Origin of the sequence: Hymenobacter pini (assembly GCF_020421205.1) — a bacterium.
GTDB classification, from domain to species: Bacteria; Bacteroidota; Bacteroidia; order Cytophagales; family Hymenobacteraceae; genus Hymenobacter; species Hymenobacter pini.
This window is the reverse complement of sequence record NZ_JAIZZH010000001.1, coordinates 1-115,343: the sequence shown is the minus strand read 5'-3', so window position 1 is coordinate 115,343 and position 115,343 is coordinate 1. Positions and strand designations below refer to the sequence as shown.

Below are 115,343 nucleotides of genomic sequence, written 5' to 3'. Positions count from 1 at the left end.
GCCCATCCTGGCCCTCACCGGCATCGAGGGCAAGATGTTCCGGCCTATGGCCCTCACGGTGAGCTTCGCCATTGTGGGGGCTATGCTGCTCTGCCTCACCTACGTGCCGGCCGTATCGGCCTGGGCCCTGCGCAAGGATATCAAGGAGGAAGGCACCATAGCTGACTGCATCATGAAGTTTCTGTACCGGGGCTACGAGCCCATCATCCGGGGGGCGTTGCGTCTGCGCGGTGTAGTAGCCGGCGCGGCCGTGGGCCTGCTGGTGCTGGCGGGCGTGGTATTTGCCAGCATGGGTGGCGAGTTTATTCCGCAGCTGGATGAGGGCGACTTTGCCGTGTACGTGGGCTTGGCACCCGGTTCGTCCCTCAGCCAGACTATTGCCACCACTACCAAAATGCAGCAAATTCTGCTGAAGCAGTTTCCGGAGGTGGAGCAGGTGGTGGGCAAAATTGGCACCTCCGAAATTCCCACCGACCCCATGAGCCTGGAAGATTCCGACCAGATTGTGGTACTCAAGCCTCAGAAGGAATGGACCTCGGCCCACTCCCGCGAGGAGTTGGCCAACAAGATGAGCGAGGCCTTGGCCGGTATTCCGGGCGTGAGTTTGGAGTTCCAGCAGCCCATCCAGATGCGCTTCAACGAGCTGATTTCGGGCGTGAAATCCGACATAAGCATCAAGATTTACGGCGACGACCTGGGCCTGCTGTTCGAGAAGGCCAACGAAGCCGCGGCCCTTATTCGCCCCCTCTCCGGCGTGGGCGACCTGAAAGTGGAGCAGATTGCCGCCCTGCCGCAACTGCGCGTGACGTACGACCGGCAAAAAATGGCCCAATATGGCCTGCGTGTGCAGGACCTGAACACGCTGCTGCGGGCCTCTTTCGCCGGCGACGTGGCCGGCCAGATATATGAGGGTGAGCGGCGCTTCGACCTGGTAGTGCGCCTCGACAGCACCAACCGCCAAGGCCTGCAGGATTTGCGCCAGCTGTACGTAGATGTGCCCAACGGCCAGAAAGTACCGCTGGAAGAAGTGGCCCAAGTAGATTTCCGTAACGCCCCCACCCAGGTTTCCCGCGACGATGCCCGCCGCCGTATCAATATTGGCGTGAACGTGCGTAACCGGGACGTGGAGAGCTTAGTGCAGGAAATTCAGCAGAAGCTGGGCGCTGGGTTGAAGCTGCCTGAGGGATATACCATCAAGTACGGCGGCCAGTTTGAGAATCTGCAGCAGGCCAAATCCCGCCTGGCGGTGGCCGTGCCGGTGTCACTCTTGCTGATTTTCGTGCTGCTGTACCTGTCCTTCCGCTCGGTGAAGCAGGCGGGGCTCATTTTTACGGGTATTCCGCTGGCGGCCATTGGCGGTATTCTGGCCCTATGGCTGCGCGGTATGCCGTTCAGCATTTCGGCGGGCGTGGGCTTCATTGCCCTGTTTGGGGTAGCCGTGCTCAACGGCATCGTGCTAGTAGCCAGCATCAACGAACTGGCCCTGGCTGGCATTGATTCGGTGCGGGAGCGGGTGCTAAAAGCTACGCACGAGCGGTTCCGGCCGGTGCTGCTCACGGCAGCGGTGGCTTCCCTGGGCTTCCTGCCCATGGCCCTCAGCAATTCCGGCGGCGCCGAGGTGCAGAAGCCCTTGGCTACGGTGGTTATCGGCGGGCTGATTTCCGCTACCCTGCTCACGCTAGTAGTGCTGCCCGTGCTCTACACCTTTTTCACCAAGGACGGCGAGGCCAGCCCCACCGAGCCCACTCCTGAGTTGCTGGCTGAAATCAAAGAAAACCACGAATTGTAATCCGAAGCGGTGTAGAGACGCGATACTTCGCGTCTCGGCGTCAGAACGACCTCACCCGCACCACACCGCTCAACGGGCAGACGCAAAGTGCAGCGTCTTTACATCTGACTTTCTTCTCTATGAGATACCTCTTGTTCATACTGCTGGTCCTCCCCTGTTTTGCGCAGGCTCAGACCACGCCCCGCACCCTACCCCCCCCGGCGGCTCCGGTTCCAATATTGCAACCAGGAAGCCTGCTTACCCTGAATCAAGCGCTGCAAGCCGGCCTCAGCCAAAGCCTGCTGGTGCAAACCGGCAGCTTGGAAATTGAGCGCCAACGCGCCCTGGCCCGCACCGGTTACGACGTGCCCCGCACCGTGCTCGACTACCAAGTAGGCCAGATTTCGGGGCCGTTGCGCGACCAAAGCTTCAACGTTATTCAACAGTCGGCGCTGCCGGGCGTGTACGGGGCCCAGCGCCGCCTGCTGGAAGGCCAGGTGCTCACGGCCGAGCAACGGGTGCGCCAGCAGCGCCGGGAGCTGGCGTTCCGCATCCGGAGCAGCTACTACGAACTGCTGCTGAGCTACCGCCGCGCCGCCCTGCTGCGCCGCCAAGACAGCCTGTACCAGCGCGCTGCCCGGGCGGCCCGCATCCGCTACCAAACCGGCGAAACTAACCGCCTGGAGCAGGTGTCGGCCGAGGCCCGGCGGCTGGAATTGCAGAACCGGCTGGCCACGGTACGCACCGAGCAGCAGGTGCAGCAGCAGCAGCTGGCTGTACTTCTTAACCAGTCCGGTTTGGCGCTCATCGATACCACAACCACGCCCGTGGTAGCCTTAACAGCTGCTGACACCGCCGGCCTGACGAGTGGTACCAACCCAACTCTGGCTTTATTGGAACAGGAAGTTGAAGTAAGCCGCCGCCAGACGCGGGTGGAGCAGCTGCGCCGCCTGCCCGATGTGCGCCTGGGCTATTTCAACCAAACTATCAATAAGGAAAGCGGCTTCCACGTGGCTCAGGCTGGGGTGGCGGTGCCGCTCTTGGGCGGCGTGCAGAAAAGCCGAATCCAGGCCGCCCGCATCGGTGAGCAAGCCGCCGAAACGCAACTGCGTTACGCTACTGTTCAACTCAGTGGCCAACTGGCCGGTCTGCGCCGCCAGCTCCAGCGGGCCCGGGCCTCCCTCACGTACTACGAGCAAACCGCCTTGCCCCAGGCCCGCCTGATTCTGAATACCGCCGAAAAAGGCTTCCGGGCTGGCGACATCGAGTACGTGGAATACGTGGTGAACACCGAGCCTGCCTGGCAAATTCGCACGGCCTACCTCGACCAAGTGAGCCGCTACAACGAACTGGCCCTGCAGCTACTCGCCCTTACTGGCTCTGACGCCCAATAACCGATTTAACCGGCCGCAACGCCTGTTCCCGACGAATGAACCCCATGAAAGCGTATCCTTTTCTGATAATTCTGACGCTGCTGGCCGCTTGTGGTCAGAACAAAACTCCGGAGCAGCAGGCCCCGGCTGCCCCTTCGCCCGCCCCACCAACCTCGCCCAACGAAGTACGGGTAAGCCCTGCCCAGATGCAGGCGGCGGGCTTAGAGCTGGGCGGCTTCACCTGGAAAAACCTGGCCTCCGATGTGCAGGCCAACGGTGTGGTTGACGTGCCGCCCCAGAACCGGGCCTCCGTATCGGCGGTAATGGGCGGCTACGTGCAGAGCGTGGCCGTGCTGCCGGGCCAGCAGGTGCGGCGTGGGGCCGTGCTGGCCGTACTGCGTCACCCCGATTACTTGCGCCTGCAGCAGGAATACCTGCAAAGCCGGGCCCGCGTCACGTTTCTGCAGCAGGAGCTGAAGCGCCAGCAAACCTTGGACGCGGAAGATGTGGGGGCCAAGCGCAAGCTGCAGCAGGCCCAGAGCGACTACGCCTCCGAGCAAGCTAATCTGCAGTCGACGGCCGGGCAACTCCGGTTGCTGGGCATTTCCCCTGAGCGGCTCAGCCAAGGCCGGATTTCGCCCACCGTTACCCTCACCGCGCCCATTGGCGGTAATGTGGCGGCTGTGCACATCAACCCTGGCCAGTACGTAAACCCGCAGGACGTATTGGTGGAATTGGTAGACCCCAGCCACATGCACCTGGAACTGCAGGTATTTGAGCGGGATGTAAACCAGGTGCACAACGGCCAACAGGTACTGTTTCGGGTACCCAGCCAGCGGCGCGGCTCCGACATGACGGCCAGCGTATACTTGGTAGGTAAGTCTTTCGACCCCGAGAAGCGCACCGTGAATGTGCACGCCCACCTGGAGCCGGAGCGCGACGACCTGATTCCGGGCCAGTACGTGTCGGCTGCCATCCAGACCGGGGCGGCCCGGCAACGGACGTTACCCGAAGATGCTATTGTACAAGCCGGTGAGTTCAGCTACGTATTCACGCAAACTGCACCCGGCGCATTCCGCCGCGTAAAGGTAAAAACCGGTGCCACCGACAACGGCGACGTAGCCTTGCAGTTGCTCGACCCTCTCCCCGATTCGACCCACTTAGTGCGCCGGGGCGCTTACTTCCTAGATGCGGAGTTGAAAAAAGGCCAAGATGCCGAAGAGTAATAAACCAACTGCCCGCCTGCGAATTTCGCAGGCGGGCAGTTGGTTTATTACTCTTCGGCAGGCACAACTTAATGGGCTATTTGCCTTGAGTGCCGAGTTGCTGCCGTAGCTCCTGTACTTCCCGTTCTAGGTCCAGCGTCCGGAACATTACCTTCGCTTCTAGGTCGGAGTAAGCGCGTTCTAGCTGCTCTTGTAGCAGTTTTTGCTCGGTTATGTCGGTGTTGGTGCCACACCAGCGCACAATCACGCCCTCGTCATTGCGTACGGGATAAGCGCGGCTCAGGAACCACCGGAACTCCCCGTCGTGGCTGCGGAGCGGGAACGTATCCTCCCATTTGGTACCGTCGGCCAAGGCCTGTTTCCATGTTTCCGTCACGTGGTCCACGTAGTCGGGGTGCTGCACTTTCTGCCAGCCCCAGCCCTGCATTTCTTCGGGCGTGGTGCCGGTGTAGCGGTACCACCGGTCATTATACCAATGAATGTGGCCCGTTTCATCAGCCATCCAAGCTAACTGCGGAATGGCGTTGGCCAGCGTGGTGAACTCCTGCTCCCGCTGCCGTAGGGCCAGCTGCTGCATCTTCTGGTCGTGGATATCGGTGCAGGTGCCAAACCACTTTTCAATCTCACCAGCCGCATTGCGCACCGGAATGGCCTGGCCCAAGAACCACCGGTAGTCGCCTTGCTGTGACTTGAACCGGTATTCGATTTCGTAAAAGTCGCCGGTGGCCAGGGAATGGCCCCATACCTGGCGGGCCCGCTCCCGGTCGTCGGGGTGCAGCAGGTTGTTCCACATGTCGGGTCCTACGCTGTCGGCCAGGGTGTAGCCGGTATAATCGGTCCAGCGCTGGTTGAAGTACGTGTGGAAGCCTGTCGGGTCCGTCGTCCACACCAGCTGCGGAATCAATTCGGCCAGAAAGCTAAAATCTTCGCCGGAGGCCTCCTGCCGGTTACGCAACTGCTCAATATCGAGGGTGCTGATAATCCACTGCTGCACGTGGCCATTATCGTCCAGCTGCGGATAGCCCGTGGTGCGTACCCAGCGGTATTGCCCGTCGTACCGCCGTACCCGCCACTCAATCTGGTACAGCTGCGCCGAGTCCATCATGCGCTGCACCTGAGCCGCTACCCGCTCCCCGTCCTCCGGGTGCACCAGCTCCATCCATCTGGCATTTAAGTCTTCCAGCGAAAACCCGGTGAACTGCAGCAGTTGTGGACTGGCGTAAATAGTGTTGCTCAACGCGTCCGTTACGCTCAGTAGCACACTCTCCCCGAGCGCCGCCCGGCTGGTAACGGAAGGCGAAAACTCTGGAGTATCAGAAGTAGCAGCAGCCATAGATAAACAATTGACAGGGTGATAAATACTGGGCTTACGGCTGCGTAAGATGCATTTCCATCCCCGACTGGAAGTAGAGGTTCAGTTGGCTTTCGGCCCCGTTACGAGAACGGCGCAGGCGGGTTACCAAAGCACGAGTTTGCTCCTGCCCCAGCATCAGTTCCAGGTACGGCCGGTTGAGCAGGCCGTCCCGCTGAATTTGCCACCGGCCGGCATCCTGTTTGTCCGATGCCTGCACTTCTACCCGGCCAGGCTGCAGGGCAAAGAGCTCGGCGCGGGCCAGCATGCTGGTAGGGTCGGTGTGGTTGAGTACCCGGTCAGCTACCCGCCAGTTTCCGTTCAGGAACTCGTCGGGCAGTTGTTGCAGATTAACGTCGAACAGTAATTCGGCCATAAGTGCGGGCAAAGTAAGCAGGCTGCGACGGAAGCAAATAGTGCGCCAGCTCCACAGTACGGCAGTACAACTCTCAATGATTGGTTTCTGTTCTACTTTTTTTATCCCGTACTGTTCAGCTTACCGCAAGTATAAACAAAAACGCCTTCCAAAAGGCTTGGAAGGCGTTTTTGTTCTTGGGCCCCGCAGAGCTGCTTCGCAGAGGAGGAGGGATTCGAACCCCCGGAGGTTTAACCCTCAACGGTTTTCAAGACCGCCGCAATCGACCACTCTGCCACTCCTCTGGGTATTTTCCCGCGGGATATTCAAGTGCGTTGCCGCTCTGGTTGCCAAGAAAAAAGGCTTTTTCACGGGTTGAAAAAGCCTGTTGCAGAGAGGGGGGGATTCGAACCCCCGATACCGTTGCCGGTATAACGGATTTCGAATCCGTCGCATTCGACCACTCTGCCACCTCTCTGTAAGGTCCGTAATGGAGTGGTTTGGGAAGGCAAAAGTAGACACGAAACAGTAATCCGCAAGTTGCCAGCGGTATTTTTTCTACTGCCTGCGGCTTACCAACTCATTTTCAGGCAGAAATTATTTACTATCCACCTACTACCGGAGCATGAGCTAAAGAGGTAGGCCGCTTGAGGCGACCGGTTACGGCATCAATGCTCACGTTCACTTCAAACCCCAAAATCAGCGTCATACACACAAAATCCAGCCACACCATAAAGCCCACCAGCGTGCCAATAGAGCCGTAAAAGTGGTTGTAGCTGTCGAATATTTTGACGTACAGAATGAATAGGAAGGACACCAGAAAAATCAGTAGCGTGGCCACTACCGCCCCAGCCGAAATGAATGGCCATTTATCGTGCACCGGGGGCACGTAGTAATACACCAGGCACGTGGTCAGCAGAAACAGCCCGGTTACGGAACCGTAGCGCAACAGGCTGGTAAGCTGCTCCGTCATGGCCTCCGGCACAATTTCCTGGTACACCAGCGCATCAATGATGTAAGTACCGAAGAAGATGCCCGCTACCGCAAACAATAATACCGACGACAGCACCACCGTGAGGACGGTAGCAATAACCCGCTTGCGCAGGTAAGTGCGCTTCTTGAACGACGGATATTTCTTCTCAAAGGCATCCAGCAGGGCCATAATTCCATTGGAGCTCAGCACCAGCGCCGTAGCAAAACCGAAGGACAGCAAGCCCCCGTGCGGAATGTTCACGATGTCCTCAATGGTACCCGAAATGGCTGCGTACATCTCCCGCGGAATCAAATCGGCCAGGAACTGCAGGATGTCAATATTCAGGTTGGGAACAGGAATGTACGGGATGAGCGTGAACAGGAAGATGATAGTGGGAAAGATGGCAATAGTCAGGTTGAAGGCCATGTAAGAGGCCCGCTTGGCAATACCATCCAGCTTAATTTCCTGCAGCAGCCGGTCCACCACATCATATACCGAGGCTTTGCCGCCGGCAAACCGCAGCCGCTTCAAGAACACGATGGCGCGGCGCACACTGCGGCGGCGGCGCACATCGGGCAAATGATATCGACGAACGGGAAGACGCATGGTAAGGTAGGTGCAGTAACTGCGCTATTTCAGAAACGCCGCCGGAGCCGGAGCATCGGTGGGTGCTTTGGGTGGCGTGAGCGGTCCGGCCGTTTCATCATCGGTGAAATAGGGCGCCAGCTTGGCGGCAATGTCCTGCGGAATAGGTACGGGGCGGCCGGTAGTCATGCTCACGAATACCATCAACGTGTGGCCTTCGGTGAGCAGTTCCTGGGCCTCGTTGTAGATTTCGTACTCAAACATGATGCGGGAGCCTTCGGCGGGCTGCTTCAGCAGCAGGCGCACCGTGAGCAGGTCGTCGTAGCGGGCGGGGCGGCGGAACCGGGTTCGTATCTCCCCTACCGGCATGCCCACGCCGTCGGCTTCCAAGGCTTTGTAGCTGATACCTAGGTGCCGAAAGGCTTCGGTGCGGCATACCTCAAAATAGGCCGCGTAGTTGCCGTGGTACACGTAGCCCATCTGGTCGGTTTCGGCGTACCGCACGCGGATTTGGGTGTCGGAAGAGTACATGGTGAGTGATGTGGAGAATGTGATAAATGTGGATGATGAGATGATGTTGCAGAGTGAATGATGTGAGTACCAACCTGTCATGCAAGTGTTTCTCACATTTTCCACATTTCAACACATTTTTCACATTGACAATTACTTCATAATGCCGCTGCGCGTGAGGGCGGCCTGGTAACGGCGGGCATTGACGAGGTGCTCTTGCTCATTGCGGGCAAAGGCGTGGTAGCCGCTGAAATCTTCCTTGGCGCAGAAATACAGGTAATCGTGCTTTTCGGGGTTCAGCACGGCATCAATGCTGGCAATGCTGGGCAAATTGATGGGACCGGGCGGCAAGCCGGCGTACTTGTACGTGTTATAGGGCGAGTCTTTGGTAAGGTGCACGTTGAGCACGCGCTTAATGCCAAAGTCACCATTGGCGTATACCACAGTGGGGTCGGCCTGAAGCTTCATGCCACGCTTGAGGCGGTTCAGGTACACGCCGGCTACGCGGGGGCGCTCATCGGCGTGCTGCTGCTGCTCGGCTTCCACGATGCTGGCCAGCGTACTCACTTCGGCCCGAGTCAGGCCCAGAGCTTTGCGCTTGGCGTCACGGGCGGGCGTCCAGAACTTCTCGTACTCCTTTTTCATCCGCTGCATGAGGTTCTGGGCCGAGGTGTTCCAGTACAGCTCGTAGGTGTTCGGGATGAACATGGTGAGCACCGAGGTAGTATCGAAGCCCAGGCTGCGGGTGTAGCTGGGGCTGCGTAGCAGCGAGTCGAGGGTGCGGGGCTTTATATCCACCTGCGCAGCCAGGCGGTCTACCAAATCCTTGCGCAGGCGCACGGTGTTGAAAGTGAGTTGCAGCGGCGACTGGGAGCCGCTTTTGAGAATGTTGATGAGTTGGCGGTTGGTGAGGCCCTCCTTTAGCTCGTAGTTGCCGGGCTTCACGGCCCCCGGTTGGTCGTACTTCATCATGCGGGCCACAAAATGCAACGACATCTTGTCTACGATGGCCCCACTGGCATCCACGCGGTTCAGGGCCGTTTTCCAGTCGGCTCCGCGCGGGATTAGCACGTAGGTGCGCTTGCCCTTGGTTTCGACATTCGGGGTGAAGAATATCTGGTAGAAATAGTAGGAAAACGTAATCAGAATCAGCCCCAGAATGCCGGTGATGTAGGCGAAGCGGTTGCGGCGACGGGTGGCCTTTTCCTTGTACTCGTTGATGCGGGTGTTGGCCATAAGGCAGGAAGTGGTAACAAAACGGTAACATTGCCAAGCTGGCGGCCTATTGGGGCGGCTCCGTAATCGGGGGTAGCTTTGCAGCCCAAAAGTACGCGGAATCTGCGGGTGTGCCACTGCTTCAACCTTTTCAGAATCTCTGCGTCTGTTCCTGAAATTCCTTTCTTCTCCAATCCCCCTTTTTCAGCTTTATGAAGCAAACCTACTCTTGGCCTTCCGTACGCTTAGTAGTACTGTCGGCAGCTTTGCTGGGCCTTACGCAGGCGGCACAGGCCCAAACGCTGGGCCAGTATTCGTTTAACAATGCCGTTGGCAGCGAGGTAACTTTCCCGGCTGATGCTCAACCCACCAATGCAACCCTCGGGGTTATGTCGCGTGGAGCCGGTATTACTCCTTCCGATGCGGCTGGTACGTTTTCGGCCACGGGCTGGAGCACCGGTGCACTGGATGCCACCGACTATTTCAGCTTCTCGGTGACGCCTAGCGCAGGCTATACCCTGCGCCTGGACAGCCTGCGCCTGGACGAGCGTCGTTCGGGTACGGGCATTCGGGACTGGGCCATCCGCTCCAGCCTCGACAACTTCACGGCTGACATCAAAGCAGTGAATGTGCCCGACAACACTGATACGCGCAATAACACGCTCGTTACCCTGCCGGCGGCCTTTGCTGCACTAAACTCGAGCGTAGAATTCCGCATTTATGGCTACAACTCCGAGGCTGCTACCGGTACCTGGCGTATCGATGATGTACGCGTATTGGGGGCCGCTGTAGCGGGTACCACTACTGTACCTACCGTTTCGTTCGGCGCAGCTAGCGCTACAGTGGCCGAAAGCGCCGGTGTCATTCAGATTCCGGTGAGCCTGAGCGCCGCTTCTACCCAAGCCGTTACGGTACAAGTAGCCTTGGCCGCCTCTGCCGGCACGGCCACCTCACCCGCTGACTATACTTTCACCACGCAGACGCTCACCTTCCCGGCTGGCTCAACTGCTGCCCAGAATGCCACGCTCACTATTGTGGATGATGCCGTATTTGAGCAGTCGGAAACCATTATTCTTTCCCTGCAGAATGTGCTGCCAGCTGGCGCAGCCACTATCGGCACGGGTACTTACACCATCACTATTACCGACAACGACACGGCCCCCGCTCCTACCATTACGCCCATTGCTTCGCTGAAGCCAGTAAACGCGGATGGTACGCCTACTCAAACCGGCACTTTCACGGTAGTAGGCGTTATCTACGGTCCCAACTACCGAACCGTGGGCTATCAGGGCACCATCATGGACCGCACCGGCGGCCTGGGTCTGTTCAGCTCATCTAACCTGTCGATTACCCCCGTGCAGGGCGACTCGGTGCAGGTAACCGGCACGCTGGGTACTTTCCGGGGCTTGTCGCAGCTCACGGTTACGTCCATCACCAAGCTGGGCACCAGCAAGCTAATGCGCCCCCGCGTGGTAACGGGTGCCCTCACGGAAGCCGAAGAGTCGCAGCTGATTGTGCTGCCGAACGTAACGGCCACCACGCCCAGCGAGTGGACCACTACCGCCACGGCCGCTTATACGGTGAAGGTGCAAACGGCCGCTGGCGTGTCGTATGATGTACGCATTAACCCCGCTTCCACGCTGTTCAACCAGCCTGCTCCTACCGGCTCGTTCTCCATCACGGGAATTGGCTCGCAATTCGCCACTACTTCTTCGGCCCCGTACAGCGGCGGCTACCAGTTGGTACCCCGCTATAAGGAAGACATCGGCTCGGTGCTGACTGGCACCCGCAAAGCGCTGACGGCCGGTAATGTACGCGTGTTCCCGAATCCCGCTGCTGATAACCTAGTGATTCAGGTAGCCGGCCGGGCCACTAAGGCGGCCGTTACGGTAACCGATTTGGCTGGCCGTACGGTGCTGCAGGGCAGCTCGGCCCTGGATGGCTCGTTCAGCCTGAATGCACTGCGCGCTGGTACGTACGTGCTGCTGGTGCAGGATGGCAACACGCTGACCTCGCACAAAATTGTGAAGCAGTAACACCTGCTCTCTTTCACTGAAAGCGCCCCGGCTTTGGTAGCCGGGGCGCTTTTTTTGTAGTGCTGGTCTTCACTTTTCCTCGGTGCAAGTAACCCCCGACGCAGTTTTACCGAAAAGAGTACGACTATATCTCATCCGCTAGTACCTTGACCTGCCCCGACGCCCGCCGGTGCCGGGGCTGAATGCTCACTCAACCTTCCGCTTTCCGCCATGGCCGCTACTCTGCTCCGCATTCACCCTGACAATCCGCCCCAAAACCGCATTCAGCAAGCCGTGGATATTATCCGCAACGGCGGCCTCGTCATCTACCCTACCGATACCATTTACGGGCTGGGATGCGACATTCACAATGCCCGGGCCGTGGAAAAGCTCTGCCGCCTGAAGGGGCTCAACCCCGAGAAGGCCAACCTGTCGTTTATCTGTTCCGACCTTTCGCACATTACCGATTACGCCAACGGTATCACCACGCCGGTGTACAAGGTACTTAAGAAGGCGCTGCCAGGACCATTCACGTTCATCTTTGAAGCCAGTACCAAAGCGCCCCGCTACGGCGGCGTAAAGCGCAAAACGGTGGGCATTCGGGTACCCGACAATCAGATTTGTATTCAATTGGTACAGGGGCTCGGCAACCCTATCATCAGTACTTCCATCCACGACGACGACGAAATTCTGGAGTATAGCACCGACCCCGACCTCATTTATGAGAAATACCGCCCACTGGTGGACCTCGTAATTGATGGCGGCTACGGCAACAACATCGCCAGCACGGTGGTCGACTGCACCAACGAGGACTTCGAAATTGTCCGTCAAGGAGCCGGCGACATTGAACAGTACCTGTAAGGCCGTAACAGAAGCGCCAATGTTCTGATGAGCATCGGCGCTTCCGTTACGGCCTTACAGGTACTGTTCTTTTATGCTTCCAGCGACGGTGGCTCCAGAGGTAATCCGAAGGGCTAGCCTGGATGTCACGCTCTAGCTGGCGGGCAAAGGCTTCGGTGAGTTGGTGCTCGGCGGGCGGCAACGTAGTTTGGCCGTCGTGCAGTTCGGTAAAGGTAATGGCGTAATACCCCCGCCGTACCCGCCGAATGCCCACGTACACGGCGGCACAATGCAGTTGCGCCGCCAGCTTGTCGGCCCCGGTGTAGAAGGGTGTATCCTGGTGCAGGAAGTTAGTCCAGTACGGATGGTCTTCGGGGCCGGCAGCTTGGTCTGAGAGTAAACTCAGGGTGCGGCCGTGCCCCCGGTGCTGTACCAAGTCGCGCAGGGTGCTGAGCATGGGCACCAGATGCGCCCCTAGTCGGCTCCGCAGCCGCAGCATAAACTGCTCGAAAAATGGGTTCATCAGCGGCTTATACACCCCGCCGGCTTTGCCCGGATACTCCAGCGCCGCCGCCGACAGAATCCACTCCCAGTTGCCCGCATGGGAACCCAGTGTGAGCACCTGCCTGCCTTCCGGGAAAAACCGCCCCAGCACTTCCGGATTGGTGAACACCACGCGCCGTTGTAACTCAGCGGCTGAAATCGTCCGCAGCTTCAGAATTTCGACGATTACCTGCGCGAAGTGCCAGTAGAACCCCTTGGCCAGCTGCCGGATTTCAGCCTCAGTTTTCTCGGGGAAGGAGTTGCGCATATTCTCCAGCACCACCCGTTGCCGGTACCGCAGCCCGTACGCCATCAACCAGTACAGGCCGCGCGCCACGGCATACAGTAGCGGTAAGGGCAGCAGGGAAAATCCAATCAACAGCCACTCCAGCGGCTTGTAGTACCAGGCGTAGGTAAGGCGTCTACTCATCGGAGCATTACGGCCCCAGCGGGGGCATACTCATCGGGGTTGCGGCGCACGGTGGCGGTTTGCGAAGCCAGCAGCTGATTTTTGGCGTTGCGTACTTCTACGGTCAGCTTGTAGTCGCCTAAGGGTACCTTGGCAAGGTCTAGTTCCCCGGTCAGTACGGTCGGGCGGCCATCAGCGCCCTGCACATTGCTCTGGCCGGTGGCCACATCTTTAGCTGCGGCAGCTTTGGGCTGGTTGGCCGCCCGCAGCCGATAGCGCAGCGTCACGGCCTGGCCGGGCGCAATGTTGTACAGCTCGGCGTAGAAATATAGCTTATCCTGCCCTCGTCCGTACAAGCCGCCCGGCGTACGTACCAGGCTCAGGCCGTTGCGCATGAAGTTATTGGCTTCCGTGGCCGAGCGGCTGGCTGGCTTGGCCAGCACCACCACGTCGCTCATACTGGGCTTAGTTGAGGTAAACTCCACCACTAGTGGCTGCTCCACGATATCCGTAAAACCGGAGCGGTATTGGTCTCGCAGCGTGCCCCGCAGCGTGTACTGGCCCTCCGGTAGGTTCAGGCGCTCTTGAAAGCTGATGGGGTTTTTGATGGCAGCGGTGGTATCCCGCAGCACCGGGGGGCGCAGCGTTACGGTTTCCTGGTACACCGAGGCCCCATCGGCCCGCACCGCTTCCAGGGTTACGGTAGCCCCGGCCTGGTACATTTTGGGTCCGCGCTTCTGATACGTCAGGTGCTTGCCGGCCACCGTGGCGTACACCTCCACTACTCCCCCTTTAATGGCCACATCCTCGTTGCGGAAGCGGGCTACGTCCAGTTGCAGCTGGTGGGTTTGGGCCTGTGCTATCCCAACGCTGAGCAGGAAGCTAAGCGGCAGAAATCGGAGAAATGCTGGCATAGTGTCAGATTGGCGGTAAAACCATGTAAGGTGGCAGTGTCCGTCCGCAGCCATTCACCGTGCAAAAATGCGGCTTTTAGCGGATTCCCAGTTGAACACCATCTGTCGGCCCCGCGTTGCAGATTCGGCGTCCTACTTTGATTCCCAACCAACCCAAGGTTGGATATGGCCGGTCTTCTCTCGTCTTAAGGCATGTTTCCGCCAGCCCCCGTTACTTTGCCTTATTCTTATTTCTGAAGCTCCGCGTGCATGCCAGCTGTCCTGTTTGAATCCCAGTATAACCCACCCATTGCCTTTTTCGCTGAGCTAATTGGCGCCGACGCCCTGTGGCTGGAAGCCCACGACCATTACCACAAGCAAACCTACCGCAACCGGTGCCTGATTCTCACGGCTCAGGGCGTACAGGCCCTCACGGTGCCCGTGGTGGATGGCAACCGCAGCGAAAAAGTACTTACCTCGGAAATCGAAATTGATTACCGCCAGAACTGGGTGCACCGCCACTGGCGTACCCTGCAAACCGCCTACAGCGGCACGCCGTATTTCGAGTATTACGCCGACTATCTGCACGATATCTACGTACAGAAGCCCCGGCGCTTATTCGAGCTGAACCAGTTGCTGCTGCAGTTTTACTTCCGCTGCCTCCGCCTGCGCCTCCCCATTTACCGCACCACCGAGTACCTACCACCTTCCACCACTCCTACCCTCCTACCCTCTAACCCGCCTACCCTACTCCTAGACCGCCGCGACTGGCTGACGCCCAAAACTCCCACGCTGACGGGACCTGACAGGACGTCCGACCGGCCGTATGCGCAGAGCTTTGGTAAAGATTTTGTACCGGGACTCAGCATCTTAGACCTGCTCTTTATGCAGGGTCCGGCCGCCGGCAGTTTTCTTGCGTAGTGTACCTGTCGCCCCCGAACCAACGCCCGACTCAATCTGTTTTCAGGTTATATCGGCCCAACCCGCAGCCTTAGCCTAAAAGGTCCTTGCGGGGTACCGTTTTTCTTCACTACCTTATCTGCATGGAAGCTAAATTCTCAAATAGAGTCAAGGAGGTCATCTCCCTGAGCCGGGAAGAGGCCATCCGGCTCGGGCACGACTATATCGGCACTGAACACTTGTTGCTGGGTATGATCCGCGAAGGGGAAGGCACCGCCATTGGTTTGCTCAAGAAATTGGGCGTATCGGTGGAGGAGCTGAAGTATGCCCTGGAGCAGGCCACCCGCAACACGGCTACCCAGGGTACGAGCATCACCGGCTCCATCCCGCTGACGAAGCAAACCGAGAAAGTCCTCAAGATTACCTACCTCGAGGCCAAAATCTTCAAGAGCGAAATTATCGGCACGGAGCACCTGCTCCTCTCGATTCTGCGTGATGAGGATAATATTTCGTCCCAAATCCTGAGCAAATTCAACGTGAACTACGAATCCGTACGTGATTCGCTGGACTACCACGGTAACACGGCGAACAACCCCACCTCCGGCCCCGAGGCCGATGACGACGACAACGACCGCCTCTTCGGGGGCTCGGCCGGCCGCGGCGGCGCAGGCAGCAGCGGTTCCGCTGCCAAGAAGGGCAACGAGAAGTCGCGCACCCCGGTGCTCGACAACTTTGGCCGCGACCTGACCAAGCTGGCCGAAGAAGACAAGCTCGACCCCATTGTGGGCCGCGAGAAGGAGATTGAGCGTGTAGCCCAGATCCTGTCGCGCCGCAAGAAGAACAACCCCATCCTCATCGGTGAGCCCGGCGTAGGTAAAACGGCTATTGCCGAAGGCCTCGCCCTGCGCATCATCCAGAAGAAAGTGTCACGCGTGCTGTTCGGCAAGCGTGTAGTCACGCTGGATTTGGCCTCGCTGGTGGCCGGTACCAAGTACCGTGGCCAGTTTGAGGAGCGCATGAAGGCCGTGATGAACGAGCTGGAGAAGTCGCCCGACGTAATCCTGTTCATTGATGAGTTGCACACGATTGTAGGTGCTGGCGGAGCCTCTGGCTCGCTGGATGCCTCCAACATGTTCAAGCCCGCCCTGGCCCGCGGCGAAATACAATGCATCGGCGCTACTACCCTCGACGAGTACCGTCAGTACATTGAGAAGGATGGGGCCCTGGCCCGTCGTTTCCAGATGGTAATGGTGGACCCCACCACGCCCGAGGAGACGATTGAAATCCTGAACAACATCAAGGACAAGTACCAGGACCACCACCACGTGTACTACACCGACAAGGCCATCGAGGCCTGCGTGAAGCTGTCGGATCGGTACATGTCGGATCGGTTCCTGCCGGACAAGGCCATCGACATTCTCGATGAGGCCGGTGCCCGCGTGCACATCAACAACATCGTGGTGCCCGAGGATATTCTCAAGCTCGAGGAGCAGATTGAGAACATCAAGACGGAGAAAAACCGCGTGGTGAAGTCGCAGAAATACGAGGAAGCCGCCAAGCTCCGCGACACGGAGAAGAAGCTGATTGATCAACTCGACCAGGCCAAGAAGGACTGGGAAGAGGAGACCAAGAAGAAGCGCTATACCGTGAAGGAGGAAAACGTGGCCGAGGTTATTGCCATGATGACCGGCATCCCCGTTTCCCGCGTGGCCCAGAACGAAAGCTCCAAGCTCCTGAAAATGGGCGAAGAGCTGAAAGGCAAGGTAATTGGCCAGGATAAGGCTATTGCCCAGCTCGTGAAGGCCATCCAGCGCACTCGTGTGGGTTTGAAGGATCCGAAGAAGCCCATCGGCTCGTTCGTGTTCCTCGGCCCGACCGGTGTGGGTAAGACGGAGCTGGCGAAGGTGCTGGCCACCTACCTCTTCGACAAGGAGGATTCGCTGGTGCGGATCGACATGTCGGAGTACATGGAGAAATTCAGCATCTCGCGCCTGGTGGGCGCGCCTCCCGGCTACGTGGGTTATGAAGAAGGCGGCCAGCTGACGGAGAAGATCCGTCGCAAGCCGTACTCGGTTATCCTGCTCGATGAGATTGAGAAGGCGCACCCGGACGTGTACAACCTGCTCCTGCAGGTGCTGGACGACGGCATCCTGACCGACGGCCTGGGCCGCAAGGTGGACTTCCGCAACACCATCATCATCATGACCTCGAACATCGGGGCGCGTGACCTGCAGGACTTCGGCGCCGGTATCGGTTTCGGTACCAAGGCCCGGCAGGAAAACATGGACGAGCTGACGAAGGGCACTATCACCAATGCCCTGCGCAAAACCTTCTCGCCCGAGTTCCTGAACCGCCTAGACGACGTTATCGTGTTCAACTCTCTGGAGAAGGCCGATATCCACAAGATCATCGACATCAGCCTCAGCAAGCTGCTGGGCCGCATCCAGACGCTGGGTTACCGCGTGGAGCTGACCGAAGCCGCTAAGGACTTCGTGGCCGAGAAAGGCTACGACCCCAAGTACGGTGCACGTCCGCTGAACCGGGCTATTCAGAAGTACATCGAGGACCCGATTGCCGAGGAAATCCTGAAGGCCGAAATTGCCCAGGGTGACGTCATCACCGCCGACTACACGGCCGGCGCTGAGGAACTGACCTTCTCGGTAAGCAAGAGTGGCGAGACGCCTAACTTGGCCAGCGACGAGCGGCCGGAGGAAGCACCCGAGCCCAGCGACGATGAGCCGAAAGACTCGAAGAAGAAAGGCGAATAATTAGATTTGTCTGAATATCAAACCGGCCGGTTCCTGCAAAGGAGCCGGCCGGTTTTGTTTGTTATACCAGATTATTAATACTCTTCTAAAGGGTTAAAATTTTTATATCTTATAAATTCATCGTCACCTGCAGCCCTTACGATCTTACTTTTCTCTCTACCTTCCTCGTCGTACGTTTTTATATACACGCTATCTAACAAATCGACACTAGCAGTCGCTTTTAAGCTGTCGTTAACTAATTTCAAAAATACTGTTGTGCATCCTCCGTGCATCAAGAAAGCATCAATGCAGTTCAATTTTTTATTGTATAGCATATTTGGATATAATTCAGAATTTTTTACTGATATCAGGTCATTACTTTCTCTTCTATAGATAAATAAACGCCTAATTTCATTTGACCCTCTAGCGGCAACATCGGAAACATAAGTTACATCGTTTAGGCCGTCATTATCAAAATCAGAAATCACAGGATTGATACCAGACAAATAATCTTTTTCGAATACATACTCATTCATTAGTCTCCATGTATTATTATTCTTTGAATAAAAATTAACAACAACATATATACTGTCGTTAGTCTTGTATTTTAGTATATCAACTCTATTCGCTCCCTTCCTTCCGACATTTACGCTATCAATAAAAATTTCTTCAGGAGCTAGGTTGAATAGAGAAACAGTAGCAGTGCTAGGCCATAGACTTTGACAAGAAGTCAAAGTCAAAAAAATCAAACAGAATATGTACCTCATTCTATATCGAGAATATTTTCAGAAACAAGCCAGATTTTTGAATAGAAAGTTACCCTTCCTTCTGCGACTCTAGCTTTCGTAAAATAACACTATAATCTCGTAGAGCAAGCTCAGAATTCTGGTGCGGCTTTTCTGTACCCGTGCGTTACCTTTGGGCCTCTTACCGAAGTAGCTACCCTGACTCTTTCCCACCCTACAATGTCTGATCCGCACGCTGACGCCCAACTAAGCAAAACCGAAATTCTCGCCCGCAAAAATGAGGAGGCCCTACTCGGCGGTGGCCAGACCCGCATTGATGCCCAGCACAAAAAAGGCAAGCTCACCGCCCGGGAGCGGATTGACCTGCTATTCGATGAGGGCTCGTTTGAGGAAATTGGCAAGTTTGTAATGCACCGCTCCAAAGACTTTGGTCTGGACAAGGAGTATTACCTCGGCGACGGCGTGGTGACGGGCTACGGCACCGTAAACGGCCGACTGGTGTACGCGTTTTCGCAGGATTTCACGGTGTTCGGCGGCTCACTGAGCGAAACCCACGCCGAGAAAATCGTGAAGATTATGGACCTGGCCATGAAGAACGGCGCTCCGGTTATCGGCCTCAACGATTCGGGCGGGGCCCGTATTCAGGAAGGCGTGGTGAGCCTGGGCGGCTACGCCGATATCTTCTACAAAAACACCCTGGCCTCGGGCGTGGTGCCGCAGTTGTCGGCCATTATGGGGCCGTGCGCGGGCGGCGCGGTGTACTCGCCAGCTATAACCGACTTCATCCTGATGGTGGAGGACACGAGCTACATGTTCGTGACCGGACCCAACGTGGTAAAAACCGTCACCCACGAAAACGTAACCAGCGAGGAACTGGGCGGGGCCAGCACCCACTCGGCCAAGAGCGGCGTGACGCACTTCACGGCTCCCAACGAAGTAGCCTGCATCAACCAGCTGAAGGCATTGCTGAGCTACATGCCCCAGAACTGCGAGGAAACTGCCCCGGCCGTGCCCTATGAGGCTGGCCAGGACGAAAGCCGCGCAGCCCTCGATACCATCATCCCCGACAACCCCAACCAGCCCTACGATATCCGGGAGGTAATTGACGGCATTATCGACGCTGGCTCCTTCCTGGAAGTGCACCAGAACTTCGCTGAGAACATTGTGGTAGGCTTCGCGCGGCTGGGAGGCCGCAGCATTGGTATTGTAGGCAACCAGCCGGCCGTGCTGGCCGGTGTGCTCGACATCAACGCCTCGACCAAGGCCGCCCGCTTCGTGCGGTTCTGCGACTCGTTCAACATTCCGCTGCTGGTACTGGAAGATGTGCCTGGCTTCCTGCCTGGCACTGACCAGGAGTGGCGCGGTATCATCACCAACGGGGCCAAGCTGCTTTACGCCTTCTGCGAAGCCACTGTACCGCGCATCACCGTTATTACCCGCAAAGCCTATGGCGGAGCCTACGACGTGATGAACAGCAAGCACATCGGAGCTGATATGAACTACGCTTGGCCCACGGCCGAAATTGCCGTAATGGGCGCGAAAGGCGCGGCCGAAATCATCTTCAAGCGGGAAATTGCTCAGGCCGAAGACCCCGAAGCCAAGTTGCAGGAGAAGGTAGACGAGTATCAGCAGAAGTTTGCCACGCCCTACCGCGCTGCCCACCGCGGCTTCGTGGATGAGGTAATTCTGCCCTCCCAGACCCGCCAAAAGCTCATCCGCGCCTTCAAGATGCTGGAAAACAAAGTGGATACGCTGCCCCGTAAAAAGCACGGCAACATTCCGCTCTAAGTCCCGCATGTCCATTACCATTCGTACTTCTACGCTTCAAGACGCGCCAGCTATACAGAAGCTGTATCAACGCGTATCAGCGGAAAGTGGTGGCTTGGCCCGACAGCCCGAGGAGATAACCGAGGACTACGTGCAGCACTTCCTGACGCGTAGCACAACTCAGGGTATTGGGCTGGTGGCGGAACAGGCGGGCGAATTAGTAGCGGAGATTCACGCGTACCAAGCGGGTCTGCAGATTTTCGCCCACGTCCTCGGCGACCTAACGGTGGCTATTGCTCCCGCCGCGCAGGGCCAATCACTAGGGCGGCGTCTATTTACTGAGCTGCTGACCCGTGCCCAGGCCCAATTTCCGCAGGTGAGCCGGGTGGAGCTGTTGGTGCGAGAAAGCAACACCCGCGCCATTGCGCTGTACGAGAAGCTGAGCTTCCGGCAGGAAGGCCGCTTCGAGGGTCGGGTGGCCGGTGCGCAGGGTTTGGAAGCCGATATCCCGATGGCCTGGCATGCCCCGGCAGCGTGGGAAGCGGACCAAAACCATCCGGCCTACCATTTGTAGTTTACCTTTTGAATCATTGCTCTATGCGCCAAGAAAGCTTCGACTTCCTGCAGAAATACCTCAACAACCCCTCTCCTACCGGCTTTGAAAAGGAAGGTCAGAAGTTGTGGCTGGACTACCTGAAACCGTACATCGACGAGTATTTCGTGGATACCTACGGCACGGTGGTGGGCGTAATCAATCCCGAGGCGGAGTACAAAGTGGTGATTGAGGCCCACGCCGACGAAATCAGCTACTTCGTGAACTTCATTACAGAGTCAGGCTTCCTGTACCTGCGTAAGAATGGCGGTTCCGACCCTTTGGTAGCCCCCAGCAAACGGGTGAACATCCACACCAAAAAGGGTATCGTGAAGGCCGTGTTTGGCTGGCCGGCCATTCACGTGCGCAAAGTGGAGCAGGATAAGGCTCCTACCATCGAAACTGTATTTCTGGACTGCGGCGCTTCTTCCAAGGAAGAAGTGGAGCAGATGGGCATCCACGTGGGTTCGGTGGTGACGTTTGAGGACGAATTCACCGTGCTCAACGACAAATTCTACGTGGGCCGGGCCTTGGATAACCGCATTGGCGGCTTCATGATTGCCGAAGTGGCCCGCATGCTGAAGGAGAACAAGAAGAAGCTGCCCTTCGGTCTGTACATCGTAAATGCCGTGCAGGAGGAAATCGGGCTGCGCGGGGCCGAGATGATTGCCCACCGCATCAAGCCCGACGTGGCCATTGTGACGGACGTGACGCATGATACTCAGTCGCCGATGTACGAGAAGAAAACCTCCGGCGACATTTTCTGCGGCAAAGGCCCCGTGATTACCTACGGCCCGGCCGTGCAAAACAACTTGCGCGAGCTAATCATCGAAACGGCTCAAGCACAAGAAATTCCCTTCCAGCGGGCCGCCGCCACCCGTGCCACTGGCACCGATACGGATGCATTTGCCTACTCCCATTCCGGCGTAGCTTCGGCCCTGATTTCGCTGCCCCTTAAATATATGCACACCACCGTGGAAACGGTGCACAAAGATGACGTGCAGAGTGTAATTCAACTCATCTACGAGACGTTATTGCGCATTGAGGACAAGCACGACTTCCGGTATTTCAACTAAGCAGCACGCGTAAATTACCTACCACACGTCATGCCGAGGGCAACCGAAGCATGACGTTCTTTTTTCCAGATGCAACCGCCCGTATCCATTCTTTCTGTTTCCGTGCTCGATCAGATGGGCCGGCAGGTACTGGTACCGCAGGTGGCGCAGCGTATCGTGTCATTGGTACCGTCGCAAACGGAGCTGCTTTTTGATTTGGGCGCTGGTCCGCAGGTAGTAGGCGTTACGAAATTCTGCATTCACCCAGCTGAGGCCCGAAAGTCAGCCGTTGTAATCGGAGGAACCAAGAACTTCGACTTCGCCAAGATTGATGCGCTTCAACCTGATCTTATCATCGGCAACAAGGAGGAGAATTACCAGGAAGGTATTGAGCAGCTGGCCGCGCACTACCCGGTTTGGATGAGCGACATTAATACCCTGGACGATGCGCTGCGCATGATCCGGGAGGTTGGGCAACTCACGCAACGTCCCGCTTCCGCCGAGGCGCTGGCCACCGGCATTGCGGCTTCCTTCGCCGCTCTAGCGCCGCTGCCTCAATTGATACCGGCAGCGTATTTCATCTGGCGCAAGCCTTACATGGTAGCGGCCGGGGGCACTTTTATTGATGATATGCTCAACCGGGCTGGCTTCCGCAATATATTCGGAGAGTTGAGCCGTTACCCGGAAATCACGCCGGAGCAGTTGCAGCAAGCTGCCCCGCAGCAGATTCTGCTTTCCTCCGAGCCTTATCCGTTCAACGAGAAACACGTGGCCGAATTTCAGGAGATGTGCCCTGCAGCTCGTATCCGCGTTGTTGATGGCGAGCTGTTCAGTTGGTACGGCAGCCGCCTCCGTCACTCGGCAGCGTATTTTCGCGAACTGCGGACTAGCTCATAACTCAAAACGACCATTTGCTCAAAGCGAATGGTCGTTTTGAGTTAGCGCATAACGGAATCTAAAATATTGGGGCCGGCGCAGGGTCAGTGGTGAAGCCAGCTTTTTCCAGTTCCCGCCAGAATTGAGGGTATGACTTCCGCACCACCCGCGGGTCTTCCACGGTAAGCGGGCCGCGCAGGGCCAGGGGCGCAAAGGCCATAGCCATGCGGTGGTCGTGGTAAGTTGCCACGGTTTGACCATCGACGTGGAAACCCTCTGAGCCGGCCCGGAATTGCCCGTTGCCTTCATCGGTGAGGAAACCGCCAAACTTGGCCAACTCTGTTTGTAAGGCCGCAATCCGGTCTGTTTCCTTAATGCGCAGGCTTTCCAAACCAGTCATCAGCACGGGAATCCCCAGCGCAGCAGCTACCACGGCTACCGTCTGGGCCAGGTCGGGGCAATCGGTAAAATCCTGACTGAATCCGGTGCCGACGGCCGTTTTGGTAAGGCGTATCTGCTCATCGGCCAGGAACTCAGTGTGCACGCCCAATTGGGCCATAATGCCCACAATGGCCTGGTCGCCCTGCCAGGAATGGCGGCGTAGCGTGGGCAGCGTGAGGTGCGAGCCTTCCGGGGCCAGGGCCACCACCGCGTACCAATAGCTAGCCGCCGACCAGTCGCCCTCCACTGTGTAGTTGGTGGGCGTATAGGCCTGGGGGCGTACTTCCAGCACCTCGCCCAGGTCGCGGCACTGCGCCCCGAAATGCTGCATCAAAGCCAGCGTCATCCGAATATAGGGCCGAGAGCCCACTTTGCCTTCCAGCCAGATGCGCAGGCCGTGGGGCAGTGTGGGCCCTACCATCAACAAGGCCGAAATGTACTGGCTGCTGATGTCGCCGCGCACCCGCAGCTCCGTGAAATCGGCTGCTTCTTCGGTGGCGGGTTGGGGCGTGCGGCCCAGCAGGCGCAGGGGCGGGTAACCCGGCTGTTCCAAGTACTCAATGCGGGCGCCCAACTCCTGCATGGCATCGGCCAGCACTTTAATAGGCCGCTCCTTCATGCGGGCCGTGCCCGTCAGGGTGGTTTGGCGGCCCGTCATGGCCAAGTAGGCCGTGAGGAAGCGCATTACCGTACCGGCATCTTCGGCGTTGAACTCTGCCGCAGCTGGGTCGAGCAGCAGGCGCTGCATGAGCTGGGTATCGTTGGCGTCGGAGAGGTTGTGTAGCTCGCCGCCGCCAGCCAGGGCCCGAATGATGAGGGCCCGGTTACTTTCACTTTTGGAGGCCGGCACCTGGGCCGTACCGCGCAAGGGCCCCGTGGGCCCGGTCAGAGTCAGGGAAGTGTTAATGGCAATCAATAAATTCAGGAAACGCCCGCAGCCGCTTCCAGTGGTACAACGTTAAATCAGGCGCAGCTACAGCCGGTGGTAGTAGCTCAACGACTCCGCAATTTCCTCCAGCGTAACGGGCTGGTCGTACACGCCGCGCCCAATTTCCTCCAGCAGCGTGCAGTTAATCACCGAGCCGGCATTTTTCTTGTCCTGCAGCGCAAATTCGGCAATTGCCTCGGTTTCCAGCCGCACAAACTGCACTTTCTCGTACACTGAGAACAGAAAAGTCTCGATTTGCTCCAGCTGCTCGGCCGCCAGCAGCCCTTTCTGGTGGCTTAGCCAAGCCTCGCACACCATACCAGCCGCCACCGCCTCACCATGCAGAATTTCGCGGCCGGGCTGCTGCAACAAGTAGCTTTCCAGCGCGTGGCCTACCGTGTGCCCAAAGTTCAGCAGCTTCCGCAACCCGCTTTCCAGGGGGTCCTGCGCTACAATACGCTGCTTCAGTGCCACCGATTCCCGGATAATGGGCGTCCAGTCGCTCACGCCCGCTACACCCACGTACCGGTTGAGCTGAAATGCGTCGGCGTCGGCTATCAGCCAATGCTTCACCACCTCCGCGTACCCCGATTTGAGCTGACGCGGGTCGAGGGTTTGGAGAAACTGCGGGTCGATGCACACAGCGGCTGGCTCCTGGAAAACACCCAGCTGGTTTTTAAACCCGATGAAGTCAACGCCGGTTTTGCCGCCCACGCTGGCATCCACTTGGGCCAGCAGCGTGGTAGGCACCTGCACAAACCGGATACCGCGCTTGTAGAGAGCGGCCGCAAAGCCGCCCAGGTCCGTTACCACACCACCGCCCAGGTTAAGCAGCAAGGCCTTCCGGTCGGCTTGGCGCTCCGTGAGCACGCGCCAAACCTGCTCACACGTAGCCAGTGTTTTGGCTTCTTCGCCAGCCGGAATTTCTATGAGGGTGAAGCCGGCGGGTAGGTGCGGCTCCAGCAACGGCAGGCACTGCCGGGCAGTATGCGCATCCACCAGCACAAAAACTGCACTGACGGCCGGCTGACGGGCTATTTCAGCTAAGCCGGCCAGTGCTTTTGAGCCTATAAACAACGTTTCGTTCAAAATTTTATCCCTTTTGTAAAAGTTTTCGATGAACGCTTGCAAGAAATCAGACAAAAATAGCTTGCTTTGATGCAACTATTGTACCCGTACTACGGTCATGAAAGCGCAACTTAATTTCTATTCTTTTACGAAGCCTTTAACGCGTAGTATATACGTGGCTGGATTAGTGACTATATCGGGCATTTTCAGCGCGTGCAGCAAAGATTCCATGCCCACTCTGGAGGAAGGTCTGGTAGGCCGCTGGGAATGGCAGCAAACCGGCTCCGACAAAAAATCATTGCTTACTCCTGATAACACCGGGCACCGCGTGGTGGTTGAGTTTGACCGGCGCGGCCGGGCCCGCTTCTACCAGGATGGCACCTTGATTAGTGCCGCCGCCTTTTCGGTGCGCCGCGAGATGGGGGGCTTTAATACGCCCTCCCGCCACCTGATTATTTACCGCGGGTACCAAAACAACCAATATTATTCGGTTATCGGCAACCGGCTGCAGCTGCAGGATACCAATGGCAAGCTGCTGGCGCATACCTACGTGCGCGTGGTGCCGGAGGTATCGGCGCAGTTGTCTTCGCACAAACCATACTAGCTGGCTTGCTCAGTAACTCGGCGCTAAACCAGAAAAGCAGCGGAATGAATCCGCTGCTTTTCTGGTTTTATCACCATTCATGTTGCTGCATTTGCTAGCCGAAACCCCACGATTAGCGGCTATCTTTGCCGGCGCAGCTGCCACCCCGTGTGCTGCCTAACCACCCAGTGTATGCCCGTGACCCAAGCCCCATCCGTTTCCTTCGACGATACGGCCGTTGCTTTTGCTTCTCGCTCCAATGGTGAGCTCCGCAAGATGTACGCCCTGTTTGCCGCTATGAATAATAATGCGCTGGTAAAAACCGGCGGCGGCTTGATGAAGACGGCACTGAAGTGGCATATTCCTGGCACCAAGTTTCTCATCAAGAAATCCATCTTTGAGCAGTTCTGCGGCGGCGAAACCATTCAGGAATGCCTGCCGGTTATTCAGGAACTGGGCCGCTACCGCATCGGCACCATCTTGGATTACTCTGTGGAAGGCGAGGGCGACGACAAAAGCTTTGACGCTACCACCACCGAAATTCTGGCCACTATTGAGCTGGCCAGCCGCTCGCAGCATATTCCATTCAGCGTGTTCAAAGTAACCGGTATCGGCGACGCGGGCATTCTGGAGAAAATTCAGGCTGGTGCCCCCCTGACGCAGAAGGAGCAAACCAGCTACGAGAAAACCCGCAAACGGGTGGATGCTATTTGCGCCCGGGCGCACCAGCACGGAGTGCGTGTGTTTGTGGATGCAGAGGAAAGCTGGTTTCAGGAAACCGTAGATCAGCTAACCTATGAGATGATGCAGCGCTACAACCAGGAAGCGCCCATCGTTTGGAATACGTACCAGCTGTACCGGCACGACCGGTTAACGGCCCTCGAAAAAGCCTACGCTGATGCCGTGGCCGGGGGCTACTACATCGGGGCTAAGCTGGTGCGCGGTGCTTACATGGAAAAAGAAGCCCGCGTAGCTGCCCAGCAGAGCCGCCCTACTCCCATCAACCCATCCAAAAACGCCACCGACGAGCTGTACAATGCGGCCCTGCGCTTCTGCGTGCAGCACCTCGACCGCATCAGCGTGTGCGCTGGTACTCACAATGAGGCCAGTTCCTTACTGCTCACGCAACTGATGCAGGAGTACGATATTCAGCCCGGCGACACCCGCGTGTGGTTTGCGCAGCTCTATGGTATGAGCGACAACCTCACCTATAATCTGGCCCACGCTGGCTACAATACTGCTAAGTATGTGCCCTATGGCCCGGTAGCCGCAGTAATGCCCTATCTGTTACGCCGGGCCGATGAAAACACTGCCATTGCTGGTCAAACCAGCCGTGAGTTTTTGCTGATTCAGAAGGAAATGAACCGCCGCAAGCTACAGAACTCGTAAGCCACCCAGCAGCACAACTTCCTGAACGGCACAGTTTTTGGCAAACCCCTGTCCGTTGCGCAAAGGCCCGCCTTTACGCAACGGACTTTTTTTTGTTACATTCCGCTTTCAACTCCTCCATCTTTCCCGCCCATGACTGGCCGAGTACGCAGCCATTTAATCCGTTTTTCCCGCACTCAGGTAGGCACCACCAGCTATCTGAACTTGGTTCAGGAAGCCGAGCTTGGCTTTAACCTAGATATTTCTCACGAGAAGGCCCGCTTGAACGAAATCCTTGCTGAAATTTCTGAGCAGGAGTACGCCGCCGGCCGGCCCGTTCTCAGTTGCCTAGTAAAGGTGGAAGGCTCCAAAGGCCAGGGCGACTCTTTTTATAAGCTGTGCGAGCGGCTTGGAATGGGTGAGTGGCGGACCCTGAAGCAGCAGGAAGATTTCCTGAAAAACATGCGCCGGGAGTGCCGGGCCTTCTGGCAGAATGATGAGAATTTCGAAAAATTTGCTTAAGCGAAAAATGGGCTAATGGGGTCAGAAATGGGCTTATTGCGTGAATAAATAGGAAATCATAGATAGTGTAAGCGTAACCTCATGTAGCAGGCTGCGTTAAGCTACCTCGAAACCCTGCGGCGGAATCCTTTCCACTTCCCTCCGCTGGCGTCTCTCTCCTATTCATTCATAAATCCCCCACCCCATGAACACCAACGATTCGATTAACCCCGCTAACTCAGGTACTGGTTCAGGCGCTAACTATGGTACTGGCTCGGCCGGTACTGGTTACGGCACAGGTGCTAACACTACTTCGAGTGGCAATATGGGCAACTCGTCCACTAGCAATTCGTCGGTACCTTCCTCGTCTGATTCAAACCCCCACCATGACTATAGCGCCACCCAGAAAGGTGCTGATGTAGCAGGTTCGGTAGGAGCCGCCGTAGGTGCTGGTATTGATGCAACCCAAAATGCTGCTGGCGACGCCGCCCGCGCAGTAACCGGCTCCGACCGCACGTACGGCTCAGGCAGCAACTACACCACCGGCTCCTTCCGTGACCGTGCTAGCGCTGAGCGTGCCTACGAGTCACTGTCGTCGCGTGGCTACTCGAAAGACGACGTGAACCTGCTGATGTCGGACGACACCCGCAAGCGCCACTTTGGCGAGAACACCCCCGACACTGACCTCGGCGACAAAGCCATGGAAGGTGCTGGCGTAGGCTCGGCCATCGGTGGTACTGCCGGTGCAGTAATTGGTGCCATTGCCGCCATCGGTACTTCTGTAGCTCTGCCGGGCCTAGGCTTGGTAATTGCTGGTCCAATTGCTGCTGCTCTGGCTGGTGCCGGTGCTGGTGGCCTCACGGGTGGCTTGGTAGGCGCTCTGGTAGGCTCGGGCATTCCCGAAGAGCACGCCACTGAGTACGAAACCGACGTGAAAAACGGCAACATTGTAATGGGTGTGCGTCCTCGCAACGAAGAAGATGCCCGTTACTTTGAAGAAGAGTTCCGCCGGAGCAGCGGCGACAAAGTACGCCGCTACTAAGCACACGCTCAAGTAGTTCTGAAAAGGCCTTTCCCACTGCGGGAAAGGCCTTTTTTTGTCGTAGCTGATAAACAGGCTCACAGAGTATTCATTTTTGGGCGCTTATTTGCTGAACCACTATATTCACGGAATTACAGCGGACAGCGCTGTGCAACCTCAGGACTGTTTTTTGCCCCTTTGCGTAGTAAACAGGAACAGCAACGCATCTAGGGCACTTATTACATTGATGGCAGCGTTGAGTAATACAACCGGCCGCTAATGCCGTTCGTACCCCAATTGTGGGCTACCACTTGTTCCGGAATTTTCCTCATTTCACCCCCTCGTTCATGTCCTCCCCCCGACTCAAAATAGGCCTATATGCCTCGGTGTTGCTGGCGGTGTTTGTGCTGGCTTCTTACAAGCTATACCGGCGCAACGACGGCAGCAACCCTCAGAAGGATGAGGTCCTCATCAAAGCCATGCTGCAGGGCCTTAGTGCTGCGCACTACCAGCCCGAGCGTATTGATGACGCCTTCTCCAAACGTGTGTTTGACCTGTATCTGAAGCGCCTGGACGGTAGCAAGAAGTTTCTGCTGCAATCCGACGTGGCCGCCCTGTCGCAATATCAGAAGGATATTGACGACGAGGTGCAACGTGGCACGCACGAGTTCTTAGATAAGAGCACTCAGATTATGAATCAGCGGGTGAAAGACGTGCAGGGCCTGTACCGCGAAATTCTGGCGCAGCCTTTCGATTTTACTACCGACGAAAACTTCGAAACCGAGCCCGATAAGGCAACCTACGCTGCTAACCCGGCCGCTCAGCGAGAAGAGTGGCGTAAGTTTCTGAAGTACCAGACGCTGGTGCGTGTGTCAGAAATGATGGATGAGCAGTCCAAGAAAAAGGATAAGCCGCTGGCTTCTACCACGGCTACCGCTTCGGCCGTTACTACGTCTGAACCCACCCGCACTCCGGCCCAAATGGAAGCCGAAGCTCGTAAGCGCGTACTGAAGTATTTCGACGATTACTTCAAAGATCTGTCGCAGACAGACGCCAATGACCGGCTGGCTTCCTACGCCAACGTCATTGCCAACACGTACGACCCCCACACCGAATACTTTGCTCCCCGCGACAAAGACAACTTCGACATTGCCATGACTGGACGTTTCGAAGGTATTGGAGCCACGCTGCAGGAGAAAGACGGCCAGATTAAAGTAGCTGATATCGTGCCCGGCTCGGCTTCGTACCGCCAGGGTGAGTTGAAAGCTGGCGACGCCATCATTCGGGTAGCGCAGGGCTCAGAAGAACCCGTATCGGTGGAAGGCTGGCGCTTGGATAAGGCAATCGGACTGATTCGCGGCAAAAAAGGCACCGAAGTACGCTTAACCGTGCGTAAGCCCGACAACAGCACCAAAGTAATTCCGATTATCCGCGACGTGGTGGTAATTGAGGAAACCTACGCACAGTCGGCCACCATCAACGAAAATGGCAAGAAGCTGGGCTACATCAAGCTGCCTAATTTCTACGCCGACTTTAACGACAACGGCGGCCGTAGCTCGGCTGCTGATGTGAAGAAGGAATTGGAGAAGCTGAAGCAGGAGAATGTACAAGGTGTAGTTCTCGACCTGCGCTTTAACGGCGGTGGCTCCCTGCAGGACGCCGTGGAAATGGCCGGCCTGTTCATCGACAGCGGCCCGGTAGTGCAGGTGCGTGGCGGCCAAGGCTCGGCCACCATCCTCAACGACCGTGACCCCCGCGTGCAATACAGTGGCCCACTGGTGGTACTGGTAAACAAGTACAGCGCCTCGGCTTCCGAAATCCTGGCCGCGGCTATTCAGGATTACAAGCGTGGCGTGATTATGGGCTCGGCCAGCACCTACGGCAAAGGCACAGTGCAGCGCATTTTCGACCTCGACGACGCTATGCCGGCTGAGTTCAACAGCATCAAGCCGTTTGGCTCGCTGAAGTTGACTACGCAGAAGTTCTACCGTATCAATGGTGGGTCCACGCAGTTTAAAGGCGTGATTCCGGATATCGTTCTGCCCGACGCGTATAGCTACCTCGACCAGGGTGAAAAGGAAACGGACTACCCCTTGAAGTGGGATGAAATTACGCCCGCCAAATACCGGGTATGGAGCAATGCTCCGGCCATTGACAAACTGCGGCAATCCAGCACGGCCCGCGTTAACGCCAGCCCCAGCTTCAAGCAGCTCTCGGACATGGTGCAGCGTATGGTGAAGCGCAAGGACGATACCAAGGTGTCGCTGAAGCTGGCTAATTACCGCGCTGAGCAAGTGCAGGCTAAAACCGAGTCTGATAAGTACGAGGCCATTCAGAATGCAGCTCAACCGATGGCCATTGCTCCCCTAGCCTTCGACCTGCGCCAGCTGGGTGCCGATACTATCAAGGTTAACCGAGCTTCTCGCTTTGTAAAGCCTCTGAAGAAGGACATCACGCTCCGCGAAGCTGTTGCAGTGCTGAAAGACCAGATTTAAGCCTCAGCCTTCTTCGTTTGCAAAAGGCCCCTAGAAATCATTCTGGGGGCCTTTTTGCGTTTACGCACCTGCTGCAAGCATAAGGTCATTACTTAGTTATTAACTCACTGCTAATTGTGGCGTTGTCGAGCACCTATGCAATTTAGTGCATCTTGGGCTCTATCTTATTCGTTAGTAAATAGACTGAAAAATACTTTTCTCTTCACCTTAAATTACACCATCACAAATAACTGACATACAATGCTTTACTTGTACTAATATCATGACAATATTTTTAGCAAATAAGAACCTATTTCTTAGTATCTTGGTTGAGTAAATATGACAACGAAAGACATGGAAACGCCCATCATCCCGCTGATTACCGACGAGCAGAAGCAAGCCGACGAAACTTGGCGCAAATCGATTCCGGCGCAAGTGTTTCTGAATTACTTCTTTGCTATCAACTACCACATCGAGCAGGCCGACGACGCAATGGGCGGCCTGCAGCACTTGCCCTATTTCCGAGCCCATCAGCCCGAGCTGGTAGAAGAAGATGTGCAAGCCTTGACCAAGCTACTGCACGCTTGCTGGAGCACTGAGTATGCGTTGCGGGCCACTGCCGAGCTTGGTGACGAGGACTACCTGCGTAACGCCCTGCACTGGACGTTCCCGCAGGCTTACCACACTATCATGGCCGGTCTGCAGGCTTTCCTGTACACCACAGGCGTACGCAGCAACAACCCTTCCTTGATTCGCCGGGAAGTGGGCCGCTTAGTGGTGCGCAACGCCTATCCCCGGCCGATATCCTTCTACGCTGCTGGCGCTTACGGCGACTTCAGCATTCACCGGTTGCCACTGGCTGGCTATAAGGCCGGGCTGCACATTGCCGGTAAGGAGATTGACGCGCAGGCTCAGATTGGCCAGTTCCTGCGGACTACCCGCAAGATAAAAGCCCAGGCTACTCGCCAGCAGGTGCAAGCAAACCCTAACACGGCTATCCGCAGCCAGAAAACCGGTAAGGTGCTCGACAAGTGGACCGCCGCGCACTGGCAGCAGATTACCTGGCGCTTGGGCTACACTACTATTTTCGACCTGCTGGGCCGCCTGCGCATTTCGCAGACCAGCCGCGAGATTGAGCGCTTTGTGGAGGCGGACATCGACTTCCAACTGTTCCACCACTCTTTGCTCGATATTGTGAGCTACCTCAACGGTATCCACGAAACCTACGTGGCCAAGGCAATGGGGCTGGAGCGGTACCAGCAACTGGTGGCCGAGCTGCCTAAGCACCTGCAGAGCTCGTTTGTGGAGCAACGCCTGCGCACCCGCATTGAGCCCGTACTGCGCGATGAAGCTCCTACGCTGCAGATGGCCGCATAAGCTGCCACCTCTCTGCGGCTTCCGTTCTGATTCTTTTACCTCCCAACTCCATATACACGTAAGCGCTGGCCCCTTGGGCCGGCGCTTTTTGCTTTTTGCGGGGCTTTGGTGCCAACTAACTAAGTATTTGTTGGTTTATGCGAATAAGTGTGTAAGCCGCGCTATTTTTGCGGCTTGATTTTACTGGCCCCTGGCCCCGTTTTACACCCCGTACCATGCAGCACCTCAGCGAACAGGAGATTATTCGTCGGAATAAACTGGAAGAGCTACAGAAGCTGGGCATTGAGCCCTACCCTTCCGAGCTATTCGACGTGAACTTCTACGCCCAGGAAATCCACGACAACTATCATCCCGAGCTGAATAACTTTCAGGAGGTGAGCCTGGCCGGCCGCATCATGTCGGTGCGGGTGATGGGCAAGGCTTCGTTTGCGGAGCTGATGGACGCGTCGGGGCGCATTCAGCTTTACATCAACCGGGACGAAATCTGCCCCGGCGAGGACAAGACGCTTTATAACACCGTGTTCAAGAAACTGGTGGACCTCGGCGACTTTGTGGGCATTAAAGGCCACGTGTTCAAAACGCAGGTAGGCGAAACCTCCGTGCACGTAACCGGCTTCACGCTGCTGAGCAAGAGCCTGCGCCCGTTGCCCGTGGTGAAGAAGCGCATTGACGAAGCCACCGGCGAGGAAGTGGTGTACGATGGCCTCACTGACCCCGAAATGCGCTACCGCCAGCGCTACGTGGATTTGGTGGTGAACCCCCACGTACGCGACGCTTTTGTGAAACGTACGCAACTGGTGCAAGCTATGCGCAACTACCTCAACGATAAAGGCTACCTGGAGGTGGAAACGCCTATTCTGCAGCCTTTGTACGGTGGCGCGGCGGCCCGCCCCTTCAAAACGCACCACAACACGCTGGACATGACGCTGTACCTGCGCATTGCCAACGAGCTGTACCTGAAGCGCCTCATCGTGGGCGGGTTCGACGGGGTGTATGAATTCTCGAAGGACTTCCGCAACGAGGGCATGAGCCGGTTCCACAACCCCGAGTTCACCCAAATGGAGCTGTACGTAGCCTACAAGGACTACTACTGGATGATGGACCTGGTAGAAGAAATGGTGGAACGCGTAGCGCTGGCCCTGCATGGTAAAACCGAAGTGCAGGTAGGCGAAAATCTTATCAACTTCCAGCGCCCCTGGAAACGCTTCACCATGGCCGAAGCCATTCAGCACTACACCGGCTTCAACATTGACGGGAAGAGTGAAGATGAGCTGCGCGCCGCTGCTAAAGACCTGAAAGTGGGCCTCGACCCGAGCATGGGCAAGGCCAAAATCATTGACGAAATCTTCGGGGAGCACGTGGAGCCGAAACTCATTCAGCCTACGTTCATTACCGATTATCCGGTGGAGATGTCGCCGCTGGCCAAGAAGCATCGCTCAAAGCCGGGCTTGGTGGAGCGTTTTGAAGCCATTTGCAACGGCAAGGAAATCTGCAACGCCTTCTCGGAGTTGAATGACCCCATCGACCAGCGGGCCCGATTTGAGGAACAGTTGGAGCTGGGTAAGCGCGGCGACACCGAAGCCATGGTACTCGATGAGGACTTCCTGCGCGCGTTGGAATACGGCATGCCCCCTACGGCGGGCCTGGGCATCGGCATCGACCGCCTGTCGATGATTATGACCAATTCCAACTCCATCCAGGATGTGTTGTTCTTCCCACAGATGAAGCCGGAGTACACTAAATCCGAAAATGCGCCTAAGCCGGAAGCCAACGCGTAACTTTCGGTAGCTACCAAAATCAGAAAGCCTCCTGCCAATAAACGCAGGAGGCTTTCTTTTGTAACTGACTAATTATTTCAGCTGAACAGAGGATTTCTGCAGAAGCTTGCGATGGGCAAGTACGATTTTACTAGTGGATCTTGTTAACCATTCTCCGCTAGAAGCTCTACTGCCGGCAATTTTACAACAGATGCTCGCTCAACATCTTGTAAGTCGGTTATGTGTTCTTTAACGCCAGCTGTAGGCAAAGGTTACGGAAGCGTTACATTAATTTTTCTAGGCTCCGGATTGAGGTAAAAACAAGAAAGCCTCCCGTCAAAAAAAGGACGAGAGGCTTTCCGAATACACAATCGGCTTACCATTCTGAGCAGGGTGTACAGGAGAAGCGTGCGATGGACAGCGTATGATTTTACAGCCGGGTTGTTTGACCAGTTCCCGGCAGAAGCTCTACGGTCGGCAATTTTACTCTTGTAACATCTCCACTCTTCTTTTCAAGCAGATTGTATAGTCTTTAACGGCCGTGAAGCTGAAGGGTTATGCCACCGTTAGATTTTTTTAGCTCCGGTAGCCGGGATGATGGCGCGAGTCGCCGCCCATACCATCGTAGTCGGAATCAGCTTCGTCCGTACGGCCGGCCTCCGAAGTTTGAGGGCCTGCTGGCCCGTTCATGGAACGGAGCAGGTCGTCGGCGGCAGAGCGGTCGGCTACGTGTTGCTCCGAATCGGCGGGGGCTTGTCCTTTCAGGGCATCAAGCCGGTTTTTGCCTTCCTGCAGCAGTTTGTTCAGGTCGCCACCAAAGCGGGATGCTGATTTTTTCAGGTTGGCCCGGGCTTCTTCGCCGGTTTCGGGTGCCAGCAGCAAGCCCGCCACAATACCAGCTGTGGCACCAGCCAGCAACGAGAAAATTACTTTGCCTTTTGTGTCTTGCATAACCAATGTGGTATTAGAGGTGGAAGTAACCGGTGTAGTACTGACTGTAAACGAGCGGCAGCACGTGGTAGTTAAAAAAGCCCCGACCCTGCTATCAGGACCGGGGCTTTTTTGGAATACTGTACGGCCTACAGGTCGTTCAGCATTTTTACTACTTCATGCTTGGCTTTACCCAGCTTGTTTTGCAGGCGACCTACCAGTTCATCGCCTTTACCTTCAGCGTAGTCGAGGTCTTCGTCGGTGAGCTGCGCGTATTGCTGTTTCAGCTTGCCTTTTGCTTCATCCCAGCTGCCTTTCAGCTTCAGCTTGGAGCCAGCACCAGTGATGCCCAAGTCTTCCAGCTTTTCGATGTAGCCTTTGAATTTCGAGTCGAGGTCTTCGCCGTATTTCGACAGCTGCTCGCCCAGCTGGCCGCTGTATTTGGTGGCAGCCGAGCCAATTTTTTCGCGGGTAGCTTTGCCTTTATCGGGAGCCATCAGCAGACCGGCAATGATACCAGCACCGGCACCAGCCAGCGCAGCGAGGAGAATTTTACCGGAGTTGTCTTCTTCGTGGTACGACATGATTCTTGGGGAGAGAATGGATGAAAAAATTAGGTTCGGAGGAACAACCGGCTTTATTGCTGAGTAGCGGCCGGTTATGGGCAGCTATACGCGGCAGAACGGCCGGGGTTTTATCGGTTAGTAAAATTAGCGCAGCAAAATATTCTATTTTCCTATCCTCGTTTACCGCTTACTACTTGTTCCCGTACAGTATCGGCAGATTTGGCCTACTTGCCTGTTCTTCATTCAACACGTTTCGCCTTATGTTTCGCTTAGTTGCCTCCTTCGTTGCGCTGACTGCTGTGGTAGCCTGTCAGCGGGAAACTCCACCTACCACCGACTGCATCGACCCAAGCAAAATTCGGAAGGACGCCATGTGCACGATGGAATACGCTCCCGTGTGCGGCTGCAACAACCAAACGTACAGCAACGCCTGCCAGGCCAGCAACGCCGGCGTGAAAACGTACACCCAAGGAGCCTGCCCCGGTACCAGCCAGCAGTAGGCTGCTCGTATTGTAGTTGAAAACTCTGCGACCAGCAAGCTACTTTGCGGCCTCTTTTTGATCCTTTTATGCCAGAAAAACGCTATTTCCGCCAGCAAAGCCCCTTTGTGGTGCCCACCACCGACGGCAAACTTATTGAGGAACACATTGGCCTGGCCAGCACCGGCACTGGCCAATACAGCGTGGCGCACATGGTGGCTCCGCCCCAGTGGAGCGAGCCGCACCAGCGCCCCGAGTTTGACGAGGTAACCATTGTAGTACGCGGCCGCAAGCGGTTCGAAATTGACGGTGACGTGGTGGAGCTGGGAGCCGGCGAATCGTTGCTGATCAAGGCCGGAGCGCGGGTGCGCTACTCCAACCCCTTCGATGCCGAATGCGAGTACTGGTCGGTGTGCGTACCGGCCTTTAGCCCAGCTACCGTACATCGGGAAGAGTAGTTCTGCAGTTGCTTTCATTAGTAAGGCCGGCCACCACGCCTTGGTTTACTGAGGCGTGGTGGCCGGTTCTTTTTGGCAGTGCCGTTACTTCATGCCTAGCCAGCGACGCAGCTCAGGAGTGCGGTGCGAGCTGGAGGTAAGGCTTACCGGCTGGCCTTTGAGGTGCACGACCAGCGTATCATTGAAATAGGGTTCCAGCCGCTCAATGGCACTCAGTTGCACCAACTCAGTGCGGTTGAGGCGGAAGAACTGAGCCGGGTCGAGCTGGGCTTCTAGCTGGCTGAGGGTTTCGCTGAGCACGTAGGCCCGGCCCTGGGCATCCACGGCGTGCGTAACGCCGTTGCGCAGCTGGAAGTAGGCCAGGTCGGCCACATCGAGCAGGTACAGGCCCTGCCGGGTTTTGCTCACGAGGCGCTGCTTATAGATGGGGGCCGACGCGGCCTGGCCCAGCGTGGCGGCCAACTGCTGCAGCGCTGCGCCCTGAAACGACTGCCGCAGCCGCTCAAACTTTTGCATGGCGGCGGCAAACTGCGCGTACTGTACCGGTTTGAGCACGTAGGCAATGCCGTTTTGTTCAAAGGCTTGCACCAGAAATGAGTCATAGGCCGTCACGAAGATGACCGGGCTGCTCACCGCCACCTGCTGAAACAGCTGAAACACGTTGCCGTCCAGCAGCTCAATGTCTGACAAGATCAAATCGGGGGCGGGGTGCTGACGCAGGAAATCCGCCGCCTCGCTCACCTGCTGACACTCGCCCACAATAGTAGCCGCCGGCGCGTACTGCAGCGCAAAGCGCCGCAGTTGGTCGAGAGCAGGCTCTTCGTCTTCAATTAATAACAGGCGGAGCATGGGATAGGGAGAGAGCAACTATGCGGATTGGGTAATAAGACTGGGTAAAGCCTGCTGCAGAAGAAGACTTTTTAAAGTAGCTCGTCATGCTTCGTCTCGCTCTGCATGAGGGTCTACCGCTGGCACTTATTCTATTCCGCAACTGAGGCGCGGCGGACTAGCGGGAGCGTGACGCTGAATTGCTCGGGGGTGTCGTCGATGCGGACGGGGGTATCGTGGAGCAGGGCCAGGCGGGCGCGTAGGCCAGCCAGGCCGCTGCCCTCGCCGGGGGCCGGCACGGGCCGGGGCTGGCGGGCGTGGCTCACCTGCAGGGAATCGGCCGTGAGGGTGAGGCGCACGCGCAGCGGCCGGGCGCGGCTGCCCAGGTTGTGTTTAAGGGCATTGGTGAGCAGCTCCTGCCCCACCCCGGGCGGCACCAGCAGGTGCTGCAGCTCGGCGGTGGGTACCTGCATGTCTTCCTCAAACACGTAGGCCGCCCCGAAGCGCCGCTGCAGCAGAAACTGGTAGTCGCGCAGAAACGCCAGCTCCTCGGCCACGGGCACGGCATCCTGCTGGCGGGTGCGCACCAGGTAGCGGTACAGGCTAGCCAGGTGCACCACGTAGTCGTGGGCGGCGGTGTTGGCGGGCTCAATGAGGGCGGCCAGGATGTTGAGGTTGTTGAACAGGAAGTGCGGGTCCACGTGCTGCTGCAGGGCCTGTAGGCGGGCCTGGGTGGCTTCCTTCTCCAGCCGCTCCACCTCTACCCGCACCTGGGCGGCGTGCTGCTGGTACAGAAACGGCAGGTACACGCTGCCCACCAGCAGGTACAGAAACGCATCCGACGACAGACTGCGCACCACCGGGTACCAGCCCGCGTAGTTGCCGTGCCCGATGTGGGTGAGCTCCAGCACCGCCGTGAGCAGCTGCGTGAGGCCCACGAACAGCAACGCCCCCCGCCACAGCAGCCCGAAAAAGTATGATGCTTGTCCCGAAGCCCGCCCCCGGCGCACGGCCCGGGCGTGCAGCCGGTCCAGCAGCCCCACAATCAGCAACGCCTGCAGAAACAGCCAGAACGGCGCATCCGGGAACAAGTAAAAGTCCGCCGCCGTTGGGGCCATCGTCAGGCGGGTGTACAGCGCCAGCAGCAACGCCAACCCAAACAGAAACAGGTAAAACCAGAGCCTTTTGCGCATGCAGAACAGGTTTGAGTAGCAAGCTACGAGAGTTGCGGGTAGCAAAACATAGCCCGTCATGCTGAGCCCCGCGAAGCATCTCTACCGCAATGCTAACTTCTTTGAGTAGCTCCGGTAGAGATGCTTCGGCAGGCTCAGCATGACGGGCTCTATCAGCAAATGCCCTACAGCTGGCCGGCCATTTTCACTTCTTTGCCGGCTTCATCAAGGAAGCGAAGCACGGGCTGGTTGTTTTTATCGACGCCGATGGTGAGGCGGGTGCGGCCCTGGCTGTCCTTGAAGTCGAGGGTTGATTGGTCGGTGTTGGCCACCAGCATTACGCGGGTGGCCCCGCGCTGGTCGGCCATAATCATGGCGGAGGAGCGGCCGGCGGTGGTGCCCACGTACAGGCGGCGCATCAGGCCCAGCTTGCCTTCCTGCACGGCTTTCTGCTTTTCCTCGGCCGTGGCGTTCTGGTACTTCTCCTCCAAGGCCGTCATGGATTCGTCGGGAGCGTCGTTGAAGGAGAGGCCGGCCTTGTAGCCACCACCCTGCTCCTGGTAGTTCAGGGCAATTACCTGATCCTGCCCGAATCGGTCAAACGAAAGGTGGCCACCGGCCGAGGGCTTGCCGTCGGGGCCCTTCTCGCCCCCGAAAATCAGGCCGCCGCATTCCTCGCCCTTGTCGTTGTAGAACAGCATGCCGGGATGGTCGCGCTTATAGTCGATGTGCTTGCCGTCGATGGTCACGCCCTGCGGAAACCGCTCCTTGTTGCTCATGATCATCTTCACGGTGCCGTCACGCTCCACTAGGTTCAGGCGCTCTACCGATATTTCCTTGAAGTGCACCGATTTGTCGGGCTTACCGAAAGCGCAGAGCAGTGCCACCAGCGGCACTACGGTAGCGCCCAGGGCGTAGGCTTTCAAGAATTTTACGTCGCGGGCAAGTTGGTTGGTGTCCATAGCAACAGTGAGGTTAAGGGGGTGATTGATGACCTAAAACTGCTGCCTGGCCGGCCCGAATGCAGGTGATTTCGCACGAGTGCCGGAAAAATCACCTGAATGCCGGAAACCGGGGCGCGAGCGGACTTGGTGCCGGTGCAGCTTCGGATGGGTTTTCCTATCTTTCTCCACCACCTTTTCTACTTAGCCGCATGGACCAGCGCATTATCAACCTCTTCGACGAATACACCCACGCACCCTTATCACGCAAAGAGTTTCTGGACCGGCTGGTGAAGCTGGCGGGCGGTACGGCCCTGGCCGCTGCCGCGCTGGCCGTGCTGGAACCCGGCTACGCCCAGGCCGCCACGGTATCGGTAGCCGATGACAAGCTGGTGGAAGAAACCGTGAGCTGGTCCGGCGCGGCGGGCGTAGAAATGAAAGGCTATTTGGTGCACCCACAGGGCAAGAAGAAGCGCGGGGCCGTGGTGGTGATTCACGAAAACCGGGGCCTCACCCCTCACATCAAAGACGTAACCCGGCGCGTGGCCCAGGCTGGCTACCTGGCCCTGGGCGTGGATGCCCTGTCGGTATTCGGCGGCACGCCGGCTAACGAGGACGAGGGCCGCACGCTCATCGGCAAGCTGGATAAGCAGCAGAACTTGGAGAATTACTTGGCCGCCCTGCGCTACCTGCGTGCCCGCCCCGACTGCAACGGCCGCACCGGCTGCGTAGGCTTCTGCTGGGGCGGGGCTATGGCCAACAGCCTCGCCACCCACGATGCCCAGCTAAATGCCGCCGTGGCTTATTACGGCACCCAGCCGCCCGCTGCCGAAGCCGCCAACATCAAAGCCCACCTGCTGCTGCACTACGCTGGCCTCGATGAGCGGGTAAATGCCGGCAAAGATGCCTGGGAAGCGGCCCTGAAAGCGGCCGGCGTGAAGTATGAGCAGTACGTGTACGAGGGCGTCAACCATGCCTTCAACAACGACTCCTCCCCCGCCCGCTACAACGCCGAAGCCGCCCAGCTGGCCTGGAGCCGCACGCTGAAACTGTTTAAGGAACAGTTAGGGTAATGGCGGCCGAGTTGATTGGCATAGGTTATTGGCGGGACCTACTGGAGCCTCAACTTCCCGATGTGGCTTGCTTTGTAGATGACAGCTGGCCCGAGACGGAACGCCAGACTGCCCTGCAGTATCTGTGGCAGGGTCGGCCGCTGCACTATTGGATGGGTATGCAGCGTTGCCTGCTAGGTTGCGGCAAGTACCTGCACACAACTGGCTACACTGATGGCACTTATTACTGGCCTGAAAGCCTACTTCATTATGTAGCTGTTCATGCCGTACGGCTGCCGGATGCGTTTGTGCAATATGTACATCAGCAATCAGAGTTTCCAGCCGATGCCGCCGCAATAGTAGATGAAGTAACCCAAGCCAATTACTCCTGGTGGAAAACTCAGGCAGGCTGGTACTCCGAGTCGTCTTCGCTTCAGCACTTGGGCCAGCAGGAAATTCGGGACTTTTTGCGCCGCTACGACCGGCAGCACATTGACTATTCAGGCCTAACCTCACCAACTGACATAGCCGCGCTTGAGCGCATGGTGACTGAGTTACGACAGTTGGCTAACTTATAAAGCCATATGAGTATGATAAATGCGGATACCTACCAAAAAGATTTGGCAGATATCCGTATTTTTTACGTGTGGCGTAGCCGTTGCTTGGTGAGCTACAGTCTATTTGCAGCAAGTATGGGCTCAGGATTCACGTTGTGCGGTAGGTGTATAATCCTGCCCGGATGATAGGACTTGATGGCGTTGAGCAGCTTGGATTTACCGAAAAAGCCCACCATACTTGGATGCTTTCGGAAGCCGATCAAGCTCCGAAACTGGCCGATTAGACTCGGCTGTACCCGCTGCTCTTTCGTTCCACCAAATTCCCACACAACCAATGAAACACCAGTTTACCTCCCTTCTGGGAGCCGCGGCTCTGTGCCTGCTTGGCTCCTTCACCGCCCAAGCCCAAACCTACCAGCAGGTCTGGGCCGATGAGTTCAACGGCAGCATCAGCTCCAGCTGGGTATTTGAAACCGGCGGCGGCGGCTGGGGCAACAACGAGAAGCAGTACTACCAGCGCGCTAACGCCACCGTCACCAGCACCGAGCTGCAGATTACGGCCCGTAAACAAAGCGTAGGTGGCATGCCCTACACCTCGGCCCGCATGAAAACGCAGGGCCTCAAGGAATTCAAATACGGCAAGGTGGAGGCCCGCATCAAGATGCCGCTGGGCCAGGGCCTGTGGCCGGCGTTCTGGATGCTCGGTGCCAACATCAACACGGTAAGCTGGCCGGCCTGCGGCGAAATTGATGTGATGGAGCACATTAACTCCGAGAATAAGGTATACGGCACTGTGCACTGGGACAGCAACGGCCACGCTGAGTACGGCGGCAACATCATCACCTCGCCCGAGGCATACCACGTGTATTCCATCGAGTGGGAGCCGACCTACATCCGCTGGTTTGTGGATGGCACCAAGTACCACGAAATCAACATTACCAACGGCACGGGCGGCACTGAGGAGTTTCAGCGGCCTTTCTTCCTGCTGCTGAACCTGGCCGTAGCCGGCAACTGGCCCGGCCAGACGGTGGACGAGGGCAAGCTGCCCGCTACCATGTCGGTGGATTACGTGCGGGTGTACCAGAAAACCACTGCTTCCTCAGCTGTTACCCTGCAGGCCGAAAGCTACAGCAGCATGAACGGCGTGCAGGTAGAGGGCTGCTCCGATACGGGCGGGGGCCAGAACGTGGCCTACATTGACCAGGGCGACTGGATGGCTTACAACAACGTGAACTTCCCGGTATCCGGCAATTACCTCATCGAGTACCGCGTGGCCAGCCCCTCGGGCGGCACCCTGTCGTCGGATTTGAATGCTGGCTCCATCCAGCTGGGCAACACGGCCATTCCGGCCACGGGCGGCTGGCAGAACTGGACCACAGTATCGAAAACCGTATACATCAACGCCGGCACGTACAACTTCGGGGTGTTTGCCCAAACCAGCGGCTGGAACCTGAACTGGATTCGGATTTCCCAAGCCGGCAGCGCCCGGACTGCCAATACCTCAACCGTTACGGCTACCACGCCCGCCAAAACGGGTGCCTTCGATGTGGCTGTATACCCCAACCCTCAGTCGACTGGCTCCGCCCTCACCATTGAGCTACAAAACGCCGACCTCACCCAGCCCACTACCGTGCAGGTGCTGGATGTAAGTGGCAAGCAAGTATGGCAGCACACGGCCTTCGGTAGCGCCGTGAAAGTGGACCGTAACCTGCCCAGCGGCGTGTACCTGATTCAGGCCACCAACGCTACCAGCAAAATCACAAAGCAGTTGCTAGTGCAGTAGCTAGTAGTAAAATGGAGAAGGGTGAAGTTGTGAAGTTGAGGTCATTGCGAGGCCGGAGGCCGAAGCAATCCTTCCTATTTTGAGCGCAACGCCTAGAAAGCAAAAAGCCCCTAATGTCCGTGCTGACGTTAGGGGCTTTTGAGTAGGTCTAAGTTGAGAGCTTTAGGGAGGACAGATTGCTTCGCGTTGCTCGCAATGACCTCAATTTCACAACTTCACCGCTACATCCGCTGCTCAGGCTTGGCGGCGGGCAGGGGTTTGCGGGGCAGCTTGGCGTCGCGCATGGCAGCCTGGTACACGAAGGAAGCTACCACCACGGAGGCTTGCTTCATGTCGTCGGCGGGCAGCCGCTCGTAGGTGTCCATGTTGGTGTGGTGGGTGCGGGTACCGTAATCCAGGGGGTCTTGGATGAACTGGAAACCGGGCAGGCCCACGGCATCAAAAGAAAGGTGGTCGGTACCGCCGGTGTTGCGCAGCGTAACAGTGGTAGCGCCCATATCGGCGAAGGGCTTGAGCCACTCCTGGAAGATGGGGGCGGCTGCATCGTTGCCCTGGGCGTAGATACCCCGGATTTTACCGGCTCCGTTGTCGAGGTTGAAGTAGGCGGCCAGCTTCTCGTGGTCGGGCAGCAGCTTCATGGTAGCGGGGTCGGCAAAGTGGTTTTTCACGTAGTTGCGCGAACCAAACAGGCCCTGCTCCTCCTCGCCCCACAACGCTACCCGAATGGTACGGCGGGGCTGCACCCCCGCGGCTTTCAGAATGCGCACGGCCTCCATCATTACGGCGCAGCCGGCGGCATTGTCGGTGGCGCCGGTGGCGGCGTGCCAGGAGTCAATGTGAGCACCCAGCATTACCACTTCGCTTTTCAGCTTTTTGTCGGTACCCGGAATTTCAGCTACCACGTTGTAGCCTTTCAGGTCCTGGTTCTGGAAGCGGGTGCGGGTTTCCAGCTCAATTTCTACCGGAATACCGGCTTCGGCGAGGCGGATAAGGCGCAACTGGTCCTCGGGAGCCATTTCCAGCTCGGGCAGCACCGGCTTGGCATCAGCCGCATAAGGGGCACCGTTCGAGGTGAAGAAGGTACCATCGGAGCCGCCGCGGGTGCTCAGGATAGCCGCCGCGCCTTCACTCAGAATCATATCCGACATTTTGGTGCGCAGGGCCATCATGGTGCGGCGCTGGGCCATGCGCTTCTCCATTTCGGCGTCGTCGGGCTTGGCGGTGGGGGGCTCGGGCTTGAAGTCGGCCATCTTTTGCAGCTCCTCGGCGGTGTAGCGCTTGGCATCGGCCTCAAAGCTGGGCTTGGGCGGGTTAGCCACATCCAGCAGCACAATTTTGTCGCGCAGCTGGCCTTTATACTTGTCCAGCTCGGCTTCGGTGGTGGCTTTCACCACAATTACCTGCTTTTTCAGCGGGCCGTTTGTGCTGGGCGTCCAGGCTTTGGGAGCCCCGATGAGGGTGTGATAGTACGGCGCGGTCATGGCCACATATGACTTCTCAATATCCCAGCCGCGGCCGAAAGTACCCCAGGGCTCAATAGTAGATTTGCTCAGGCCCCAGGTAGTGAATTGCTTCTGCGTCCACTCGTTGGCACGGGCCAAGCCAGCCGAGTTGGCCAGGCGGGGGCCACATACATCCGTCAGGTAGAAAGCCGTTTCCATCACTTTGGAGCGGTTCATTCCCTCATCCTTGATTTTGGCCAGCATGGCCGGGTCGGCTTTAGTGCCTTGCTGGGCCCAAGTAGGCGTGCTGAGAGCCAGGCCCCCGGCCAGCGCGAGGAGTTGAAGTTTGTTCATTCGGGAAGTTGGTTGTAGAGTGGAGTTTCTACCGCCAAAGAACCAAAAAACCGCGTGACGTTGCGTGGCAAACACCTGCTTCTATTCCTGCCCGCCATTCCAAGCATATAGTACATCAAACAGAACGTCATTCCTCGACTCCGCTCGGAATGACGTTCTGGGAACCTGTTACCGCTCCACTTCACCTCCTACCCCACCAGCTTATCCGGCGTGATGGGTAGCTCCCGGATGCGCTTGCCTGTGGCGTGGTACACGGCATTGGCCACGGCCGCGGTAAAGCCAATCAGGCCAATTTCGCCCATGCCTTTGGCGCCCATAGGGTCGAGGTGCTGGTCGGGTTCATCCATGAAAATCACGTCGATGTCGGGCACATCGGCGTTTACGGGCAGGTGGTATTCGGCCAGCTGGTTGTTGAGGTAGCGGCCGAAACGGTGGTCCATGCGGGCTTCTTCCATCAGGGCCATGCCAATACCCCAGGTTACGGAGCCGTACACCTGGGAGCGGGCCGTTGTGGGGTTGAGCACCCGCCCCACATCCAGCGCCGATACCACCCGGCTCACGCGCACCTCCCCGGTAGGCTCATGCACCCGCACTTCCACAAAATTGGCGCAAAACGACTTGCCCGAGTACTGCTCCTGCTCGGGCCCTTTGTCGGCTTCCCGGGTCAGGACGAGGCCCATGAGGTTGTGTTGGCGCAGCAGTTCAGTGTACGAAAGTTGCTCTTTTGGATGGCGGGCTTGGCGAACCATGCCGTTTTCCAGCACTACCTCTTCCGGTTTCAGCTTGCGCCTGGCCCATTCCGGGGCGCGCACGGCCAACTCCTGCAACTGCTGGCGCAGTGCAATACACACGGCGTGCACCGCCGAGCCTACCGAGGCGGCCGTGTGGGAACCAAACTGCCCCGGCGCGGGTGGCAGGCTCGAATCACCCAGCTCAAAAAGGATATTTTCCACGGGTACCCCGCTGGCGTCGGCGGCAATCTGGCTCATGATGGTGGCGGTGCCGGGGCCTACGTCGGCGGTGGCGCTTTGTACCAGCAGGTGGCCATCGGCGAAGAGTTGGGCCCGGGCGCTGGCTTTAGTGCGCTCGGCTTTATAAATGCCCATACTCATGCCCCACCCTATCAGCCACTGTCCGTCGCGGGTGGCGCGGGGTTGCGGGGGCCGTTTGCTCCACCCAAACCGCTCGGCGCCCTGCTCGTAGCAGCGGCGCAGCTGGTTACTCGACCAGGGCTTGTCGTCCACGGGGTCTACGTTGGCAAAGTTTTTCAGCCGCAGGACCAGCGGGTCCATGTTCAGGGCATAGGCCAGCTCATCCATAGCCGATTCCATGGCAAATGAGCCGCTGGCTTCACCGGGGCCGCGCGTCCAGGCGGGAGTGCTTAGGTCCAGGGGCACTAGTTGGTAGCGGGTGTTGAGGTTGGGCGTGCGGTAGGCCGATTTGGTAGGGTCCACGATGCGCTCCGTGAATTCCTCGTAGCGCGAGGTTTGCCCGTAAGCCTCGTGCGTCACGCCCACTAGCTGCCCATCAGCCGTAGCCCCCAGCCCAATTTTCTGGATGGAGCAGGGCCGGTAGCCCACAAGGTTAAACATCTGCTGGCGCTGCAGAGCCACTTTCACCGGTCGGCCCACCAGCTTCGCCCCCAAAATAGCGGCTACCTCCTGGGGCCAGATGCGCGAAGCCCCGCCAAATGCCCCACCCACGAATGTGGAATGCACCTGCACTCCGCCCTCGGGCAGCTTAAACATGCGCATCAAATCCTGCTTGGCCAGGGCCGGGGCCTGGGTTTTGTTGTACACCGTGAGTTGCTGCGGGCTCAGCCAGTGGGCAATGGCAGCGTGGGGCTCCATGGGGTTGTGCACCTGCACGGGTGTGCGGTACTCCTGCTCGATGTGTACCGGCGCGTTCTGGTAGGCGTTGGGCTGGCCCCGCAGGTAGTCATCGGCTTTTTTCGGCTTGATGCCCCGGCTGCGGTGGGCGGCCAGCTCGGTTTCGGGCTTCAGCACCTCGTACTGCACCCGTACCAGCGCGGCGGCATGCTGGGCGTGTTCCAGGGTATCAGCCAGGGCCAGGGCCACGGGTTGGTTGCTGATGTGAATCTGGTCGTCGTGGAACACGCGCAGCTCCTGGCCTTCCAGCCGGGGGTTGTTGTTGGCCTGGGCATCCTGGTAAGCCGGTACGCCGGGCGAGTTGCGGTGCGTGAGTATGGCCAGTACGCCGGGAGCTTTTTCGGCCGCCGCAGTGTCCAGCGCCCTGATGCGGCCTCGGGCAATGCTGCCGGTTACCAGTACGCCGTGCACCACGCCCGGCACCGCATGCTCGGCGGCGTAGCGCGCCTGGCCGGTTACTTTATGGCGGCCATCAACCCGGCGCATGGGTTGACCAATGGCGGCAACTGGCGGGGGAACGGTAGGCAGGTTTTCAGGCATAGTACGGAGTGGCTAGGGCAGATACCTAATACCTGCCTTCGTGTACGGCGCTGTTCTGTAAAAGCTGCCTGTCTCATTGCTACCGTCGTATATCCCATCCTGGGACACCACGTCACTAAGGTGCCATTTAGTAGATGCAGCAAACAATAATTTATCCTATTTTGATAAATTATTGACTATTATTAATAATATTCGTATCTATTCTGACAAATGGCACTAGGTGTTTGATAGCATAACTCAGCGCGTTATGGATATCGTAAAACGTAACAATATTCGGCTACTGGGCCAGGGTACGCACACGCTGCTGTTCGTGAATGGCTTCGGCTGCGACCAAACCATCTGGCGGTACCTGACCCCGGCCTTTTCCAAGCAGTTTCGCCTGATTCTGTACGACCATGTGGGCTCTGGCTTATCGGATACCACAGCCTACGACCCGGCCAAGTATGCCTCTTTGGAAGGGTATGCGGTTGATTTGCTGGAAATATGCCGGGAACTGAAGTTGCAACAGGTAACGCTTATCGGGCATTCTGTAGGGGCCATGATTGGGATGCTAGCCGCCATTCAGGAGCCGCATTACTTCCGGCAGTTGCTGCTCCTGTGCCCCTCTCCGTGCTACCTGAACGAAGGCAGCTACCACGGCGGGTTTGAGCGCCAAGACCTGGAGGAAATGCTGGCCTTTATGGACAAAGACTTCGTGGGCTGGGCTGACTACATCACGCCCTTTATTATGGGCAACCCCGACCAGCCTTCCCTCACGGCGGAGCTGGCCCACAGCTTTTGCCAGAACGACCCCACCATTGCCCGGCAGTTTGCCCGTGTAACGTTTCTGGGCGACAACCGCGCCGACCTCACGCAGTGCCGCACGCCCTGCCTACTGGTGCAGTGCGCCGAGGATATCATTGCCCCCCTGGAAGTAGGCGACTACCTGCACGAGTCCTTACCCGATGCCACGCTCATCACGCTGCCCGTAGCCGGCCACTGCCCCCACGTAAGCGCGCCCTCCGACACCCTGGATGCCCTGGAAACCTTTATGGCTGCGTAAGAGAGAGGCCGGTATCTTCGCTGTCATATGATGACCGATTATGAATAGTGAGGAAATCAGGCACCTCATCACCAGCGAGCTTGCTGCTCCAACTATGGCTGTTACACAGCAATACCTTGATATACATCAAGTAGTATTTGAGGGAGGAACTCCTGTCCTAGCTCGCGTAACCTCACCTGATGCAGAGGGTATTTGTTGCGCCTATCTTCCGATACAGGATGAGAAATTCTTTTTAGCTATCTATATCAATACCAAATCTGGTCTGGTCTGCGGAATTCATACTGAGTCTTGGCACCGGGTGAGCCTGCGGGCTACTTCAGAAACGATGAGTGCACGGGAAATGGCCGCTTTGACAGCATTACCAGCTACAACGCAATGGAGCAAGGGGCAGGCCCGCTCATGTGGCCACGGCTTTTACTCCTTTAGCGCCCTCCACTTTACGCCCAATCCAGAGCCTGATACATTTGAACACAAACTCGAAAAGCTTCTGGATTTCCTGGAGCAGGACGTTACGGGGATTCAGCAACTCCTCCAATGTACCAACTGCGGCATCGATGTAACGATGGACATGCATAATGGTACTGGCATGCTGGGCGGCCCCTTTCTTTCGGCTCATACCATTCAACGTGTTGCTCGTCTGGGCCTGGATATTGAGTTTGATTTATTCGTATCCGGAAAGCCATTCCGTGACTAGTTGGCTTTCTGTGCAGCTCTCATAACAACCTCACTCCCGCCCCGCTCGTCTAAATCGGCTACCACCTACCGTGTAGCCGATGAGCCTCTGGGAGATTATTCAGCGCCTATTTCCGTACGTGCGGCCCTACCGCGGGCTCATTATTGCCACGTTGCTGCTTACGCTGGTGGGCTCGTTGGCCGCCCAGGTGAACCCGTTTGTGCTGCGCTACACCGTGGATACGGTGCAGGCTTTGCTGAACCGCAACGCCACGCTGGCCCAGGGCATGCCGATGCTGCTGCTAGTGAGCGGACTGCTGCTGGGCAAGGAAATCATCAACACCTTCATCCAGTTTGGGCAGAAATTCTACGGCGAGAAAATCCGCATCAACGTGTCGAGCACGCTCATGCACGACGCGGTGCACCGGGTGGTCAACTATCAGCTCGGCTTCTATGCCGACACCGGCAACCAAACCGGCAAGCTCCAAACGCGCATCGACCGGGGCGTGGAAAGCCTGATGAAGCTGGTGCAGAACTTCTTTATTGACATTCTGCCCCTGTTCGCCAACTCCATCGTGGCGCTGGTGGTCATGTTCACGGCCAACGTGTACGTGGGGCTGGTGGCTGTGGCGGTGCTGCCCGTTTACTTCTGGCTGAGCTACCGGCAGGCTGATAAGCTCAACGGCACCCGCCGGGCCCTACGGGGCCTGCGCGAAGCCCGCAGCCAGGGCCTCGTTAACCTCATCGACTCGGCCGTGGTCATCAAGAGCTTCGTGCGCGAGGACTACGAGGAAGAGAAGCAAAACCAGCAGCAGGACGCCCTGCAGCAGGCCCAGCTCGAAACGCGCAAGACCAACTTCCTTTACGACGGCCTCAAAACCTTTACCGAGCAGATCGGGGTGGTGCTCATCATCATCCTGACGGCCTACTTAGTCCTCGACCGGCAGATCAGCATCGGGGCCATCATGTTCCACATCCTGTTGTTCAACAACGTATCGGCCCCGATCCGGCAGCTGCACCGCATCTACGATGAGATGAACGACGCCCTCACTTACTCCGAGGGCTTCTTCGACATCCTCGACGCCAAGGATGCCCGGGAGCCGAGCGGTACGCTAAAACCCGAGCACCTGCAGGGCACCTTCGATATCTGCAACGTGGACTTCACCTACCCCAGCGGCACCCAGGCCCTGCACGACGTATGCCTGACCATTGAAGCGGGTAAAACCACCGCCCTGGTGGGCCTGAGCGGGGCCGGCAAAAGCACCATTATTAACCTGCTCTGCAAGTTCTACGAGCCCCAACGCGGCAAGATGCTGCTCGATGGCAAGCCGCTGGCCGACTACGACACCCACGCCCTGCGCCAACAAATCGGGCTGGTGCTGCAGAAGAACCACATTTTCAAGGGCACCATCGAGGAAAACATCCGCTACGGCCTGATGGACGCCACGCTGGAACAGATTCAGCACGCAGCCAAGCAGGCCTATTTGCACGAGCAGATTATGGACCTGCCCAAGGGCTATCAGAGCGACGCGCAGCAGCTCTCGGGCGGGCAGCAGCAGCGCATTGCCATTGCCCGACTGTTCCTCAAGAACCCGCCCATCATCTTCCTCGACGAGCCCACCGCCTCCCTCGACGCCATTGCCACCGAGCAAATCAAAAACTCCCTTGACGCCATCAAAAAGGGCCGCACCGTGGTTATTATCTCCCACTCCCTGGCCCAGATTGTGGATTCCGACATCATTTACGTGATGAAGCAGGGCCGCATGGTAGAAAGTGGCACCCACGAGCAGCTCTACGACCTGCGCGGCACCTACCGCGAAATATTCGACGCCTCGGCCCGCAGCCTCAACATAGAGAAGCTGGCGCGGGTGTTGGTGGATGACGGGGACGAGGTGGAAGATACGGCGGCGTAGTAGCATTGTAGCGCGAACTTTGTAGTTCGCGTCCCCGCGCCGTTTCAACGATTAGCTTCCGGGACGCGAACTACAAAGTTCTCGCTACTTGCGCTACTCATGGATTTGCTATTGCATTGCCTCGGACCAGTATGTATAGGGCCACTGTTCCCAGCTTTCGACAAGACCTGCTTTTACCGGGTTGTTCACCACGTACGTAAGTATGCGTTGCATCTCCTCTCCGTTGCGCACAATGTGGTCGTAGGTTTCGCGCTGCCAGAACTGTCCGGTTCTTCCCAATAGTTTGTTGGCTTGCAAAGCTGTATAGCCTTTAATGCGTTGCAGTGTTTCGGCTAATTGCGGGGAATTTTCCGGGAGAGAAACAACTGTATGCACATGATTCGGCATGATGCAGTAGCAAATCAATTCGTATGCCTTTCCGTGGAAATGGTGTAGTGAAGCTGCTAACAAGCTGGCTATAGCCGGTTCGCGGAGCCATGTAGGGCCATAGGCAGACCCATCCAGCAACTGGTCGAAGTAGCCAAAATAGCGGCGTTGTTGGGCGTAGGTAAGCTCAGTACTATCAATCTCTATACTTCTGGACTGCACCCGCAGACGAGCTAATACAGCTTGGGGAAGAGAATCAGCTAGACGAAACGTCAGGAATATAGCAGAGCCAGGAGGTAAGCGGTGTGGCAGATTTCGCTCGTAGTACAGAAGGTTGCCCATCCAGCAAGAAAGCAGGATATCAGCATAGTGGCGCATTGTAGCGCGAACTTTGTAGCTCGCGTCCCGGAAGCTAATCGTTGAAACGGCGCGGGGACGCGAACTACAAAGTTCGCGCTACATTTAACCCATGACCCTCGACCTCACCGGCATCACCAGCAAAGCCGCCATTCACCAACTGTTTAAGGAGAAGTTCGGCTTCGAAGATTGGTATGGAGCTAATTGGGATGCTTTCTGGGACTCTATAGTAGCCATTGTGGAAATGCCACCCGTGTTGACGTTGATCAACTGGCAGGAATTTGCTGAGCACTGCCCCCGCGACATGCAGATTCTGCGGGAGGTGATAGACGATTATGCGGTAGAAGTGGCGCCTAAGCGCATTGTGCTGGCCTGATTGTGTTGCCCCGCTTACCTGGTACACTGCTTACTACCAGACTCCCGCCTACCCTTTTGGCTAATACAAAGGGCCTTTTGACTAAATCGGCGTTTCGGATGGTACAGACCTTTGCTAGCGTCAACCAACCGAAAGAGCCTGTTATGAAAGCAGTAAGAATCCATGCGTTTGGCGGCCCGGAAGTGCTCCACCTAGATGATGTGGCGCGGCCCGTGCCGGCAGCGGACGAAATCTTAATCAAGGTGTATGCCAGCGGCGTTAACCCGGCCGACTGGGTAGTGCGAGAAGGTGGCAACGACGTGCTGCGCCCCCACCTGAAATTGCCTATGCCCCTGGGCTGGGACGCGGCCGGCGTTGTGGAAGAAGTGGGTAGCGCGGTGACTGAGTTTCAAGTAGGCGACGCCGTGTACGGGGAGCCTGATTTTCCCGGCGCCGGCAGCTACGCGGAATACTGCGCGGCCAAGGCCAGCCAGTTCGCGCACAAGCCCCGGAGCATCAGTTTCATCGAAGCGGCCGGGGTGCCGCTGGCCGGCCTCACGGCCTGGACGGCCCTCTTCGCCGATGGTAAGCTACAAGCCGGGCAACGCATCCTGATTCAGGGTGCTGCGGGCGGCGTGGGCAGCCTGGCGGTGCAGTTTGCCAAAGCGAAAGGCGCCTACGTCATCGGTACCGCCTCGGCCGCCAACCTGGACTACCTTCGGCAGCTGGGCGCCGATGAGGTGCTGGACTACCGCAGTCAGCCGGTAACGGACTTGACTCAGGGCGTGGACCTGGTGCTGGAAGCCTCGCCGCTGCGCGACAATGCAGAGCGTCTGCGCACAGTGGCCGCCTTGCAGAACGGGGGCATCTTCGTCAGCGTGAACGTGGACTTTCCGTTCAGCGAGGAAGTACTGGCCGCCCTGGCCGCCAAGCGCGCCACCGGCCGGTTATCGAACAACCAGCCCCGGCAAGAGTGGCTAGCTGAAATGGCCCAGCTGATTGACGCCGGTAAAGTGAAGGTGGTCGTTAGCCAGGTGTATCCGCTGGAGCAAGCAGCCGAGGCCCACCGGGAAAGCGAAACCCGGCACGTGCGCGGCAAGTTGATACTGAAAATCCAGCAAGAAGCCGAGTCGGCATGAGGCACTTCAAAACCATCAGCGAGTTTCACGCCTACCGGGGGCTGCCCAAGCCCCAGCACCCCCTGCTCAGCGTAGTGGATGTGGGCACGGTTGGGCACCTGCACGACGGGGAGTCGACGCAGTTGCTGCTGGATTTTTACACCATTTCCGTCAAAAGAATGCGGAATGCGAAAGGCACCTACGGGCAGCAGCCATTCGATTTCAATGAGGGCATTTTGTCCTTTATGGCGCCCCGGCAGGTATTTAGCATTGCGGCAGTAAACCCAAACGAGCAGATAGAAAAATCAGGTTGGGTAGTGTATATCCACCCTGATTTCATCTGGAATACGTCGCTGGCCACGACCATCAAGCAATACGACTTCTGGGATTATTCGCTGAACGAAGCTCTGTTTCTTTCGGCCAAGGAAGAAGCCAGCATCACGGCGCTCATTCTCGCCATTCAGGAGGAGTATCACGCCAACATCGACCGGTTCAGCAAGCCCATCATCATTTCGCAGCTGGAGAGCCTGTTGCATTACGCCGACCGATATTATCACCGGCAGTTTATCACCCGCGAAAAAACCAACCATCAGGTGCTGGCGCGGGTCGAGGATTTACTGCGCGCGTATTTCAGCAGTCCGGATGTGGCGGAAAAAGGCCTGCCGACCGTGCGCTACGTAGCCGAACAGCTGCATCTTTCCCCGAAGTACCTGAGCAGCCTGCTGCGCGTATTAACGGGGCTGAATACCCAGCAGCATATTCACGCGCAGCTAATCGAAAAGGCCAAGGAACGCCTGTCTACTACCAGCCTGACCGTCAGCGAAATTGCGTACGAGCTGGGCTTTGAGCACCTGCAGTCCTTTAGCAAGCTCTTCAAGACCAAAACCAACCTCTCGCCGCTGGAATTCAGAGCTTCTTTTCAGTAGCACACTAGAGCGGGGTTGGTAGTGCGGGCTCGGTTGCGCCGCTTGTTTTGGGCTGTGCGCGGGCGAAACGTCAGGCGGCAGTACAAATTTCGGTTTCGGCTGTTCCAGTGTCATTCACCACCGGGGGCGCCCGCAACCAGGCCTATAACATCGTGAACGGGGACGTATGCCGCTGGAGCTGACTCTGGGACCGGCTGGCCGATTGGTTCGGGATGGAAGCGGCTGGCTTCGATGGCACTGTGCGCCCCTGGAAGCCGAGCTGGCTAACAATGCCGACCTGTGGCGCTACATTGCCACCCGCCACGGTCTGGCACACCTACCTGGGCCGCCCCATTGTGGTGATGACCGACATTGCCAAGAGCCGCAAGCTGAGCTTGCTAGTATACCAGGTCACCGACGAGTCGTTCTTCGACCTGTTCGGGCAACTGCACGCCGACCGTCTTACTCCGTAACTAATTCTCCGGTACTACAACCGCCGCCTCCCCGCACCTGCTTGGCGACGGGAGGCGGCGTGTAGGCATAGTTTGCACCGCCAGGATTAGTAACTGCGGGAAATGCCCTTGCTCGGGTAAGAATGAACCATATTTCAAGTAATCTTGGCGTGGCATTGCCTTTCGGCGGCCGTCTCGTCATATGCAGTACTTCTTCCGCGTTTTTCTGCTAGCCGTTCTGCTACCCATAGCCGTGGCCCAGGCCCAGAAAGCACCGTACACGTTCCGCGCGGTGCCGCTGCCGCCAGAGCTGGCGGAGCGCGAAAACCAGTTTTCGGGGTTATTCGTGCACCGGGGGCAGCTGCTGCTGCTCTCGGAAAGCCGCCTGCAGGACCGGGCCGAAGCCAAGGTGTACGGCCTGCCCCTGGGCCGGGTAGATAGCGTGCTGGCTGGCAAAGCCTCAGCCGTAGCGTACCACAAATATCCCCTGCTGGGCCTTGACAAAATCAGGGCGCGGCTGGATAGCGCCGGCCAGGCCTACGAAGGGTTGGAAGGCCTCACCATGCTAGGCGACACGGCCTATTTCACCATCGAAACCACTACGCCTTCCGCCTACTGCTACCTGATTCGGGGCCGGCTGGGGGCCAGCAACGTTACCCTGGACCCGGGCTACCTGGTGCCGCTGGCCAAACCGGCCCTGACCGATGGCTCCCACATCGAAAATGCGGGGTTTGAGGCGGCTACGGGCTACAACAAAAGCCTGCTACTGTTTTTCGAGTACAACTACTTCCGGCACGACAACTACGCCCTGCGGCTCCCCTCGGCCCAGCGTCTGCCCGATATTCCGCAGCTGGTGCCCATACAGCGCCTCCCTTTCCGCATCACCGACCTGACCTACGAGGGCCGCAACCGGTTTACGGCCATCAACTACTTCTTCAACGGCAAGGATGACCAGGTGTATCGCCCGGAATCCGGCGCGGCAGATGCCCGGTTGGTACTGGATGCGGCCGGCCAGTACCAGAACTACTGCCGCCTGATTCGGCTGCGGTACCGGCGCGGCAAGGTCAGCTGGAAGCCGCTGCTGGAGCTACCCCGCGAATACATGACTTACAACTGGGAAGGACTGGCCGCTTACCGGGGCGGCTATTTTCTCATCAACGACAAGTACGGCCCCAGCAAGCAGTCGACGCTGCTGTATCTTGAGAAGAACTAACCGCTGACCTGCCCATGCTTCGCGCCTCCCTGCTTCTGCTGTTCCTGCTGCTTGGGCAATTGGCCTTGGGTCAGTCGAAGCAGGTGCCGTACGGCCACAACCCTGCGGCGGGCAAGTATGCGGCCGTGCGGGGCATCAAGATGTACTACGAAACCTACGGCGCGGGCCCGCCGCTTCTGCTACTGCACGGCAATGGCGGCAGCAGCCAAGATTTCGCCCAAACCATCCCCTATTTCGCCAAAAAGTACCGCGTCATTGCCCTTGACAGCCGGGCCCACGGCCAGTCGGCAGATGCTGGTGATTCCCTGAGTTTTGAGCAACTGGCCGACGACTGCGCCGCCCTGCTCACCCATCTACGCCTTGATTCGGCTTACGTGCTGGGCTGGAGCGACGGAGGCATTACGGCATTGCTGCTGGCCCAGCGCCACCCGGGCAAAGTGAAGCGCCTGGCGGCCACCGGGGCCAACCTCTGGCCCGACTCCACGGCCCTAATGCCCGAGCTGTGGCAGCAAATGAAACGGGGCTACCAGGAGGGCCGCACCCAACGCTTCACCGATGCCAAGCGCCGCAACGACTGGAAGGTATTTCTGCTGGATTGGCGCCACCCGCACGTGCCATTGTCGCAGCTAGCGGGTATCCAGGCTCCCGCCTTCATCATTGCCGGCGACCGGGACGTTATCCGACCGGAGCACACCTTGGCCATCTACCAGAACCTGCCCCGGGCCTGGCTGTGGATAGTACCCAACAGCAGCCACGCTACCCTGCACGAGCACGCCGACGAGTTCAACCGCAAAGTGGATGAGTTCTTCCGTGCGAAGTCCATTCCAGCTCCCGCACGCTAATAACAGCCTCACGTTCAAATTCCTACAACCGGCTATTCACGAAGCTTTGCTTCTGACTTTAGATGCCACTTAGACGAAGCCCGACAATAACCGCGGCTGGAAAGGGTGCGTTAGCCTTAGCCAAACCTATCCTTTCCATCATGGCATCATCCACCAAAACAGCCCTCATTACCGGCGGCACCAGCGGCATTGGCCGGGAGCTGGCCAATTGCTTCGCGCAAGACAAGTACAACCTCATTCTGGTGGCCCGCAACCAGCAGGAGCTTGACCAAACGGCCCAGGAAATCCAGCAGCAGCACGGCGTGCAGGTTACCACCATTGCCAAAGACCTCTTCAAGCGCGAGGCCCCGTTTGAGGTAGTGGAGCAAGTGAAAGCCAGCGGCGTACAAGTTGACGCCCTGGTAAACGACGCCGGCCAAGGCCAGTACGGCACTTTCGACACCACCGACATCAACCGGGAGCTGGACATTATTCAGCTGAACATTGGGGCCTACGTGGTATTTACTAAGCTGTACCTGCAGGAAATGCTCAGCCGCGGCGAGGGCAAAATTCTGCTGGTAGGCAGCATTGCCGGGGAGCTGCCCGGCCCACTGCAGGCGGTATACCACGGCACCAAAGCCTTCGTGAATTCCTTCGTGGAGTCGATTCAGAACGAGAATAAGGACAAGGGCGTCACCATCACCAACCTGTTGCCCGGCCTCACGGATACTGACTTCTTCAACAAAGCCGACATGACCCGGGCCAAAAACGTGGCGGAGAAAAGCGGCATGTCCTCCCCCGCCGACGTAGCCGAAGACGGCTACAAAGCCCTGATGGCCGGCGAAAACCGCGTCATTTCCGGTCTCATGAATAAAGTACAGGTAACCGCCAGCAATGTATTGCCCGACGAGCTGGTAGCCGCCAACGTGCACAGCCAGAGCAAGCCCGTAGACGGCAACGAAAGCGCCCAGTAGCGGCAGGCTTCATCTGCAACTGCTCGCCTCCAAAGCCCGGCCCGAACAGGCCGGGCTTTTTACAGCCCGCCGAAAAACACTGGTTCAGCTAGACGATTTACCCGGCTGGCTGTTGTAACAGCTTCCGCCGCATCTGTGGCAGCATTTCTTTCCCTGATTTCGTTTATGCAAAACACTGCCCTCATAGTTGGTGCCAGCGGTATTATTGGCAGTAACCTGGCTCAGGAACTAGTGGCTTATGGCTGGCCCACCTACGGTCTGGCCCGTTCGCCCCACACCGATATTGCCGGCCTGCACCCCGTAGCCGCCGATTTGCTCAGTCCCGACAGCCTGCGGGCCGCTTTGGCCGATGTAGCTCCTACTCACGTGTTCATCACCAGCTGGATGCGTCAGGATACCGAGGCTGAAAATATCCGGGTGAATAGCCTGATGGTGCGCAACCTGCTGGACGCGCTGGCTCCGAAACAGTCGGTGCAGCACGTGGCATTGGTAACGGGCCTGAAGCACTACCTGGGTCCTTTTGAGGCCTACGTGAGTGGAGGCACCCCACCGCCCACACCCCTGCGCGAGGAGCAGCCCCGCCTTCCGCTCGACAACTTCTACTATGCCCAGGAAGACGAGGTGTATGCCGCGGCCGCGCGCGACGGATTTACTTGGAGCATCCACCGGCCCCACACCATCATCGGCAAGGCCGTGGGCAACCTCATGAACCTGGGCACCACCCTGGCCGTGTACGCCAGCATCTGCAAAGAAACCGGCCGCCCCTTCCGCTGGCCCGGCTCCGAAGCCCAGTGGAACGGCCTGTCCGACGTGACGGATGCCCGCATCATTGCCAAGCAACTGCGGTGGGCCGCTACTACCGAAGCAGCCCGCAACCAGGCCTTCAACATCGTGAACGGGGACGTATTCCGGTGGAGCTGGCTGTGGCCCCGGCTGGCGGCTTGGTTTGGCGTGGAGGCCGTGGGTTTCGATGGTACCATTCATCCGCTGGAAGCGGAGCTTAGCCAGGATGCGGCCGTGTGGCGGGCCATTGCTGAGCGTTATCAACTCGCGGAACCCGACCTCAACCGCCTCGCCTCGCCCTGGCACACCGACCTGGACCTGGGCCGGCCTATTGAGGTAATGACCGATATGGCCAACAGCCGCAAGCGGGGCTTCCAGGAATACCAATCCACGGAAGACTCATTTTTCGACCTTTTCGCGCAGCTTCGTACCGACCGCCTGATTCCGTAAGTAGAGCGGACAGCTGGTTGCCCACAAACTCAGGCAACCGCTTCAGTGAAAATGAGTAGTGTACTTGACGTGTAGCTGCCTGCTCCTGGATGTCTTATCCGATGTAATATGACGACAACCTCTTTGAAACGTGGTGATGGTAGCGTGTACCTGACGGTAGAGCGGAACCGTACCGCCGGCTGGATTCACGCCATCTGGCACGGCCGCCAAACAATAGGCTCCATCATGGACGGCGGCCTCACCTACGTAGATATGCTGCGTGAGGAACCCTGCAACAAACTCCTGAATGACCACCGCAACCTGGAAGGTGCCTTTACCGAAGCCAACGACTGGATTGAGCAAGTGTGGACGCCCCTGATTATCGGTGCTGGCCTACGCTATTTTGCCCAGGTTCTCTCCCCCGATATTTTCGGCCAGCTTTCCATCGAAAACCTGCAGCTCCGCATCGGCAACCAGCTGCACATGCACATGTTCGATAGCCTGGAAAACGCGCAGGATTGGCTAAGAGCACAAGAATAAGTAGCCGGATTTGCTACGTACCAAAACCACAACGCCCAGCCAAATTGGCTGGGCGTTGTGGTTTACTGTAGGACGGTAGCCTACGAGTTGGCGTTAGTGATGAGCTCTACCAGTTCCTCCGAAATGCCGGTGCTGCTGAAGCCACCGTCGTGCATGAGGTTCTGCATGGTCACGTAGCGCGTCAGGTCCGAGAACAGGCTGATGCAGTAGTCGGCGCAGGCTTCGGCCGGAGCGTTGCCCAGCGGCGACATCTTATCGGCGTAGTCGTAGAAAGCGTTGAAGCCGCTGATGCCGGTGCCGGCCGTGGTTTTGGTGGGCGACTGGCTGATGGTGTTCACCCGCACTTTTTTCTGCTTGCCGAGCCGCTGACCGTAGCTACGGGCAATGCTTTCGAGCAGGGCTTTGGCCTGGGCCATATCGGTGTAGTCGGGGAAGGCGCGCTGGGCGGCAATGTAGCTCAGGGCTACGGCCGAACCCCACTCGTTGAAAGCATCCTGCTTCTCAGCCACGGCCAGCATCTTGTGGAACGACAGCGCCGACACGTCCAGGGTTTTCTGGTACCACTCGTAGTTCAGCTCGCCGTAGTGCTTGCCCTTGCGGATGTTGGCGCTCATGCCAATGCTGTGCAGCACGAAGTCAATTTTACCGCCGAGGTGCTCCTGGGCCCCCGAGAACAGCTTCTCCAGGTCCTCCATCGAGGTAGCATCGGCCGGAATGATGGGTGCGTTGCACTGCTCCGAGAGCTTGTTGATTTCGCCCATGCGCATGGCCAGCGGGGCATTGGTGAGCACAAAGCGGGCACCTTCGGCGTGAGCCTTCAGGGCTACTTTCCAAGCAATGGATTCTTCATTCAGCGCGCCGGAAATAATCCCGACTTTGCCCGCGAGTAGGTTACTAGCCATTCGTTTTTGATTGTTCGTTGGTCGTTTTTCGTAATCTGGAGCTGTTTGCCAGTCAGAGCGAGTCTGCTATTTGCGCAACGCATCCTGAATCAGGCCCCAAGTTTACAAAGAACCCCTCACTAAAACCGAACAACGAAAACCGAACCCCGAAATCTTACCCTGCCATTTCCACCCCACGCAGGGCCAGCAGCTCCCGGGCGCTGTGGTAGGCGTGCTGGCTGGGGTTGGCTCCGGAAATCATCTGAGCAATTTCGTGCACCCGCTCTTCCTGGCTTAGCTCCCGGATGCGGCTCACGGTGCGGTCGGCGCGGTCTTCCTTATACACGAAGTAGTGCGCGTCGCCGGCGGCGGCCATCTGGGGCAAGTGGCTGATGGTGATGAGCTGGTGCTTTTTGGCCATCTGCTGCATCATGCGGCCCACCTTCACGGCAATTTCCCCGCTGATACCGGTATCAATTTCATCGAATACGATGGTGGGCAGGGCAGTCTTATCGGCCAGCATGTACTTGATGCAGAGCATCAGCCGGGAGAATTCCCCGCCCGAGGCCGACTTGCTTAGCGTTTGGGGCTGGGCACCTTTGTTGGCCGTGAACAGGATGCTCACCACATCAATACCGCTGGCAGTTGGGGCGCTTTCCTGGTGCTGCACCACAATGCGGGAGTGCGGCATACCCAGATCCACCAGCAACGAGGCCAGCTCTTTCTCAAACTTCGGGAACACTTTGCGGCGGGCTTCCGAGAGGCGCTGGGCCTGCTTGGTTACGGTGGTCAGCGAGGCTTCCACGTCGCGGCGCAGGCGGTTGATTTGCTTGTCGAGGTTGAGTACCGAGCCCACTTTGTCGCGCAGGTCGGCGCGCACGGCCAGCAGGGCCACCACGTCGCGCACCTGGTGCTTGCGCTGCAGGCTATACAGGATGTTCAGGCGGCCCTGCAACTCGTCGATGCGGGCCGGGTCGCCCTCCGTGCGGCGCTCCACAGCTTCCAGCTCATCGGCAATATCGTGCAGCTCAATCAGGCAGCTATCCAGACGGCCTTTCAGCTCCCGCACGGGCTCAGAGTAAGCGGAAATCTGGCCCAGCAGTACGGCAGCATCCTTCATGGCGCTGGTGGCGCAGTACTCCCCTTCCGAAATGCCCTGCAGAGCGTGCGTGAGCTTAAATTTGATTTCCTCGGCATGCTCCAGTTCCTTCACCTCCTGCTCTAGCTCGTCTTGCCGCTCGTTGTCGAGGCTGGCATCTTCCAGCTCGTTTAGCAGAAAGCTGTGGTAATCCAGCTCCTTGTTGGCTTGGGCCACTTGGTCCTCCAGGGCTTTCAGGTCGGCTTCCTGCTTGCGGTACTGGCGGTAGGCGTTGCTGTACTGCCCGCGCATGGGCACCAGTCCGGCATACAGATCCAGCAGGTTCAGCTGGAACACCGTATCGCCGAGCAGCAGGGTATCGTGCTGGGAGTGAATATCCATCAGGTTGGCCCCAATGTGGCGCAGGGTTTCCAGCGTCACGGGCGTATCGTTGATGAAGGCCCGGCTCTTGCCCGCCGGGCTAATTTCGCGGCGCAGAATGCACTGCCGGTCGTAGTCCAGGTCCTCCGCCTCGAAAATATCCTGCAATTGGTAGCTGCGGATGTCGAACTGACCCTCAATCACGCACTTCTTGTCCGTATCGAACAGCATGCGCGAGTCGGCCCGGTTGCCCAGCAGCAGCCCAATGGCCCCCAGCATAATCGACTTACCCGCGCCGGTTTCGCCGGTAATAATGTTAAGCAGCGCCGAGGGACGCAGCTCCAGTTTTTCAATCAGCGCGTAGTTCTGAATTCGCAGATCAACCAGCATAACAAACCAAATGAAGGCCGGAACGCCGGCCGTAGCTGCCAAAGAAACCTGCTACGGTCCGGCCAGCAACAACCGAGTCTAGTAGCTTTAGCAAAGCTACTAGTTCATTTAGTCAAATGCCAATAAAATTTGCTTGCGTTTTCTTTCTGCCTAGCCAGATTATGGCTGCCGCAGAATCGTCTGGTAGCGGGCCGAGTTGGTGGGGTCTACTTCGGTGAGCAGGGTGGCTACCTGAGTTTTCTGCTGCTGGTCGGGGCTGCTACGGAATACGTTGGAAATTTCCTCGGCCTTAGTGGTGAAAAAGGCGCGGGCCAGCAACGTACCGGGGCGGCGCTGCACGGCCTGTTGCACCCCTTGCAGGGCGGTGGCCATGTTGGTGCGGGCCTCCTCAGGCTTGGTGATGAAAATATCCATTCCCTGCCGGTAATAGGCGTAAATGGCGCTCCGGAATGCCTCCAGCTGTGGGTCCTGCAGGTTATTGAGCAGCCAGTACCGGTTGCCATTGTTGGTATCCTTCCAGCCTTCATCGGCCTCGTTGGTCACGTTCTGGGAAGCCGCGTTTACCAGCACCGTGCGGGCCCGGTCATAATAGGGCGAACCGCTCAAGGGCGCGAAGCTGTCCTGGTCCATGCCGATAATCATGTAGGCATAGAAGGTCAGCAGCGACGATAGGTTGCCCACAAACGTAGTTTCGGAGTAGTCGATGGGGTTTTGGGGCGAATAGTTAAATACCCAGCCCCGGTCGGCAAAGCTCAGCAGGTTGGTTTCGTAGCCGGTACCGTACACCGGGCGGGTACTCAGAATGCGCACGGTGGCTTTGTAGGTGCCGTTCTGCGGAATTTCGGTGATGCCCACAAACACTTTGCAGCGGATTTTCTCCTCGGGCCGGTACGCTTGGTTGGTAAAAGGCCGGGTGTTCAGAAACTGCTGGATGTCTCGCTTCATATCCTGCACCAGCTGCCGGTCCGAGATGGTCACGTTTTCAGTGGACACGGTTACCTCGGCCAGTAGCTCCTGGGCCTGGGCGGCAGTGCTGCCAGCAACGAGCAACAACAGTAGAAAAAGCTTACGCATGCGCTTGGGATGAAAAGCGGGCCAACACGAAACGCACAATATCCTGCGCTACTTCGGTTTTGGCCTTTAGCTCGAAGATAGTGCTTTGCCCGTCGGCGGCCAGCAGGGTTACTTTGTTGGTATCGTGGCGGAAACCGGCCCCGGCGTCGCGCAGGGAATTCAGCACCACTACGTCAAAGTTTTTGCGCCGGAGCTTGTCGAGGGCGTGGACCTGCTCGTTTTCCGTCTCCAACGCAAAACCCACCGAAAATTGTTCGGGCCGCTTGGTTTTCCCCAACTCGGCGGCAATATCCACGTTCTTCACCAGCTCCAGCGTGAGAGTTTCGCCGGCCTTCTTGATTTTTTGCTCGGCCACCTGGGCAGGCCGGTAGTCGGCCACGGCGGCGGCGAACACCCATACGTCGGCAGCCGGAGCCACGGCGGCAGCGGCTTCGTACATCTCCTGCGCCGTTTGCACCCGCGCCGTTCGGATGTGCGGGCTAGCGGGGTCAGGCAAATTGGTAGGGCCGCTGATGAGCGTTACCTCAGCCCCTTCGGCCGCGAAGGTTTCGGCCAGGGCGTACCCCATTTTGCCGGTGCTGTGGTTACCAATGAAGCGTACCGGGTCGAGGGGTTCGTAAGTGGGGCCGGCAGTAATCAGGACGCGCATGAATCAGAGAATCAAAGGGAGAAAGTAAAAGAGAAAAGCTCGAACCGTGGCATCAGCCGCTGCCTTTTCTCGGAATGCAACCAGCAGCAGGCGTAAAGACACCTAGTACTGCACTGAGCCCTGACTTTCTATTTTTCATCTTTTCCCTGCCTGAAAAACTGCTCCAGCTCCTGCACAATGGCCTCGGGCTCCAGCATGCGGCCGGGGCCGCTGAGGCCGCTGGCCAGCTCACCGGCCGGCGAATCCCATACGGTGGTACCGTCCTCGCGCAGGCGGTGCAGGTTGCGCTGAGTGGCGGGGTGCTGGTACATATCCAGGTCCATGGCCGGGGCCACAAACACCGGGCAGCGGGCCGAGAGGTACACGGCATCGAGCAGCGTATCACAGAGGCCGTTGGCCAGATGGGCCAGCGTATTGGCCGAGGCCGGAGCTATTACCAACGCATCGGCCCACAAACCCAGGTGCACATGGTTATGCCACTCCCCGGCCTGCTCATCCTTCAAAAACCCCTGTAAAACCGGATTTTTGGATAGCGTACCCAATGTCAGCGGTGTAACGAAGGCCACGGCCGCGGGCGTCAGAATCACCTGCACCTCGGCGCCGGCCTGCGCCAGCAACCGCACTAGCAGCGCCGATTTGTAGGCGGCAATGCTGCCGCTCACACCCACCAAAATTTTTCGTCCCTGCAGCATCTGGCAGATTAGGGGTTATATTATAGCACTTGCCGGGGCAAGTATAAACACCAAAACGCCATGCCGAACCGGGCCGGTGGCGGCACTGGTTTAGCATGACGTTTCAGGGGGCCATTAAAGCCGGCGTGGCTTAGCCTTTTACTTCGTCTTCCGAGGGAGTCTGGAAGTGTACTTTCCCTTCCAGGAACTCTTCTACGGCCAGGTTGGTGGGCTTGGGCAGCCGCTCGTAGTGCTTGCTGATTTCAATCTGCTCGCGGTTTTCGAACACTTCCTCCAGGTTGTCCACGGTGGTGGCAAACTCGGCCAGTTTCCCGTTCAGCTCTTCTTTCAGCTTCACGGCAATCTGGTTGGCGCGCTTCGAGATGATGGCGATGCTCTCGTACACGTTGCCGGTTTCGGTGGTGAAATCCGACATGTTGCGGGTTACGATGGAAGCGGGTACGTTATTGGGAGCTTTCATATTCAAATGTGTTGAATGTGTTTTAAGATGAGGTATGTGAAAACGTAGTGCGAAGACTTATGCGGTGCGGTGAATACAATTTCTCACATTCAACCACATTCTCCTCGCATTTTCCACATTCACTTGGCCGCTGTGCCTTCCGTAGGCTTCAGCTTGGCTACTGCGTCGCGGGCTTGGTCGTACATCCGCTCGGCGTCTTTCAGATTTTTGCTCTGCGGGAAGGCATCCACGAAGTTCTGGTAGAAGGCAATGGCTTCCAAATACCGTTCCCGCTGCTTTTCCTCCACGCTTTCGTTGGCCAGGTCAAACTGGGCACTTAGCTTCAGGAAAGCCGCCTGCTCGCCGTAACCCGAAGAAGGATACTGCTGCTGAAACTGGGTAAACGCCGTTACGGCCGACTGGTAGTAGCGCAAATCGTAGTAGAGGCGGGCGCCGCGGAAGGCTTTATTTTCCAGCTTCTTCTGCAACTCCTGCGACATACCGTCGGTTTCAGAGCGAAACTTGCTCTCGGGGAAGCGGTTCAGGAAATCCTGAATTACCTCAATGGCCGTGTAGGTGTTGGTCTGGTCGAGCTGGTACTCCGGCGAGTCGCGGAACAGGGATTTGGCCTGCATGAAGGCTGCTTCCTCCGCTAATGGCGAGTTGGGGTAGGTCTCGTAGAACGTCTTAAAGTAGTAGGCGCTCAGCGTGTAGTTGCGCTGCTGAAAGTTGGTATTGGCGAAGTAGAACTGAGCTTTTTCAGCCTCCGGGCGGCCTTTTAGCAGCGGAATCAGCTCTTCCAGCAGCGTGCCGGCCTTGAAATAGTCGCCCTTCTCATAGTACTGCACGGCGGCTTCGTACTTCTTGTTCACGTCGGTGCTCTTGAGCAGCTTTTGGTAGCCACTGCAGGAGCCGAGCAACAACAGGCTCAGGAACAGAACAAAGACGGTCGGACGGAAAGACAGCATAAGGGGCGCAAAGGTAAGAAGAATCGGTGAGGCAAATCAGTTGTCAGTGATGAGTTGCCAGTTACCAGAGAAATTAGCTCGTCATTGTTAGCCTTGGCAAGGTATTCCCCGCCCTGATGGCAGTAAGAATGAATAGCTGACTTTATTTCCTCACCGGTTTAGTCGTTGATTTAGCTTTCGTAGCGGCCGGCTTTTTGGGCGCGGCTTTTTTGGTCGTTGTTGATTTTTTTGCCGGAGCCTTCTTTTTGGGTTTGGCGGGCGGGGCGAAGTGCTTGCCTAACGTCTGGCGGCGGGTGGGGCGTTCCGTGGCGCGCCAGCGGAAATCCTTGAGTTTGGCGTCTTCCGGCTTCAGCTCGTTGGGCGGAATAAACTGGGCTTCGGGGTTGGTAAGAAAACTGATGGTATTGAGCTTGCCGTCCTGAAACCGCAGCGCCATGGTAGCCGAGAGGCTTTTGTTGACGCCCGACACGGCCGTGTCACCCTCAAGAGCATAGTAGAGGCTCTCGGCGTTGCCAAGCACATCAATTTTTTTGATGGATTTGTCGCGGAAGTAAGCCACCATGTTGCGGCCCTTCACCTGGTTAAAGTTGAGCAACGTGTCCTGCCCGATGCTGAAGGCATGCCCGAACAGGCGCATCTGATCAATCTGGCCCCGGCGCTGCTGAATCTCCATCGAGTCGGCGGTGAGCTGGTTGCCCTTGTTCCAGAGCACCGGGTCGTGGCTGAGGTAGATGATGGAGTCCTGCCGGTCGTAGGTGAGCGAGTCGCAGCGGCCCTGCAGGTCGGAGCGGAAGATGCGCACCTTGCGGTAGGCGTAAATCACGCCGGCCTTGTTCTGGGGCGGGCGGCCCTCAATGCTCACCAGCGTATCGGCCGATAGGTACAGCGTGTCCTTATCGTTGATGTTGCGCATCACCGGCTGGCTGCCGTACACCTTGGCCCGGCCCTGGGCCCGCCAGTACCGCCCCACGTCCCCGCGAATTACAATGTTGTCCTTCTTCGAGGTCATCGACACGCGGCCGGTGGCCACGCCGTACTGCCGGGCTTCGTCGTAGTACAGGTTGTCGCCGCCCAGCAGGTAGTTGGGCGTTTCGATTTTGGCGTTCCGGGCGAAGTTGGAAATCTTGGTAACGGTATTGTAGTTGCCGTTTTCAGCGTAGAGGTTGCCCTGCTTGCCCTTGATGCGGGTGGGCCCGAAGAAGTAGGCAATCTTGCTGACGGTGTTGTACTGCAGCGTATCCGTGTCGATGGTGTTTTCCTTGGTAATCAGCTTCACGTTGCGTTTGAAGCTGAACACCTTGCTTTGGGTGTTGTAATACCCAAACTGGCTGTCGAGCGTGTTTTCCGTGTCCTGCAGGTGGCCGCCGGTGCTGTAGTAAGCCAAGTTATTGTTCAGGTCGTAGTCGAGCAGCTGGGTGGTAAGGGTCATGCGCGGGTCGCGCATGGTCACGTTGCCGGTCATACGGGCCTTGCGGGTGTCGCCATCATAGGTGCCCCGGTCACCGGTAATGGTGATGGTATCGTTCTGAATGATGCGCACATTGCTGAATGCTTCCAAGGCATTCCGCTCGGTGTACTGATAGGCCGAGTCACAGTAGAGCAGCGTGGTGCCTTGGCGGAAGCTCACGTTGCCAATCAGCTTCCGGATTTCGACCCCATTAAAGGTACCGCCAATGAGTTGCTGGGTGCCGGGCAGCAGTTCAATACGCTGCCCCTGAACCGGCGCAGGCTGGTTGCCGGGCCGCGCGGCCGGGCGCTGCTGGGCCCAGCTCAGGGCGGGCAGCAACAGCAGCAATAGAAGAAAAAGTGGCTTCGGGAACGACATTTCAGCGCAAAGGTACAGAAGGGCCGTTGCTAACGGTTTTCTTTGTGGAATAGTACGCCATTGTCCGTTCACTCCACCCGCTTCCCGTCGTGAAAATCTACCTGTTTGGGGCCTCCGGCTCCGGTGTTACCACCCTCGGGCAGGCGCTGGCTGAACGGCTGCAGGTGCCGTATTTCGACGCGGATGATTTCTACTGGGCTCCGGCCAAACAGCCGTTTACAGTGAAACGCTCCCTGCCGGAACGCAACCAGCTTCTGGCGGAAGCCCTGGCCCGGCACCCGGCCTGGGTACTGGGTGGGTCCCTGGTGAGTTGGGGGGAACAGTGGCTGCACGCTTTCGACCTGGCCGTATTTCTGTGGATACCGCCCAACATTCGGCTGGCCCGGCTGCAACAGCGGGAACAGGAGCGGTACGGGGAGCTGCTACGCATTGATGCGTTTCGGCAGCAGCAGTCGGCCGCTTTCCTGGACTGGGCCGCTACCTACGATACTGGCGGCACCACGAGCCGCAGCCTGGCCATTCACACGGCCTGGATGCAACAGCTTAAGTGCCCCGTGCTGGAATTGCGCGGCGGCCTGACGGTGGCGGAGCGCGTGGCCCGCGTGGTGGACGCACTGCCGGCCGCTTAACTTTGTCATTATTTTTCGCAGCCTCCTAGTGCTGCTTCTTTGTTTCTCCCATGCTCGACCGGATTCAAGCCTTTATTCAGGAACACGCCCTCTTCTCCCCTACCGACCAGCTGCTGGTAGCCGTCAGCGGCGGCCTCGACTCGGTGGTGCTAGCCGACATGCTGCACCGGCTGGGCGTGAAGTTTGGGGTGGCGCACTGCCACTTCGGGCTGCGGGGCGAAGAGGCCGATGCCGACGAGCAGTTTGTGCGCAAGCTGGCCTCTACATACGAGGCGCCCTACTTCGTGGAATTCTTCCAGACCAAGAAGTTTGCCGAGCAGGAAGGCATTTCGACGCAAATGGCCGCCCGGGCGCTGCGCTACGAGTGGTTTGAGCGCATCCGGGCGCAGCAGGGCTATACGGCCGTGGCTACCGCCCACCACCAGCGCGACACCGCCGAAACCATGCTGCTGAACTTGGTGCACGGCACCGGCCTGGTCGGCCTGCACGGCATCCGGCCCAAAACCGGCCACCTGGTGCGCCCGTTGCTGGCCGTCAGCAAGCCTGACCTCTACGACTACGTAGTGGAAAACCGCCTGATCTGGCGCGAGGATGCCAGCAACGACTCGCCGGTGTACCAGCGCAACCGCCTGCGCCTGGAAGTACTGCCCGTACTGCGCGACATCAACCCCTCGCTCGACCACACCATGAGCGTCACGGCGGAGCGCGTGGGCGCGGCCGAGGAAATTGTGCGCCGCTACGTGGCCGATACCGCCGCCCAGGCTCAGCGCCAGGAAGTCGACGCCACCTACCTCGACATCCGGACGCTACAGAAAACCGCCGCCACGGTTCTGGTACTACACGAGCTGCTGCGGCCCTTCGGCTTCAGCTACCTCGTAACCAAGGACATTGTGCAGAGCTTCGGGGCCGAGCCAGGCCGCCGCTTCGAGTCGCCGACGCACCAGTTGGTGAAGGACCGGGAGCAACTGGTGATTACCCCGCGCAAGCTCCAGAAGTTTGGCACCCACCAGCTGCAGGCCGGGCAGGAAGCCCTGAAAATTGACGGGCTGCACCTGCGCACTGAGTTGCTGGAAATAACCGAGGGCTACGCCGTACCGAAGGGCAAAGCCCTGGCCGCCTTGGATGCCGACGTGCTTAAGTTTCCACTCACAGTACGGCCCTGGCAGGAGGGCGACTGGTTTATGCCCATCGGCATGAAGGGCAAGAAGAAGCTCTCCGACTTCCTCATCGACCAGAAAGTGCCCCTCAACCTCAAAGACAACGTGTGGGTGCTGGTATCCGCCGACGGCAAAATTGCCTGGGTTATCGGTTTCCGGCCCGATGAGCGGTTCAAGGTAACCGAGAATACCGAGCGGGTGCTGCTGGTGAAGCGCATGTAGTAGATGACTGCTGCGGATATGAACAAGGAAAAGTCTGCCCGCCTATGGCTCACCTTCTCGCATCTATGCCTTAGCTTTACGCGCATCCCATAGTTCACACCCAATTCCATCCACTGATGAAAGTTACCGTAGTTGGAGCCGGCAACGTAGGCGCAACCTGCGCCGATGTACTGGCCACCCGCGAAATTGCCAACGAAATCGTCCTCGTTGACATCAAGGAAGGCATTGCCGAAGGCAAAGCCCTGGATATCTGGCAGAAAGCCCCCATCATCGGGTACGACTCCCGCACCGTGGGCGTAACCAACGACTACTCGCGCACCGCCGACTCGGATGTGGTAGTAATTACCTCGGGCCTGCCCCGCAAGCCCGGCATGAGCCGCGACGACCTGATTGCCACCAACGCCGGCATCGTGAAGTCGGTAACCGAGCAGGTGGTGAAATACTCGCCCAACGCCATCATCATCGTGGTATCGAACCCCCTGGACGTGATGACCTACCAGGCCCACCTCACCTCCAAGCTGCCCCGCGAGAAGGTATTTGGCATGGCTGGTATTCTGGATACGGCCCGTTACCGCGCCTTTCTGGCCGAGGCCCTCAACGTGAGCCCCAAAGACATTCAGGCCGTACTGATGGGTGGCCACGGCGACACCATGGTGCCCCTGCCCCGCTACACCACCGTGGGCGGTATTCCCGTAACCGAGCTGATTGGTAAAGAAGAACTGGACGCCATTGTGCAGCGTACCGCCGTGGGTGGTGGCGAGCTGGTGAAGCTGATGGGTACCTCGGCCTGGTATGCTCCCGGTGCAGCCGCCGCCCAGATGGTAGAAGCCATCGTGCGCGACCAGCGCCGCGTGTTCCCCGTGTGCGTAGAGCTGCAGGGCGAGTACGGCATCAACGGCGTATACCTGGGTGCTCCGGTTATCCTGGGCAAAAACGGTATTGAGCGCATCATCGAGCTGCAACTCAATGACGAGGAAAAAGCTCTGCTGGAAACCTCGCGCGGCCACGTGAAAGAGGTAATGGACGCCCTCGACAACATGAGCAAAGAGCAGGCTGCCAACGCCTAACCCGCTTTAGCTCCTGCCTGTAACCGGGCCGCTCCGCACTATGTGGGGCGGCCCGGTTTGCGTTGGGCGTCTGGTCAAAGTCCTGTACCTTGCCGCCGAAATCCAGTTCATGCACGTAAACTTAATCGACACCAACCCGGAGGTGGTGGCTGCCTGGCAACGCGTGTTTGCCGATGTACCCCAGGTTACGGTCCGCCACGCCTCCATCTTCGACCACCCGGCCGACGCCCTCGTCAGTCCCGCCAATAGCTTCGGCTTCATGAACGGCGGCATCGACTTTGCCATTTCCAAACACCTGGGCTGGCACCTGGAAAAGCAATTACAACAGCTTATCCGCGACGAATACTATGGCGAGCTGCTGGTAGGGCAAGCCGCTATACTTGAAACCGGCCACGCTGGTTTTCCTTACCTTATTTCGGCCCCCACCATGCGCACCCCCATGACCATCACGCGCGGGCCGAACGTGTACCAGGCCATGAAAGCCATTCTGTTGCTGCTGCGCCACGGGCGTTTGCACACCGGTGAGCCCGTGGCCGACAAGGTGCAGACAGTAGCCGTACCAGGCCTGGGTACCGGCGTGGGGCAGGTGCCGCCGCTGGTGTGCGCCCGGCAGATGCGCCTGGCCTGGGAAGATGTAACGAAGGAAAAGTATGCTACCAAGCAGGGTTGGGAAGAGCTTCGCTCTAACTACGCCTATTTCTACACGCACGACCCCAAGCACATCACCTACGACATTCCCTGAATATGCCCGCTGCCGCCGACGTACTTGCCCGCCTCCAGGCCCTGGCCAACCCCAACCGGGCCGGTGGAGTAGCCCGGTTCTTCAAGACTGGCCCCGGCGAGTACGGCGAGGGTGACCAGTTTCTGGGCCTGACGATGCCCCAGCAACGGGCGCTGGCCCGGGAGTTTCGGGCGCTGCCAATGGCGGAGGTGGAGCAGCTGTTGCGTAGTCCCTGGCATGAGGCCCGGGCTGTGGGTCTGGTTATCTGGACGCTGCAGTTTGCCAAGGCGGGCCCGGCCGGGCGGCAGGCCATCCATGAGCTTTACCTGGCCAACCGGCACCGCGTGAACAACTGGGACTTGGTGGATATTACCGCTCCTACCCTGCTGGGCAGCTACCTACTGGATAAGAATCGGGAGCCGCTGTACGAGCTGGCCGCCGAAAATCAGCTGTGGAGCCAGCGTATGGCCGTGGTAGCCACCCTGGCCTTCATCCGGAAGGGCCAGTTTCAGGATACCTTCAGCTTGGTGGAGCTGCTGCTTGCCCATCCCCACGACCTCATGCACAAAGCCATGGGCTGGATGCTGCGCGAAGTAGGCAAGCGCAACGAGGAAGCCCTGGAAGAATTTCTGACCGACCACCACGGCCAGTTACCGCGCACCACCCTGCGCTACGCCGTTGAGCGGCTACCACTTGAGCGGCGCACCTGGCACATGCGCAAATAAGAGCGGCCCGCGTGTAGCCGGTGACGAAATTATTTCTGGCTGGCCCGAAACAGCTTCTGCTTTTCCTCCTTGCTCAGACTCTCGTAGCCGGAGTGCGAGATTTTATCCAGAATCAGGTTGATTTCATCTTCGCCGGGTTGGGAAGCAGGGCCTGATTTGGTTTTAGCGGCTGGAGCTGAGGCAGCGCTCCGGTGCGTGACGCGCAGGTTGGGGCGGCCCGTTACCAATCGTACAAAGAAGTCCCCTACGGCCTGCACGGGGCGGCCCAGGTCGCGGCCAGCCTGCAGCTGCTTTACGAATAGGTAGCCCAGCAGCGCCCCACCAATGTGCGCAATGCCGCCGCCAGGGTTGCCCTGGTTGATGGCCAGCACTGACAGCAGAATAACCACGGCGGCAATGTACTTGATGCGCACCGGCCCCAGCAGAAACAGCATAAACGTGTAATCAGGCAGCAACGTGGCGGCGGCCATAATGATGGCCGTTACCGATGCCGAAGCGCCGAGCAAAGGAATCCCTACCATAGGGCGCAACGCCGGTAGCAGGTTGAAGCTCAGCAGAAAAAACAGCGCCCCAGCCAAAGCCCCCAACATGTACAGGCTCACCAAGCGCCGGTCGCCCAGGTATTCCCGGATCAGCGCCCCGAAGTAGTACAGGTTCAATAGGTTGAACAGGATATGCCAGAACTCCTGGTGGGAAAAGGCATACGTGAGCAGCGTCCAGGGGTGGCGCAGCAGGCTGGGAATGTCGGAAGGCAGCTGGAACTGCCGGAGTACGTTCAGAAAGTAGTCTCCTACCCCCGAAAGGCTCATGATGGCCTTGGTGAGCACCAGAAACACGAACACGAGCACGTTAATCAGCAACAGCTGATTCAGCGCGTTATCGCGGCGGCTAAAGGCAGTTCGAATGTCGGTAACGATACTCATGCGTGGTGGGGTGGATGGAAGCAGTACGTCCGGAGCAACGGTGGGGTGGCCGGAAATTCCGCAATTTTCGTGCAAGCTGCTACCCGAAGCTTCAGCCTGCCATATTTAGTACAACCGGGTGCGGTTGCGCTGCCAGATTTGCAACAACACGAAGCCTACCAGCATTCCGCCCAGGTGCGCAAAGTGCGCCACGTTGTCGCCGGGTATACGCCGGACGCCGAAGAAGAACTCAAACAGGCCGTACAGGATAACGAAGTATTTAGCTTTGATGGGCACCGGCAGCGGAAATACCATCAGCGTAGTATTGGGGAACAGCATGCCAAACGCAATCAGAACCCCAAACAGCGCCCCCGAAGCTCCTACCATTGGAGTGTTCAGGCTGTTTTCGTAGAGCCGATTAAACACTTCCAAAGTGGTACTCACCACATAGGTATCACCTGGATTTTTATGCAGCGCTATGGCAGCTGGCTTGAAAGTCTCTACCTGATCGGGCAGGTTGGTTTCGGCAAATTGTAGCAGGTTAAGATCTGTAGGTTCGGAACGAAACGCCTCCAACTGCTGGCCCATGTGGTGTACCTCGTAGGTGCGTAGGCCATCGTACAGCACCCCAGCTCCTACCCCGCAAATCAGCCAGAACGTGAGGAACCGTTTAGCGCCCCACCGTTCCTCTAACAACGGCCCAAGCGAAATCAACCCAAGCATATTAGAGAAGATGTGGCCGGTATCGGCGTGCATAAACATGTACGTCAGGAACTGCCAGGGCCAGAACATTGGTGAGCCAATGGGATACAAGGCCAGCAGATCAAGGTTCAGCAGGTACTTGCTCGCAATGAACACCACCACATTGGCGATGAGCAAGTTGCGAACCATGGGGGTGAATTGGAACATAGCGGACTACTACAGGCGGGAGTGGTTGCAAAAGATGAAGCTACTCAGATACGTAGCGCAAAGCGTAAGCGCCGGACCTCAGAGGGTTTTTGCGCCTACTTCCGGAACAGCTCCTGAATCTGGCCCATTTCCAGCATCACAATGGTACGGCGGCCATCGGGAGTGTAGTTGGGTACGGTGCAGGCAAACAGCTTATCCACGATAGTCGTCATTTCGCGCTCCGAGAGGCGGGCCCCACCGGCACTGGCGGCCACACGCCGGGCCAGCGCCCGGGCCATCTGCTCGCGCCGGTCCAGCTTCATGGGGCCGGCCGAGTTCCGGAACTGCTCAATGAGGCCTTCCAGCAGCTCTTTCTCGTCGCGGGCGGGCACATCGGCCGGAATGCCCTCCACGGCAATCGTGTTCTTGCCGAAATCGGTGAACCGGAAGCCCAGCGCCTTCAACGACTCCTCCACCTCCCGCAGAATGGCAAAATCCTGGGGCGTGAAGGTGATGGTGCGAGGAAACAGCAGGGTTTGCGAGGCACTCACCTCCCGCTCCAGGCTCTGGGCATACTGCTCGTAGAGAATCCGCTCCCGGGCCGCCACTTGGTCAATCAGCATCATCCCCGATTTTACGGGTACCAGCAGATACTGCTGGTGCAGTTGTAGCACCTTATTGCCGGGCCCAGTGCTGGATTCGCGCAGCGGCAGTTCCGGCGACGTGGCCGCGGCCGCGGCCACACTGGGCAACACCACCGGCGCAGGTGGGGTAGGCTGGTCGGTGGCCGGGGCCCAATCCGGGGCGGTGGGCATGGCCGTGAAGCCCGCGCGCAAATCGAGGCCGCCGGGAAGTGGGGCTTGCTCATCGGCCGGCAGGTCCTCATCCGGTGCCAGGGGCGTGATGGTGGGCACGGGTACGCCTACGGCCGTGGCCTCGTGTTCCACGTCGGGCACGCTCAGCTGGCTCAGGCTCTTGTAGAATTCTTCCAGTTCCCGCTTGGCCTGCTCGGTGGGCCGGGGCGGCAGTTGCCGCTCGTAGGCATCAGCGGAGGCGGGTCGGCCGGGGCTTTTGGCCGCCGCCCGGGCCGCCGAGGCCAGCGCATCGGGCTGGTAGCTGTCATCAAACGGGTTTTTCTCCTGGCCCGAGAGCCGGAGGGGTTGAATGGGCGCGAAGTTCACGTTGCCGTCAAAGTCCAGCGACGGGGCCATGTTGTGCAGACCCAGACTCTGCTTGGCCGCGGCCCGCACAATGGCGTACACCGTTTTCTCGTCCTCGAACTTGATTTCGGTTTTGGTGGGGTGCACGTTGATGTCGATGGACTTGGGGTCAAGGTCCAGGAACAGCACGTAGAATGGGTGGGTGTCCTTGGGCAGCAGGCCCTCGTAGGCCGTCAGCACCGCGTGATTGAGGTAGGCCGAGCGGATAAAGCGGTTATTGACGAAGAAAAACTGGTCGCCCCGGCTTTTCTTGGCCGACTCCGGCTTGCCGATAAAGCCCTTCACCGACAGAAACGGGGTTACCTCCTCCACCTGGGCCAGCTGCTCCTTGTAGCCGTTGCCCAGCAACGCCACAATGCGCTGGCTGAGCTTGCCGGCCGGCAGGTTGAACACCTCCAGGTCGTTCTGAAACAGCGAGAAGCTGATCTGGGGATTCGCCAGGGCCACGTGCTGAAACTCATCCAGAATGTGGCGCATTTCCACCGCGTTGCTCTTGAGGAAGTTGCGGCGGGCCGGCACGTTGAAAAACAGGTTTTTCACGCTGATGCTGGTGCCGTCGGGGCAGGCTACGGGCTGCTGGCTGGTAATCTGGGAGCCTTCTACCAGCAGCAGGGTGCCGGTATCGTGGCCGCGCTGCTTGGTACGCACCTCCACCTGGGCCACGGCCGCAATGGAGGCCAGGGCCTCGCCCCGGAACCCGAGGGTACGAATGCGAAACAGGTCGTCGGTGGTACGGATTTTACTGGTAGCGTGGCGCTCCAGGCTCATGCGGGCGTCGGTGGGGCTCATGCCCGAGCCGTTATCCACCACCTGCACCAGCTGCTTGCCGGCTTCCTTGATGATGAGCTGCACCTGCGTGGCCCCGGCATCCACAGCGTTTTCCAGCAGCTCCTTTACGGCCGAGGCCGGGCGCTGCACCACCTCGCCGGCGGCAATCTGGTTGGCTAAATATTCGGGCAGAAGTTGAATGATATCGGCCATAGCGAAGCTAAAATCAACGAAAAAAAGGCGGGTGCGCTGGGCAGGCGTACGGCAGCTATCCGCTTGAGTACAACGGGCCTCGGGAATTTATGCGTAAGTTTGCGGCCAACTTTTGTGCGTACCACCGGAGATTAATTCGTTGGTTCCTGCGTTGGGAAGTGAGGCAGGCAGGGATTCAAAGGCCAACTACAGCGGCCCCTTATCCCGGCCGGCAGCCCTACCCGGCACCCTTTTTGGAGGGGCAAAAGTAGGGCTTTTCGGCTCGCCTACCAGTTCTTTACCTCTTCAGCACGAACCACCGGAGCCGATGCTCAAAGACTTTCGGATTGGACTTTTCCTGCTAGTACTGGCCTGCCTGGGCTGGGCTGTTTCCTCCTCGGTGCCCCGCGACAACGGGGCCCGGCCCATGTCGGTGGCGGAGCAGAACTGGGTGGACAGCGTGTTCAACTCGCTCACCCCCGACCAGCGCCTGGGCCAGCTATTTATGGTGGCCGCCTACTCCAACAAGGATAAGCGCCACGCCCAGGCCATTGAAGGCTTGGTGCGCAACCAGGGCGTGGGTGGGCTGATGTTCCTGCAGGGTGGGCCCCGCCGCCAGGCGCTGCTCACCAACCGCTACCAGGCCGCCGCCAAAGTGCCCCTGCTCATTGCCATGGACGCCGAGTGGGGCCTGGATATGCGCTTGGACTCCAGCATGCACTTCGCTAAGGGCATGACGCTGGGGGCTATGGATGACGAGCAGTACGTGTACCAGATGGGCCGCGAAATTGCCCTGAAGATGAAGACCCTGGGCGTGCACGTGAGCTTTTCGCCGGTGCTCGATGTGAATTCCAACCCCGATAACCCGGTGATTGGCAACCGCTCGTTCGGAGAGAACAAAGAGCAGGTAGCTAGCCGGGGCGTGCAGTACATTCGGGGCCTGCAGGACCACGGTGTTATTGCCGTAGTGAAGCACTTCCCCGGCCACGGCGACACCGATGTGGACTCGCACGTGGCCCTGCCCGTTATCAACTCCGATTTGGGCCGCCTCACCAACGTGGACCTCTACCCCTTCCAGAAGTCATTTGAGCAGGGCGTGATGGGCGTGATGGTGGGCCACCTGTATATGCCGCTGTTTGATACGGTGCGCACCCTTTCGGCCACGGTTTCCAAAAACCTAGTGACGGGGCTGCTGAAGGAGAAGATGAACTATCGAGGCTTAGTATTTACGGATGCGCTGAACATGAAAAGCGTATCTAACCTCTACAAGCCTGGGGAACTGGATGCCTTAGCCTTGGCCGCCGGCAACGACGTACTGCTGTTTTCGGAGGATGTGCCCATAGCTCTCACGAAAATCAAGGAGGCCATTGCGGCTGGCAAAATCGACCAAACCGATGTGGACCAGCGGGTGCGCAAGATGCTGCGGGCCAAGTTCTGGGCGGGCCTCAACCACTACCGCCCCATCGACGTGCCCAACCTGATGCAGAACCTAAACCGGCCCCTAAGCCGCATGGTGCAGCAGGAAATCTACGAGCACGCTACCACGGTGGTGAAAAACCAGGACGACATCCTGCCCTTCCACCGCCTCGACACCCTGCGCGTGGCCGCCGTTACCATTGGTTCGGATGCGCCTACCTATAAGGAAATCATGGGCAAGTATCAGAACGGCCCAGTGTATGCCGTGCCCAACCGCTACGCCCTCGACAGCACGTTTGCCCGCATCAGCAGCCGCCTCTCACCCTACAACGTGGTGGTGGTGAGCCTACACAACATGAACAATACTCCTACCCACAGCTACGGCATTGGGGAAGGGGCACTGAAATTCCTGAAAGACCTGCGGGCCAACCCGAAAATCAAAACAGTGGTGGTGGCCTTCGGCAATGCCTACTCGCTGAAGTTTCTGGAGGAAAACCGCAACCTAGTGTGCGCCTACGAGGACAATTACGCCTCGCACCTGGTGGTGCCGCAGGTGCTGTTTGGGGCGCTGCCGGCCAAGGGCCGCCTGCCCGTTACGGTGTCCGAGAACCTGAAGGTGGGTACCGGCCTGCCCACGCCCGACTTCAAGCGCCTGCGCTACGGCACGCCCGAGGAAGTAGGTCTCGACTCGAAAGTGCTGGCTCAGATTGACAACGTGGCCCTGGAGGCTGTGGCCTACGCCGCCGCCCCCGGCTGCCAGGTGTTGGTAGCTAAGGATGGCATGGTAGTGTTCGATAAAAGCTATGGCTACTGCACCTACGACAAGCAGCAGCCTGTAAACAGCACCACCCTCTACGACTTGGCCTCGGTAACGAAAGTAGCCGGCACCCTGCAGGCCATTATGTACCTCAAGGACCAAGGCAAGCTCAACCTCGACGAGAAGGTGGCCACCTATCTGCCCGAATTGAAAGGCACCAATAAAAAGGACATGACGGTGCGCGAGGTGCTCATGCACCAGGCCGGCCTCAAGCCCGGCATTCCTACCTGGGAAAAAACCATCACCAAAACCGGCCCCAAACCCACCTTCTACGCCAGCACCGAGTCGGCCGAATTCTCGCGGGAGGTAACGCCCGATTTGTTTAGCCTGCGCACCTCCGAGGACTCCGTGTGGACGTGGGTGCAGCGTTCCGGCCTGCTGCCCAAAACCAAGGGCAAGTACCCGGTGGAGTATTCTGACCTGAGCTTCATCATTCTGAAGCGGGTAGCGGAGAAAGTGCTGCAGCAGCCCATTGATGAGTTCCTGCAGAAGAACTTCTTCCAGCCGCTGGGCCTGGGCAACATGACCTACAACCCGCTCAGCAAATTTCCCAAATCCTGCATTGCCCCCACCGAAAACGACACGTACTTCCGCCGCACGCAGCTGCAGGGGACGGTGCACGACCAGACGGCGGCCATGATTGGGGGCGTGGGCGGCCACGCGGGCCTGTTCTCGAATGCCAACGACTTGGCCATTCTGATGCAGATGAACCTGCAGAACGGCCGCTACGGCGGGCAGCGCTACTTCCAGACGCCCGTGGTTACCGAGTTTGCCCGTAGCACCGAGGCCGGCAACCGCCGCGGCCTGGGCTGGGACCGGGGCGACCCGACCAAGCCCGAGGGCCCCACCAGCAACCTGTCGCCGGCCAGCACCTTCGGCCACACCGGCTTCACGGGCACCTGCGTGTGGATGGACCCCGAAAACAAAATCCTCTACATCTTTCTTTCTAACCGCGTGTACCCCGACGCCGGCAATAACAAGCTGCGCCAGTACAACATCCGCACCCGCATCCACGACGTAATCTACAAGTCGCTGCAGAAGACATGATGTGTTGTCCAGCTTTTCCGTTCCTTTGATTCCGCAATCGGCGGCAGTACGTTCCTCGGAGCGACCTGCCGCCGATTTTTTATCACAGATTCACACCAATTAAGCTGATAACGCAGATGCAGCAGGGCAACTAAAACTGTTATTCCGCATCTGTATCATCACTTTCCTCAGCGTGCATTTGTGTTTCTCACTTCAGCCGTTCCCGCAACGGCGCAAGCTCAAGCTACCGCTCACATGAACATCGGCATTGTCTGTTACCCAACTTTCGGCGGCTCCGGCGTGGTGGCTACCGAGTTGGGCAAAGCCCTGGCCCAGCGCGGCCACCGCGTGCATTTCATCACCTATAGCCAGCCGGTTCGTCTCGATTTCTTCAACGAGAACCTGTTCTACCACGAGGTCTACATTCCGCCCTACCCGCTGTTCCAGTTCCCGCCCTACGAGCTGGCCCTGGCCTCAAAGATGGTGGACATTGTGCAGAATGAGAAGCTGGACGTACTGCACGTGCACTACGCCATTCCGCACGCCTCGGCGGCTTACATGGCCAAGCAGATTCTGCTCACCCGCGGCATCCGCATTCCGGTGGTTACCACCCTGCACGGCACCGATATTACGCTGGTAGGCAAGGATGCCAGCTACGAGCCGGTGGTTACCTTCAGCATCAACCAGAGCGACGGGGTAACTTCCGTATCGGCCGACCTGCGCCGCGAAACCTACGAGTACTTTGCGGTGGAGAAGGACATTGAGGTAATTCCGAACTTCATCAACCTCACCCGCTTCCAGAAGCAGAACAAAAGCCACTTCAAGGCGGCCATTGCCCCCAATGGCGAAAAGCTGCTGGTGCATACCAGTAACTTCCGCTCCGTGAAACGCATCGACGACGTGGTGCAGATTTTTGCGGGCGTGCGCCGGCAGATTCCCGCCAAGCTCCTGCTAGTAGGCGACGGCCCCGACCGGCCCCGCATCGAGAAGCTGTGCCGGGAAGTGGGTTTCTGCGACGATATCCGCTTCCTGGGCAAGCTGGAGGCCGTGGAGGAAGTACTCAGTATTGCCGATTTGTTCCTGATGCCCTCTGAGAAGGAAAGCTTCGGGCTGGCGGCCCTGGAGGCCATGGCCTGCGAGGTACCCGTGGTCAGCTCCAACGCCGGTGGTATTCCCGAGCTGAACGAGCACGGCGTAACGGGCATGGTAAGCGAAATCGGCGACGTGCCGGATATGGTGAAGAACGCCCTGTTCGTGCTGGAAGACGAGAACCTGCCCCGCTTCAAAGCCGCCGCCCGCGCCCACGCCGAAACCTTCGCCGTGGAGCACATTGTACCCCGCTACGAAGCCTGCTACCAGCGCGCCATTGCCGCTTCCCTGGTAACGGCGTAGGGATTAAAAAGAGAAGGCCTGTCATTGCGAGCGAAGCGAAGCAATCCTTCCTTTTCAGGATACCAAGTCTAGATAAGCAGAAAGCCCCTGACGTCCGCGCTGGCATCAGGGGCTTTTCTTGTAACAACCAATCGTTTTGATCAATTAGTGCATAGCGGCGCGTTACAACTCTTCATCCGAAGCAGCGGGAGTACCGCTCAGGTAAGCCATACCAGCCGTTAATACTGCTGTAATCAGAATCAATAGAAACGTACTGCCAGACTCATTTTGTCCTGTTTCGTGGCTCCCCATGGCAAGAAACATTCCTCCCCACCAACTGGTGAAAGCCATGAACAAGGTGGCGGCACGACTGGGACGCTTGTCGGTTGCGTTGGCTATCAGCACCTGCATTAGCAGCCCGATGCCAAGTGGAATGCCTACTGCTAATAGGATAAGCGCCCATAGCGTTGAGCCCATCGACGCACCTTTGTTCATTTCGGCATGCGCGGGCACACTTGTCAGCACCCATACCATGCCGGCAGCAGCAATCCATGTATACTTCTGCATCAGAACATAGCCACCGCCTCGCGCTTCACGGCCAGCAGAGCGGCAGCGGTGGGGTCGGGCTGGTTATCCTGCATCAGGGTCTCCAGCACGCGGCGGGCCAGCTCGGGGCCACGGGCTTCCTGCGGGTTGGGCAGGCTGCGGAACTGGGTGCTGATGATGTTCACAACTGATTCCTGGGCCTGCTTCACAGCGGCCCAGGTTTCGGGTTGCATGTAGAGCTGCTGGCTGAGGTTGTGCTCCACCTCGGCCCGGATTTCCTGCAGCAGCAGACGGTGGTAGTCGGCGGCGGGCAGGCCGGCGCTGCTCACGCGCACCAATAGGTTGTTGGGGCTGATGCGCTCCAGCAGCAGCGTCACGCGCTCCAGGGCCTGCAGGCGCAGCGGCAGGGTGGTTTTGCTGGCTTCGAGGCGCATTTCGATGAGGCGGCGCTGCTGCTCCCGCTCCAGAAACTGCTGAAACAGGTAGTAAATAGCTCCGGCTACGATGAGGGCCGGCAGAATAATTTTAAGCAGGTCGAAGATGTACGCGGTGGAATCCATGCGAGAGGGAGTAGCAGAAAAAGCCCCACGGCAGCTGCCCGGGCCGGCAAAGATACTTCGTGAACCGGAGGGGCCAAGCCGGTGTTATACGACCAAACGCACCAAGCGACCGACGTAGTGTGGCAGCCCCGATGCCAAGCAGCATTCGGAACTACTACTTGCTTCGTATCTTTGTCGCCTTACTTTCCTAAACAAGAACTCACTATGGCAACGGCCGTCTCCACGAAACTTGCTCCCATCAGCCTCACTCCCCGCGCGCTGGAGGAAGTCCGGAATATTCTGGTTGAGAAAAACGTACCCGGCGAATACGGCCTGCGCGTGGGCGTGCAGGGCGGCGGCTGCTCGGGCATGAGCTATCTGCTGGGCTTCGACAAACCCAAAGACCAGGACGAAACCTTCGACCTCGACGGCGTACTGCTCATCATGGATAAGAAACACGCCATGTACGTGCTGGGTATGGAGGTTGACTTCCAGGACGGCCTCAACGCCCGCGGCTTCGTGTTCAACAACCCCCAGGCTAAGAGCACCTGCGGCTGCGGCTCGTCGTTCTCGGCGTAGCTTTTTCACTTCTAGAAAAAGCCTCTGACTTTGCAGTCAGAGGCTTTTTTTATGCTCGTACCAAGCCTTTTCCAGACGATGTTTTGATTGGTTAACAGCAAACCACGTTGCAATATCTATTTCCCCGGGATAATCTATTGATTCACGGGAAGGGTTTTCCGCCAAGACATAATGGAAATAGAACTGCTCCCCAACATTCAATTGCGGCACTACAGTACAGATGCCCATATTGTCGGGACTGAGTGTACTCAACGCAGTATTATGGTCAGTTAGTAGTGGAAGCAAACGGGGCGGCATCCAGTCTTTGGCTACCGCCCGTTGCGCCATTGCTTCCTCATCCTCTGTACCTATATGAAGCTGCCTGACTCCACTTTCGAACTCTGCGGCAAACAGCCACTCACCAGTGCTAGCCTCAGCCGTGAGGTCAGTTTTTTCCTCCAACTGCAGGTTGAAAGTTACCCTTTCCTCAATGAGGTCGTGTTTAGTGGTATAAAATAACCATGCTGCCGCAGCTTCTACTTTATGGAAAAACAACCATTCATGAGTGAATTGCATGTATCTGACCAGCACAGTGTGTCCTGCAGTTTTAAATTCCGCTTCACCCTTTCCAACGATGTCCGGTGTGCTTGTGGAGTTCAGCCGTAAATCAAACTGCCCTAAACACGAGAGATAAGACCCGAGTAACGTACCGCCAGAATTGCTAGTCATCCTTGGTTGATAAAGAGGTGCATGATGCTGGATGCTTCAGCTAAGTAATTCACAGATTATTCACCCTGATTTGTGAGTAGCTGCATCACAGCAGCCGGGTCTTCCACCTCGATAATCAGTTCATTGTACTCGTCGTGCTCCAGGGTGATGATGAGGGCGTTTTCGGCGTTGTGCACGTCCCAAAAGATGCGCTTTTCATCTTGATAGAAAGTACCGGCGGCCAGCAGGCCAGGAATGTGGGTGCCGGGGGCCCGAATACCTTTCCACCAGCCTTTCAATATTTGCGGGTCCTGCCGCACGCTGCGGATATGGCTGGCCGGAATCTGCAGCTGGCTTTTGAAAGCCCACAGCTTATGCAGGCCCTTCACCCAGAAGGTTACCAGGTCGCCGTCTTTGGTTACTTCTACCACGGGGTTTTATAGCTTGAAAGAATGGAGGATATTGGCGGTAAGTTAGCATGCTGCGCGTAGCGGCGGCTTCATGCCCCCGGGCAGATATTCAACCACCCAATTTCTGCGAATTCTCTGATGCGGTACGTACTCTCGGTTGGGCTGCTGCTGGCGGCCCACGGCCTGCGGGCCCAGGCCTTCACCCCGGCCGAAATTGCCCGCTGGCAACAGCAGGCCCGGCAGGTCACCATCACCCGCGACACCTGGGGCGTGCCCCACGTGCAGGGCCAGACCGACGCCGACGCCGTGTTCGGGCTGCTGTATGCGCAATGCGAGGACGATTTTCCGCGCGTCGAAACCAACTACCTCGACGCCATTGGTCGCTTGGCCGAAGTGGAGGGCGAAGCGGCCCTGTACCACGATTTGCGGGCCCGGCTGTTCATGGACACCACCCAGGCCATCCAGCTCTACCAGAAAAGCCCGGCCTGGATGCAGCAGCTGCTCAACGCCTTCGCCGACGGCACCAACTACTACCTCTACACCCACCCCACGGTGAAGCCCCGGCTGCTGCGCCGCTTCCAGCCCTGGATGCCGCTGCTGTTCAGTGAGGGCAGCATTGGCGGCAACATCAGCGTGGTACCACTGGAACGGCTCAAGGACTTCTATGGCAGTCAGCGCAAATCCACCTCCTGGGTGCGGCCCGATGCAGGACTGCTGGAGCGGGAGCCGGTGGGCTCCAACGGGTTTGCCATTGCGCCCGCCAAAAGCGCCAGCGGCCACCCGTTGCTGCTTATCAACCCGCACACCTCGTTCTATTTCCGGCCCGAGGTGCAGGTGACCAGCCGGGCCGGCCTCAACGCTTACGGGGCCGTTACGTGGGGACAGTTTTTCGTGTACCAGGGCTTCAATGAGCACTGCGGCTGGATGCACACTTCCAGCCAGGCCGACTCGATGGACGAGTATCTGGAAACCATTGAGCAGAAAAACGGCAAGTACTACTACCGCTACGGCCGCAAGCTGCGCCCGGTGCAAACGGCTACCGTCACGCTGCCCTACCGCCAGGCCGACGGCTCCATCGGCCGCCGGCAATTCACCACCTACCGTACCCACCACGGCCCGGTGGTGGGCCAGCTGAGCGACACCCAATGGCTGACGGTGCGCATGATGGACACGCCGCTGGCGGCCCTGGAGCAGTCGTTTCTGCGCACCAAGGCTACCGACTACGCCAGCTTCCGGGAGGTGATGAAGCTGAACGGCAACGCCAGCAACAACACCGTGTTTGCCGACAGCAAGGGCACCATTGCCTACTGGCACGGCAACTTCATGCCCCGCCGCAACCCACAGTTCAACTGGAGCCAGCCCGTGGACGGCAGCAACCCCGCCACCGAGTGGCGGGGCCTGCATAAAGTGGAAGAGCTGGTGCAGGTGCGCAACCCGGCCAGCGGCTGGATTCAGAACTGCAACGCTACGCCCTACACAGTATCCGGCCCCAGCAGCCCCGCCCGCAGCCACTATCCCGCCTACATGGCCCCCGACGCCGAGAATTACCGCGGCATCAACGCCGTGCGGGTGCTGGGCCGCAAGTCGGTGTTTACGCTCGATACGCTGATTGCCGCCGCAAAAGACCCGTATCTGGCCGGGTTTGAGGAGCTTATTCCAGCCCTCACGAAGGACGTGCAGACGGTGCAGGACGGCCCCAACCCACCCACCGCCGAAGTGCTGGAAGCCGCCCGCCTGCTGCAAGGCTGGGACCGGCGCTACGCCCGCACCTCGGTGCCCCAAACGGTGGCTACCTACTGGGCCGAGCGGATACTGCGCTTGGCCCGCAGCCGCGTGCCCGCCAACCAGCCCCTCGACTACATCAGCCTCACCCAGTTCACCATCAGCCACACCACTGCCCCCGAGAAGGTGACGGCTTTGCAGGAAACCCTGGACGAGCTGACCCAGGACTTCGGCACCTGGCGCACCGCCTGGGGCGAGGTGAACCGGTTTCAGCGCCTGACCGGCAACGTGCAGGAAACCTACCGCGACGACCAGCCCAGCCTGCCCGTGGCCTTCACCTCCTCGGCCTGGGGCTCATTGGCGGCGTTCGGCTCCAAGTCGCGGCCCGGCACCAAAAAACGCTATGGCGACGTGGGCAACAGCTTTATTGCCGTGGTGGAGTTCGGCCCCCGCGTGAAAGCCCGCTCGGTACTGGCCGGCGGCAACAGCAACCAGCCCACTTCCCCCCACTTCCGCGACCAAGCCCCTCTCTACGCCGAAGAGAACTTCAAAGACGTGTGGTTTTACCCCGAAGACATCCAGCAGCACGTGGAGCGCACGTATTCGCCGGGGCAGTAATACCTTATGAGTACATCCTGATTATCTCAACATAACTACTACATGACATAATACTGCCAATCCTAATATGCCGATGTAAAACTGACGAGGTAGCATTTTCCACAACTGACGCTGCAAGTTGTTGTTGCTTGGTATAGCTTCCGTGACGGCAGATTCAATAGACTTGTAGTTGGCCAGTTGAAACTCACTAAATGCGTATTGAGTCCCCTGTCGGGTTTCTATAAAAAACCCTTGATACATACCATATTTTGTCCAGTGAGAATAAGCCTTGTACCCTAGAAGCTCTAACGTGGAGTACCGAATTTTGAAAACATATAGGCAATAGATAACGAATTGCGCATCATCAGCCACTACCCTGATACCGAAGCTGTTGGTAAGCCCGCCTAATAGAAGCACACCTGAAATAGATATGAACATCAGGTATATAAACAAGCCTAACCCACTGAAGTCACCCAAGACGGCTTTTAGAAGAAAGGCGGCAAAAACTGCTGATGCAGTACCCATCATTATCGTAAAAATGGAAACCACAACAGAAAGTATCTTGTAGCTTGGCTTAATTGAAACTTCGGACATACTCATTAATAGTCAAACATTTAAACTGATACAAACTTAAAACCTCAACCTCCGCCCTTGCTCCGGAAACACCAGCCTTATACCCAAGGTGTTGGCCTGCCGCAACTCCTGCTGGATAGCGGCCTCATTGCCGGGCTTGCGGTGCGTGATGACGATGGGCAGACCCTGCAACGCGCCCGGGCCGGCCAGTTGGCCCAACACCGCCAGCTCCTGCAGCAGCAGCGCCGGGGTGAGGTGGCCGAACAGCTGCTTGGTGGGTTGCGCGTTGGCATAGGAGGTTTCGATGAAGATGGCCCTGAGCTGCCGGGCCTGCACCAATGGGGCCACCGCCTGCCAGAGCTGGCGCAGGTTATCGGTTTGTTCCACGGTATCAGTACCGGTGTCGCCGAGGTAGAGCAGGTAACTGCTGCCGCTGCGCACCAGAAACGCGGCGCTCTGGAAGGGCCGGCCGTGGCTGAGGCGGAACGTCCGCACGTGCATGGCGGTGTTGGCCAGGGGCTGCTCCGGGCCGGGTGTCAGCTCCCGGAGCTGGTATTTGCCCAGCGCGGGCGGGTTGCCGGCCGGACCGAAGTTGGGCCAGGCCCGCCAGTTGAAGTAGTCGTTCTGGAGCGTGGCCAGGCACTCGGGCAGGCCGTAGATGGGTTTCGGGGCATCATCGGGGGCACCCAGCAGCAGGCCCGCCACGTGGTCGAGGTGGGCGTGCGACACCAGGTAGCCCATGATGCGGGTGCGGATAGTTTCGGCAGCCGAACCGGGCAGCGCCTTGCGGGCCACAGCCCGCACCACGCCGCTGTACACGGTGCCGGCATCCAGACACACGTACTCCGCCGAGGCGGCCGGGGCCACCAGGTAGGCCGAGAGGTTGCTTTCATCCACCCCGCCCTTTACCCCCAGCGGCACCACCGTGAAGGCCGATTGGGCCGTGGCGCTCTGGATTCCTGCCAGGGCCATACCAAGCCCTACGCACCATGCTTTTATCCTCATCTAGTCTGATTTACCGTCCTACATACGGTCAGATGTCAGCCGACGGCGCTTCAGAATGGAAAAGACCTCTGCCCCGTCCGGATTATCCAGCTCACTCAGCTTTGTGAGGCCGGTTTCGTAACAGTCATCCACGCTTTCCAGCTGCCACCGGACCAGCTTCCCATCTGAATTCAGATACGGTTCGGCGTAAGTCCGGCTGGCATTTCGGACTTTCTCGCGGGCATCCTCGCACGAGGCTGCTTTTATCAGGAGCCACCGCTGCTCATACAACTGCAGCTCCTGAGTTTCGCCCTCGATCTGAACGGCCACGGTTGTTTGCACGCAATGAAACGACCGTGCAGGCCGCTTCCGGCGCTTCCTGGATTGCACACTCTGTATCCCATTAATCCAGAGCGACTCCACAAATGGCAGTTTGGCAAGCTGCTGTAATTGCTCAACACTGACACTACCAGTGGCACCTCTGGGCTGTCGAGTGTCAGGGAAAGGAACGCAAGCCCGTAGCAAACCTAACGCTTTTAGTTGCTCCAGATGCTGCTTGCGGAACTGGTTACCAAATACCAACCGGGCCTTAGGCAGCATCGGCCGCAGAACATCCAACGGTGGATTCGTCAGATGCAGCGTAACGTCCAGCGCAGTGCCTGGTACCAACTGGTGTAACGGCCAGTCTGCCTCGTTCAGGATTTTACTCATCAGTATCCAGCTACCTATTAATCAAGGTTCTCTACCCGGCTCCACTCCTCTTTCGTCAATTCAAACCGTACTTCGCCGCTGGCGGTGCGGCCGGTGTCCTGCCAGCCCTGGCGGCGGTAAAATTCCTCGGCGCGGGTGCCGGGCGCGGTGCTGAGCCAGATGGGATGGTCGGTGTGCGCGAAATACCAGCGCAGCAGCTGGTGCAGCAGGTTTTTGCCGAGGCCCTTCCGGTCGAAATCAGGATGCACAAACAGGGCCCACACGCTGTGTTCCCGCGCATCAGCAATGGCAAAGCCCACCACCCGGCCCGCCTCTTCGGCTACCCAGCCCCGGCCCCGCTCGGTCAGGTAGTGCAGGCAGTCGGCTTCCGTCACCAGGGCGCGGTTGCGCAGCACGTTTTCGCGCACGGCGAAGCGGACTTCCATTAGGGCCGGAATATCCGCGGGTTGGGCTGGTCGGTACAGCATAAGGGTTTCAGAAACGTGCGCCGAAAATTATCCATTTCCGGCGCAATCCGTTCCGAGGAATCCATCCTACCTTCCGGCTATGCTCCCGCCTACCCTGCCCTTCCAGCGCAAAACCCTGCTCCGAAAACTTGATTCGCCCCAGCTTTGGGACCTCATTGTGATAGGCGGCGGGGCCACGGGGCTGGGCGTGGCCCTCGACGGCCTGAGCCGGGGCTATAAAACGCTGCTGCTGGAGCGCCACGATTTTGCCAAGGGCACCAGCAGCCGAAGCACCAAGCTGGTGCACGGCGGCGTGCGGTACCTGGCCCAGGGCGACATCGGGCTGGTGCGTGAGGCGTTGCATGAGCGGGGTTTGCTGCTAAAAAATGCCCCCCACCTCTGCCAGAACCAGTCATTCATCATCCCGAGCTACGACTGGTGGAGCGGACCGTATTACACGCTCGGCCTGAAGCTGTACGACCTGTTGTCGGGTAAACTAAGTCTGGGCGCGGCCCGGCACATTGGCAAATCGGAAACCCTGCACCGCCTCAGCACCATCAAACCCGAGGGCCTGCGCGGCGGCGTGGTGTACCACGACGGGCAGTTCGACGATGCCCGTCTGGCCGTGAATCTGGCCCAGACGGGTATTGAGTTGGGCGGCACTCTGCTCAACCACATGGCCGTAACCGGTCTGCTGAAGACTGGCAAAGGCCAGGTAGCCGGCGTGCGGGCCGTGGACCAGGAAACCGGCCACACCTACGAAGTGCGCAGCAAAGCCGTGGTAAATGCCACCGGCGTGTTCGTGGATACCATCCGGCAGCTCGATGCGCCCGGTACCGCCCCGCTGGTGCGGCCCAGCCAGGGCATTCACTTGGTGCTGGACAAGTCGTTTCTGCCGGGTCCGGATGCCCTGATGATTCCGAAAACTGACGACGGGCGGGTGCTGTTTGCCGTGCCCTGGCACGGCCGCGTAGTGGTGGGCACTACCGATACCCCGCTATCCGAAACCCTGGAAGAGCCCCGGGCCCTGGAAGCGGAAATAGACTTCGTGCTGCGCACCGCCGGCCGCTACCTGACCCGCCCGCCCCGGCGTGAGGACATACTGAGCCTGTTTGCCGGCCTGCGCCCGTTGGCCGCCCCGCAACACGACTCAGCCCCAACCAAGGAAATTTCCCGCAGCCACAAAATCCTGGTTTCCGATACCGGCCTGCTCACCATTACGGGCGGCAAGTGGACCACCTACCGCCGCATGGGCCAGGATGTAGTGGACCGCCTCATTGCCCTGGGCAAACTCCCCGATGCCCCCAGCCGCACCGCCACGCTGCCCATCCACGGCGCCGGAGGCGCGCCCACGCCACCCGACCGCCCCCACCTCGCCCTCTACGGCTCCGACCAGCCCGCCCTGCGCCAGCTGCTGCAGGAGCACCCGGAGCTGAGCGAGCCGCTCGACCCTGCGCTGGAATTCACCAAGGCCGAAGTGGTGTGGGCCGTTCGCTACGAACTGGCCCGCACCGTGGAAGACGTGCTGGCCCGCCGCGTACGGCTGCTGTTTCTGGATGCCCGGGCAGCCCAACGCGCCGCCCCCACCGTAGCCGCCCTGCTGGCGCAGGAGCTGGGGTTTGGGGCCGACTGGCAGCAACGGCAGATAGCGGAGTTTGAGCAGGTAGCACGGCACTATCTGCCCTGAAATCTCCAGACCGTCATGCAGAGGCCGGAGGCTTTACAACCTAGCTTACCTGATGCGGGTAGCCGATACCGTCGAGGTCAGCGGCGAGCTGGGGCCAGTCTTCCAGTTGGTTGTTCATGCGTCGGGCAGTTTCGCGGGTCAGAGGTTCTTGGCGGTAAATAGCGGCCACGTCCTCTGGTTCCAATAACTCCCGCTCGGTTTCGTCGAGGTAGTACTCGTTGGCCCAGTCGGCGTACGTTTCGGGGTTTTGGTCGAAGATGTAGAGCAGCTCCTCCGAGCCATCGTCCTCGTTTTCCACCACGCCGGTTTGCCAGCCGTGGGCGGGCGTGTACCACAGGCAGAAGGTGGTACCAATGGAGTTCACCGGCTCCCCAAACATAAACTCCTCGAAAGCATCGGGCAGGCCGCGGGTTACCTGGCTTTTATCGGGCTGGTCGTACTCATGCAAGAAGCCGTTGATGCAGCAGCCTTCGGGGCGGAAAAGCACTATCATCTCGTCGCCTTGCCCGTCACGCATCTGTAGTACCTGCTCATTTTCGCCCCAATCCGGTTGATAGGAATAGTAGCGGTATTCCCATTCAGGCGAGTTAATGGCATCCAGCGCGGCCAGCGACTGACACAGGCGCTGCAGCGTAGCCGCGTCGGGCAGTTGGGTGAGGTCGAGAGTTGAAATCATGGAGTGGTTTGGGGTCTTGCTGCTTTTACAGAAACGTCATGCAGAGCCGCAGGCGAAGCGTTTCGTGTGCTGATGCCTGAACGACTTCACAACATCTGCACACGAAACGCTTCGGCTGCGGCTCTGCATGACGTGCTTTTCGTCCTTACATCAATACGTTTTGGTCATGTCTTCGGGCACTACCAGCACGAAGTCGGCTTTCTGCTGATTGTCTTTCGCCAGCTTATCCAGCTGTCCCTGCAGCACCGTGCTGATGGTAAGCACCTTCAGCTTGGGGCTCTGCTGGCGCAGGTAGGCCAGAATGCCGTCGTGGTTGTCGGAGTGGAAACTGCCGTTGAGGTGCAGCAGCAGGTGGTCGGCGGGGCGGGCCTGGTTCAGGAAGTAGGCCATGGTGGCATCCTTAAGGGCCTGGGCCTGGATGATGTTCCGGGTGCCAGCCGAGTGGGCCGCATCGGCCCCGAACATAGCGGCCATCTGCTGGTAGCCGGGCAGCGCAAAATCCACCGTCAGCGGCAACGGGGCCAGCCAGGCTTTTTCGGCGGCGGGCAGGGCATCCAGGGTTTCGAGCCCGCCCTTGGCCACCTGCGAGGCGTAGCGGCGCGGCACATTGGTGCCCACCACCCGAAACTTCTGCTGCCGGGCCAACTGCAGCAGGGGGCGGTAGTCGGTGGCGTAGTTGGGCCAGGGGCGGCTGTCGGCCTCGAAGGCGTTGTCGTCCAGCTCGCCGGTGGTGTACTGGTCCACCAGGGGCTGCACGTCGCGCTCAAACATTTCCAGGCCCAGCACCAGCCGGCCTTGGCGCAGCCGCAGCAGGTCGCGGGTCAGCTGCAGCTCCAGCCAGTGCCCGATGGGGTCGTTGTGCTGCTCGCCGAAGAACACCACGTCGGCGCGGGCCAGCTCCTGCAGCATCTGGTTATACCCGGTGGGTTTGCCGGCGGCCGTAAACAGGCGGTAGGCGGGTTTGTCCTGCGCCTGCACCGCCAGGCTGAACAGCAGGGCCAATAAAAACAACGATGTGCGCATACCACGAAGATACACTGCGCCCTCCGCGAAACCACTGCGTCCTCTGCGGGCTAAAATCGTAACAACGACTTAGCCCGCAGAGGACGCAGTGGTTTCGCGGAGGGCGCAGTGCTGTTCTAGCCTTTATAGAACAGCCACTTCGACAGCTCGCCGTAGGTCACTTTCTTGCCGTACATCAGGATGCCGACGCGGTAGATGCGGCCGGCCAGCCAGATGGTGCCCAGGAACCCAGCAATCAGCAGCAGCATGGAAAGGCCGAGCTGCCACATGGGCACGCCCCCGAAGGGCAGGCGCATCATCATGGCAATGGGCGAGGTAAACGGAATCATCGACATCCAGAAGGCTACCTGCCCGTTGGGGTTGGTGGTGAGCGTGGCCTGGGCCACCACGAAGGTGAGCACCAGCGGCATGGTCACCGGCATCATAAACTGCTGGGTATCGGTTTCGCTGTCCACGGCCGAGCCGATGGCCCCAAACAACGCCCCGTAGAACAGGTAGCCGCCCAGGAAGTAGAACAGGAAGCAACCGGCAATGAGCGGCACGTTGAGGTCAGCTTTTTTGAGAGCCTGAACAAACTCGTTTCCCTCCTTCTTCGTCTCCTTATCCTTTACCACTACGGCCGTATTACCAGCGGCGGTGTTTACTCGTTCTACGCGGTTCTGCACAATTTTCTCCGGACTAATGGACCCCGTCAGAGCCGAGCCAATGCCAAACGACAGCACCAGCCACAGGGCCAGCTGCGTGAAGCCAACGCCCGCAATACCCAGCACTTTGCCCATCATCAGCTCAAATGGCTTCACTGAGGAAATAACCACTTCCACAATGCGGTTGGTTTTTTCCTCCATCACCCCGCGCATAATCTGAATGCCGTAGATGAAGATGAACATGTAGATAAGAAAGCCACACACATAGGCTACCCCCGTGCTTACGCCAGTGCTGGAGCTTCGCTCTCCGTCGTCGCTGAGGCTGATAGTCTGCAGGTCCACATCAGCCTTCATGGTGTTGAGAACCGCTTGATCGATGCCGGCCTTTTTGAGACGCTGGGCTTCCACGGCGTTTTCCACGGAGCGTTCAATATCCCGCTGTAACGACATGCCCAGTCCTTTGCGCGAGAATACCTGAAAGCCATCGGGGTTGGCTATGTCCAGCTTGGGTATATACAGCAGGGCATCATACTTAGCCTTTTTGAACTCAGCTTTGGCAGCTGGCAAGTCTGAGGATACGCGGGTGAAACGTATATCATCCTTAGCATCGGGTAGCTTGTCGGCAAACAATCCGCCGGCATCAGCCACAGCAACTACTTTATCATTGCTGGAGTACATGGCAATAACCACCGGCACGGCGAAGATGGCCGCCGTAATCAGTGGCCCCAGCAGCGACATAATGATAAAGCTCTTTTTGCGCACCCGCGTGAGGTATTCGCGCTGCGCAATCAACCAGGTTTTCGACATACTACAGGAGAGTTTCGGGGAATAATAGACTTAGCTGGCCCGGTTACACCAGGGCCCCGTCGGTTTCGGGCACGTAATCGGGCTGGGTTTCGCGCACCCGCCTGATGAAGATGTCGTTGATACTGGGCACCAGTTCCCGGAAGGCGTGCACCTCCACGTTGCCCGGCCCAATGAGGTAGCGTAGCAAATCGTTGGGCGTGGCCTCGGCATGCAGCCGAATGATGTCATAGAAGTGACCATTCTCCCGCTCCTGGTGCTTTACCACCTCAAAATCAGGATGAATCACCATGGGGCGGCCCTTGCCTTCCACTTCGTAGGTCTGGGTGCGGTAGGCGTCGCGCACCTGGCGCACGGGGCCATCCAGCACCTTGCGGCTGCGGTTGATGAGGGCAATATGGTCGCACATTTCCTCCACCGACTCCATGCGGTGCGTGGAGAAGATGATGCTGGCGCCCCGGTCGCGCATGGCCAGAATCTCGTCCTTGAGCAGATTGGCGTTGATGGGGTCGAAGCCGGAGAAAGGCTCATCCAGAATCACCAACTCGGGGTCGTGCACCACAGTGGCAATAAACTGCACCTTCTGCTGCATGCCCTTGCTCAGGTCTTCAATGTTCTTCTCCGACCAGGATTTGATGTCGAAGCGCTCCAACCAATGCTTGATTTTCTGGCGGGCTTCGTCTTTACTGAGGCCTTTGAGCTGCGCCAAATACATCAACTGCTCCCCTACCTTCATTTTCTTGTAGAGCCCCCGCTCCTCGGGTAGGTAGCCAATGCGGCCAATATGGCTGGGATTGAGCTTTTCGCCCCGGAACAGTACCTCGCCCGCATCAGCCCCGGTAATTTGAGTGATAATGCGGATAAGCGAGGTTTTACCGGCCCCATTGGGGCCCAACAAGCCGAAGATGGAGCCCTCCGGCACTGAGAGGCTTACGCCGTCGAGGGCGGTGTGGGCGGCGTACTGCTTACGCACGTCACGGACTTCAAGAATAGGAGTTTTCACAGCGCAGAAAGACCTAGTGGTTGTTGATGTAATATTACAGGAACCGAATAAAGAGGACCAGGAAAATCCAACGAACCGGCAGTTAAGTGGCCTGAACTGTCGGAACCGGTACCCGAACGGGAGTTACTCCACCGTTTCCAACTCGCGCAGGGCCGCTTCCAGCTGGTCAAGGTGCTGGCCGTAGCGGCGCTGGTGCTCTTTCTTACCCCACACGTAGCTGGCCCATATTACCGCCACCACCACCGCACCTATACCTAGTGCAACGGCCAGATGCCAGTTCCAGGCATCCTGCGCAGGATTCAGGTACTCCAGCACATCCCCCGACCGAACAACTAACACGGTGATGGTGAGCATTACCAGGAATGTCAACCCCACATAATCGTGCAGGCGCATCAGTCGGCGGAATCTGGAAATCCGGGTTTTTAGAAAGCTGTACAGATTATCATTCTGGTGCTGCATTTCCTTGATAACCTGCAGACGTCGGTACACAATTACCCCCACCACAACCAGCATCATCAGCACACCCACCACAAACCGTTGCAGGCTCACTGAGTGCCGGGCAAAAACCAAGGCATTGAATCCGTTCAGGAAAAAGACCACTATTACCCAGCTAAGCTCTTTCGAGGCGTTTTTTCTTAGCCGGAGTAGCGGGTTGGTAGATGTAGAGGAAGCCAGCATAGCACGTAGGGTTTGCTCGGTGGTGAAAATATCAGTGGGGGGAACGGCAGCGGGAGCTTGCCACTTCCGGCGAAAATCATCGAGTTCCATCAGGCAACGAGGGGAAGTAGTTGGCGAAGCTTATCCTGCACGCGGTGCATTTTCACACGCACATTATTCTGGGTGATGCCGAGGATATCGGCCATTTCCTCGTAGGTGCGCTCCTCCAGGTACAGCAGCACAAAGGCCTTTTCAACCTGAGAGAGCCGCTCAATGGCCCGGTAGAGTTGGGCCAGGTCGTCGGCATCGGGGCCGTCGGGGGGCGGAGCAGGTAGCTCGGGTGGCCCGGCTTCGCTGAGGCGGGTGGGGGCGCGGGTGCGGCGGCGCAGGTCAGTAATGGCTACATTCAGGGCTACCCGGTATAGCCACGTGCTGATTTTGGCCGCCCCTGGCCGATACTGCGGCCACGCCCGCCACAGCTGCAGTACTATCTCCTGGTACAAATCCTGCCGGTCATCGGCATCGGCGCAGTACAGGCGGGCCACGCGGCGCAGCAAGGGCTGGTGCTCATTCAGCAGGCGCAGAAAATCCGGGGACGCGGCAGGCATACGGTGGGAATATTTGCTGCATATATCGGGAGATGCGCCTCGGCATTACAGCCGACGGCAAAAAAACTTACGGCCCGGTATCAGCACAAAAAAAGCCCGCTCCCCTGTACAGGAGAGCGGGCAAGAAGCGTCCACAAAATCCGCGGAATCCGCGCAAAATTCGTGTAATCAGTGGTCCTTATTGGAAATACTCCTTCACCTTCTCGAAGAAGCCTTTCTCGTTCTTACCGGGGTTGGGCGTGAAGTTGCGGGCGTCGCGGAGTTTTTCCAGTAGCTCCCGCTCTTCGCTGGTCACGTTTTTGGGCGTCCACACGCTCAGATGAATCAGCTGGTCGCCGCGGCCATAACCGTTAATGTCCTTGATGCCCTTGCCGCGCAGACGCAGGATTTTGCCCGGCTGGGTACCCGGCTCCACCTTAATCTTCACCTTGCCCTCAATGGTGGGCACCTCAATGCTGGCACCCAGAGCAGCATCCACAAACGAAATATACTGCTCGAACATGACGTTGTTGCCGTCGCGCTTCAGCGACTCGTGCGGCTCCTCCTCAATCTGAATGAGCAGGTCGCCGGGCACGCCGCCGCGCTCCGGGAAGTTGCCTTTGCCGTTCATGCTGAGCTGCATACCCTCGGCTACACCGGCCGGGATGTTAATGGGAATTACTTCCTCGTGCAGCTGGCGGCCGTCGCCGTGGCATACGTCGCACTTGCTGGTTACCACTTTGCCTTCGCCGTCGCAGGTGGGGCAGGTGCTGGCACTCACCATCTGGCCCAGCATGGTATTCACCACACGCTTCACCTGGCCCTGGCCCTGGCAGGTGCCGCAGGTTTTGAGGTCGGTGCCATTCTTGGCACCGGTGCCAGAGCAGGTGTTGCAGGCTACGTAGCGCTTCACCTTAATTTTTTTCTCGACGCCGTTGGCTACTTCCTCCAGGTCCAGCTTCAGCTTGATGCGTAGGTTGGAGCCCTTGCGCACGCGCCGGCCCTGGCCGCGGCCACCGCCCCCGAAAAAGCTCTCGAAGCCGCCTCCGCCGCCCCCGAAGATGTCGCCAAAGTGGCTGAAGATGTCCTCCATGCTGGGGCCCTGGCCACCGCCGCCCACGCCTTGGTGACCAAACCGGTCGTAGCGGGCACGCTTGTCCTGGTCGCTGAGGATTTCGTAGGCCTCGGCAGCCTCCTTGAATTTATCCTCCGCCGAGGGGTCGTCAGGGTTTTTATCGGGGTGATACTTGATAGCCAGCTTCCGGTACGCCGACTTCAGCTCGTCGCCGGAGGCTGTTTTGGCTACGCCCAACACCTCGTAATAATCTCGCTTCGTTGCCATTGTTCTCAGTACAGAGTATTATGTAGTGAGTATTGAGACAAATACTGCGCAGCTTGACACTCTTACGTTACGTTGTCTCACTACTCAGTACTCACTACTCAATACTAATTTCCTAACACCACTTTCGCGTGGCGGATTACCTTGTCGCCGAGGTAATAGCCTTTCTCCACCTCATCCACGATTTTGCCTTTCAGGTCCTCCGTGGGGGCCGGAATCTGCGTGATGGCCTCGTGCAGCTCGGGGTCGAAAGCGCCACCTTTGGTTTCCATGATGGTGAGGCCCTTCTGCGTCAGCGTCTTGTTGAGCTTATTGTAGATGATATCTACACTCTCGCGCACAGCGTTGGCGTCTTCGGTTTCCTTGGTGTGGTGGCGGGCCCGGTCGAAGTCGTCGAGCACCGGCAGCAGGGCCACCATCAGCTCCTGGTTGGCGGTTTTGAACAGGTCGGCGCGCTCCTTGGTGGTGCGGCGCTTGTAGTTCTCAAACTCGGCGGCCAGGCGCAGGTATTTGTCTTTCAGGTCCGACAGTTCGGCATCTGTTTTCGAGGCCGTAGCATGCGGAGCACCTTCGGCACCAGTTGCTTCACCGGTAGCGGTGGCGTCGTCAGTCATTTCACCCGCCACGTGGTCAGTGGTCGGTTCCTGGGTTTCGTCGGGGTTCAGGTTGGTATCGTCAGCCATTTTCGCTTTAAATCGTCGGAATGGGTTGAAGCTTGGGGACATAGAGTAGAAGCCGGATACAAGGAGCGCGCCAAAGGCCACCCGGCTGTCAGTTTGACACGGAAACGTGGTAAGCGGCTTCAGAAGTTCAGCCGTTATGGCGAACCAATGTCGAAGAGCTGGAGTAGTGTGCTATTCCGCGTGCAACGCCTGCCAGATCATGTCCTTCAGCGGCTGGATGTTCTTGTTCGTCAGGCTGGAGATGAAGACGGTGGGCAGCTCCGTGGGCAGTGAAGCGCGGATTTCCTCTTCCAGCTCCTCATCTAGCATGTCGGATTTGGTAATGGCCAGCAGGCGCTTCTTATCCAGCAGCTCAGGGTTGAATTGCTCAAGCTCACTGAGCAGCACCTCGTACTCGGCATTAATATCCGGTGAGTCGCAGCTGATCATGAACAGCAGGATGGAGTTGCGCTCAATGTGGCGCAGGAAGCGGTGGCCCAGGCCCCGGCCTTCGGCGGCGCCTTCAATGATGCCCGGAATATCGGCCATCACAAACGACTTGTAGTCGCGGTAGGCCACTACGCCCAGGTTGGGCGTGAGGGTGGTGAAGGCGTAGTCGGCAATTTTGGGCTTGGCCGCCGAAACCACCGACAGCAGGGTACTTTTGCCGGCGTTGGGGAAGCCCACCAAGCCCACATCAGCCAGCAGCTTCAGCTCCAGAATCACCCACTCATCAATGCCTGGCTCGCCGGGTTGGGCGTACTGTGGGGCTTGGTTAGTGGCTGATTTGAAATGGTCGTTGCCGAGGCCACCCCGGCCGCCGGGCGTCAGAATAAGGCGTTGCCCGTCTTCGGTAATTTCCAGCTTCTTCTCGCCGGTTTCCGCGTCGCGGGCCACGGTACCGAGGGGCACCTGGATAATGATATCCTCGCCCTGCTTGCCGGTGCGTAGGTTTTCACCACCGTTTTCGCCGGCCTGGGCAATCAGGTGTTTTTGGTACTGCAGGTGCAGCAGCGTCCAGAGCTGGGAGCTGCCTTCCAGAATGATATGGCCGCCCCGGCCCCCGTCGCCACCATCAGGGCCACCGTTGGGCAGCCCCTTGGCCCGGAAAAAGTGGTGCGAGCCCGCCCCACCCTTACCCGAGCGGCAATTGATTTTGACGTAGTCGATGAAGTTATTGGAAGCCATGCTGCTGTGCGTTGATAAAAAAGAACTGTCATCCTGAGCGCAGCGAAGGACCTTATCACGGGCAAGCATCTCGCTCAAACGGGATAAGGTCCTTCGCTGCGCTCAGGATGACAGAGTTTTGCGACTCAGAATCGCAAAGTTACGCTTTTACTTCGTCGGTTGCCTGCCGGCTGCCTTCAGTAGCGGCGGGCTGGTGCTCATCAATGATGCCGCAAATCTGGCCGAAGATGTCTTCAATGGCGCCGATACCGTTGAGGGCGTGGAATTTTTGCTGGTTGGCGTAGTAGCCAGCCACCTGGGCGGTTTCGGTGTTGTACACCGTCACGCGCTTGCGGATTTTGGTTTCGTCCTGGTCGTCGGGGCGGCCGGAGGTTTTGCCGCGCTCCAGCAGGCGCTTCACCAGTTCTTCCTCGGCTACTTCCAGGGCCACCATGCACGATACCTTGGTTTCGTGTTCGGCCAGCAGCCGGTCGAGGCTTTCGGCCTGGGGCACCGTGCGGGGGAAGCCGTCGAAAATGAAGCCCGAAGCCTGCTTGTTGTCCTTCAGCGCCGAGTCAATCATACCGATTACCACTTCATCGGGCACCAGCAGACCTTCGTCCATGAGTTGTTTGGCGCGCAGGCCCAGCTCCGTACCCTGCGCAATCTGAGCGCGTAGCAGGTCGCCGGTGGACAAATGAACCAGATTATAGCGGGCAATCAGCTTCTGGCTTTGCGTTCCTTTGCCGGCACCGGGCGGGCCGAAGAGCACGAGATTCAGCATGAGTAGCTAGGGGTTTACGCGGGGAAGGAGAAAACGGGAGGGTTTTGGTAAGATACACAAGGAAAGGGAAAGCCTTTACGTGCGCCGGCGAATTTTAGCTGTACCGGCTGCCGCTCCAGGCTCTACACCGCCTTGTATACATCGGGGTAATTACGGCCCAGGCCGTCGAAGTCGAGGCCGTAGCCGACAATAAAATCATTGGGAATGCTCAGGCCCACGTAGCGCAGCGCCAGTTCGTGCTGCAGACATTCGGGTTTGAGGAAAAGGGTAGCCACTTCCAGCGAAGCCGGCTGCTGATTACCCAAAGTTTCCAGCAGCATGCGCATCGTGTGGCCGGTATCTACAATATCCTCCACGATGATAACGTGGCGACCGTTCAGGTCTTCGGTCAGGCCCAGTACTTCTTTTACTTCACCAGTGCTATTGGTACCCTGATAGGAAGCCACCCGGATAAAGCATACTTCGCAAGGCAGGTTTACTTCCTTCAGCAGGTCGGCGGCAAACATGAACGAGCCGTTCAGGACCACCACAAACATCACCGGTTGGCCGGCATAGTCCTGGTTGAGCTGTGTGGCAACTTGCTTGATGGCAGCCTGCAACTCTGCCGCCGACAGATAAGGTTCAAACTGCTTGTTATGCAGCGAAATATGGTCCGGGGTCATCCGTTTGGGGTTGGGCCGTGGGTGAGCGGGCGGGCAAAGGTAACAGAAAAAGCCGCCCCCTTTGCAGGAGGCGGCTTGTTGAACTGACAACAGCCTGTATCCTATTTACCGAATAACACTTGCACCGCCTGCGTGGCGCGGTCGGTTACATCGGCGTATTTCACCTTGGGGCGCACAGCTTCCTCAGTTTTGCGCTGCCATTGCGTATCGGGCTGCTGAGCTACTCCCCGCTCGGGTGCGGCAATGTGCGGGGCAATTACCAATGACACGATGCTCATGAGCTTGATGAGGATGTTCATGCTGGGCCCGGAGGTATCCTTGAACGGGTCGCCCACGGTGTCGCCCGTAACAGAAGCTTTGTGGGCATCGGAGCCTTTGTAGTGAGTTTCGCCGTCAATCTGTACGCCCTTCTCAAACGACTTTTTGGCGTTATCCCAGGCCCCACCGGCGTTGCTCTGGAACATGGCCATCAGCACGCCCGACACTGTGACACCCGCCAACGTGCCGCCCAGCACCTCGGGCCCGAAAGCAAACCCAATAACAACCGGCGCAATCAGGGCAATAGCGCCAGGCAGCATCATTTCCCGAATGGCAGCTTGAGTGGAAATGGCCACGCACTTCTCATACTCAGGCCGGCCGGTACCTTCCATAATGCCCGGAATTTCGCGGAACTGCCGACGCACTTCCTGCACCATGGCCATAGCCGCCCGCCCCACGGCCGAAATAGCCAGGGCCGAGAAGATAAACGGAATCATAGCTCCCACAAACAGTCCACCCAGCACACGAGCATTGCTGATGTCGATGGCCCGGATGTTGGCCGTGCCCATAAACGCCGCAAACAGGGCCAGCGAGGTAAGAGCCGCCGAGGCAATAGCAAAGCCTTTGCCGGTAGCGGCGGTAGTGTTGCCCACGGCGTCCAGAATATCGGTCCGCTCCCGGACTTCCTTGGGCAGCTCGCTCATTTCGGCAATACCGCCCGCGTTGTCGGCAATGGGCCCAAAAGCATCAATGGCCAGCTGCATGGCAGTAGTGGCCATCATACCAGCAGCGGCAATGGCCACCCCGTAGAGTCCGGCGCATTCGTAACTGAGGATGATACCGGCGGCCAGCACAATGATGGGTAGCACCGTGCTTTCCATGCCCACGGCCAGCCCGCCAATAACGGTGGTAGCGTGCCCGGTGCTGCTTTGGCGCACAATGCTGAGTACCGGCCGCTTGCCCATGGCCGTGTAATACTCGGTAATGATGCTCATAAGCGTACCTACTACCAGCCCAACCAGCACGGCGTAAAACACGCTCATAGCGTTGAAGGTAATGCCCCGGATGGTCAGATCCTCAGCCGGCAGCATCCAACGAATGATGAAGTAGGACGCCACCGCCGATACCAGCACCGACACATAGTTGCCCAGGTTGAGGGCACCCTGCACGTTGCCGCCTTCCTTCACCCGCACCATCAGAATACCAATCAGCGAGGCCACGATTCCCATACCGGCAATTACCATGGGCAGCAGAATGGGCGACAGGCCCTGAAACTGGTCGCCGCGGGCTACTACCTCCCGGCCCAGCACCATAGTGGCGAGGATGGTGGCCACGTAGGAGCCAAACAGGTCGGCACCCATACCGGCCACGTCGCCCACGTTGTCGCCCACGTTGTCGGCAATAGTAGCGGGGTTGCGGGGGTCATCCTCGGGGATGCCGGCCTCTACTTTGCCCACGAGGTCAGCCCCCACGTCGGCGGCTTTGGTGTAAATGCCGCCGCCCACCCGGGCGAACAAGGCAATGCTTTCCGCCCCCAGCGAGAAGCCGGTTAGTACCTCCAGAGCAGTTTCCATTTCGATGCCGTTGGCCGAGCCGTTCTTGCTGACCACAAACATCTGGTAGAACACCAGAAACAACGAGCCCAAGCCCAACACAGCTAAACCCGCTACACCCATACCCATTACCGAGCCACCCGAGAAGGATACGTTCAGGGCGCTGGTGAGACTGGTGCGGGCCGCCTGCGCCGTACGCACATTGGCCTTGGTGGCAATTTTCATCCCAATGAAGCCCGCCAGCGCCGAAAATACGGCTCCAATCAAGAAAGCAATAACGATAACCGGACTAGATTTTTCGCCGGTGCTTCCTAGATAGAACAAGAAGGCTCCGGCAATTAAGCCAAACAATGCCAGCACTTTATACTCGGCCCGCAGAAAGGCAATAGCACCATCGGCAATGTAACCGGCAATGGTACGCATCCGCTCGTCGCCGGCGTCCTGGCGGCTCACCCAGCCGGCGCGCAGCCACGTGTAGAGCAACGCCAGCACACCTAATGCGGGCACTACGTAGAGAAAATTCATCATAAGCGGTGGGAACAGAGGTGTTGGGAGAGAAATGAAAAGAACGAATAGGCGGGTAAAATAGAGGTTTTACCCACAACTTCAACTCTCTCACGCAGAACGCGCTGCCCCACCTACTTACACCTTGCGGAAATAGTTGACCGAAACTCGTTCTGTTACTTGGTACAGTGCGTATGACACTGCCGTTACTAGTGGCAAGGCCAACCAATAGTAACGTGCATAGAATACTGTTTGCCCTGTGATGTATACCAATACTCCATAGCACAGAATAAGCAGCGGGAAGTGGTATAAGTAGAGCGAGAAGCTGAATACTCCCAGTTTGTGTAAGCCTCGCACAAGTGGGTTTTGCGCAGAAACTTTTCCAACTAATAGTGTAGACATGCTCAACACGGCCAGCAACGTAGCCACAATACCAGATGCTGCCTTAATTTTCAGCACGGCCAGTACCAGCAATGCCCCAAACAACCCTGCTAGCAGCAGCAATAACAGCCAGCTAGGTACGCGCTGAATCCATGTTAACCAAGCTGTGCGCACGACTACGTCATACAACATTGCTCCTACTGCGAAGTAAAAATTGAATACTAGGAGATAGTCAGTGAAAGGATTATGCAAACCATGAGAAGCCCAGAGCAAGCCAATTACATGCATTACCACTGATAAACCATAGTATGCCCATACTCGCCAAAAAGCCAGTGGCACAGCCAGATAGAAAATTGCTTCGGGCAGCAATGACCAGTATACATCGTTATACCCAATGTACACTTCTCCCAGTTGCCGGAAGCTGAGTGTGCGTACCAATCCCATCAGGTCTAGCGCCTGAAGCTCCTGCCAAGCTTGAGCCAATGTAGTGTTCAATTCCCGCCCGTTTTCCACCAGTGCAACCGGAGCACCTGTCGCCACACACCACAGCCCCAGGGCTGCCAACAAGGAGGCAAACAGAAAAGGTGGGTAAATGCGGACGATTCGGTTGATGTAAAAAGCTACCGGAGCCCGATGCTTGCGTAGCTGAGCATAGCGGATAAAAAACCCGGATAAGACAAAAAAGAAAATAACCATTTCATATCCTGCAGAGCTGAGGATATCGATACCGAAGGTCACATAATCCAGTATACCCCACGCAGACCGTGGATGAGCCTGTAAGTATTGCCTTCCACCTGACCACAGAATAAACCTGGCGTGAAAAATCACTACGTAAGAAGCACAGAACCCGCGTAACGCATGCAGAACGCCTAACTCCTGATATGTGAGGTGTTGTATTGATGCCTCTTCCGTTGCAGCTTTTGTAGTAATGCTCATGCCTTGTATTTGAATTAGCAATGACTACAACGGTCTTGTGGTTAGTTAATTCTTATAACTCCCGCATTAATACCTGATACAATGCCAACATACTCGCTATATCATGCTTGTGCACGATTTCGTCAGGGGTATGCACATGGTCTTCAGGTGCTCCAATAAAGCACCAGTCCCAGGGTTGAGCGCCGTGCTGGAGTTCCTTGGCATCGGAGCCACCACTGCCTTCCACCTCCAGCTGGTGCGCAATGCCGCTGGCTGCGGCTAGTTGCCGGATGCGGTTCACGTAGCTGCGGCGCGGAATTAAGGAGTCGCGTAAGGAAATGACGACACCCTGGCCGGGCCGCACACCGTTCGTGACCCACGTGATGTCAGAAATCAGGGCCTGCCGTACCCCGTAGGTTTCATAGATGTAGCGGGCCAGGTAGGCTACCGAGCCACCCCCATGCTCCTCCCAACAGCTGAAGGCTACAATACCATCTTCCAGCGTCTCGCACAGGCGCAGGGCATTCCACACACCCAGGCGGTTATCCAGGTAGCAGCTTTGCACGGTAGTATCCGTTTCTCTGAAGTTGCACTGGAATGTCAGTTCCGTACCCCGGTCTATTTCCCGGTCATATTCGTAGCTGAGCGCCTTCGTTTCCTCGTTCACCACCAGGGAGCACACAATGCTGCCCTGTGAATCCTGACCAACTAACTGGTAGCCGGTTTTCGAGTCTGGTCCACCAATTCGCACCAGTTCGCGGCCATAGCGCACAGTAAACCCAATACTATCGAGGTGGGCAAACACGGCCGTACGCGGTTTTCCAAATACTAGAATAATGCAATCCTGGAACTCTCCGCCGGCCAGCACGGTTGGCTGGGTGCGCCACGTGTGCTGGTGTTGCTGAACGTAGTGGAGCAAGTATTCCGTGAGGGGAGCTTCGTGGCCAGAAGGAGCCGCAATCCGACAAAGGGCTTGTAAAAGCTGCATACAGCGTATCTTATTTGTCCAAAACTAGGACAAATGTTCTACTTTAGCTGCTCAGATAGGCGGTGTAGGGCATGGCTCTGTTAGTGTGTGAAACCGCAACTCTAGTGTACTTATGCTCCCACGTTTTCCTTTTGTCCTATTGCTAGTGTTTTTCTGGCTACCTGGAGTAGCGCAGGCGCAGCAACCGGATACAACCCGCCCGGCCTCTTTACCCGATACGGTACGGCAGGTGCGACTGGAAAACGTAGACGTAGCTCCGGCCGCCGTGGATACTAAAGGGTGGTTGCTGCTGGACAAAGACATTCAAACGGAGCTGGAAGGCGCCGTTTATAACCTCTACAATTTTAAGTACGATAAAGCCGAGCGGCAATTCCGCAGTCTGCGCCGCCGCTACCCCAATCACCCCATGCCCTACTTCCTGTTGGGGCTCAGCACGTGGTGGAAGATTATGCCCTCCGGCATTCAAACAACGCTCTACGACAAGCAGTTTTTTGCTTACATGGACACCACCATCAGAAAGGGGGAAGCCATGTACAAGGCAGATAATAACAACTACGAGGCGTGCTTTTTTCTGGCGGCCGGCTACGGCTTCGATGGGCGGCTGCATGCTGAGCGGCGCGACTGGCGCAAAGCCACGGTCAGTGCCAAACGTGCCCTCGACTACTTAGATAAAAGCAAGGAAGCCAACGGGCTAAGCCCGGAGTTCCTGTTCGGGCAGGCGTTGTTCAACTATTACGCCGTCTGGATTCCGGAAAACTACCCACTGCTTAAGCCGGTGCTGCTGTTTTTTCCGAAAGGCAACAAACAGCTCGGGCTGCAACAGCTCCGCAACGTGGCCGACAACGGTTTTTACGTGGGCCCGGAGGCCAGGGTATTTCTCATGCGCATCCTGCTAAACGAGGAGGATAAGCCCGAACAAGCCATGCCGGTAGCGCGCTACCTGGCCACTACTTATCCCGACAATGGCTATTTCCAGCGCATTTACGCCAACATCTGCTTCCGTCAGGGGGAGTTTCGGGAGTGTGAGCGGGTGAGCCGGGATATGCTGGACAAGCTGAACCGGGGCTTACCAGGCTACGAGGCAAACAGCGGCCGGTATGCCACTTACTTTTTGGGATACCTGATGCAGAACCGGTATAAAGACTATACCAAAGCCAAGGAGTATTATCAGCGGTGCGTGGTATTTGCCGAGCAGAACGGCGAAACCAAGTACGGCTTCTACGTGTTTGCCCACCTCGCTCTGGCCCGACTGGCTGATAAAGCAAAGGACACCCAAGCCGCTCGTCGGTACTATTCAGTAGTGCTTGACAAATCCGATAGAAAATCGGAACAGTATCAGGAAGCAAAGGCGTATCTGAAAGCTACGCCGAAAAAATAGCCCCCAGCCATGGAACTGAAGGACTTATTTCTGACCCCTCTGTACCTAGGGCTGTTTTATGCCATTGCCTTTGCACTGCGCAAGCGCTTTACCAATCCGCTTACCAAAAAGTATTTTATCCCGGCTTTGTCAGTAAAATTTTTGGGAGCTATTTCTTTAGGGCTTATCTACCAGTTTTACTACGGCGGTGGTGATACATTCAATTATTTTAATCACGTTAAAGTAGTTTACCAAGCGTTCCTAGACTCTCCCGCAATTGGTATAAAGTTACTTTTATCGCGCGGTGAATTTGACCCATTGACTAGCAAGTATGCTGGCATGATGGAGTGGTACCGCTCCCCTACTGAGTTTTTTGTTATTAAAATAGCATCACTATTTGCGCTTCTTAGCTTCAATACATATTCTGTTATTGGACTAGGCTTCGCATTTCTCAGTTTTTCAGGAATGTGGGCAATGTATATTACATTTATCCGCATATACCCACTCGCATATAAAAAGCTAGCGGTTGCTATTTTCTTTCTTCCATCCGTTTTTTTCTGGGGCTCAGGCCTGATGAAGGACTCTCTGTGCATGGGAGCTCTCGGCTGGGTTTTTTATGGATTTTATCACGGCTTTATTATTCGTAAAAATATTTTATCAGCCGTTATAATGGGCTTTACAGGTATTTATATTATTATGTCTGTAAAAGTTTATATACTACTATCTTTTCTACCACCCGCATTGTTCTGGGTATTCACGGAAAACAATCAACGAATTAAATCTGCGGCCCTCCGCACTTTTCTCAAGCCACTTTTTTTACTTGTAGGCGTTGCCGCAGGATATCTTGGTGCGACTAACCTAACGGCCGGCGACGAACGATACGACGTTGAAAAGATTGGTGAAAGAAGTAAAATTACTCGTGACTATCTAACGTCACAAGTAGCCAGCGGTTCCGTTTACAATATTGGCGAACTGGACGGCTCAATTGGCTCCATCATCAAAGTAGCACCACAAGCAATTATAGTTTCGCTTTATCGGCCATTTTTATTCGAGGCGCGCAACCCCGTTATGCTTCTCTCCGCCTTGGAAGCTACTCTGTTTATTTATTTAACAGTTACCTTATTATACAGAACGGGCTTGGTCCGCAGCATTAGATTAATAGCATCTAAACCGATATTGTGGTTTAGTTTCCTATTTGCCATAATTTTCTCCGTTGGTGTAGGAGTAAATAGCGGAAATTTCGGCACACTTGTGCGGTATAAAATTCCGTTGATGCCCTTTTACTTATCAGGTCTGTATATTATGCAGTTCATGGCATCACCGCGCAAAAAGCAGCCTACAGGCTTGCCTCACCTGAAAAGAGACAAGAAATTAGGCCAGTTTGCAACCACTGAATAGCGTTCCACAATAGTCTGACGCGCGTGCGTGCCTAACTGCTCGCGCAGCTGTGAATTTTGCAATACTGCGCGCAGGCTATTTTCCCATTCTTCGGGCGTCGCGCATACGTAGCCATTTACTCCACTCTGCACCACTTCGGTATTCATACCCACGGGCGAAACCAACGCTGGCTCACCAAGCGCCATGTACTGCAGTGCTTTAAAAGCACATTTACCTTTTGCCCACGGGTCGTCCTCTAGCGGCATCAGCCCAACGTGAAATCCTAACAAATCCTGAATTTCCGACTCTTTACGCCAGGGTTGATACACGATGCTTTTTAACGGCAGGTTCGGCGCTTGATTGGAAATAACCCGGAATTCAAATTCAAATTCCTGTTCCAGTTTGGCCAGTACCGGTACTACCTGCTGTAGATACTGCAAAGTGGAATGAGTACCGGTCCAGCCAATCACCAAAGGCCCCTTAGTGCGCTGGTTGCGTACTTGGTTGTGCAGATGCACCGTATCGATAGTTGTAGGGTTGATTATTGAATTATGGTTGAATTGCCGGGCATACTCTCTTAGGTAGGCGTTGCCACAGCTTACTTTGTAAGCCCATCTACATATTGCATCAACTTTATGATGCCATTTAATACCCGCTACTATTTTATTGGTTTCGGAGGTATTTGCCAACCAGATAGCATCATCGAAATCATATATTATTTTTTTTCGTAAAATCTTAGCGATAATCCATTCAAATATTGGTGGACCAATAGGAGATGCTTCCCGATGAATAAAAATGTAATCATATTTGCTTAGCGAAAATAACAGCAAGAACCGCCGGATAAACCCTGCTAAAATACCGCTAACCTTGGTTAGCGTATGTCCGGGTTTATACAGGATAGCCCACGTATTATCGGAAATAAAAGGCGCAAGCTTCCATGCATGGCCAGCTTGCGTCAGCAGGTCGAAATATTGCTCGAACCGGAAGCGTTGAGAGGGGGCCTTTCCATGAGGGTAAGGCGCAATGAATAGAATCTGCATAGTTGGAAAAACGAACTACCTAACCGTAGTGGCGGCAACAAAGGTACGGGAACGATACCTACCGGCTCTTGCCCTGCGCGGGCGGCACGTATATTTGGCTTTCTCCCCAGCAAAGCCACTATGATACTAGCTTCTTCGCCAACGCTTTCAGTTGTTGTTCCGGTGTACCGGGGTGGAGATGTGCTAACGGAGCTTCTGCAGCGTCTCGCGTACACACTGGAGAAAATGACCATCACATATGAGATTATCCTGGTTGATGATGCCAGCCCGGAACCGGTTGACTGGCAGCTAATTCAGGCTGCCGCTAGCCAGGACCCCCGAATTATGGGGCTACGGCTTTCTCGTAACTTTGGGCAGCACTACGCGCTTACGGCCGGTCTGGACCGGAGCGCCGGCGAATGGGTGGTGGTGATGGATTGCGACCTGCAGGACCAACCGGAGGAAATTCCCCGGTTGCTGGCAAAAGCCCATCAGGGCTACGAAGCGGTACTGGCACACCGCCACACCCGTACGGATACCCACAGCACCCGGTGGGGCTCTTGGCTGTTTTACCAGGTGCTGACGCGCCTGACCGGGCAGGCGCAGAACTCAGGCGTTGGTAATTTCGGAATCTACCACCGGCAGCTTATTGATGTGCTGGTTCAGATGCGGGAAACTACCCGCTACTTCCCTACCCTGGTGCGCTGGGCCGGGTTTCGACAAACCACGCTGGCCGTTACGCACGGCCGAAGTACTCGGCCATCCTCCTACTCCCTGCTCAGCAGACTCCGGCTGGCGCTGGATATTCTTCTGACATACTCTGATAAGCCATTGCGGCTTGCTGTGTATTTTGGCCTTTTACTATCGGGAGCGGCATTTTTTCTGGGGTTTATCATGCTGTTGCGCTACCTGCTTGGGCAGATAACGGTGCCCGGCTACGCAAGCCTCATCGTCTCCATCAGTCTGTTTTCCGGCATTATCATTTCCCTGCTGGGAATGGTGGGGCTGTACGTGGGCAAAACATTTGAAGGAGTACGGGCCCGGCCGCTGTACATAATTGCGCAAACCACCCACCCGGAATGATACTCGAAAATCTGCCGCCCGATTTCATTCCCTTCAACCGGCCTTTTCTTGCTGGCTCCGAGCTAACCTACATTCAGCAGGCCGTTGCGAATGGGAAATTGTCTGGAAATGGCATGTTTACGCGCCAATGCCAGCATTTCTTCGAAGCGGAATACGGGTTCAATAAGGCACTTCTGACAACCAGTGGCACCGATGCGCTGGAAATGGCAGCACTGCTGCTGGATATACAGCCCGGCGACGAAGTGATTATTCCGAGTTTCACATTTACCTCCACCGCCAATGCGTTTCTGCTGCGCGGGGCCCGCATTGTATTTGCCGATAGCTCCCCGACACATCCAAACCTGGATGTTACGCAGGTTCAGCAGCTGATTACCCCGCGCACCCGCGCCATTGTGCCGGTGCATTACGGCGGGCAGGGTTGTGATATGCGCGCTTTACTGGCACTGGCCGAGGCACATACCATATGGGTGGTGGAAGATGCCGCCCAGGCAATTGAGGCGTGGCACCACGAGCAGCGCCTGGGTACGTTTGGCCATCTGGCGGCCTTCTCGTTTCATGAAACCAAGAATATCAGCGCGGGTGAGGGGGGGCTGTTGGCGATAAATGCGCCCCAATTGGCCGCCCGCGCGGAAATCATTTGGGAAAAGGGTACCAACCGGGCCGCATTTGCCCGCGGCGAGGCCGCGCGCTACGAATGGGTGGATATCGGGTCTTCTTTCCTGCCCTCCGAGCTGAATGCCGCTTACCTGTGGGGGCAGCTGGAGGCTCGGCACCAGATTCAGCAGCAGCGGCAGGTACTGTGGCAGACGTATGCGGCGGGCCTAGCTCCTTTGGCGGCTAACGGGCATTTCAGCCTGCTCCCAACCAGGGCTGCGGATAGAGCCAACTGGCACCTGTTCGCCCTTATCTGTAACAGCCAGCAGGAACGGGACGCGCTGATAGCCTTTCTGAAACAACGGCATATTCTGGCGGTTTTTCATTACCTGCCTTTGCACAGCAGCCCGTTCTTTCAGGCGCAGCATGATGGCCGGCCGCTACCGTGGGCCACGCATTTCAGCAACCGAATCATCCGCTTGCCCCTTTACCACGAGTTACAACCAGCGCAGCAGCAGTTCATCATTCAGTGCATCCACCGCTTCTACGCGCAGTAGCCGCACCGCGCAGCGTTACTGAGCAAGAGCAGGATTTGCTTGGCCTAACGGCACCAGGCGCTGGTACTCACCCACATACCGCCCAATGGCCGTTTGCAGATCGTAATACTGCTGCGCCTTACGCCGGAGCTGGGCGCCATCCTTCTGCAGCAACGCTGGGATGCTGGCAGCAGCCGCTTCGTAGCCCGCCCTGTTTAGGGTAGATACCACATGGCCCCCATCCGTTTGCTGAATGATACCTGCCACGTCGCCCACCCCATCGTTGCAGATAACCGGCAAGCCCATGGCCAGAATTTCGCCCAGCTTGGTGGGCGAGCTGGCCTTTTTGGAATAGCTCTGCTTGATAAAAAACAAATTCAGATCGGAGGCGGCAACCAATTTGGGCACTTCTTTGCGCGTAGCGGGCCGCACCAGAAAATCGGAGGGTTCCAGCCCAGGCACTTTGCGGGCAGCCTCCAATACCATTTCGGCGGGCTCCTGCGTCACGAACAGCATTTTGGCCCCCGTGTATTGCTGCTTGATGACGGCAAATTGTGCTAGCATTTCGTCCAGCAGGTACCACGCACCAATCGAGCCCAGGTAGCTGACAATCAGCCCGTCGGGCGCGTAGCCGAGCTGCTGCCGGGCCGCCTGCTTATCCGGAGCCGTCAGCAGCGGAAAAACAGAAAAATCGGCGCTGCAGGGAATAACGGTTATGGGCGTGCCGGTATACGACGGCCAGGTCTGCATCTCGCCTTTCCCGTTTTCGGTAAGGCTAATGATACCATCGGCGGCGGCAATGAACTCCGCTTCTTTCCGCTTGTAGGTTCGGTAGGCACGCCGGAAAATGGGATTCTGCAGATTCCACATGCCACCTTCCACCCGCTCATCCACCCAGAAGCCGCGCATATCAAACAGGAACTTCACGCCGTATTTGCGCTTCAGCAGCAGGCCAACCTCCGCGCTTACGTAGCTGCGGCAGTGCGTCATGTCAAACCGTAGCTCTTGGTGCAGCGCTAGGGCCTTTTGCCGCAGCTGGTACCGGTCGTAGAACTTGGCCAGCACCGGCGGCTTGCGGGTGAAGAAAATATGCTCCCAGCGGATGCCCGCTGCATCGGTAATGGCCCGGATTGTACTCTCGTACTGCGCAAACCGGTCTTTTTTCTCTGTAGAAAGCAGCGTGATGTTGTAGCCCTGCCGGGCTAGCCCTACCAGGTACGGCAACACCTGCGACTGCCCAAGCGGGTCAGTCATGCCATCGTAGGAAATAAACAGGATGCGGGGCGCGGTGGAGGCCATGCGTTCAGGCAGAAAAAGGTAGTTAAGCAGCAAACTGGTGAGTTTCGGCCCACTGGTGCAGCACAATCAGCAACCACACCCGGTTGTAGAGGTGGTCTTCGCCGGCTTCGAAACGGCGAACCACTTCCCGGGCAACCTCAGGCCGAACAAAACCCGCTTTTTCAAGCACTTCCGGCTTCAGATATTCGTCAACTAGGTAGTGCAGGTCCTTTTTCAGCCACGTGCCCAGCGGCACGGAGAAGCCCCATTTGGGTCGGTCGAAGATGTGAGCCGGCACGTAGTCGTACAGCACTTGCTTGAGCAGATACTTGCTCACCCCATCTTTCACCTTCAGGGCCGGGTCCAGGTTCAGGGCAAACTCCGCAATCCGGTAGTCCAGCAGCGGCCCGCGGGTTTCCAGCGAGTAGCGCATCGAGGCCCGGTCCACCTTCACCAGCAGGTCGTCCTGCAGATAATATTGCATATCAAACAGAGCCTGCTGCTCAGCGGGCGTAAGTGGGCGCGGGGCCGGCCACTGCTCCGGCAAAGCCGGCAGGTTGTACGTACCGGGTACTACCAGCCGTTCGATTTCTCTTTCGGAGAACAGGTATTGCTCCTGCGAGAAGATGTGGCTGCGCAGGCGCTCCTGCGCCGGGTAGTTCAGCAAATCGGCCACCCGCTTGTAGCGGTTGCCCATACGCTGCATCACCAGCCGGGCCGGGTGCCGCAGCATGTTCACGGCCGGGTTGGCCATGCGGTTGGCCCAGGTATACATACCGTACCCGTGGAAGAGCTCATCCCCGCCATCACCCGACAAGGCCATGGTAACGTTTTGCCGGGCCAGCCGGGACACCAGCAGGGTGGGCACCGCCGATGAGTCGGCGTAGGGCTCGTCGTAGATGGTGGCCAGCTCCGCCATGCTTTCCCGAGCTTCGGCCTCCGTTACCAGAAAGCTGTGGTGGTCGGTGCCCAGGTGCTTTGCTACGGCTGCCGCGTAGCTCGACTCGTTGTGCTTGGCCGAATCGAACCCGATGGAGAATGTTTTGACCGGCGTTGCGGAAACATCCTGCGCCATAGCCGTTACCAGGCTCGAATCGATACCGCCGCTCAGAAAGGTACCGAATGGAACGTCGGCAATCATGCGGTACTGCACGGAGGAGCGCACCAGCTCGTGGAGCTGCCGTTTGGCCTCGGCCTCGTCGCTTAGCACCTCCGGTTTTACCTGCTCCTCCAGCTTCCAGTAGCGGCTTTCCTGGAAATCGGTGGCAGTAACCCGAATGTGGGCGCCGGAGTCCATCTTCTTCACCTCGCTGTAAATGGTGCGGGGCCGGGGAATGTAGCCCAGATACAGGAACTGGTTGACGGCGGCCTTGTCAACCGAGAGGCGCTTGCGTACGGCGGCCAGGTTGGTAATTGACTTCAGCTCCGACGCAAAGGCAAAGCTGTTGGCATCCAGATAATAGTACACGGGCTTCTTGCCCATTCTATCCCGGAAGATATCCAGCTGCCCGGTTTGCTTGTCGTAGATGGCAATGGCGAACATGCCGTTCAGCTCTTGCACAAAGGCTGGCCCTTGCCGCACAAACGACTCCAGCAGCACCTCCGTATCGGAGGTAGTATGCATGGCCACCCCCAGCCGGTCCCGGATTTCCTGGAAGTTGTATACCTCGCCGTTGAATACTGTTACGTACCGGTCGTTGTGCGAGAACATGGGCTGGTTGGCCGCCGAGGAAAGGTCCAGGATACTCAGCCGGCGGTGCCCCAGCCCTACGGTGCCGTCAAAATAGAAGCCGTCCGCATCGGGGCCCCGGTGCGCCAGACAGGTAGTCATGCTGCGCAGCATGTCCTCGGTAAAGGGCGAAGCTGCCGTACGATTCAGGAAACCAGCAATACCACACATGGGCAAAAGCAATTATGTAAACATGAAAAGAGCCGCTGGATGCGGCCTCTCCTTGAGAAATATGGTCAGGGGACTATCTGACTACCAGCTTCTTTACCGCATCAACGGCAGAAACCCCAGCCAGGCACCGCAGCAACAAGATGGCCGCCTTGCTTTTGGGTAACACCCCAGCGGCCTTCCAGGCAAACTGCAACGACTCCTCACGCGCCCCGGCTGCATACGCATGAATGGCGCAAAGGTAGTAAATGTGCCCCAGCAGCTGTCTGCGCTGCGCCACACTGAGCTGCAGATGCGCATCAATCCACTGAGGGAGCTTCAGCCAGCGGCTGGTCATGGTCCGGTGGTCGGCGCGCATGGAGCGGGCGTCGTGGTCATTCATGACGATGGCCACGTCGTCTACCAGATAAAATTGATCCTGTTGCATGTTCTGCAGCAGAAACATCCAGTCCTCAACTGAGGCATACTGCCGGTCTTCTTCAAACAAAATCAGCTGCGGATTTTGCCGACGCACGGCAAAATTGCACGCCAGCGGATTACCGTGCAGAAAGAGCGGCAACCCGTAGCGGCCAGCCGGCAGCGGGGCCAAATCGCTGGACACCTGCCGACCGCCCCGGTCCAGCACAAATTTGCAGGCAATGAAATTGGGCTGCTGCTGTTGCTCAATTGCCTGGTGCAGTACCGTCAGGTAATGGGGCAGCCACAAATCATCGGAATCCAGAAACAGGACATACTCCCCAGTGGCCCGGGCGAAACCGTAGTTCCGGGCTGCTCCCCGCTCGGCATTCTGCTTGGGCAGGTACTGCACTCTGGCATCGGCCAGCAATGGCTGCACTACCTGCGCGGTAGCATCGGTGCTACCATCATCCACTATCAGCACCTCCAGCCCGGTGAATTGCTGGGCCAGCACCGACTGCACGGTAGCGGTAATGAAGTCAGCCCGATTGTAGGTGGGAATAACGACTGAGAAAAAGGGTGCTTGTTGCATTAGCAAGTACTACAGAACAGCGTAGCAGGTTAGTTAGTAAACCGTAAAACCCGCCGCAGCCGGGACAGCCAGATTGAGTTCTGTGCTGCCAGCCGCAGACGGCCGGGGACCTGCGGAGGATTGGCCGCGTAGTACGCTACCAGTTCAGGAATACTGCTGCCGGGCACATAGCCCAGCGACGGCCAGGTTTCCGGGTAGAGGTACCGGAAGTTGCGCACGCCCGCGTAATTCAGCTTGGAGAGGTTGTTCCAGAACTGAAAGTAGGCCTGAGTGTCAAAATCGTTTTTGTGGCCCCAGTTGCTGATCTTCTGCTCAATCTCGCCCGCCGAGCGCGCCCAGGACTGGTGCACGATGAAAAAGGGCGCGTGCACGTTGAACCAGCCGCTGACCCGCCCGTGCTGGTAGGCCGGCTCGTTGGTGGCCACCGGGTTGCCGTCGAG

General features: G+C 57.8%; 105 protein-coding genes and 2 tRNA genes (1 of these 107 running past the window's edge). 49 read left to right on the top strand and 58 right to left on the bottom strand.

Annotation, left to right across the window (positions count from 1 at the left end):
* The 3 genes from LF252_RS00540 to LF252_RS00530 all read left to right on the top strand — a co-directional run.
* Positions 1-1,789 carry the 3' portion of an efflux RND transporter permease subunit gene (locus tag LF252_RS00540; protein ID WP_226266113.1) on the top strand. 1,373 nt of this gene lie to the left of the window's left edge, so 1,789 of the gene's 3,162 nt are visible here — the last part of the coding sequence; its start codon lies beyond the left edge, outside the window; it ends in the stop codon at positions 1,787-1,789.
* Between the two features lie 119 nt (positions 1,790-1,908).
* Positions 1,909-3,162, top strand: a complete 1,254-nt coding sequence (locus tag LF252_RS00535; RefSeq protein ID WP_226266112.1) for a TolC family protein — start codon at positions 1,909-1,911, stop codon at positions 3,160-3,162.
* A 44-nt stretch (positions 3,163-3,206) separates the two neighbouring features.
* Positions 3,207-4,367 (top strand): efflux RND transporter periplasmic adaptor subunit, encoded by a 1,161-nt coding sequence (locus LF252_RS00530; protein WP_226266110.1) that lies wholly within the window; start codon positions 3,207-3,209, stop codon positions 4,365-4,367.
* Positions 4,368-4,443: 76 nt separating this feature from the next.
* Here the strand turns inward: LF252_RS00530 and LF252_RS00525 are convergent, their stop codons facing one another.
* From LF252_RS00525 to mltG, 7 genes are all read right to left on the bottom strand, one after another.
* Positions 4,444-5,700, bottom strand: a complete 1,257-nt coding sequence (locus LF252_RS00525; protein WP_226266108.1) for a PAS domain-containing protein — start codon at positions 5,698-5,700, stop codon at positions 4,444-4,446.
* A gap of 34 nt (positions 5,701-5,734) precedes the next feature.
* Entirely contained in the window at positions 5,735-6,094 is a 360-nt protein-coding gene (locus LF252_RS00520) for a hypothetical protein (protein WP_226266106.1), read from the bottom strand.
* A gap of 199 nt (positions 6,095-6,293) precedes the next feature.
* Positions 6,294-6,378: transfer RNA gene (locus LF252_RS00515), tRNA-Ser, on the bottom strand.
* An 86-nt stretch (positions 6,379-6,464) separates the two neighbouring features.
* A tRNA-Ser gene (locus LF252_RS00510) sits at positions 6,465-6,551 on the bottom strand.
* A 126-nt stretch (positions 6,552-6,677) separates the two neighbouring features.
* Positions 6,678-7,652 carry a YihY/virulence factor BrkB family protein gene (locus tag LF252_RS00505; RefSeq protein ID WP_226266104.1) on the bottom strand — a complete coding sequence of 325 codons (975 nt, stop codon included), beginning with the start codon at positions 7,650-7,652 and terminating at the stop codon, positions 6,678-6,680.
* Positions 7,653-7,676: 24 nt separating this feature from the next.
* Complete coding sequence (locus LF252_RS00500) at positions 7,677-8,162, bottom strand: acyl-CoA thioesterase (protein WP_226266095.1); 486 nt, start codon at positions 8,160-8,162, stop codon at positions 7,677-7,679.
* 132 nt (positions 8,163-8,294) lie between these two features.
* Positions 8,295-9,377, bottom strand: coding sequence for an endolytic transglycosylase MltG (gene mltG / locus LF252_RS00495; protein ID WP_226266093.1), 1,083 nt, complete (start codon positions 9,375-9,377; stop codon positions 8,295-8,297).
* A 191-nt stretch (positions 9,378-9,568) separates the two neighbouring features.
* On the opposite strand from mltG, the gene LF252_RS00490 reads away from it, so the two are divergent.
* The gene (locus LF252_RS00490; protein ID WP_226266091.1) at positions 9,569-11,392 is read left to right on the top strand and encodes a Calx-beta domain-containing protein; all 1,824 of its coding nucleotides are present in this window, start codon (positions 9,569-9,571) and stop codon (positions 11,390-11,392) included.
* Positions 11,393-11,602: 210 nt separating this feature from the next.
* Entirely contained in the window at positions 11,603-12,232 is a 630-nt protein-coding gene (locus tag LF252_RS00485; RefSeq protein WP_226266080.1) for an L-threonylcarbamoyladenylate synthase, read from the top strand.
* Between the two features lie 46 nt (positions 12,233-12,278).
* Here LF252_RS00485 and LF252_RS00480 read toward each other — a convergent pair whose 3' ends face one another.
* Both LF252_RS00480 and LF252_RS00475 read right to left on the bottom strand, forming a co-directional pair.
* Positions 12,279-13,184, bottom strand: coding sequence for a lysophospholipid acyltransferase family protein (locus LF252_RS00480; RefSeq protein WP_226266075.1), 906 nt, complete (start codon positions 13,182-13,184; stop codon positions 12,279-12,281).
* Positions 13,181-14,077 carry a hypothetical protein gene (locus LF252_RS00475; RefSeq protein ID WP_226266074.1) on the bottom strand — a complete coding sequence of 299 codons (897 nt, stop codon included), beginning with the start codon at positions 14,075-14,077 and terminating at the stop codon, positions 13,181-13,183. Before LF252_RS00475 ends, LF252_RS00480 begins: the two co-directional genes overlap by 4 nt.
* Before the next feature lie 249 nt (positions 14,078-14,326).
* Here LF252_RS00475 and LF252_RS00470 point away from each other — a divergent pair, with 249 nt between their 5' ends.
* Positions 14,327-14,977, top strand: coding sequence for a WbqC family protein (locus tag LF252_RS00470; protein ID WP_226266072.1), 651 nt, complete (start codon positions 14,327-14,329; stop codon positions 14,975-14,977).
* 122 nt (positions 14,978-15,099) lie between these two features.
* Positions 15,100-17,724 (top strand): ATP-dependent Clp protease ATP-binding subunit, encoded by a 2,625-nt coding sequence (locus tag LF252_RS00465; protein ID WP_226266070.1) that lies wholly within the window; start codon positions 15,100-15,102, stop codon positions 17,722-17,724.
* A gap of 74 nt (positions 17,725-17,798) precedes the next feature.
* On the opposite strand, the gene LF252_RS00460 is transcribed toward LF252_RS00465, so the two are convergent.
* Positions 17,799-18,443 carry a hypothetical protein gene (locus LF252_RS00460; RefSeq protein ID WP_226266068.1) on the bottom strand — a complete coding sequence of 215 codons (645 nt, stop codon included), beginning with the start codon at positions 18,441-18,443 and terminating at the stop codon, positions 17,799-17,801.
* 225 nt (positions 18,444-18,668) lie between these two features.
* On the opposite strand from LF252_RS00460, the gene LF252_RS00455 reads away from it, so the two are divergent.
* The 4 genes from LF252_RS00455 (at position 18,669) to LF252_RS00440 (ending at position 22,760) form a co-directional block, all read left to right on the top strand.
* Positions 18,669-20,237: an acyl-CoA carboxylase subunit beta gene (locus LF252_RS00455; protein WP_226266067.1), complete on the top strand. Its 1,569-nt coding sequence runs from the start codon at positions 18,669-18,671 to the stop codon at positions 20,235-20,237.
* A 7-nt stretch (positions 20,238-20,244) separates the two neighbouring features.
* The gene (locus LF252_RS00450) at positions 20,245-20,790 is read left to right on the top strand and encodes a GNAT family N-acetyltransferase (RefSeq protein WP_226266065.1); all 546 of its coding nucleotides are present in this window, start codon (positions 20,245-20,247) and stop codon (positions 20,788-20,790) included.
* A 23-nt stretch (positions 20,791-20,813) separates the two neighbouring features.
* Positions 20,814-21,884: a M42 family metallopeptidase gene (locus LF252_RS00445; protein ID WP_226266063.1), complete on the top strand. Its 1,071-nt coding sequence runs from the start codon at positions 20,814-20,816 to the stop codon at positions 21,882-21,884.
* A 69-nt stretch (positions 21,885-21,953) separates the two neighbouring features.
* On the top strand, positions 21,954-22,760 hold the full coding sequence (locus LF252_RS00440) for an ABC transporter substrate-binding protein (RefSeq protein ID WP_226266061.1): 807 nt from the start codon (positions 21,954-21,956) through the stop codon (positions 22,758-22,760).
* Between the two features lie 58 nt (positions 22,761-22,818).
* Here the strand turns inward: LF252_RS00440 and LF252_RS00435 are convergent, their stop codons facing one another.
* Complete coding sequence (locus LF252_RS00435) at positions 22,819-24,096, bottom strand: 3-phosphoshikimate 1-carboxyvinyltransferase (RefSeq protein ID WP_262904823.1); 1,278 nt, start codon at positions 24,094-24,096, stop codon at positions 22,819-22,821.
* Between the two features lie 57 nt (positions 24,097-24,153).
* Positions 24,154-25,185 carry a 3-dehydroquinate synthase gene (gene aroB, locus LF252_RS00430; RefSeq protein ID WP_226268695.1) on the bottom strand — a complete coding sequence of 344 codons (1,032 nt, stop codon included), beginning with the start codon at positions 25,183-25,185 and terminating at the stop codon, positions 24,154-24,156.
* A 220-nt stretch (positions 25,186-25,405) separates the two neighbouring features.
* On the opposite strand from aroB, the gene LF252_RS00425 reads away from it, so the two are divergent.
* The 7 genes from LF252_RS00425 to lysS all read left to right on the top strand — a co-directional run bounded on the left by LF252_RS00425 (position 25,406) and on the right by lysS (position 34,278).
* Positions 25,406-25,780, top strand: a complete 375-nt coding sequence (locus tag LF252_RS00425; protein ID WP_226266059.1) for a hypothetical protein — start codon at positions 25,406-25,408, stop codon at positions 25,778-25,780.
* Positions 25,781-25,951: 171 nt separating this feature from the next.
* A complete protein-coding gene (locus LF252_RS00420) occupies positions 25,952-27,148 on the top strand; it encodes a proline dehydrogenase family protein (RefSeq protein ID WP_226266057.1) in 1,197 nt (398 codons plus the stop codon).
* Between the two features lie 132 nt (positions 27,149-27,280).
* The gene (locus LF252_RS00415; protein WP_226266055.1) at positions 27,281-27,649 is read left to right on the top strand and encodes a hypothetical protein; all 369 of its coding nucleotides are present in this window, start codon (positions 27,281-27,283) and stop codon (positions 27,647-27,649) included.
* A 184-nt stretch (positions 27,650-27,833) separates the two neighbouring features.
* Positions 27,834-28,670, top strand: coding sequence for a hypothetical protein (locus LF252_RS23100; RefSeq protein ID WP_394370393.1), 837 nt, complete (start codon positions 27,834-27,836; stop codon positions 28,668-28,670).
* Positions 28,671-28,996: 326 nt separating this feature from the next.
* Positions 28,997-31,144, top strand: coding sequence for a carboxy terminal-processing peptidase (locus tag LF252_RS00405; protein WP_226266053.1), 2,148 nt, complete (start codon positions 28,997-28,999; stop codon positions 31,142-31,144).
* 318 nt (positions 31,145-31,462) lie between these two features.
* Positions 31,463-32,500, top strand: a complete 1,038-nt coding sequence (locus tag LF252_RS00400; protein WP_226266052.1) for a hypothetical protein — start codon at positions 31,463-31,465, stop codon at positions 32,498-32,500.
* A gap of 215 nt (positions 32,501-32,715) precedes the next feature.
* Positions 32,716-34,278: a lysine--tRNA ligase gene (lysS, locus tag LF252_RS00395; protein WP_226266050.1), complete on the top strand. Its 1,563-nt coding sequence runs from the start codon at positions 32,716-32,718 to the stop codon at positions 34,276-34,278.
* 555 nt (positions 34,279-34,833) lie between these two features.
* Here the strand turns inward: lysS and LF252_RS00390 are convergent.
* The gene (locus tag LF252_RS00390; RefSeq protein WP_226266048.1) at positions 34,834-35,208 is read right to left on the bottom strand and encodes a YtxH domain-containing protein; all 375 of its coding nucleotides are present in this window, start codon (positions 35,206-35,208) and stop codon (positions 34,834-34,836) included.
* 128 nt (positions 35,209-35,336) lie between these two features.
* The gene (locus LF252_RS22940) at positions 35,337-35,771 is read right to left on the bottom strand and encodes a CsbD family protein (protein ID WP_317197830.1); all 435 of its coding nucleotides are present in this window, start codon (positions 35,769-35,771) and stop codon (positions 35,337-35,339) included.
* Positions 35,772-36,013: 242 nt separating this feature from the next.
* On the opposite strand from LF252_RS22940, the gene LF252_RS00375 reads away from it, so the two are divergent.
* Together LF252_RS00375 and LF252_RS00370 are read left to right on the top strand one after the other, a co-directional pair.
* On the top strand, positions 36,014-36,253 hold the full coding sequence (locus tag LF252_RS00375; protein WP_226266046.1) for a Kazal-type serine protease inhibitor family protein: 240 nt from the start codon (positions 36,014-36,016) through the stop codon (positions 36,251-36,253).
* A gap of 68 nt (positions 36,254-36,321) precedes the next feature.
* Positions 36,322-36,690 (top strand): cupin domain-containing protein, encoded by a 369-nt coding sequence (locus LF252_RS00370; RefSeq protein WP_226266044.1) that lies wholly within the window; start codon positions 36,322-36,324, stop codon positions 36,688-36,690.
* Positions 36,691-36,774: 84 nt separating this feature from the next.
* Here the strand turns inward: LF252_RS00370 and LF252_RS00365 are convergent, their stop codons facing one another.
* The 3 genes from LF252_RS00365 to LF252_RS00355 form a co-directional block, all read right to left on the bottom strand.
* Positions 36,775-37,539 (bottom strand): LytR/AlgR family response regulator transcription factor, encoded by a 765-nt coding sequence (locus LF252_RS00365; RefSeq protein ID WP_226266042.1) that lies wholly within the window; start codon positions 37,537-37,539, stop codon positions 36,775-36,777.
* A gap of 131 nt (positions 37,540-37,670) precedes the next feature.
* The gene (locus LF252_RS00360) at positions 37,671-38,711 is read right to left on the bottom strand and encodes a sensor histidine kinase (protein WP_226266040.1); all 1,041 of its coding nucleotides are present in this window, start codon (positions 38,709-38,711) and stop codon (positions 37,671-37,673) included.
* A gap of 164 nt (positions 38,712-38,875) precedes the next feature.
* Positions 38,876-39,652, bottom strand: coding sequence for a hypothetical protein (locus tag LF252_RS00355; RefSeq protein WP_226266028.1), 777 nt, complete (start codon positions 39,650-39,652; stop codon positions 38,876-38,878).
* A 191-nt stretch (positions 39,653-39,843) separates the two neighbouring features.
* Here LF252_RS00355 and LF252_RS00350 point away from each other — a divergent pair, with 191 nt between their 5' ends.
* From LF252_RS00350 to LF252_RS00340, 3 genes are all read left to right on the top strand, one after another.
* Positions 39,844-40,704: a dienelactone hydrolase family protein gene (locus tag LF252_RS00350; RefSeq protein ID WP_226266026.1), complete on the top strand. Its 861-nt coding sequence runs from the start codon at positions 39,844-39,846 to the stop codon at positions 40,702-40,704.
* A 62-nt stretch (positions 40,705-40,766) separates the two neighbouring features.
* Positions 40,767-41,261 (top strand): hypothetical protein, encoded by a 495-nt coding sequence (locus LF252_RS00345; RefSeq protein WP_226266024.1) that lies wholly within the window; start codon positions 40,767-40,769, stop codon positions 41,259-41,261.
* 313 nt (positions 41,262-41,574) lie between these two features.
* Complete coding sequence (locus tag LF252_RS00340) at positions 41,575-43,023, top strand: carbohydrate-binding protein (RefSeq protein WP_226266022.1); 1,449 nt, start codon at positions 41,575-41,577, stop codon at positions 43,021-43,023.
* A gap of 221 nt (positions 43,024-43,244) precedes the next feature.
* On the opposite strand, the gene LF252_RS00335 is transcribed toward LF252_RS00340, so the two are convergent.
* Both LF252_RS00335 and LF252_RS00330 read right to left on the bottom strand, forming a co-directional pair.
* Complete coding sequence (locus LF252_RS00335) at positions 43,245-44,819, bottom strand: M28 family metallopeptidase (RefSeq protein WP_226266020.1); 1,575 nt, start codon at positions 44,817-44,819, stop codon at positions 43,245-43,247.
* A gap of 188 nt (positions 44,820-45,007) precedes the next feature.
* Positions 45,008-47,248 carry a xanthine dehydrogenase family protein molybdopterin-binding subunit gene (locus tag LF252_RS00330; RefSeq protein WP_226266017.1) on the bottom strand — a complete coding sequence of 747 codons (2,241 nt, stop codon included), beginning with the start codon at positions 47,246-47,248 and terminating at the stop codon, positions 45,008-45,010.
* A 247-nt stretch (positions 47,249-47,495) separates the two neighbouring features.
* Between LF252_RS00330 and LF252_RS00325 the strand changes: the two genes are divergently transcribed.
* The 3 genes from LF252_RS00325 to LF252_RS00315 all read left to right on the top strand — a co-directional run bounded on the left by LF252_RS00325 (position 47,496) and on the right by LF252_RS00315 (position 50,875).
* Complete coding sequence (locus tag LF252_RS00325) at positions 47,496-48,290, top strand: alpha/beta fold hydrolase (protein WP_226266015.1); 795 nt, start codon at positions 47,496-47,498, stop codon at positions 48,288-48,290.
* A gap of 94 nt (positions 48,291-48,384) precedes the next feature.
* Complete coding sequence (locus tag LF252_RS00320) at positions 48,385-48,984, top strand: DUF4279 domain-containing protein (RefSeq protein WP_226266013.1); 600 nt, start codon at positions 48,385-48,387, stop codon at positions 48,982-48,984.
* Positions 48,985-49,063: 79 nt separating this feature from the next.
* Positions 49,064-50,875 carry an ABC transporter ATP-binding protein gene (locus LF252_RS00315; RefSeq protein ID WP_226266011.1) on the top strand — a complete coding sequence of 604 codons (1,812 nt, stop codon included), beginning with the start codon at positions 49,064-49,066 and terminating at the stop codon, positions 50,873-50,875.
* 108 nt (positions 50,876-50,983) lie between these two features.
* Here the strand turns inward: LF252_RS00315 and LF252_RS00310 are convergent, their stop codons facing one another.
* Positions 50,984-51,619, bottom strand: a complete 636-nt coding sequence (locus LF252_RS00310; RefSeq protein ID WP_226266009.1) for an REP-associated tyrosine transposase — start codon at positions 51,617-51,619, stop codon at positions 50,984-50,986.
* A 91-nt stretch (positions 51,620-51,710) separates the two neighbouring features.
* On the opposite strand from LF252_RS00310, the gene LF252_RS00305 reads away from it, so the two are divergent.
* The 9 genes from LF252_RS00305 (at position 51,711) to LF252_RS00265 (ending at position 59,188) form a co-directional block, all read left to right on the top strand.
* Positions 51,711-51,974, top strand: a complete 264-nt coding sequence (locus LF252_RS00305) for a barstar family protein (protein WP_226266007.1) — start codon at positions 51,711-51,713, stop codon at positions 51,972-51,974.
* Positions 51,975-52,117: 143 nt separating this feature from the next.
* Entirely contained in the window at positions 52,118-53,092 is a 975-nt protein-coding gene (locus tag LF252_RS00300; RefSeq protein WP_226266005.1) for an NADP-dependent oxidoreductase, read from the top strand.
* Positions 53,089-53,997, top strand: a complete 909-nt coding sequence (locus LF252_RS00295) for a helix-turn-helix domain-containing protein (RefSeq protein WP_226266004.1) — start codon at positions 53,089-53,091, stop codon at positions 53,995-53,997. The genes LF252_RS00300 and LF252_RS00295 overlap by 4 nt, the downstream gene beginning before the upstream one ends.
* A gap of 269 nt (positions 53,998-54,266) precedes the next feature.
* Positions 54,267-54,449 carry a hypothetical protein gene (locus LF252_RS00290; protein WP_226266002.1) on the top strand — a complete coding sequence of 61 codons (183 nt, stop codon included), beginning with the start codon at positions 54,267-54,269 and terminating at the stop codon, positions 54,447-54,449.
* A gap of 181 nt (positions 54,450-54,630) precedes the next feature.
* Positions 54,631-55,641 (top strand): hypothetical protein, encoded by a 1,011-nt coding sequence (locus LF252_RS00285; protein WP_226266000.1) that lies wholly within the window; start codon positions 54,631-54,633, stop codon positions 55,639-55,641.
* A 14-nt stretch (positions 55,642-55,655) separates the two neighbouring features.
* A complete protein-coding gene (locus tag LF252_RS00280) occupies positions 55,656-56,483 on the top strand; it encodes an alpha/beta fold hydrolase (protein ID WP_226265998.1) in 828 nt (275 codons plus the stop codon).
* 140 nt (positions 56,484-56,623) lie between these two features.
* Complete coding sequence (locus LF252_RS00275; RefSeq protein ID WP_226265996.1) at positions 56,624-57,436, top strand: SDR family NAD(P)-dependent oxidoreductase; 813 nt, start codon at positions 56,624-56,626, stop codon at positions 57,434-57,436.
* A 165-nt stretch (positions 57,437-57,601) separates the two neighbouring features.
* Entirely contained in the window at positions 57,602-58,669 is a 1,068-nt protein-coding gene (locus LF252_RS00270) for an SDR family oxidoreductase (protein ID WP_226265994.1), read from the top strand.
* A 108-nt stretch (positions 58,670-58,777) separates the two neighbouring features.
* Complete coding sequence (locus tag LF252_RS00265) at positions 58,778-59,188, top strand: hypothetical protein (RefSeq protein WP_226265992.1); 411 nt, start codon at positions 58,778-58,780, stop codon at positions 59,186-59,188.
* An 80-nt stretch (positions 59,189-59,268) separates the two neighbouring features.
* Here the strand turns inward: LF252_RS00265 and LF252_RS00260 are convergent, their stop codons facing one another.
* The 8 genes from LF252_RS00260 to LF252_RS00225 form a co-directional block, all read right to left on the bottom strand.
* Positions 59,269-60,090 carry an enoyl-ACP reductase FabI gene (locus LF252_RS00260; protein ID WP_226265990.1) on the bottom strand — a complete coding sequence of 274 codons (822 nt, stop codon included), beginning with the start codon at positions 60,088-60,090 and terminating at the stop codon, positions 59,269-59,271.
* Positions 60,091-60,244: 154 nt separating this feature from the next.
* Positions 60,245-61,918, bottom strand: coding sequence for a DNA repair protein RecN (gene recN / locus LF252_RS00255; protein WP_226265988.1), 1,674 nt, complete (start codon positions 61,916-61,918; stop codon positions 60,245-60,247).
* Between the two features lie 159 nt (positions 61,919-62,077).
* The gene (gene porD, locus LF252_RS00250; protein ID WP_226265986.1) at positions 62,078-62,992 is read right to left on the bottom strand and encodes a type IX secretion system protein PorD; all 915 of its coding nucleotides are present in this window, start codon (positions 62,990-62,992) and stop codon (positions 62,078-62,080) included.
* Positions 62,985-63,641 (bottom strand): phosphopantothenoylcysteine decarboxylase, encoded by a 657-nt coding sequence (locus LF252_RS00245; protein WP_226265984.1) that lies wholly within the window; start codon positions 63,639-63,641, stop codon positions 62,985-62,987. Before LF252_RS00245 ends, porD begins: the two co-directional genes overlap by 8 nt.
* A 128-nt stretch (positions 63,642-63,769) precedes the next feature.
* Entirely contained in the window at positions 63,770-64,333 is a 564-nt protein-coding gene (locus LF252_RS00240) for a flavoprotein (protein ID WP_394370392.1), read from the bottom strand.
* A gap of 130 nt (positions 64,334-64,463) precedes the next feature.
* On the bottom strand, positions 64,464-64,793 hold the full coding sequence (locus LF252_RS00235) for a DNA-directed RNA polymerase subunit omega (RefSeq protein WP_226265982.1): 330 nt from the start codon (positions 64,791-64,793) through the stop codon (positions 64,464-64,466).
* A gap of 119 nt (positions 64,794-64,912) precedes the next feature.
* Positions 64,913-65,740, bottom strand: a complete 828-nt coding sequence (locus LF252_RS00230) for an outer membrane protein assembly factor BamD (protein ID WP_226265980.1) — start codon at positions 65,738-65,740, stop codon at positions 64,913-64,915.
* Between the two features lie 142 nt (positions 65,741-65,882).
* Positions 65,883-67,565 (bottom strand): OstA-like protein, encoded by a 1,683-nt coding sequence (locus LF252_RS00225; protein WP_226265978.1) that lies wholly within the window; start codon positions 67,563-67,565, stop codon positions 65,883-65,885.
* 89 nt (positions 67,566-67,654) lie between these two features.
* On the opposite strand from LF252_RS00225, the gene LF252_RS00220 reads away from it, so the two are divergent.
* From LF252_RS00220 to LF252_RS00200, 5 genes are all read left to right on the top strand, one after another.
* Positions 67,655-68,194, top strand: a complete 540-nt coding sequence (locus tag LF252_RS00220; protein ID WP_226265976.1) for a P-loop NTPase family protein — start codon at positions 67,655-67,657, stop codon at positions 68,192-68,194.
* Positions 68,195-68,244: 50 nt separating this feature from the next.
* Positions 68,245-69,573 carry a tRNA lysidine(34) synthetase TilS gene (gene tilS, locus LF252_RS00215; RefSeq protein ID WP_226265974.1) on the top strand — a complete coding sequence of 443 codons (1,329 nt, stop codon included), beginning with the start codon at positions 68,245-68,247 and terminating at the stop codon, positions 69,571-69,573.
* 116 nt (positions 69,574-69,689) lie between these two features.
* The gene (gene mdh, locus LF252_RS00210; protein WP_226265965.1) at positions 69,690-70,640 is read left to right on the top strand and encodes a malate dehydrogenase; all 951 of its coding nucleotides are present in this window, start codon (positions 69,690-69,692) and stop codon (positions 70,638-70,640) included.
* Positions 70,641-70,749: 109 nt separating this feature from the next.
* Positions 70,750-71,382 (top strand): macro domain-containing protein, encoded by a 633-nt coding sequence (locus LF252_RS00205; RefSeq protein WP_226265962.1) that lies wholly within the window; start codon positions 70,750-70,752, stop codon positions 71,380-71,382.
* 2 nt (positions 71,383-71,384) lie between these two features.
* On the top strand, positions 71,385-72,086 hold the full coding sequence (locus tag LF252_RS00200; RefSeq protein WP_226265951.1) for a DNA alkylation repair protein: 702 nt from the start codon (positions 71,385-71,387) through the stop codon (positions 72,084-72,086).
* Between the two features lie 29 nt (positions 72,087-72,115).
* Here the strand turns inward: LF252_RS00200 and LF252_RS00195 are convergent, their stop codons facing one another.
* The 3 genes from LF252_RS00195 to mutL all read right to left on the bottom strand — a co-directional run bounded on the left by LF252_RS00195 (position 72,116) and on the right by mutL (position 76,077).
* The gene (locus LF252_RS00195) at positions 72,116-73,009 is read right to left on the bottom strand and encodes a rhomboid family intramembrane serine protease (protein WP_226265949.1); all 894 of its coding nucleotides are present in this window, start codon (positions 73,007-73,009) and stop codon (positions 72,116-72,118) included.
* A 105-nt stretch (positions 73,010-73,114) separates the two neighbouring features.
* Entirely contained in the window at positions 73,115-73,897 is a 783-nt protein-coding gene (locus tag LF252_RS00190; protein WP_226265947.1) for a rhomboid family intramembrane serine protease, read from the bottom strand.
* Positions 73,898-73,992: 95 nt separating this feature from the next.
* Positions 73,993-76,077 (bottom strand): DNA mismatch repair endonuclease MutL, encoded by a 2,085-nt coding sequence (gene mutL, locus LF252_RS00185; protein WP_226265945.1) that lies wholly within the window; start codon positions 76,075-76,077, stop codon positions 73,993-73,995.
* Between the two features lie 307 nt (positions 76,078-76,384).
* Here mutL and LF252_RS00180 point away from each other — a divergent pair, with 307 nt between their 5' ends.
* Together LF252_RS00180 and bshA are read left to right on the top strand one after the other, a co-directional pair.
* Positions 76,385-79,336: a glycoside hydrolase family 3 N-terminal domain-containing protein gene (locus LF252_RS00180; protein WP_226265935.1), complete on the top strand. Its 2,952-nt coding sequence runs from the start codon at positions 76,385-76,387 to the stop codon at positions 79,334-79,336.
* 234 nt (positions 79,337-79,570) lie between these two features.
* A complete protein-coding gene (bshA, locus tag LF252_RS00175; RefSeq protein WP_226265934.1) occupies positions 79,571-80,707 on the top strand; it encodes an N-acetyl-alpha-D-glucosaminyl L-malate synthase BshA in 1,137 nt (378 codons plus the stop codon).
* Between the two features lie 162 nt (positions 80,708-80,869).
* Here bshA and LF252_RS00170 read toward each other — a convergent pair whose 3' ends face one another.
* Positions 80,870-81,253, bottom strand: a complete 384-nt coding sequence (locus LF252_RS00170) for a hypothetical protein (RefSeq protein WP_226265932.1) — start codon at positions 81,251-81,253, stop codon at positions 80,870-80,872.
* Entirely contained in the window at positions 81,253-81,792 is a 540-nt protein-coding gene (locus LF252_RS00165; protein ID WP_226265930.1) for a DUF7935 family protein, read from the bottom strand. Before LF252_RS00165 ends, LF252_RS00170 begins: the two co-directional genes overlap by 1 nt.
* Positions 81,793-81,996: 204 nt before the next feature.
* Between LF252_RS00165 and LF252_RS00160 the strand changes: the two genes are divergently transcribed.
* The gene (locus tag LF252_RS00160) at positions 81,997-82,350 is read left to right on the top strand and encodes a HesB/IscA family protein (RefSeq protein WP_226265928.1); all 354 of its coding nucleotides are present in this window, start codon (positions 81,997-81,999) and stop codon (positions 82,348-82,350) included.
* Positions 82,351-82,386: 36 nt separating this feature from the next.
* Here LF252_RS00160 and LF252_RS00155 read toward each other — a convergent pair whose 3' ends face one another.
* Together LF252_RS00155 and LF252_RS00150 are read right to left on the bottom strand one after the other, a co-directional pair.
* On the bottom strand, positions 82,387-83,058 hold the full coding sequence (locus LF252_RS00155; protein WP_226265926.1) for a hypothetical protein: 672 nt from the start codon (positions 83,056-83,058) through the stop codon (positions 82,387-82,389).
* A gap of 56 nt (positions 83,059-83,114) precedes the next feature.
* A complete protein-coding gene (locus LF252_RS00150) occupies positions 83,115-83,468 on the bottom strand; it encodes a hypothetical protein (RefSeq protein WP_226265925.1) in 354 nt (117 codons plus the stop codon).
* Positions 83,469-83,585: 117 nt separating this feature from the next.
* On the opposite strand from LF252_RS00150, the gene LF252_RS00145 reads away from it, so the two are divergent.
* Positions 83,586-85,787, top strand: a complete 2,202-nt coding sequence (locus LF252_RS00145) for a penicillin acylase family protein (protein WP_226265923.1) — start codon at positions 83,586-83,588, stop codon at positions 85,785-85,787.
* 21 nt (positions 85,788-85,808) lie between these two features.
* On the opposite strand, the gene LF252_RS00140 is transcribed toward LF252_RS00145, so the two are convergent.
* From LF252_RS00140 to LF252_RS00125, 4 genes are read right to left on the bottom strand one after another with little or no spacing between them, the layout of a single operon-like run.
* Complete coding sequence (locus tag LF252_RS00140; RefSeq protein ID WP_226265911.1) at positions 85,809-86,360, bottom strand: hypothetical protein; 552 nt, start codon at positions 86,358-86,360, stop codon at positions 85,809-85,811.
* Between the two features lie 36 nt (positions 86,361-86,396).
* Positions 86,397-87,311, bottom strand: a complete 915-nt coding sequence (locus LF252_RS00135) for an MBL fold metallo-hydrolase (RefSeq protein ID WP_226265909.1) — start codon at positions 87,309-87,311, stop codon at positions 86,397-86,399.
* 51 nt (positions 87,312-87,362) lie between these two features.
* On the bottom strand, positions 87,363-88,034 hold the full coding sequence (locus LF252_RS00130) for a DUF4288 domain-containing protein (RefSeq protein WP_226265907.1): 672 nt from the start codon (positions 88,032-88,034) through the stop codon (positions 87,363-87,365).
* A gap of 17 nt (positions 88,035-88,051) precedes the next feature.
* Positions 88,052-88,501: a GNAT family N-acetyltransferase gene (locus LF252_RS00125; RefSeq protein WP_226265905.1), complete on the bottom strand. Its 450-nt coding sequence runs from the start codon at positions 88,499-88,501 to the stop codon at positions 88,052-88,054.
* 79 nt (positions 88,502-88,580) lie between these two features.
* Between LF252_RS00125 and LF252_RS00120 the strand changes: the two genes are divergently transcribed.
* Entirely contained in the window at positions 88,581-90,167 is a 1,587-nt protein-coding gene (locus LF252_RS00120; RefSeq protein WP_226265903.1) for a glycerol-3-phosphate dehydrogenase/oxidase, read from the top strand.
* Positions 90,168-90,207: 40 nt separating this feature from the next.
* Here the strand turns inward: LF252_RS00120 and LF252_RS00115 are convergent, their stop codons facing one another.
* The 14 genes from LF252_RS00115 to LF252_RS00050 form a co-directional block, all read right to left on the bottom strand.
* Entirely contained in the window at positions 90,208-90,843 is a 636-nt protein-coding gene (locus LF252_RS00115) for a hypothetical protein (protein WP_226265901.1), read from the bottom strand.
* A 150-nt stretch (positions 90,844-90,993) separates the two neighbouring features.
* Positions 90,994-91,866, bottom strand: coding sequence for a ChaN family lipoprotein (locus LF252_RS00110; RefSeq protein ID WP_226265899.1), 873 nt, complete (start codon positions 91,864-91,866; stop codon positions 90,994-90,996).
* A gap of 116 nt (positions 91,867-91,982) precedes the next feature.
* The gene (locus tag LF252_RS00105; RefSeq protein WP_226265897.1) at positions 91,983-93,317 is read right to left on the bottom strand and encodes an ABC transporter permease; all 1,335 of its coding nucleotides are present in this window, start codon (positions 93,315-93,317) and stop codon (positions 91,983-91,985) included.
* A 43-nt stretch (positions 93,318-93,360) separates the two neighbouring features.
* Complete coding sequence (locus LF252_RS00100) at positions 93,361-94,317, bottom strand: ABC transporter ATP-binding protein (RefSeq protein ID WP_226265895.1); 957 nt, start codon at positions 94,315-94,317, stop codon at positions 93,361-93,363.
* A gap of 123 nt (positions 94,318-94,440) precedes the next feature.
* Positions 94,441-95,085, bottom strand: coding sequence for a hypothetical protein (locus LF252_RS00095; RefSeq protein ID WP_226265893.1), 645 nt, complete (start codon positions 95,083-95,085; stop codon positions 94,441-94,443).
* Positions 95,085-95,582, bottom strand: coding sequence for an RNA polymerase sigma factor (locus LF252_RS00090; protein WP_226265891.1), 498 nt, complete (start codon positions 95,580-95,582; stop codon positions 95,085-95,087). Before LF252_RS00090 ends, LF252_RS00095 begins: the two co-directional genes overlap by 1 nt.
* 178 nt (positions 95,583-95,760) lie before the next feature.
* Positions 95,761-96,903 carry a molecular chaperone DnaJ gene (gene dnaJ / locus LF252_RS00085; protein ID WP_226265889.1) on the bottom strand — a complete coding sequence of 381 codons (1,143 nt, stop codon included), beginning with the start codon at positions 96,901-96,903 and terminating at the stop codon, positions 95,761-95,763.
* Positions 96,904-97,007: 104 nt separating this feature from the next.
* Positions 97,008-97,583, bottom strand: a complete 576-nt coding sequence (locus LF252_RS00080) for a nucleotide exchange factor GrpE (protein ID WP_226265888.1) — start codon at positions 97,581-97,583, stop codon at positions 97,008-97,010.
* Between the two features lie 171 nt (positions 97,584-97,754).
* Positions 97,755-98,750 (bottom strand): GTPase ObgE, encoded by a 996-nt coding sequence (gene obgE, locus LF252_RS00075; protein ID WP_226265886.1) that lies wholly within the window; start codon positions 98,748-98,750, stop codon positions 97,755-97,757.
* A gap of 139 nt (positions 98,751-98,889) precedes the next feature.
* The gene (locus tag LF252_RS00070) at positions 98,890-99,513 is read right to left on the bottom strand and encodes an adenylate kinase (protein ID WP_226265883.1); all 624 of its coding nucleotides are present in this window, start codon (positions 99,511-99,513) and stop codon (positions 98,890-98,892) included.
* A gap of 122 nt (positions 99,514-99,635) precedes the next feature.
* On the bottom strand, positions 99,636-100,175 hold the full coding sequence (gene hpt, locus LF252_RS00065; protein WP_226265882.1) for a hypoxanthine phosphoribosyltransferase: 540 nt from the start codon (positions 100,173-100,175) through the stop codon (positions 99,636-99,638).
* Positions 100,176-100,276: 101 nt separating this feature from the next.
* Positions 100,277-102,514 carry a sodium-translocating pyrophosphatase gene (locus LF252_RS00060; protein WP_226265881.1) on the bottom strand — a complete coding sequence of 746 codons (2,238 nt, stop codon included), beginning with the start codon at positions 102,512-102,514 and terminating at the stop codon, positions 100,277-100,279.
* Positions 102,515-102,628: 114 nt separating this feature from the next.
* A complete protein-coding gene (locus tag LF252_RS00055) occupies positions 102,629-103,807 on the bottom strand; it encodes an acyltransferase family protein (RefSeq protein ID WP_226265880.1) in 1,179 nt (392 codons plus the stop codon).
* Between the two features lie 52 nt (positions 103,808-103,859).
* Complete coding sequence (locus LF252_RS00050; protein WP_226265879.1) at positions 103,860-104,774, bottom strand: M20/M25/M40 family metallo-hydrolase; 915 nt, start codon at positions 104,772-104,774, stop codon at positions 103,860-103,862.
* Between the two features lie 145 nt (positions 104,775-104,919).
* Here LF252_RS00050 and LF252_RS00045 point away from each other — a divergent pair, with 145 nt between their 5' ends.
* On the top strand, positions 104,920-106,152 hold the full coding sequence (locus LF252_RS00045; protein WP_226265877.1) for a tetratricopeptide repeat protein: 1,233 nt from the start codon (positions 104,920-104,922) through the stop codon (positions 106,150-106,152).
* Between the two features lie 9 nt (positions 106,153-106,161).
* On the top strand, positions 106,162-107,529 hold the full coding sequence (locus LF252_RS00040; protein ID WP_226265875.1) for a hypothetical protein: 1,368 nt from the start codon (positions 106,162-106,164) through the stop codon (positions 107,527-107,529).
* Here the strand turns inward: LF252_RS00040 and LF252_RS00035 are convergent.
* Positions 107,481-108,548, bottom strand: coding sequence for a glycosyltransferase (locus LF252_RS00035; RefSeq protein ID WP_226265865.1), 1,068 nt, complete (start codon positions 108,546-108,548; stop codon positions 107,481-107,483). The two genes, LF252_RS00040 and LF252_RS00035, sit on opposite strands and share 49 nt — an antisense overlap.
* Before the next feature lie 120 nt (positions 108,549-108,668).
* Between LF252_RS00035 and LF252_RS00030 the strand changes: the two genes are divergently transcribed.
* Together LF252_RS00030 and rffA are read left to right on the top strand one after the other, a co-directional pair.
* On the top strand, positions 108,669-109,610 hold the full coding sequence (locus tag LF252_RS00030) for a glycosyltransferase family 2 protein (protein ID WP_226265863.1): 942 nt from the start codon (positions 108,669-108,671) through the stop codon (positions 109,608-109,610).
* The gene (rffA, locus tag LF252_RS00025; RefSeq protein WP_226265860.1) at positions 109,607-110,761 is read left to right on the top strand and encodes a dTDP-4-amino-4,6-dideoxygalactose transaminase; all 1,155 of its coding nucleotides are present in this window, start codon (positions 109,607-109,609) and stop codon (positions 110,759-110,761) included. Before LF252_RS00030 ends, rffA begins: the two co-directional genes overlap by 4 nt.
* Positions 110,762-110,776: 15 nt before the next feature.
* Here rffA and LF252_RS00020 read toward each other — a convergent pair whose 3' ends face one another.
* The 4 genes from LF252_RS00020 to LF252_RS00005 all read right to left on the bottom strand — a co-directional run.
* Positions 110,777-112,039: a glycosyltransferase gene (locus LF252_RS00020; protein ID WP_226265858.1), complete on the bottom strand. Its 1,263-nt coding sequence runs from the start codon at positions 112,037-112,039 to the stop codon at positions 110,777-110,779.
* A 22-nt stretch (positions 112,040-112,061) separates the two neighbouring features.
* The gene (gene asnB, locus LF252_RS00015; protein ID WP_226265856.1) at positions 112,062-113,918 is read right to left on the bottom strand and encodes an asparagine synthase (glutamine-hydrolyzing); all 1,857 of its coding nucleotides are present in this window, start codon (positions 113,916-113,918) and stop codon (positions 112,062-112,064) included.
* Between the two features lie 73 nt (positions 113,919-113,991).
* Positions 113,992-114,903 (bottom strand): glycosyltransferase family 2 protein, encoded by a 912-nt coding sequence (locus tag LF252_RS00010; protein ID WP_226265854.1) that lies wholly within the window; start codon positions 114,901-114,903, stop codon positions 113,992-113,994.
* Positions 114,904-114,932: 29 nt separating this feature from the next.
* Positions 114,933-115,343: hypothetical protein (locus LF252_RS00005; protein WP_226265852.1), on the bottom strand; the 411-nt coding region annotated here is incomplete at its 5' end.

Bases quoted from the DNA above. Each gene is read 5' to 3' on its own strand.
- LF252_RS00535 (WP_226266112.1), top strand. From the start codon at position 1,909: ATGAGATACCTCTTGTTCATACTGCTGGTCCTCCCCTGTTTTGCGCAG.
- LF252_RS00530 (WP_226266110.1), top strand. From the start codon at position 3,207: ATGAAAGCGTATCCTTTTCTGATAATTCTGACGCTGCTGGCCGCTTGT.
- LF252_RS00525 (WP_226266108.1), bottom strand. From the start codon at position 5,700: ATGGCTGCTGCTACTTCTGATACTCCAGAGTTTTCGCCTTCCGTTACC.
- LF252_RS00520 (WP_226266106.1), bottom strand. From the start codon at position 6,094: ATGGCCGAATTACTGTTCGACGTTAATCTGCAACAACTGCCCGACGAG.
- LF252_RS00505 (WP_226266104.1), bottom strand. From the start codon at position 7,652: ATGCGTCTTCCCGTTCGTCGATATCATTTGCCCGATGTGCGCCGCCGC.
- LF252_RS00500 (WP_226266095.1), bottom strand. From the start codon at position 8,162: ATGTACTCTTCCGACACCCAAATCCGCGTGCGGTACGCCGAAACCGAC.
- mltG (WP_226266093.1), bottom strand. From the start codon at position 9,377: ATGGCCAACACCCGCATCAACGAGTACAAGGAAAAGGCCACCCGTCGC.
- LF252_RS00490 (WP_226266091.1), top strand. From the start codon at position 9,569: ATGAAGCAAACCTACTCTTGGCCTTCCGTACGCTTAGTAGTACTGTCG.
- LF252_RS00485 (WP_226266080.1), top strand. From the start codon at position 11,603: ATGGCCGCTACTCTGCTCCGCATTCACCCTGACAATCCGCCCCAAAAC.
- LF252_RS00480 (WP_226266075.1), bottom strand. From the start codon at position 13,184: ATGAGTAGACGCCTTACCTACGCCTGGTACTACAAGCCGCTGGAGTGG.
- LF252_RS00475 (WP_226266074.1), bottom strand. From the start codon at position 14,077: ATGCCAGCATTTCTCCGATTTCTGCCGCTTAGCTTCCTGCTCAGCGTT.
- LF252_RS00470 (WP_226266072.1), top strand. From the start codon at position 14,327: ATGCCAGCTGTCCTGTTTGAATCCCAGTATAACCCACCCATTGCCTTT.
- LF252_RS00465 (WP_226266070.1), top strand. From the start codon at position 15,100: ATGGAAGCTAAATTCTCAAATAGAGTCAAGGAGGTCATCTCCCTGAGC.
- LF252_RS00455 (WP_226266067.1), top strand. From the start codon at position 18,669: ATGTCTGATCCGCACGCTGACGCCCAACTAAGCAAAACCGAAATTCTC.
- LF252_RS00450 (WP_226266065.1), top strand. From the start codon at position 20,245: ATGTCCATTACCATTCGTACTTCTACGCTTCAAGACGCGCCAGCTATA.
- LF252_RS00445 (WP_226266063.1), top strand. From the start codon at position 20,814: ATGCGCCAAGAAAGCTTCGACTTCCTGCAGAAATACCTCAACAACCCC.
- LF252_RS00440 (WP_226266061.1), top strand. From the start codon at position 21,954: ATGCAACCGCCCGTATCCATTCTTTCTGTTTCCGTGCTCGATCAGATG.
- LF252_RS00425 (WP_226266059.1), top strand. From the start codon at position 25,406: ATGCCCACTCTGGAGGAAGGTCTGGTAGGCCGCTGGGAATGGCAGCAA.
- LF252_RS00420 (WP_226266057.1), top strand. From the start codon at position 25,952: ATGCCCGTGACCCAAGCCCCATCCGTTTCCTTCGACGATACGGCCGTT.
- LF252_RS00415 (WP_226266055.1), top strand. From the start codon at position 27,281: ATGACTGGCCGAGTACGCAGCCATTTAATCCGTTTTTCCCGCACTCAG.
- LF252_RS23100 (WP_394370393.1), top strand. From the start codon at position 27,834: ATGAACACCAACGATTCGATTAACCCCGCTAACTCAGGTACTGGTTCA.
- LF252_RS00405 (WP_226266053.1), top strand. From the start codon at position 28,997: ATGTCCTCCCCCCGACTCAAAATAGGCCTATATGCCTCGGTGTTGCTG.
- LF252_RS00400 (WP_226266052.1), top strand. From the start codon at position 31,463: ATGACAACGAAAGACATGGAAACGCCCATCATCCCGCTGATTACCGAC.
- lysS (WP_226266050.1), top strand. From the start codon at position 32,716: ATGCAGCACCTCAGCGAACAGGAGATTATTCGTCGGAATAAACTGGAA.
- LF252_RS00390 (WP_226266048.1), bottom strand. From the start codon at position 35,208: ATGCAAGACACAAAAGGCAAAGTAATTTTCTCGTTGCTGGCTGGTGCC.
- LF252_RS22940 (WP_317197830.1), bottom strand. From the start codon at position 35,771: ATGTCGTACCACGAAGAAGACAACTCCGGTAAAATTCTCCTCGCTGCG.
- LF252_RS00375 (WP_226266046.1), top strand. From the start codon at position 36,014: ATGTTTCGCTTAGTTGCCTCCTTCGTTGCGCTGACTGCTGTGGTAGCC.
- LF252_RS00370 (WP_226266044.1), top strand. From the start codon at position 36,322: ATGCCAGAAAAACGCTATTTCCGCCAGCAAAGCCCCTTTGTGGTGCCC.
- LF252_RS00365 (WP_226266042.1), bottom strand. From the start codon at position 37,539: ATGCTCCGCCTGTTATTAATTGAAGACGAAGAGCCTGCTCTCGACCAA.
- LF252_RS00360 (WP_226266040.1), bottom strand. From the start codon at position 38,711: ATGCGCAAAAGGCTCTGGTTTTACCTGTTTCTGTTTGGGTTGGCGTTG.
- LF252_RS00355 (WP_226266028.1), bottom strand. From the start codon at position 39,652: ATGGACACCAACCAACTTGCCCGCGACGTAAAATTCTTGAAAGCCTAC.
- LF252_RS00350 (WP_226266026.1), top strand. From the start codon at position 39,844: ATGGACCAGCGCATTATCAACCTCTTCGACGAATACACCCACGCACCC.
- LF252_RS00340 (WP_226266022.1), top strand. From the start codon at position 41,575: ATGAAACACCAGTTTACCTCCCTTCTGGGAGCCGCGGCTCTGTGCCTG.
- LF252_RS00335 (WP_226266020.1), bottom strand. From the start codon at position 44,819: ATGAACAAACTTCAACTCCTCGCGCTGGCCGGGGGCCTGGCTCTCAGC.
- LF252_RS00330 (WP_226266017.1), bottom strand. From the start codon at position 47,248: ATGCCTGAAAACCTGCCTACCGTTCCCCCGCCAGTTGCCGCCATTGGT.
- LF252_RS00325 (WP_226266015.1), top strand. From the start codon at position 47,496: ATGGATATCGTAAAACGTAACAATATTCGGCTACTGGGCCAGGGTACG.
- LF252_RS00320 (WP_226266013.1), top strand. From the start codon at position 48,385: ATGGCTGTTACACAGCAATACCTTGATATACATCAAGTAGTATTTGAG.
- LF252_RS00315 (WP_226266011.1), top strand. From the start codon at position 49,064: ATGAGCCTCTGGGAGATTATTCAGCGCCTATTTCCGTACGTGCGGCCC.
- LF252_RS00310 (WP_226266009.1), bottom strand. From the start codon at position 51,619: ATGCGCCACTATGCTGATATCCTGCTTTCTTGCTGGATGGGCAACCTT.
- LF252_RS00305 (WP_226266007.1), top strand. From the start codon at position 51,711: ATGACCCTCGACCTCACCGGCATCACCAGCAAAGCCGCCATTCACCAA.
- LF252_RS00300 (WP_226266005.1), top strand. From the start codon at position 52,118: ATGAAAGCAGTAAGAATCCATGCGTTTGGCGGCCCGGAAGTGCTCCAC.
- LF252_RS00295 (WP_226266004.1), top strand. From the start codon at position 53,089: ATGAGGCACTTCAAAACCATCAGCGAGTTTCACGCCTACCGGGGGCTG.
- LF252_RS00290 (WP_226266002.1), top strand. From the start codon at position 54,267: ATGCCGACCTGTGGCGCTACATTGCCACCCGCCACGGTCTGGCACACC.
- LF252_RS00285 (WP_226266000.1), top strand. From the start codon at position 54,631: ATGCAGTACTTCTTCCGCGTTTTTCTGCTAGCCGTTCTGCTACCCATA.
- LF252_RS00280 (WP_226265998.1), top strand. From the start codon at position 55,656: ATGCTTCGCGCCTCCCTGCTTCTGCTGTTCCTGCTGCTTGGGCAATTG.
- LF252_RS00275 (WP_226265996.1), top strand. From the start codon at position 56,624: ATGGCATCATCCACCAAAACAGCCCTCATTACCGGCGGCACCAGCGGC.
- LF252_RS00270 (WP_226265994.1), top strand. From the start codon at position 57,602: ATGCAAAACACTGCCCTCATAGTTGGTGCCAGCGGTATTATTGGCAGT.
- LF252_RS00265 (WP_226265992.1), top strand. From the start codon at position 58,778: ATGACGACAACCTCTTTGAAACGTGGTGATGGTAGCGTGTACCTGACG.
- LF252_RS00260 (WP_226265990.1), bottom strand. From the start codon at position 60,090: ATGGCTAGTAACCTACTCGCGGGCAAAGTCGGGATTATTTCCGGCGCG.
- recN (WP_226265988.1), bottom strand. From the start codon at position 61,918: ATGCTGGTTGATCTGCGAATTCAGAACTACGCGCTGATTGAAAAACTG.
- porD (WP_226265986.1), bottom strand. From the start codon at position 62,992: ATGCGTAAGCTTTTTCTACTGTTGTTGCTCGTTGCTGGCAGCACTGCC.
- LF252_RS00245 (WP_226265984.1), bottom strand. From the start codon at position 63,641: ATGCGCGTCCTGATTACTGCCGGCCCCACTTACGAACCCCTCGACCCG.
- LF252_RS00240 (WP_394370392.1), bottom strand. From the start codon at position 64,333: ATGCTGCAGGGACGAAAAATTTTGGTGGGTGTGAGCGGCAGCATTGCC.
- LF252_RS00235 (WP_226265982.1), bottom strand. From the start codon at position 64,793: ATGAAAGCTCCCAATAACGTACCCGCTTCCATCGTAACCCGCAACATG.
- LF252_RS00230 (WP_226265980.1), bottom strand. From the start codon at position 65,740: ATGCTGTCTTTCCGTCCGACCGTCTTTGTTCTGTTCCTGAGCCTGTTG.
- LF252_RS00225 (WP_226265978.1), bottom strand. From the start codon at position 67,565: ATGTCGTTCCCGAAGCCACTTTTTCTTCTATTGCTGCTGTTGCTGCCC.
- tilS (WP_226265974.1), top strand. From the start codon at position 68,245: ATGCTCGACCGGATTCAAGCCTTTATTCAGGAACACGCCCTCTTCTCC.
- mdh (WP_226265965.1), top strand. From the start codon at position 69,690: ATGAAAGTTACCGTAGTTGGAGCCGGCAACGTAGGCGCAACCTGCGCC.
- LF252_RS00205 (WP_226265962.1), top strand. From the start codon at position 70,750: ATGCACGTAAACTTAATCGACACCAACCCGGAGGTGGTGGCTGCCTGG.
- LF252_RS00200 (WP_226265951.1), top strand. From the start codon at position 71,385: ATGCCCGCTGCCGCCGACGTACTTGCCCGCCTCCAGGCCCTGGCCAAC.
- LF252_RS00195 (WP_226265949.1), bottom strand. From the start codon at position 73,009: ATGAGTATCGTTACCGACATTCGAACTGCCTTTAGCCGCCGCGATAAC.
- LF252_RS00190 (WP_226265947.1), bottom strand. From the start codon at position 73,897: ATGTTCCAATTCACCCCCATGGTTCGCAACTTGCTCATCGCCAATGTG.
- mutL (WP_226265945.1), bottom strand. From the start codon at position 76,077: ATGGCCGATATCATTCAACTTCTGCCCGAATATTTAGCCAACCAGATT.
- LF252_RS00180 (WP_226265935.1), top strand. From the start codon at position 76,385: ATGCTCAAAGACTTTCGGATTGGACTTTTCCTGCTAGTACTGGCCTGC.
- bshA (WP_226265934.1), top strand. From the start codon at position 79,571: ATGAACATCGGCATTGTCTGTTACCCAACTTTCGGCGGCTCCGGCGTG.
- LF252_RS00170 (WP_226265932.1), bottom strand. From the start codon at position 81,253: ATGCAGAAGTATACATGGATTGCTGCTGCCGGCATGGTATGGGTGCTG.
- LF252_RS00165 (WP_226265930.1), bottom strand. From the start codon at position 81,792: ATGGATTCCACCGCGTACATCTTCGACCTGCTTAAAATTATTCTGCCG.
- LF252_RS00160 (WP_226265928.1), top strand. From the start codon at position 81,997: ATGGCAACGGCCGTCTCCACGAAACTTGCTCCCATCAGCCTCACTCCC.
- LF252_RS00155 (WP_226265926.1), bottom strand. From the start codon at position 83,058: ATGACTAGCAATTCTGGCGGTACGTTACTCGGGTCTTATCTCTCGTGT.
- LF252_RS00145 (WP_226265923.1), top strand. From the start codon at position 83,586: ATGCGGTACGTACTCTCGGTTGGGCTGCTGCTGGCGGCCCACGGCCTG.
- LF252_RS00140 (WP_226265911.1), bottom strand. From the start codon at position 86,360: ATGTCCGAAGTTTCAATTAAGCCAAGCTACAAGATACTTTCTGTTGTG.
- LF252_RS00135 (WP_226265909.1), bottom strand. From the start codon at position 87,311: ATGGCCCTGGCAGGAATCCAGAGCGCCACGGCCCAATCGGCCTTCACG.
- LF252_RS00130 (WP_226265907.1), bottom strand. From the start codon at position 88,034: ATGAGTAAAATCCTGAACGAGGCAGACTGGCCGTTACACCAGTTGGTA.
- LF252_RS00125 (WP_226265905.1), bottom strand. From the start codon at position 88,501: ATGCTGTACCGACCAGCCCAACCCGCGGATATTCCGGCCCTAATGGAA.
- LF252_RS00120 (WP_226265903.1), top strand. From the start codon at position 88,581: ATGCTCCCGCCTACCCTGCCCTTCCAGCGCAAAACCCTGCTCCGAAAA.
- LF252_RS00115 (WP_226265901.1), bottom strand. From the start codon at position 90,843: ATGATTTCAACTCTCGACCTCACCCAACTGCCCGACGCGGCTACGCTG.
- LF252_RS00110 (WP_226265899.1), bottom strand. From the start codon at position 91,866: ATGCGCACATCGTTGTTTTTATTGGCCCTGCTGTTCAGCCTGGCGGTG.
- LF252_RS00105 (WP_226265897.1), bottom strand. From the start codon at position 93,317: ATGTCGAAAACCTGGTTGATTGCGCAGCGCGAATACCTCACGCGGGTG.
- LF252_RS00095 (WP_226265893.1), bottom strand. From the start codon at position 95,085: ATGGAACTCGATGATTTTCGCCGGAAGTGGCAAGCTCCCGCTGCCGTT.
- LF252_RS00090 (WP_226265891.1), bottom strand. From the start codon at position 95,582: ATGCCTGCCGCGTCCCCGGATTTTCTGCGCCTGCTGAATGAGCACCAG.
- dnaJ (WP_226265889.1), bottom strand. From the start codon at position 96,903: ATGGCAACGAAGCGAGATTATTACGAGGTGTTGGGCGTAGCCAAAACA.
- LF252_RS00080 (WP_226265888.1), bottom strand. From the start codon at position 97,583: ATGGCTGACGATACCAACCTGAACCCCGACGAAACCCAGGAACCGACC.
- obgE (WP_226265886.1), bottom strand. From the start codon at position 98,750: ATGGCTTCCAATAACTTCATCGACTACGTCAAAATCAATTGCCGCTCG.
- LF252_RS00070 (WP_226265883.1), bottom strand. From the start codon at position 99,513: ATGCTGAATCTCGTGCTCTTCGGCCCGCCCGGTGCCGGCAAAGGAACG.
- hpt (WP_226265882.1), bottom strand. From the start codon at position 100,175: ATGACCCCGGACCATATTTCGCTGCATAACAAGCAGTTTGAACCTTAT.
- LF252_RS00060 (WP_226265881.1), bottom strand. From the start codon at position 102,514: ATGATGAATTTTCTCTACGTAGTGCCCGCATTAGGTGTGCTGGCGTTG.
- LF252_RS00055 (WP_226265880.1), bottom strand. From the start codon at position 103,807: ATGAGCATTACTACAAAAGCTGCAACGGAAGAGGCATCAATACAACAC.
- LF252_RS00050 (WP_226265879.1), bottom strand. From the start codon at position 104,774: ATGCAGCTTTTACAAGCCCTTTGTCGGATTGCGGCTCCTTCTGGCCAC.
- LF252_RS00040 (WP_226265875.1), top strand. From the start codon at position 106,162: ATGGAACTGAAGGACTTATTTCTGACCCCTCTGTACCTAGGGCTGTTT.
- LF252_RS00035 (WP_226265865.1), bottom strand. From the start codon at position 108,548: ATGCAGATTCTATTCATTGCGCCTTACCCTCATGGAAAGGCCCCCTCT.
- LF252_RS00030 (WP_226265863.1), top strand. From the start codon at position 108,669: ATGATACTAGCTTCTTCGCCAACGCTTTCAGTTGTTGTTCCGGTGTAC.
- rffA (WP_226265860.1), top strand. From the start codon at position 109,607: ATGATACTCGAAAATCTGCCGCCCGATTTCATTCCCTTCAACCGGCCT.
- LF252_RS00020 (WP_226265858.1), bottom strand. From the start codon at position 112,039: ATGGCCTCCACCGCGCCCCGCATCCTGTTTATTTCCTACGATGGCATG.
- asnB (WP_226265856.1), bottom strand. From the start codon at position 113,918: ATGTGTGGTATTGCTGGTTTCCTGAATCGTACGGCAGCTTCGCCCTTT.
- LF252_RS00010 (WP_226265854.1), bottom strand. From the start codon at position 114,903: ATGCAACAAGCACCCTTTTTCTCAGTCGTTATTCCCACCTACAATCGG.